The sequence below is a fragment of the Alkalicoccobacillus porphyridii genome, assembly GCF_007293315.1.
Taxonomy (GTDB): domain Bacteria; phylum Bacillota; class Bacilli; order Bacillales; family Bacillaceae_D; genus Alkalicoccobacillus; species Alkalicoccobacillus porphyridii.
Genome location: NZ_VLXZ01000009.1, coordinates 115,343 through 199,806 on the forward strand (window position 1 = coordinate 115,343; position 84,464 = coordinate 199,806).

Below are 84,464 nucleotides of genomic sequence, written 5' to 3' on the forward strand. Positions count from 1 at the left end.
TATCGCTAAACCATCTATTGTAATATAGCTATACCCATCTACTTCAATTAATGCAATATCATCAGGTCCATCCTCAAGCTGCGCTCCACTTATATGAACTTCCTCATCTTGATAAGCTTGAAACTGAACCGGTTCTGTTTCTGTACCGCTATGTTGGATGATAAGAGGCTCATAATATGTACCCTCTCTAATATTTACGATCGTTCCAGCTGTTGCTTTTTCTGCAGCTGCCTCCAGGCTTAACAGCGGTTCTTCAATTGTACCAGGGTTTTTATCATCTCCATCAGTCGCCACATAAATGTGTGGATCCACTACTTCTGTCGTAACATTAAGCTGGCAGCCCGTGAGAATGAAGACCATTACCAGCATGCTAATTAATTCATATTTTCTTTTCATTTTGCCTGTTCCTCTCGCTGCAAAGAGCCTTTTTATACTTTTGTAAAATATTTCTGTTCTTATTTAGTTAGTATATATGATTTTTGTATTGAGTGAATTAGAATTTTTACTTAGGAGGTAAAGTACTTAACGAATATTGCTTTTAGCAAGGGGTAGCCCGTCTTACCAAGAATGAAGAGCTTATTATCAAGAGGAACACTGCTGTTTCCAAGACCCAACCCCTCTCTCCAAGAAAGATGCTCTCTTCACCAAAGAAGAACACCTCTGTTTCCAAGACCCAACCCCTCTTACCAAGAAAGACGCTCTCTTCACCAAGAAGAACACCTCTGTTTCCAAGACCCAACCCCTCTCTCCAAGAAAGATGCTCTCTTTACCAAGAGGAACATCTCTGTTTCCAAGACCCAACCCCTCTCTCCAAGAAAGACGTTCTCTTTACCAAGAGAAACACTGCTGTTACCAAGACCTACCCCCTCTCTCCAAGAAAAATGTTCTCTTTACCAAGAGGAACACCTCTTTTTCCAAGACCCAACCCCTCTCTCCAAGAAAGATGCTCTCTTCACCAAGAGGGACACTGCTGTTACCAAGACCCACGCCACCTCCTCCCCTTTCACAAGCTCCCAACCAAAAATAACCCCGCATCACCAAAAGTGATACGAGGTTATCATCCATTCTTATGATATTTTTTATCCTAAAGACACTCTCTTACCTTCTTCTGCTGACTTCTTAGCTGCTACGTTGATTCGAGTGAGCTCAACCATATCCTTCTGAGTAATTCTAGGCTCTTGTTTATGGAGGATTTCGTTTACCCATTGCTGCATAGCACTACTTTCTTGTTCTGGTAGCTCTGGTGTTTGCCAGTTTCCGTCACCTAATTCGCTTGAGCGGATTTTCAGATCACGTTCTTCAACTAGAATACTTCCTTTTGTACCATGTAGTTCAAGTATAAATGGACTGCCGTTTGCGACAAAGCCTGCTTCAATGACGCCCATTGCGCCTGATTTGTGGCGAGTGATGACAGTGGTATGATCATCGACTTCTCTGCCTATAAAATAACCCATTTCACATAGGACGGATTCTACATCTCCAGCTAAACGATTTGTGAGGTAAATAGGGTGCGCACCAAGGTCAATTAAGGCACCTCCTCCACACTGGTCAGCATTATAGAAGTGTTCTGGCAACCAGCCATTTGGGCTTGAATCCGTTGGAACACCACCACCATGCTCAAGTCGACAGCGGATAGAAGTTAATTCTCCAAGTAAGCCATCATCCAATGCTTTTTGTGCGTATAGATAAGAAGGGTCGTTTAATCTTGGTAAGGAAAGCATAAGGGAAACCTTGTTATCTTTTACGGCGTTAAGAATATCTTGAACTCCTTCATCCGTAATCGCTAAAACCTTCTCTGTAAAAATATGCTTACCTGCTTGAGCTGCTGCTATGATTACTTTTTCGTGAAGGTTTGTAGGTGTATCCACAATGACTCCATCAATATCTTCTCTTGCAAGAAGAGCATCTAAGTCTGATTCAAAATCTGCGCCTAGCTCTTCTGCCCAGTCTTGACCGCGTTTAGCGTCTTCGTCCCAAACCGCTACAATTTCAATATCTTTATTTGCATTGGCTTCTCTTGCGTAGTCATTTGCGTGGACATGCCAACGACTTAGCATCGCTACTTTAATCATTTAATCATCCCCTGTGAAGTAATCGTTTTCATAATACATCCTAGTCAGGTTCGTCTCATTCTGTCAAGACAAAAAAGTGATATTTATTTTAAATCGTTTGAGATGAGTTTTTTTCTAAATTGATATGGAGAGGTTTTTTTGAAGCCTCTAAACTGCTGAATGAAATAGCTTGTGCTGGAATAACCAACCGTTACAGCTATTTCAGTGACCGTAAGATTTGTTGTTGATAGTAATTTTTCTGCTTCGGTTACACGCACATAATTTAAGAGTTCTGTAAAGGACCTGCCTGTTACAGCTTTGATCTTGCGAGAAAAATAGCTATAGCTTAGCTTGCAATGCTTTGCAGCGTCTCTAGCGGTGATACCGGAATGAAACTGTTTTTCAATCAAGTCAAATACCTCACGCATAAGGTTTAACTCTACTTCATTAAAGGGCTCCTTCTCACGGACAGCGACGCCTTGATTACGCCAGTAGCGTAGTACCTCCAAAAATATGGAGCAGATATGAATTCGGATCGCAAAATCATAGCCGTACTCCTTTAAATAAAACTCCTTCATAATTTGATTAATAATGGTTGAGATTGCCGTGTACTCGGTTTCTTTTTTTGTTAATAGGGTTTGCGGACTTGTTTTTGCCACTGTAAATGGCAGCACGTATTTTGACTCAAAGATGGAGCGTGAGGTCGAATATAGTACCTCGGGCTCGAGTTTAATCACAAGATATCGTGTTTCTTCCCCGTCTTCAGCAAATATAGAGTGAACTTCATTAGAATTAATAATGACTAAGTCCCCTTCATTCATAAAAAACGTTTCTCCACCGACAAACATTCGTGCTTTTCCCGAAAAGGAAAATAATAATTCAATCGCTTCATGAAAATGTGGAGGGGCGATTTGATTAGAAGGAAGACTATGCTCTACATGACACTGAATCGGCTGGTTTAAGGCGTTCTCTTTTAGAACGTGCTCATGTTTAACTTCTGTTTTTATAACCATTTCACTAACTCTCCTTCTCCCCTATGACAAATATCTTATACTTTATAATACTATAAGTATATCTCCTTTTCCTGCTTCATGTTACATTTTTACTGTGTTATAGCTTTAGGAAGGAAAGGTTGTGTATAAAGTGAAAAAAATTGGCTTGCAGCTTTATTCAGTCAAAGAGAAATGTGCCGAGGATTTTTTTGGAACACTAGATGCCGTGGCAAAGGCTGGCTATGACGGAGTTGAATTCGCCGGTTATCACGGCAAATCAAGTAAAGAGCTTAAGCAACGACTTGAGAGCAACCAGCTTCAAGCTGCCGGAAGTCATGTCGGGATTCAAGAGCTTGAGAATAATCTTGAAAAAGTTATTGACTATTCTCTAGAAATTGAAAGCCCTTTCATCGTTTGTCCTGGATTACCAGATGAGTATCGCAATAGCGCGGACGCATATAAGCGTACAGCTGAGCAATTTACGCGAATTGGCGAAACGTGCGCAGCCTCAGGAATAGCTTTCGGCTACCATAACCACGATATCGAGTTACAAACGTTTGATGGTGAGTATGGTCTTGATCTGTTGTTTGCACACAGTGATCCAAACAAGGTCTTTATGGAACTTGATACATACTGGCTAGAAGCAACTGGTTTAAAATCAGTTGATTGGATTAACCGCTATAAACAACGTATTAAAGCATTACACATCAAAGATATGAACAATCTTGAAGAAAAGATAAATGTTGAGGTTGGCTCAGGAGTTATGAATTTTAAAGAAATCATTTCAGCTGCCGCTTCACATCAAGTTCAATGGTATATCGTTGAACAAGAAGAATATAGCATGGATGAAATAAAATCAATTGGTATTAGTGCTTCTTATTTAAAATCAATTCTATAACATACTAAAGGAGTTTTTAATCATGGAAAAAGTCGTACGTATTGGAATTATTGGTTGCGGTGGAATCGCGAACGGAAAACAAATGCCGAGCCTTGCTAAAGTGAAGCAAGTTCAAATGGTTGCCTTCTGTGACATTGTTAAGGAAAAAGCAGAAAAAGCAGCAGCTGATTATGGTGTTGAGGGTGCAGATGTTTACACAGATTACAAAGAACTTTTAAATGATTCTTCTATTGATGTGGTCCATGTTTGTACGCCAAACAAATCACATTCATTCATCAGTATCGCAGCAATGGAAGCTGGTAAACACGTTCTTTGCGAGAAACCAATGGCTAAAACTGCTAAAGAAGCTCGCGAGATGGTTGAAGTAGCAAAGCGTACTGGTAAGAAACTAACGATTGGTTACGATAACCGTTACCGTAATGACTCACTTTATCTTAAAGAGCTTGTTAAAGAGGATGAATTTGGTGACATTTATTATGCTAAAGCTCACGCTGTTCGTCGTCGTGCGGTTCCAACTTGGGGCGTATTCTTAAATGAAGAAGAACAAGGTGGCGGACCGTTAATTGATATCGGTACTCATGCGATCGACTTAACACTCTGGACACTTAATAACTACAAGGTGAAAAGTGTTGTTGGTAATGTGTATTATAAGCTTTCTGACACAGAAAATGCTGCAAATGCCTTTGGTCCTTGGGATCCAAAAGAATTTACAGTAGAAGATTCTGCGTTTGCTTTTATCACAATGGAAAACGGTGCAACGGTAACACTTGAAGCGAGCTGGGCCTTAAATACACTTGATGTGGATGAAGCCAAAACAACCATTTGCGGAACAAAAGCTGGTGCAGATATGCGTGATGGTCTACGCATTAATGGTGAAAAGCTAAGCAGATTGTATGTAACTAAGCCTGATCTAGCAGCTGGTGGCGTAGCTTATTATGAAGGTGGAACTGAAAGCCAAGCTGACCGTGAAGCAAGACTTTGGATTGAGGCGATCATTAACGATACAGAGCCATTTGTAAAACCTGAAGAAGCATTAGTCGTAAGTGAAATTCTTGAAGCGATTTACGAATCATCTAAAACAGGAAAAACGATTTATTTTGATCAGAAAGAGCAGTTCTCTACTTCGAGTTAATGAAAGGGTGTCATTAGCTATGTTGAGGTCTTCTGAGTATTCGAAACACTATCTAATCGGGGTATGTTTAAGCACATTACTTATAGCTACTGGTTGTTCTAACGCAACGGATGCAGAGGAAGAATTAGAAGAAACAATTTCAGTCGAAGGAAAAACGACCGTTACCTACTGGCATAATTATACGGGTACTGGTCTGGAAGCCATTGAACAGGTAGTTGAGGATTTCAACAGAAGTCAAGACGATATTTTTGTACAGTCCATCTATAGTGCATCTTCAGAAGGAGACGATCAAAGGTTGCTGACGGCTATCGCCGGAGGCAACCCTCCTGATCTTGCTCAATTTGATCGATTTAAAGTAGCTCAATATGCCGCAGAAAACTCTTTAGAATCACTTTCCCCATTCATTGAAAGAGATGAATTCGACATGGATAAATATTATGATTACTCAGCATTAGAGACAATGTATGAGGATGAGTATTATGCCATCCCCCTTACAACAGATTCTAGATTATTGTTTTATAATAAGGACCGCTTTGAAGAAGTCGGTCTTGACCCAGATCATCCACCAACTACAATCACTGAACTTGAAGAGGCAATTGATTTATTAACCACTTTTGAAAGCGGTAACATACAACAAATTGGTATGGTACCTTGGACGGCTCAAGGATGGTTCTATACTTGGGGTTGGTCTTTTGGTGGCGAGTTCTATGACGAAGAAACCAATCGTTTAACCTTAACTCATCCTAAAAATATTGAAGCGTTGGAATGGCTCGTTAGCTTTGCAGATAAATACGACGCAGCAACCATCACTAGTTTTGATACCGCTCAAGGAAGTAATGAGATGGATCCATTTAATCTTGAACTATACAGTATGAAGATAGATGGACCTTTTGCTATATCGAATATTAATCAATATAACCCTGATTTGAACTATGGAGTTACACCTATACCAACTCCAACTGGTGACAACTTTTCCACTTGGTCAGGTGGTATGTCAATCATTATGCCTAAGGGATCTAGGAATCAAGAAGAGGCATGGGAATTTATGAAATACATTGGAAGTGAAGAGGGTCAACGAACCTTTAATGAAATTGATAACCAGATGTCTGTCATTGATACCGTCAACGAAGACCTGTACGGTGATGACCCGATTATGAGAGAATTTATTGATATTCTACCTGACTCCAATGCTCGTCCCCCCATTCCAAATGGCCAGTTATTATGGAATGAGCTCGATAAAATGGTTGAATACGCCATTCATGGTCGTGGCACACCTGAAGAGCTTTTGGAAAAAGTAAATAATCGAGTGAATGTTGAATAGTGTGTCAATCATTTAATCGGGAGGTTATGAGATGAACACGAATATACCAAAAACCAAGCCTTCTGAACCCTCACCTGCCACAAAAAAATCAAAACGTTCGAATGAAAATCTAACTGGCTGGTTATTTGCATCTCCTTGGGTCATCGGATTGCTTCTATTTTTCGCTTATCCTCTCCTCTCATCTGTTTATTACAGCTTTACAGATTACAGCATCTTTCAGGCAGGGGAATTTATAGGTCTGGCCAATTATCGAGAACTTATGACAGATGAGTTATTTTGGATCTCTATTTGGAACACAGTGTATTTCGCCGTCTTCTTTGTTCCTTTGAGTATCATATTTGGAGTCGCCTTAGCGATGATCCTCAATATGAAAATCAAAGGGATGGCTGTGTATCGAACGATTTTCTTTCTACCTACCCTTGTACCGCATGTGGCATTGGCGATTCTATGGATTTGGTTGTTGAACCCAGAATTCGGACTTATCAATAATGCACTAAATCTTATTGGTATTCAGGGCCCCCCGTGGCTAGGTAGTTTATTTTGGGCGAAGCCTTCGTTAATCCTGATGTCCTTATGGGGGATTGGCCAGGCAGTGATTATTTATCTTGCTGGCCTTTCAGACATTTCTGAAGAATATTATGAGGCAGCTGATGTAGATGGTGCCAGCTTTCTTCAGAAGACCTTTAAAATCACAATTCCGTTATTAACACCTGTCATATTCTTTAATCTCGTTATGGGATTCATTGGTGCATTCCAGCAATTTACGCTACCATACACGATGACTAACGGTTCGGGTAGTCCAGCTGACGCCTTAACATTCTATGTGATGTATCTTTACGACAATGCCTTTAACTATTTTAGAATGGGATACGCCTCAGCAATGGCATGGATTCTTTTCTTTATTATTATGAGCTTGACTGCATTTGTGTTCTGGAGCTCCAAACGATGGGTTCATTATCAAGGATAATAAAGGAGGCAAATTATGAGTGCCCTAGCTAAAAAACGGATGCAAAGTATCTATGCTCACTCTGTTCTAATCTTTGCCTCCATTCTTTTTCTCATTCCTTTTATTTGGATGGTATCAACATCTTTAAAGCCATTAACGCAAGTGTTTACGATTCCACCCGAGTTTCTTCCTGAGCCTATTCAATGGCAGAACTATGTAGAAGCTACGGAGTACATCCCTTTTTGGCAATACACCTTTAATACAGCCATTATTACCATAATGAGTACGATCGGCGTTGTGATCAGTTGTCCGCTTGTTGCTTATAGCTTTGCCAAGTTAAAATGGCGTGGACGTAACACTTTGTTTGTTATTACCATTGGTGTCATGATGATTCCAGCACAGGTAACAATGATTCCTCTATTTTTGCTTTTTAATGAGCTTGGATGGGTTGGAACAAATCTACCTCTGATTGTTCCTGCGTTTTTTGGTGTACCTTTCTCAATCTTTTTACTTAGGCAATTTTTTAAAGGGCTGCCTGATACCCTACGTGAAGCAGCAAAAATTGATGGCGCCAGTGAATGGCGAATTTATTGGCAAATCATGTTCCCTTTAGCTAAGCCAGCCGTGCTAGCAATTGCGTTATTCCAATTCATGGCGTCATGGACCGATTTCCTTGGCCCACTTATTTATCTGACAAATGAAGCTTCTTATACACTTTCGTTAGGTCTTCAGCAATTCCAGAATCAACAAGGCTCTCAGTGGCATATGATGATGGCTGTCTCCACAATGATGACCTTACCAATTATTATCCTCTTTTTCTTTATGCAGAAGACATTTATTCGAGGCATTACGTTTACAGGTATAAAAGGCTAAAAAAACCGATGAGCTAAGCTCATCGGTTTTTACTACTTATCGACGCATTCCTTCAAAAGGACGTTGAGCTGCATCGCCTAAATCCTTCATCATGTCATTCACTGTATCACGCACATTGTCAAAGGCTTCGCCGTTACGAAGCCTATCATCGGTTTCTTGAACGCGATTAAATGCTTCGTCATCCGTCAGAACTCGAACGTCTTTTCCATTAGTCAGGTTTTTAATTCCGTCCTTAATGTCCTGTTCAAGATCGCCATGATGGTTATCATCCTGCATAACAGCTACAACCACTTGATCGTCATAGACCATTACACGTGAATCTTTCACGCCATCTATTTCGGCAACATGAGTGCGAATGTTTTCAACAGTTTCGCCATCGTAATTATCATCATAATTCATTTCTGAATCATGACCTTGGTTCCGCATGCCATCACGGCTTTCAACACCAAAGCGACTATCACGAGGTAGCTTTTTGTTTTGACCAGTTTCCATGTGAGTGGCTCCGTCATAGATCATACCGTTGTCATCAATCATACCCACACGGTTGTCACCGGTGATTCCACGCGCTAAGCCTTTTCCATGTTGAGTATTTCGATAGCTTGAGCGTTTTACACTGGTTCCATCCATTTTTAGGCCTTGATTATTGGTATATCCATACCCACGTGTGCCACGAAAGTCATTGCCTGCCCCTTGAGATCCAGCTCCATAAAAGCCTGTCCCATAGTTATTCCCACGCATACCAGCATATCCATTATCCGGAGTCATCATATCTGTCACAGGACCTTCTGAATTCATACGTGCCCCGCGATTCATTGACTGAGTGTTTGTTCCTGTGTCATCAGGATTGCCACACGCTCCTAAAAGTCCAGTAGATAAAAGGATAACCGTTGTACAAGTGATCGCTATTTTCTTCATATTTGTTTAGCCTCCTTTCGACTTTATTTTGTCTAAAGGAGGCTATTTCTACTCTGTTAGTTCTTGGGTACGATTAAATGTTAATCCTCATAATCGTCCTGTTCTTTGTATTGATTAAGATGCTCTGTCTGCTGATAACGCGACATTGGCATCATTTGCCCATAAGCATTCATTGTCATCGGTTCCGTAGGCTCTTGTTCGTAATTTGGATGCCCATTTCCTTGATACAACTCAGGTTGAGGCTGCATTCCCCAAGATCCATTAGGTGCATAACCACCTTGATTGTGCCATGGTCCATGATGATGTGGATGATGGTGATGATGTGGTCTTGGTGGTGGACATGGCGCACACCCCGGCATCATTGGGCTAATAGGCGTGTAACAAGGCTGATTCCATTGTGAATTCATTCCTTGTTCTGCAGACGGCCAGCCTTGATTTGGCTGCATCATTTCTGGATGCATATTCGGCATTGGCTGATTTGGATAGTGCATGCCTTGTTGCGCACTCGGCCAGCCTTGGTTTGGTTGCATATAACCTTGCTGTGCACTTGGCCAGCCTTCGTTTGGTTGCATATAACCTTGCTGTGCACTTGGCCAGCCTTCGTTTGGTTGCATATAGCCTTGCTGTGCACTTGGCCAGCCTTGATTTGGTTGCATATTCTCTTGCTGTGCACTTGGCCAGCTTTGGTTTGGTTGCATACTCCCTTGTTGTGCTGTTGGCTTTTTCTGATTTGGTTGCATAGTCCCTTGCTGAGCATTTGGCCATGCTTGGTTCGGCTGTTTCTTTGCTTGCTGCGCACTTGGCTTCTGTTGATTTGGCTGCGTACTTCCTTTTTTTTCTTTATTTACAGACTCCATTTTTTTTGCAGGTTTCATCTCAGGTGCAACTGGTGGTGGAGGAGTATTTGGCTTTTGTTGCATATAGATATTCATATTTGCTTGATAATTTTTCTGTGTTTCTTTCACTGGTTTATGTGGCATCATCACTGGTTGAGGTTGCGCCTTTGGTTTAACAGTAGGTTTGATTGCTTCTTTTTTGGGTTTTGACTCTACTTTGATCTGTTCTTTTTTACTTTCTTTTGGCTTCATCGTTTCCTTTGAGTAATCCTTAGCTTGACCTGCTTCCTTTTTGACTGCTACACTCCCTGATGGAATTTTTATTTTCATCCCTGGCATAATCATGTCTGGATTAGCTAATTGGGAGTTAGCCTTCTTTAACTCATTAAAGTCTACACCATAGCTTTTGGAAAGCTTCCAAAGTGTGTCTCCTTTTTGTACAATGTGTATTTTCACCTTATCAACCCCTTCTTAGTCATCCGTTTATCTTATGCGGGACTTGGGCAAATTGCTACATGTCATCATTCATCTGTCGTCAACATTGTATGACGTAATCTAAAAAGTTAGACCGAAAAAACGTGAAATAAAACTGGGTCATGCTATAATTATAAGAATGAGAACTGGTTAAAATGAGGTGAAATCATGACAAAAGGAGATAAATTACCTGGAGAGAAACGTCGCCAAGCGATTATTCAGTGGTTAGGTGAGAACAACGCTCCTATTACCGGAAGTGAACTCGCAAAACGTTCAGGTGTAAGCAGACAAGTCATTGTACAAGATATTTCTTTACTTAAAGCTAAAAGCTATGACATATTTGCAACATCGCAGGGATATATGCTACTTCCTAAAGCCACTTCACAGGTAACAACAAAGCTGTTAGCCTGTAAACACGATTTTTCTCACACCATTGATGAGCTTTATATTATGGTTGATCACGGTTTATTCGTACGTGATGTAATCATAGAGCACCCGTTATATGGTGAGCTCACTGCCTCGCTAATGATACAAAGTAGACAGGATGCAGATCAATTTTATGAAAACATGAGGCAATCAAAAGCTTCCCTGCTCTCCGCTTTAACGGAAGGTATTCATCTCCATACCGTTGAAGCCGAACATGCCTCACAAATTGAGTTAGCCAGTCAAGCTTTAGAAAAAGCAGGAATTTTACTGAAAGAAACGGATTAATCTTACATAACATAGAAAAGCCAAACAATGTTGTGAGTCTAACCACATCTTTGTTTGGCTTTTCTTATTAAATTTATATGTTAAACAACTCTAAGATCAGTTAACGAATAACATGTATAGCTGCCAAGAAGCTCAACTTTACAGCCTAGCACTTCAAGCTCTGAAATTGCACCAGGTATGAGAATATCATCCATCTTTTGATCAATATCAATAATGAAATAATAATTTCCTAACCCTGTTTTTGTTGGTCTGGATTCAATTTTAGATAAATTGAGTTTCCGCCATGCAAAAGCAGATAACACTTGATGTAGCGCGCCAGTATAATCTTCGGGTAAGGTAATCATTAGTGTTGTACGGTCACTAATTTTGTAGGGACCTTCAACTTGATGTGTATCACCTGGACGCCCTAATACAAGAAATCTCGTACGATTGCTACTATAATCTTGAATGTCTTTGTGAACAATGGTTAATCCATATTCCTTGGCCGCAAGCTCGTTTGCTATACAGGCAGCTGGCACCTCAGGGTTAGTCGACAGCCACTCGGCAGCTGAACCAGTAGAGTTCGTATACTCAAGCTGCGAGTCTGGATAGGTCTCTTTTAAGAAATCATGACATTGTGCTAATGCATGGGGATGAGACAATACTCGCTCAGGCACGTTTCCCTTTTCCAATTGAATAGGATGCATTAAAAACTGTTGGGCAATGGTCACCGTTACGCCTGCAATGATAGGCAAACGCTGCTTATGAATTAAATAATCGAGCGTCAAATTAACCGAGCCCTCTATTGTGTTCTCGATTGGCACAACAGTGAGGTCAATTTCATTTGTTGATACTTTGTCCATGCTAAGCGGAATGGTCTGGCAAGGAATTAACTCCTTGTCTGGAAAGAGCGCACGCGCAGCCATTTCTGTAAATGTTCCTCTTGGTCCTAAAAATCCGACTTTCATGTCATACTCTTCCTTTCTCATCCTGAGCCAGCTAGTTCCACTTTCTCAACTGCATTAAGCTGTTTCATTCTTTCAAATAATTCATCCAACTGCATGTTAATCGGTGCAGTATCAATCGATAAAGTAATATGCGCTCTGCCTTGTAAGGGTATCGTTTGATTTATCGTTAGAATATTCGCCCCAGTATCAGCCACAACTGCTAATAAATCCGACAGTGTTCCTGATTTATCTAACAAATTAATTGATAAGGTAACAATCTTTTCCTTAGCCATTGCATGAAAAGGAAAAATTCCGTCTTTATATTTATAAAAGGCACTTCTACTTAAGCCAACTTTTTGAGCGGCTTCATTTATCTTTTTTGCTTCGCCGGATTGGAGCATAGCTTTTGCTTCCAATGTCTTCAACATAGCATCAGTTAAAATATCCTCTCTAATCAGGAAGAACCTTCTCGCTGACATCTGTCAAAATCATCTCCCTACATTCAACGCTGTTCATACAGAGTGTACAAACGTACTTCCCCCATTATAGGAGCTGTATGGTTATTTGACAACTAATAACCAAAGGACGCGTATGGATTAAAAAATCCGAACAATACGTCATGGCTTGACGTGTTGTTCGGATACGAGTAACTACTAAACCTACGCCTAAGACATCTATGATGCTCTATTCGATAAATTCAAATTCATAATTCAGGATGCGCACAAGCTCCCCGTTTTGAGCGCCACGCTCTCGCAATGCTGCATCCACACCCATTTTCCGAAGTTGACGAGCGAATCGTCGTACCGATTCATCACGTTGAAAATCAGTCATTTTAAATAAACGCTCTAGCTCTGCTCCAGCAACCTCGTAAACCCCATCATCACCACGTGTTATAATAAAAGGTTCCTTCCGTTTTTCGTGCTTATATAGAACTCGAGTTTCTTCTTCCGACTCTTCATAAAGGGGGAACTGTGGAGCTTTTTCCAGCTCATCTGCAATTTGCTGTAAAAGACCTTTTAAGCCATCCTTCGTCAGAGCGGAGATTGGAAAGATCGGAGTCTCTTCATTTAATTGTTCTTTAAAGGCTGATAAGTTCTCTTCGGCCTCAGGCATATCCATTTTGTTAGCCACAATAAGCTTTGGACGCTCTGTTAAACGAAGATTGTACTGCTTCAGTTCCTCCTGAATGTTCAGATAGTCCTGATAAGGGTCACGCCCCTCCATCGCTGCCATATCAATGACATGAACAATAACGCGTGTTCGTTCAATATGACGGAGAAATTGATGACCTAGTCCGGTACCCTCATGAGCTCCCTCAATTAAACCAGGTAAATCAGCCATTACAAAGCTACGGTGATCCGCTGTTTCTACCACCCCTAAGTTTGGAGCCAAGGTTGTAAAGTGATAATCACCTATCTTTGGCTTTGCTGCTGATACAACCGATAATAACGTTGATTTGCCCACGCTCGGAAATCCAACCAAACCTACGTCCGCTAAAAGCTTAAGCTCAAGTGAGACCTCTCGTTCCTGACCAGGCTCACCATTCTCTGCCGTATCTGGCGCTGGATTAGCCGGTGTAGCAAAACGTGTATTTCCTCGACCACCTCGACCACCTTTAGCGATAACCGCCTTCTGACCAGCCTCCGTTAAATCCGCTAAAATCTGACCTGTAACTATATCAATAACCGTTGTACCCGGTGGCACCTTAACAATCATATCCTGCGCATTAGCACCATGTTGATTTTTCGGGCGTCCGTTATCTCCCTTTGGTGCCTTAAAATGGCGATTGTAACGAAAGTCCATTAATGTTCTTAATCCCTCTTCCACTACAAATACAACACTGGCTCCACGTCCACCATCACCACCAGCAGGTCCACCGTCAGGAACGTATTTCTCTCTTCGGTAAGAGACTTGACCATTCCCACCGTCTCCTCCTTTAACAAAAACCTTAACCTTATCCACAAACATCTTTGCTTTCACCTCTAGTTTGTATTCAGCTACAGCCGATTACGATTCATTTATTAAAATACTCAATATACACTCATATTCAGTCTGCTGCAGCAAACTGAGCCTTATTCCATCTTTAGATGCATTTGTAATCGCATCGTCCCAATTACTTTCTTTTAAATCTGTTTTACCTGCATACTCAAACATTATTTTGAAATCATTTTTATAGAAGGTAAAGCTAATTAATAGGCTGTTCTCAATGGCTAGCGATGAGGCATTAGAAAGAATGTCAGTAATCGCTTTAAACGTATTTAGAAGCCGTTGATCCCAATCTGTTAAAGTAAATTCTTCTCCTTCTACATGATAACTAAGCTTTACCTTTTGGCTTGACCAGTTATAGCCAATTAAAAAAAGCGTTAACTCAGGTGCAGATATATTAAACAACTTACTTTCGTTTAAAGAATGATCCGTTGTTTGCTGAATAATGTCTTCGATCCTTTCGTAATGTCCAAGTGCTAGATTGCCTTTAATGAGTTGAATCACATTGAGCCAATCATGTCTGGTATGTTTAAGTGCTAAAATGATATCCTCATGTTTGCTCATGAAAACGCTCCTTGTGTGCAGATGGGATAGAAAGAGTCGTCAAGTGTACAAACCATTTTATCATAGAATATCTTGTGCAAACAGAAAACGAAGACAAATATTATTTCTATTGAAAAGTTCATGCACAAAAAAACGTTAAAACACTATACAAAAATAATAAATACTTCGATTTGTCAAGCGATTATTTATTTTAGTCAAAAAAGATTCACAAAAAGCCTTTACACAATATTATCCATTCTGTATACTTTACGTTGTAAGTTAAACTTTGAAGAAGGGAGCTGAGCAACATGATGATGCTAAAAACGCTAACTCAAAAATTTAATATGAATACTGCTCATGCCCACATTCTTCTTGAAGAAAACGACTACTAAAATTGTGCTACTCTAACTAAGAGTATATTAGTCACAGGGATGATGCTCCCTGCGGCTTTTTTAAACCCGCAGAATAAACTGCGGTTTTTTTGTGCACTTTTTTATTAGTAATAATTTGAATAGGAGGTATTATTATGCACGGAATGAACAACAGATCAGTACTAGATTGGTACAAGAAGGTGAAAGGTCTCACCTGAAGTACGGAATGAACAGAGAGACAGGAGGAACCAAACGTGGTCGTACATTTTATTTTTTTCACAATTGTGATTAAGAAACGCCGATATTCACAGGCTGAGTTAGAACAGTTCGCGAGACACCAGCGTCTAACAGAGCAGCTTGAAATTGAACGCGCGAAACATTATTTATACAGATAAAAAGAAGCGGACAGATGATGTCCGCTTCTTTTTTTAGCTAATAACAGATTGAGCAGCTTTCACTCCCTGATCAATACAGTCAGGTAAGCCGACTCCTTCTAAGCCCGCACCTGCAAGATATAATCCAGGTAAATGCATCTCGATATCTTCTCGCATTTTTTCCAGTCTAAATGTATGTCCGACCTGATAGTGTGGGTTCGACCAACGACTAACATAATAAAAATCAGGTTCACAGTCGATCTGCATAACGTTAGTCAAATCCTCAAGAACGGTTTGGATAATCGTCTCATCCGATTGACCCACAATTTCTGTATGGCCTGGTTTTCCTACATAACAACGAAGAATGACTTTTCCTTCCGGAGTGGTATGTCGCCATTTTTTGCTGGTCCACGTACAGGCAGTGATGTTGTACTCGCTTTTTCTTGATACAACAAATCCTGTTCCCTCTTGCTCTTGATGAACAGCATTCTCTGGAAACACCATAGCCACGGTAGCAACAGATGACATAGTCATTTCCTTAAAATAGTTAAAGTACGGATAATGACCTAGTAATTCCGCTGTTTTTGGAGGAGGTGTGGTCACAATGACCTCATCAAATCGTTCTTCTTCCTCATTGGAATAAGTCAAAATAAACGAGTGCTCTTTTTTTGTGATTTTTTTCACATTTTTATTCAAGAGAACACTACTCGCATTTAATTCATTAGCTACCGCTTCAACTAAGGATTCAAGACCGTTTTGTAATGTAGCGAACATCCCTGTTTTTTTGCCTTGGTTAGAAGCCTTAGAGCGTGTATGTTTAAAACCTCTCATTAATCCCTGATGTGTTTCCACCATTTTCTGAAATTGAGGAAACGTTGCTTTTAAGCTGAGCTTATCCATATCTCCGCCATAGATCCCAGATAGGAGTGGCTCAATTAGATGATCTACCACTTCATTCCCTAGCCTTTTACGAAAGAAATAGCCTACTGATACATCCTCATCTGCTTTAATCGTAGAAGGCACTATTAGATCTCCTAAGGCACGTATCTTCCCTAGTGGACTGAATAGCTTTGTAGTCGCAAACGGTGTGAACTTGGTTGGAACCCCCATCACTGCCCCTTCTGGCATTGGATATAATGTTCGTTCCTTTAAAATATAAGCTTGCCCAGTATCATTAGAAACAAGGTCGCCATCTAACCCAACTTCTGTAATGAGCTTAGTCATGCTTTGCTTTCGCTTTAAGTAAGAGTCGGGACCAGCCTCAATAATGAAGCCGTCCCTCTGATGCGTTCTAATCTTACCACCGAGCCGGTTTGACGCTTCAATTAGCTTGTACTCAATCTCAGCGTCGCCTCGTTGATTTGCTTTTTCCAATTCATACGCCGCGGCTAAGCCTGTAATCCCGCCTCCGATGATGGCCACTTTTTTTTTCACAAAGCGTCCCTTCCTTCAATCAGCTTTTGATGGACAACGGTAGCCAAACAAAGAAGAAATTCAGGCTGGTCATTTGGCATCGCTGGGCGATAATAGTCCACACCAAGCTCATCCGTTACGACCTTACACTCATAATCGTTGTCGAAGAGAACTTCAAGGTGATCAGCGACAAAACCTACCGGACAGTAGACAAAGGCCTCATAGCCTTTTTCGTGATATAAATCACGTGTTAAATCCTGAACATCTGGTCCAATCCAAGGCTCCGGGGTATTCCCAGCACTTTGCCAACCAACCTCATAATGAGTGATACCTGCTTTTTCTGCAATTAGATCTGCGGTTTCCTGCAATTGATCTGGGTATGGATCTCCAGCCGCAATGATCTTCTCAGGCAAGCTGTGCGCTGAAAAAATAACACAGGTTTTTGACTTGTCCTTTACTTTATCCATCGTTTCTTTAATTTGTGTGGTCCAATAATCTAAAAATCTCGGCTCTTTATACCAGCTCTCTACACTATGAATCGTTAAGCCTCCAAGTCTCTCGGCCTCAGCCTGGGCTCTGCCATTATACGATTTCACACTAAAGGTTGAAAAGTGAGGAGCCAGCACAATACTTACTGCTTCCTCTACTCCATCCTTGACCATCTCAGCTACTGCATCCTCAATAAATGGTGTAATGTGTTTTAAACCTAGATAGGCCTTTACATCGTAGTCCTCCAGCATTTCATTGAGTAAGTCTTCTAGACCTTTCGCCTGTTGTTCTGTAATTCTAGCTAAGGGACTAAGACCACCAATGGCTTCATACCGGTCCATTAGGTCTGTCAATGCCTCTTCACTCGGCTTTCTTCCCCGTCGAATATGAGTATAATATGGTTCTACATCTTCCTTCGAACGTGGTGTTCCGTATGCCATTACGAGTATTCCAAGTTTCTTCTTCACGATGATAACTCCTTTTACCTACTTTATAATTGCTGAGATTGTTTGTATGACGCAGAGTAATCGTGCACAAAGGCTGTTAGCTTTCGTAACACAGCTGGGTCCACTTCCGGAAATACGCCATGACCTAAATTAAACACAAAATGATTCGTTTTCATGCCCTCATCAAGAATTGCTTTTGCCTTCTCTTCAATGACTGACCAAGGGGCAAGTAATAAAGAGGGATCTAAGTTTCCTTGTACCGTTTTTGTAATACCTTTTTTTCTTGCCTCAGCGATAGGTAATCTCCAATCAAGACCAACCACATCAAGAGGGAGGTTATGCCATTCTTCAGCTAAATGTCCAGCTCCCACTCCATGCATGATGAGCGGAACACCTTCAGGGCGAAGCTCAGTGAAAATCCGTTGCATAACCGGTTTAATAAAGGTCACATAGTCCTCACGACTTAACGTGCCCACCCAGGAGTCAAATAATTGAATGGCCTGCGCTCCAGCCTTAATCTGCGCCTTAACATACGCAATCGTCACTTCGCCAAGCTTATCCATTAACAGGAACCATGCCTCAGGATCTGAATACATAAACGCTTTTGTTTTATGATAATTTCTTGAAGGTCCGCCCTCAATCATATAGCTCGCAAGGGTGAACGGAGCACCTCCAAAGCTAATTAATGGTACATCCAGCTGCGTTCTAAGTAACTTAATTGTATCAAGTACATAATCAACATCTTTTTCCGGTTCAATCATGCCAAGTCTCTCAACATCTGACTTTGATTGAATTGGATTATGTATAACTGGTCCAATACCAGACTTTATTTCCACATCCACACCAATAGCAGGAAGCGGTGTCATTATATCTTTATATAAAATCGCCGCGTCATTTTGATATTGATCCACCGGTAGCTTTGTTACATATGCACAGAGCTCAGGCTGGTGCGTAATCTCAAACAACGAGTATTTTTCTTTAATTTTCCGATACTCTGGCTGCGACCTACCAGCCTGTCTCATGTACCATACCGGAACATGATCATGTGCTTCACCTCTGCACGCCTTCAAAAATGTATCATTCCACTGCTTATCTTTCATAACGTCCACCCCTCTTTACATCCAACACCTAAAGCTATTGATAATAACTCTAGTTTACTTTATTTCAAATAGAAAAGCATTTCTCGCGCCTAATCCTCTCCTATCACTATAATAACCATGAGTTCCAATGTATACACTTAACGAATAACTGTCATAAATTTGATGAATTAGATGCTGCTTATGTTTGATGGGGAGGTAGGGATGGAGAGGTTGGCAGGGTTGAGAAGTTTTTGTTGAGGTGCGGTGAGGTGCGGTGAGGTGCGGTTTTCTCGATATAGTGAGCTCTTTCCCGATATCCGGTTCTCTTTCCCGATATCCGGTTCTCTTTCCCGATATCTGCTTCTCTTTCCCGATATCTGCTCCTCTTTCCCGATATCCGCTTCTCTTTCCCGATATCTGCTCCTCTTTCCCGATATCCGCTTCTCTTTCCCGATATCCGACTCTCTTTCCCGATATCTGCTTCTCTTTCCCGATATCTGCTCCTCTTTCCCGATATCCTCTCCTCTTTCCCGATATCCGCTTCTCTTTCCCGATATCCTCTCCTCTTTCCCGATATCTGCTTCTCTTTCCCGATCATCCATCCTTCCCGCCGCTTTCCCATCTCTCGCGCCGATTCTTCCTCTCCTCCCGCCGCTTTCCCATCTCTCGCGCCGATTCCTCCTCTCCTCCCGCCGCTTTCCCATCTCTCGCGCCGATTCTTCCTCTCTTCCCGCCGCTTTCCTACCTCTCGCGCCGATTCTTCCTCTCTTCCCGCCGCTTTTCCTCCTCTCCCGCCGATTCCTCCTCTCCTCCCGCCGCTTTCCCATCTCTCGTGCCGATTCTTCCTCTCCTCCCGCCGCTTTCCCATCTCTCGCGCCGATTCCTCCGCCCTTCCCGCCGCTTTTCCATCTCTCGCGCCGATTCCTCCTCTCTAACCTAACCTAACCCACTCCAATACAAAAACCGGTGGATCCATCCACCGGTTTTATCAATTAATTCAACGAAAATCCTAGATTAAATTCTGCTTCTGCTAAATTTGAAGCTTCTCCTTCTATTCCTGCTTGATTGTCATAGGGGACGACTTCGTAGGTTTTTGAGGAGAATGGATTTAGTCGTGATAATGTGTAGGATCCGCCTTCTACGTTGGATGCTATTCGTTCACGCTCTCCTCGGTGGACCTCATAGATATTGTAACGGACTCGCTCATCGTCAGAGGCTGTCCATTCTAAATCGACACTTAACAGACCCTTACCTCCAACCCTCATCTTGGCTTGAAGATCTTCTATAGCTAATAGTGGTACGGGAGGCGATAGATCGTCTACTCCTTCTGGTTTCTCAAATGCGACATCACGAAGCTCAGTTGGGAGCTCATTCACAATATCCTTAAATAGAACGGTTGGGTAAGAGCTTCCCTCTCTTAGGTAGTGGTCTTGATTAGTCGTATCATACCCCATCCAAACCGCTCCTACTACGGTTGGTGTATAACCGACAAACCAGGCATCTGTTGCTCCCCCTTCGACTCCATCAAAGGATGTGGTTCCCGTTTTTCCAGCTAGAGGTGTTTGCACAGTACCAGCTGTTCCTGTTCCGTCAGTAATTACGGATTCGAGCATGCGTGTCATATTCCATGCATTTTGTTTAGAGATGACCTCTGTTTGTACAGGGCTGGCTGCGCCAATTTTTTCTCCGCTATGATCATATAATTCTTTGATAAAATATGGTTCAATGATTCGCCCTTCTTCATTAAAGGCACGATAGGCTTTTGTTAATTGATAAGGTGTGACCCCTTCTCTTAAGCCACCTAACGCGATGGCTAATCTGTGGTCGGAGATTTTAAAGCCAAATTTCCCGATCATGTCCAATGAACGATTAATTCCTAGTTCATTCAATAACCAAACTGCCGGAGCGTTTGCTGATTGCACCAGCGCATCATACATGGTCAGCTCACCTTGGTACTGATGATTATAATTTTTCGGTCGATAATTATCATATGCCAATAACTCATCCCGAAGCATAGAATATGGACTCCAAACTCCTGATTCAAGTGCGGGTGCGTAGACCGAGATTGGTTTAAAAGTGGAACCGGGCGAGCGTTTGACATTCACACGATTAAGGCCAAGGCGTACATAATCTCTACCACCCTGAACCGCTAGCACGCCTCCTGATTCACTATCCATTAGCATTACGCTTGCCTGAGCATCCTCGTTCCCTTCAGGAAAATAAACATCGTTCTGCAGCAAATCATATGTGGTTTGCTGTAACGATCGATCCATAGGTACCACAATTCGGTACCCTCCAGTCATCAACTCTTCTTGAGAAAGCTGATATCGACTTTCCGCTTCATCCATTACCATATCAATGTACGTATACAGCGGCTCATCCTTCACTGGATTTTGCAGATCTAATGCAATCGTTTTTCCTTTTGCTCGCACACTTTCGTCGGCTGTAATAAATCCTTGATTCTGCATAAGTGTTAGAATTAAATCTCTTCGCTCTTTACTCCTATCTATATCGTTGATAGGAGAATAGCTGTTTGGTGCTTTAGGAAGCCCGGCAAGCAATGCCCCTTCATCTACAGTCAGCTCACTAACATCTTTATTAAAATATAGTTTAGAAGCGGATTGCAGTCCGTAAGCTCCATGTCCAAAATAGATTTGATTTAAGTACATTTCAAGAATTTCATCTTTACTATATCTACGTTCTAAATTTATAGAAATAAAGACTTCTTTTATTTTTCGAAGCCACGATTTTTCATTCGTCAGAAATACATTTTTCGTCAGCTGCTGCGTAATGGTGCTTCCACCCTCAGCTTTTCCACCGGCCGCAAAATTCCGATAAGCCGCTCTTCCTATGGAACGGAAATCGATGCCCGAATGCTCATAGAACCGATTATCTTCTACAGCTACAAACGCCTCTTGCACATGTTCTGGAATATCATCTATGGATACTGGCTGTCTATTTTCTACATAAACTCTTGTAATTAAGTTTCCCGATTCATCTACTAATGCACTTGAATTATTCATCACAAGTTTTTCATTATCAATTACATAATTTCCAGCTAATATGACAATGGCATATACGAGTAAGCCGGTTAAAAGGGCTGAACCAGCAAGGAGTACATAAGTTAGTATTTTTCTTAGCAATGTTGATCCCCCTTTTCTTACAGGTAGCATGCCCTTATTTCTACATATTACTAAAGCTAGCTACTCCACCAATCCGTGACGATGTGCGTATATCGCTATCTGTGTTCGATCGTCTAAATCAAGCTTGTGTAAAATGTTACTGACATGTGTTTTAACTGTTTTGATCCCGATAAACAGGGAATCTCCTATTTCTGAGTTGGTTTTTCCATCGCCAATTAGCATAAGGACATCCAGCTCTCTCGCTGTTAATTCTTCATGTAAAAGCTTAATTTGATCGGTTCTCATCTTATTCATCATTTTTGTGGCAACCTTTGATTCAACAACGGGCTCACCATTTGCAGCTGCTCGAATGGCTTTAGCAATGTCAGCAGCTTGAGAGGTTTTTAGTAAATAGCTAAAAGCCCCCGCCTCAATCACTGGGTAGACCATGTCATCATCTATGAAACTAGTTAACACAATGATCTTACTGTCCGGCTTCTTTTTCATAATCGCTTTTGTTGCTTCGATTCCATTCATGTTCTCCATGACCAAATCCATTAAAATAACATCAACGTCATGCTCTAATGCATGCGCAGTTCCACTTTTCCCATCTCCCGCTTCTCCTATTACTTCAATATCTGGTTGAGTGGATAGATAGGCACTCAAGCCCATTCGCACCATTTCATGATCATCAATTAATAGAACTTTAATCATCCAGGTTCTTCCTCCATGCTAAAGGGATTTTGGCCTCGATTTGCGTGCCCTTGCCTTTGACTGACTTTACTTGAAGCATGCCACCAATCTCGTTCATTCGTTCTCTCATTGTCTGGAGCCCGTAAGAGCCTTGACTAATCTCAGCTGGATCAAAGCCTTTTCCGTTATCAATAATACTTAGCTTCCACTCAGACTTTCCTGCCTTTAATAAGCATTCAACCTTTGTGGCTTCAGCATGCCTGAGAATATTCGAGAAGGCTTCTTGAACCATTCGAAAAAGCTGGTCCTCAAATCCTTGAGGCAACTCGTGCTCCTCTTCAATATCATGAATGACTTGTAATTCTTGTTTCTCTTCCATTTCTAAAAAAAGTTGATGCAAGCCTTCTTTTAAACTTCTTCCCTTTAGTTGCGTCGGTCTTAAATGTAGAAGTAGGCTTCTCATTTCAGATTGAGCGAGGTTTGCCATTCGCTCCACACTTTTTAGCTGTGTCATATTAATTTCTCTCGTTGACTCTGCGCCCTCTTTAATAGCTGCCATCATCATGGAAATCGCAAAAAGCTGCTGACTAACCGCGTCATGAAGCTCCCGGGCTAGCCGCTGTCGTTCTTCTGTAACGGCCGCTCGTTTAACAGAGTCTTGCATCGTCGCATTTCGAGTAGACAGCCTTTGGAGAGAAGCTACCTGCTCTTCCACGTGCTCAGCCATACCATTCATTCGGGTAACAAGCTCGGAAAGCTCATCATCTCCATCTATACGGATCCGATGAGAATAGGTTCCACGTTCATATAACGCAGCTCCGTGCAAAACTGATTCCAGTCTTCGCTTCAATGGATCTGCCAAGAGCAATCCACTTACTATTCCAGAGACTAAAATTAGGATGAGAATCCAGAGAAGTAATGGCATACCTAACAAATTACGATCTAGCAAAACGAAGAATCCGCGGTTTTCTTCGTTTGTCAGCATGAGAATAACTAAAACTGTAAGAAGCAGTGAGTGAATGAGGCCATGCTTAACGAACTGCCATAGAAAGCTGGAGAAACGTTTTTTCATATCGCCCGTACCTTCACCGATCCCAATGCACAGGACAGAACCAGCTTCACTTTCCTGACGTTATGCTCATATGAAGGGGAACGCATTAACACGGTTTGATTCACACCAGAATGCTTCGATTGAAGAATAGAGCAGTCACCAGCAAGTACAAACGATTGAATAGAATACCCTAAATCCTCAGGAATGTAAATTTGAATATCACCGATCACATTTTGAACAATAATTAATGTTTCACCCTCGGGAATAATGGCTTTTGTTAGATCAATACGTACGTCTCCCATCCCATTCCAAATGGTCATGTCTTTTAAATCAAAGGATGATTGTGTATATCGAACCTCACCGAGAAAGCTTTTTCTAACAAACGTATGCTGTTCCATACTAGACTGAATGACTGGTTCTTCATTCTTCGCTGGTACTCCCTCGGTCTCACTTTTTATTTCTTTCTTCTTAGATCGTTTCTGTTTTTTCTTAGGTGTGGAGCCTTTATCTGATTTCACCATTTTCCAGCCAAAATAGAATAGACCCAGTGCTATAAATAAAGAAAAGAAATCAATATGCAATAATTGCCCAAAGAAAATAACGATAGCTATTAGGAAAAATAATCGGCTGAGCTTTCGCTTTTGTTTTTTAACAAAAAATACCCCTAAGACAAGGAAGATCAAGGGGGCTACAAAAGAATTGGAAAAGAAGGAGAGAGTATTAAATAAGATAATGAGACCAACTGCTGCAAAAATACTCCCTATAATTGTCCTGCGCATGACCTTCCCTCCCTGCTTATGATGACTATCTTACTCGATTGTAATATTTCCTGAAAGGGTCGATATGTTCATACGATATTGCCCTTCACCAATTGTACTACTATATTCTCTTGCTTGTATGGTGGAGCCTTGGTTAAATAGGGTTCCACTAAGTGTTTCAATATGGTAATTTGCGTTTAATTCAGGTGCAGAAATAAATACATCTCCAGAAACCGTATCAACCGCCACCTCTTCCTGACCATCATGATACTCAAAACGAATATTACCACTGACGGTGTCAGCCTTTACTTCTTCACTGATGATCCCCTGTGCATTTATACCGCCCGAAACGGAATCAATTTGCAAGGAATTCATCTGTAACAATCCATTGTTTGAAAAACTGCCGGATACCAGGTTCATCTCAAAATCGTCTAACATTACATCTCCATCAATAAGAACCTCACCAGATACCGAATCTATGGTTAAATCCTCAGAGTAGCTGCTTGGTAAATAAACAATGGCTTCCCTGTCTTTTAATTCACCAAAAAAGGATGGAAACCACCTAAATCCTTTTTGTTCTGTTAACACCTTTAGCTTATTCCCCTGTCGTTTCACATCAAAGATTCCACGAACCTCTTTGCCTGAGATACTTATCGTGAGCTCATCCTCTTCAACAGGTATAACTGTCCAATTAACGGCTTTACTCTCTAATGTTAGCTGTTTAATACCATCCAAATTCTCAGTTACTTCAGAAACCTTGGATGCAGCGTTATTAGAATTGAAAAAAGACGCTGCAGTGACAATTAACAGTATAACACCTACACCCATCATGGCGAAGCCTATCAGCTTTTTCATGTACACACCGCCTTTGTCTATTAGTCACTATATATAATTTTTTCCCATTTCACAAGATAGAAAAGCGAGGTTGCCCTCGCTATATCTCTATCTCTACTTTATGACTTGCGAGAAGCTTTTAATTGTTCAAGCTCTTCTTCTATTTCGGCCTTAAGATCATCATTCTCAATTTCTGCAGCTGCCTGCTTCCATTTGTCCATAATGATGGGATCACTCTCTTTAACATGGCTTACGTGGCTTGTTTTCGCATATAGTTTCTCAAGCTCTGCCCCGGCTCGAGCTGCCTCTTTTTGTTGTTCTAACTCCCGCTGCTCTTCAGCTTTGTGCAGGAGTGAATGCTCCAGCTGCCCGATCTCTTCCTTTAGCTCCAAAATGAAATCCTGATTTTGCTCAATTAATGCGGTGTAGCGCTCTTGCTCCTTTAAGGCTTGTTTCTTTTCTAAAAGCGCTCTTCTCGCAAAGTCCTCTTCTTCCTTATCTAATGCTGCCGCTGCTTGCTCCTGCCTTTTCTCAGCTAGCTTTCCTGCCATATCAATCGAACGTTCAAAGACGCTGTGCATCCGTTCCTGCTTCGAAATCTGGTTTTTTTTCTTTTTAATTGATTCCTTTGTATCACGAATATCCTGCTTCACTAAAGCGAGCGGATCCTCCATACGATCTAACCCTTCATGTACTGATGCTTTTACTAATCGTTGAATTCTAGATGAAATCCCCATACGTAACATCCTCCTTTATTTATTCATAATTTTTGCAAACTCTTCATCAAGCGAGCGTTCTTTTGATTTTACTGAATTAGGCGTGGAATCATAATTGCCATCCATATGCTCTTCATCATCCTTTAAATAACGATAACCAAAGAATAATAATAAACTAGCAATAAAAAATGGAATCAATGCTCCTACTCCACTTAATGTCATAATCCCACCAAGAATGAATAGAGTTAAACTACCTGCTGATAGGCCGCCTTTCGTTTGATATTTCTTATACCCCCAATACAATAGACCAAGACCGATCGCAAAAGGTACAAGACCACCAAGATGAACACCAATCATCCCAAGCAGCATGACCGCACCAATAATCATTAAGACAACACCCAAGCCAGGGTTCTTACGATTTCTCATGTTTTCCTCCTCCTTTCCTTTCGATATACTTATTATAGGAAAGGCACGATAAGATTACGCCGCTCTGCAGCATGGTTCTTTCTCAGTCTGTAGACCGATTCTTTTCTCAGACCCTAATTTAAAGTCGCCTTCATTTTGTCATAGTTACAAACGGAAAAGTTCGTTATACTAGAAGAGCATGTCTTACATAGAATATGTATATAAAGTGATGTTTGTAGTCATCAAGGAGTGATTTAGAATGGCTCATATGGAGATATCAATATGGCTGGCTTTTTTTGCTGGAATGGTTTCGTTTCTCTCTCCATGTATCTTTCCGTTAGTGCCCGCGTATTTAGCCCAATTAACAGGCTCAACGATTTCTGAAGGAGAAATCCAAGCGGATCGCCGCCTGATTCTTACTAGAAGCTTAGGATTTATCTTGGGGTTTACGATTATTTTTGTTTTAATGGGAGCGTCTTCAACTTATCTAGGTCAAATCTTTGCAAATAATCGTCAGTTAATTGAACAGATTGGCGGCATTTTTATTGTTTTGTTTGGATTACAGATGGCCGGTATCATTTCATTACGCTCTTTAATTACTGAAAAAAAATTACCGATCAAACCGAAAAAAACAGCGAGCTTCTCAAACTCCCTGCTTATTGGCTTCCTATTTGGAGCGGGCTGGATGCCTTGTATTGGACTCGTTTTAAGCTCCATTCTTATTCTAGCGAGCAATTCCGCAACGATGTCATCCGGCATTCTACTATTGTTTATTTATTCGGCCGGGCTTGGTGTTCCTTTCCTATTGGTTGCGTTTTTCTGGTCGAAGTCATTGTCTAAGCTGAAGACTATTAATCGCTGGTTACCACTCATTCAACGAGTAAGTGGCATTTTAATGATCATTCTTGGCATTATGCTCTTTACCGGTCAGTTCAGAATATTATCTGCTTACTTCGCGAGATTTGTTCCGTTTTTTTCGTTTTGAACCATTGCGAAATATTAAAAGCTGAAGAATGCTGGAGTATTTCCAGTCATTGTTCAGCTTTTTTATTGTAACAAAAATGAAATTTTAAGAATGAGCTTACTAGCGCCGCTACAGGAGAACCCTAGCAGTATGACTTAAACAATTGAAGTAAATTCTCAGTCTTATAAAGTTTCAGTGACCTCGATGAAAAGGTTCATTGAGATAAATCGACGCAGTCGAGTTAGCTCATTACCTTCTTTCCCGCGGTAAGCATGCCCCTATTTTCGGGAGCGACAGCGAAGAACCGATACTCAGGTGACCTCTGATTCTCCCATGTTCATGCAAGCGATATACTTCGCTACTTACCACTTTTCACTCGTTATACCAACACTACCCAAAGAAGGATAGCCACTAGAATGGTGGTCGTCCCTTGCAGGAGTGTTGCCATTGTTTGTGCTTTGTAGGCATCTGATACATCCATGCCTGTAAATTGAGTCACAACCCAAAAGTAGCTATCATTCACGTGACTAACGGTCATTGCCCCTGCTCCAATCGCCATAACCACTAATGCGAGAGGTATAGCGCCTTCAATTCCCATGACTGGAAGTAATGGAGCAACAAGTGAAGAGGTGATGACTAATGAGGTTGTAGAGGAGCCTTGGGCCGTTTTTAATGCTGCGGCGATTAAAAATGGTACGAGTAAAAATAGCGCACCTGTAAATAGACCAGCCAGTTCTATATCTTGAATAAGCTCTTCGACACCCGAGTTACGAATGACCGTTCCAAAAGCCCCACCTACACCCGTAATAAGTAAAATAGGCGCAGCGTCCACAAGCCCTTTTCCCATCCAGTTTGTTAACGTTTCTTCATCATATTTTGGCAGCAAAGGTAGAGCCACAATGATGCCAACAAGTAAAGCAATCATTGGATTTCCAAGAAACATTAAAAAGGAGGCCAGCCCATTATCCGTTCCAACTAATGAGAGGGTTGACCCTATTCCAATAAGGACAATAGGTAGAACGATGGGCAAAAATGCGGCAAAGGCTGATGGCATTTTTCCAAACGAGGCCACAACTTGGTCATAGTCATATTCCTCACCGTCATTATCTTCCTCCACAGTAATGTTTGAAGCCATCTTTATTGCCCATAAATACCCGACGACTGTAGCAGGCACGGCAACAATTAAACCAATTAAGATAACCGTACCCAAATAAGTATCTGCACCAATATTACCAGCCGCTGCAATAGGGCCCGGTGTTGGCGGTACGAGGGTGTGAGTGGCATATAAGCCTGTAGCTAATGCAACGGACATGGAAGCCATCGTAACCTTTGCCCGTTTAGCTAATGCTTTTCGCAAACTCGAGAGAATAATAAAGCCAGAGTCACAAAACACCGGAATCGAGACAATAAATCCGATGATACTCATGGCTAGCTGTGGTCGCTTTGGTCCTACGATTCTTAACACAACCTCTGCCATTCGATAGGCAGCACCTGCTTTTTCTAAAATAACTCCGATAATTGTCCCAAAGACAATGACTAGACCAATACTAGTCATTAATCCACCAAACCCATCATTTATGCTTTGAATAAGCTCTGAAAACGGCATACCTGAGGCAAATCCAACAAAAAGAGTACCAAGTAGAAGGGAAAGAAATGGATGAACTTTAAACTTAGTCGTTGCAATAATAATGATAAGTACACTTGCTAGAATGATAAATAGTAAATACATAGACTTATGCTCCTCTCAAATAACTATAGCGCTTACATTATAGCAAATATTATTGAATTCAATCACTCTCTCTTCAAGGCAAACAAAAAAGACAGGCTCCACACCTGTCTCTCTGTTCAATCTCTTAGTGTTCAATCATTCGCATACGATAGCTGTTCATTGCCGTCGTTTGCAATAAGTCAAGCAAGTGATTATTAACAGCTCCACCAACAATTGCGCCAAATCCCGGGATTAGCTGAAGCATTTTTGGAAGATCAATAAAATCACGATAGCTTAACTGAAATGCTTTCCAGTCCATAGCTAATGGATCCTCTGGGTCGGTAGGCAACTGACTCGCATATTCTTCCCAATTTTCGACTCGTTCTAATAGCTTGGCTCTTTCGTCTCCCTCTGAGAAAGCTAGCTGAAAGATGGTTAATAAAAAAAGTCGCTCCTGAAAATCTCGACAGTCATAGCCGTAAGTAATGGCTGTGTCAAAAAGAAACTTCATCTTAATACTAAGCAACAGAGGGAAGTCTGCCATTCCAAGCAATACTCCTCCAGCCCCGGTGCCAATACCCTCAGCAATGGCTGTGTTTTTGTAGGTTTTGAAAAGCTTTTGCACTTCTTCTTCCCGTTCTTCAAAGCTTGTTGTTAAATCAAGCTCTTTTTTTGAGACGTATTCTGAGCCCGCGAGTGTGGCTTGCACCATATGACGTACACTGGTCGTGACAACGGCATGAACCTTTTCGGGTATAAAGGTATTCATTTTCTTTTGCCATTTCTTTGCGTAACGACCTGTCATCGACTGACTTTTTCCAAGCTTACGTTTCCATCTGAGCATTTCTTCCTTTGCTTCTTGTTCATATCTGGATACGATCGTAACTCACTCCCTTTTGCTAAACCGCTTGTTTCTTCCTTTTGTGAATGAGGGATGTACTTCCTAAATAGGCAAATACCAAACCGGCTGCCAGCCCAAAGCTTGCAATGATTGGATCTCCAAATATAAATAGGATCGCCGACTGAAGAACTGCCGCAAAAGCCATTAGCTTAAGACTAAGCTGTGTAAGTGCCTTCTCTCTTCCGTTTGGTTCAGATGGATAAATATCCACCCACATATTCATGTCATAGTGGAACCAAATCGTCGAAAGCTGCATCATCACCATATGCATAAATACAAGTAATACAGCAATTTGAATCCATCCAGTAGGCAGGATATACAGAATAAACGCACTAACTAAAACCAGTCGTACATAAATCCCCAAATAGTCATTGGCACGCACAAAGGAACGGCTCATTAAAAATGTGTAAACCGATTTATTTTTTCCCGTTAGTAACGGAATCAACCAACTTAGATACGTGCGTTCTCGAACTTGGTTTCGCAATTGTGGCACATCCGTAAAAGCATTGGCAATTCGATAGAAAAACATGACCATGCTTTCTTCTACTTGAATAAGATGATCCCATTTTAATGAGTACGTTTGGCCAAGCTTTCTCCAGTAAAGGGCATATAGCCCAAACATCAAGACGATTAACGCCCCAATGTAAACAAAACCGGCCTGAGAAAATAGCAGGTACAATAACACTGCATTAATAAGCCCTCTTAATAGCATATGAGAAATTCGCTCCTGCTTACTTTGCAGGCGTTGTTCCTCCCAGCTTGAAAGGACGTTCCAAAGCTTTGCAATGATAAGCACAGCTAGGGCGCTCCAAAATACGCCGCCGGTCCCAATTCGCAGTACGAATAAAGGTCCGAGAAGAAGCATACACAGTGCCAAGATAAAGCTTTGCACAAAGAAAGAGTAACGAATAGCCGAGCGGAAATAATCTCCCATTTTCCCTTCATACGGTAGAAGGAAGACAACATCGGCCTGTTTCACAAACGTCCTCACTCTACTTCGTGTCACGATAAATAAAAACACAACTGTGAACAATTCCACTGTCGGAAACTGCTCCGGTAGCTGCTCAAGAATTTGCTGGTAATAATAGCTGCCTACGATAAATAAAAAATAAACCGTAAATAAGAAGCCACTATTCCCGATCAGCTTTAAATAACGACCTGCTTCCCGCCAATAGGTTTGAACTCGATCCTGCCATAAGTTTAATGCATTCATGGCTGCTCATCCTGAGTCATTTCAATATAAATGTCGTCCAGGGTAGCTCCAGGCTTACCAATATGCAATTGCATCTCTTCTAAGGTGCCCTCAAGTACCTTTTGACCATGATGCAAAATCACAAAACGATCACAGTAGCGCTCTGCAGTAGCAAGAATATGTGTCGACATCAAAATCGCCGAGCCACGCTTCTTCATATCTGAGATAAAGTTGAGAAAGGATTGGATGCCCAGTGGGTCCAATCCAACGATTGGCTCATCTACTATATATACGGGCGGCTGAATCAAAAATGCACTCATAATCATGACCTTTTGACGCATGCCCTTTGAAAAATGGGACGGGTACCATTTTTTCATTTTTGTCATTTTAAATTCTTTTAACAAACTCTCCGCTCTCTCCTCAAAAAGCTTTGGATCGAGTCCATAGGCTACACTTGTCAGCTCTAAGTGCTCCCATAATGTGAGCTCATCATATAACACAGGCGTTTCAGGTATGTACGCATAGGACCTTCTATACTGATTGGCATCGTCTTTAAAAGCAATACCATCAATCGTAATTTCACCCTGCTGTGGTTGAAGCAGCCCCAGAATATGTTTAATTGTTGTACTCTTTCCGGCGCCGTTTAATCCTATAAGTCCTACAATTTCTTGTTTGTTAACTGAAAGGTTCACATCATGAAGAACTGGTTTTTTTGGGTGGTATCCACCGGTTAATCCCGTGATCTTTAATAGCTCTGACATCATCGCTCCACTCCTTATACACCTATCTTACCAAATCTGAGTTAGGAAAAACCAGTAACAGCTTGTTCTAGTATAGTTTTATTGAATAAAGTGCGATTGCTTTGGATTTTTGACGAATTTGATTTCTTATAGAGGGGGTGGTGCTGGTATCGGGATTGAGATTCTTTTATCGGGATTGAGTTCCTTTTATCGGGATTCAGGTGCAGATATCGGGACTGAGTTCCTTTTATCGGGATTTAGATGCAGATATCGGGATTGAGATTCTTTTATCGGGATTGAGGGGACGATATCGGGATTGAGTTCTTTTTACCGCCGCTTTCGTGAGTCTCCCGCCGATTCCTCTTCTCCTCCCGCCGCTTTCGTGGCCTTCCCGCCGATTCCTCTTCTCCTCCCGCCGCTTTCGTGAGCCTCCCGCCGATTCCTCTTCTCCTATCGCCGCTTTCGTGGGCCTCCCGCCCATTCAGAACTGTACATTATATTCAATCATCATTGTTCATATATAAATTAGCATTTATCCCTATTATTAGAATTGAGACACTCTGCCCGCCAACATGCAACCACAAAAAAGAAGCACCCCTCGGTACTCCTTTTAAAAAACTATACTCACTTAGCTACCGTCTCCATATTGTCGTATGACTGTTTCACGGATCTCTTCGATTGATTTGCCGTTTTGTGAGGCTTCGATGCTGTAGGCGGCGGAATCAATACATGGGTTGCAGCGAGCTCCGTGATCATTCCAAACGATTGCTCCGTCTTCTTCCTCTTCGTAGATAAAGGATTGATACAGATTATCTAATTGACCGACATTTCCATTTGAATCGTAGCTTGGCAATTCTTCCAGCACTTCTTTAAATTCTGGGATGCCTTGATATAAATTTGCTATATTATCAGGGTAATATTCCAAAAAATCAGGTAAAATTTCTGTGGATGCTGTTTCTTCATACACATCTTCATTTCCAGCATTTTCACCACTTTGATCTTGACATCCTGCCAAAAAAAGCAAAACGACTCCTATTAAGACGAGTCTTTTCATGCACTCCACTCCATTTCCTCTCCCTCATCACCCAAATTATAACACAGGCTGTCCTGTTCACTTCTGACAATCTGGCGAATATTCATTGAAAAACATCCCCTCAGAGAGTAAGCTAATTGACAAAGCTATTAATCCTAAAAGGGGGAAAACAAACATGACTTCATGTGTATTTTGCAGCATTATTTCCGGAGATATTCCATCAAAAAAGATTTATGAGGACGAGCATACGTACGCCTTCTTTGATATTAGTCAAGTGACTAAGGGACATACTCTGGTTGTTCCTAAACACCACCATAAAAATTTGTTCGAGTTGCCGGAATCTGAAGTAAGTCACGTCTTCAAAACCGTGCAAAAGGTTGCCACCGCTCTAAACAAAACCTTTTCTCCTGCAGGTTTAAATTTAGTTAATAATAATGGAGAGGCTGCTGGACAAACCGTATTCCATTATCATGTACATTTAATTCCACGTTACGATCAAGCAGACGGATACCAGGCGAAATGGGTGGAACATGGAGCTGAATATACAGAGGAAAAGCTTGAACAAATGCAGACTCAGCTTATTTCATCTCTTTCCAGTTCACACTAACATACCGCTTTATGAACTGATATGGTAGGATAGAGATATTGACATGCACTAAAGTGGTAAAGGGGAGAATCTAAGTGAGTTCAGTTTATAATTTTAATGCCGGTCCAGCCGCACTTCCAAAACCAGCACTTGAAGCAGCAGAAAAGGAACTTCTGAACTTTAATCAAACAGGAATGTCTGTCATGGAGTTAAGCCATCGCAGCTCTGATTATGATCAGGTTCATCAGCATGCAAAACAGTTATTAAAAACATTACTTGATATACCAGACACGCATGACATTTTATTTATACAAGGTGGGGCAAGCCTTCAATTTTCTATGCTTGCTTACAATTTCTTACCTAAAAATAAGGTTGGACAATACGTACTAACAGGTTCTTGGTCAGAGAAAGCATTAAAAGAAGCCTCAATTATTGGCCAAACCAATATTGCGGCTTCTGCAAAAGAAAGTCATTACTCTACCATACCTGACCCATCTGAAATCATGTTTACAGATCAGGACGCGTATGTTCACATTACCTCCAACAACACGATTTATGGAACCCAGTGGAAAGCATTTCCTCAGATTCATCATGCTCCTCTAATTGCAGATATGTCCAGTGACATTCTTTCAAGAAAAATTGATGTCTCTTCGTTTGGATTAATTTACGCAGGTGCTCAAAAGAATCTAGGGCCCTCTGGCGTAACAGTGGCTATAATCGACAAAAAACTGATTAATGAAGCGGATACTGAAAAAGTGCCAACCATGCTTCGTTATAGCACGTTTTCTCAGAATGACTCCCTTTACAACACCCCTCCTACGTTTAGCATTTACCTTTTGGGGAAAGTTTTGGAATGGGTAGAATCCATTGGAGGAGTTGAGTCAATAGCAGCTGTTAACGCCGAAAAAGCTGCATTACTATATGACACCATTGATCAAAGTGATGGTTTTTATAAAGGGCATGCAGAAACAAAGAGTCGCTCACTGATGAATGTAACGTTCACGTTACCAAATGAGGAGCTAAGTCAATCTTTCCTTAGACTTGCAAAGGAACGTGGTTTTGTTGGATTAAATGGACATCGTTCAATTGGCGGATGTCGAGCGTCGATCTATAATGCGGTTCCCTTAGATGCTTGCGCCGCCTTACGTGAACTTATGATTGAGTTTAAACAATCCCATTAACGTAAGAGTATGATCCCGGCAAGAGTAAGACAAATCAAAGCAGTAACGATATGTGCAATGAAGGCTGGCCGGTGTTTACGCACCGCTTCTGCCTGAAGCACACAATATCCACAAATGAGTGTAATAGCGATTAACAGCATGACAAACCCATCTACCATTTTCAACACCTCTTCTCAGATATATGCAGGTTGTACGATGAAATGACTAATTTATGAAGGAGCTGTTTTTAGATGAATATGAAATCAATAAGTTTTGGTTTAGTAGCAGGAACAATTATTTCAGGGGTGGCTGTGCTTCTCACAGCTCCTACATCTGGCCGTGAATTAAGAAATAGCTGTCAGAATACACTTCAATCCTTCAAGCAATCGGCCAACCAACTTTCAAAAGAAGGAATTGAAATTAAAAATCAGGCAGTAGAAACGGCCAAGCTTGGAGGAGATGTACTGAAAACCGCGAGTACTGAATTAAAAGCCTCTTTTGAAGAATGGCAAAAAGAAACCGCCCCTTCTATTGAGCGTATTAAGACGGAAATTGAAGGCGTTCAAAAAAATGTAGAAGAGCTGCAGAAGCTGACTAAAAAGGATTAAGAGAAGAATTTTCGTATATTCGGAAAATTAGTACTTTATTTCTTAACCATTTCTTGTCATAATAAAAGTATACAAAAATAATTTTCAGAGAGAGAATATTCTGTAGTTTTTGGAAGGTAAATGGACGGAGGAGATAATATGGAACACCAGACGCCGCACTCCTTAAAGCAATCGGTGATGTTTAGCCATCGACTTGCTCAATTGAGTAAAGCACTTTGGAAATCTGTTGAAAAAGATTGGCAGGCATGGATCAAGCCCTTTAATTTAAACCTAAATGAGCATCATATTCTTTGGATTGCTTATCAATTAGACGGAGCATCGATTACAGACATTGCAAACTTTGGCGTGATGCACGTCTCTACTGCGTTTAACTTCTCTAAGAAATTAGAGGCAAGAGGGTTGCTCTCTTTTTCAAAGAGGGAAAACGACAAGAGGAATACTTACATCTATTTAACACCTGAGGGTCGTAGCTTGTTACTTGAGACGTTCCGCAGCTACGATGAAAATACATATAGTGTATATGGTGGCGCGTTGCCCATCCGTGAACTATATGGGAAGTTCCCTGAGTTCTCAGAACTGATTAGCATTGTACGCCACATATACGGGAACGACTTTGTTGATCGATTCGAATCCTCTCTTATGAAATTTGAGGATTCCATAGATGAGGATGAGGGATTTTTATCAATAAAAAAATCAGAATTTGACGATCCTAACGATATTCCGAAATCTTCCTAGCATTATCTCACAAAAATCTTTTCCACAAACTTCAATAGCTCGACACCCATTTAACAGAATGGATGTCGAGCTTTGTTTTTGTTTTTTATACTTAATCATTCACAAACATTTCAATGTCGATCTGATCGTTTTCCAGATCAAACTGCTGGATTCTAAATGAATAACGATCATTAAATCTTGCTTCACTTATGTTCACTTCAATTAATGACTCTGATGGATGAATAATTATCCAGTCAGGCAAATCTGCAACATTACTCATTAACTGCATTGCTTGCTCAGACGGAATATTAAAAAGACCAAATGAAAAGCTTTCCGCTTCTAGTAACAAATCACCGTTCTCAGCTACCTCTGGTATAAATTGAACGGTAATCGGCACAGATTGGCCGAGTATAGGAAAGGTCGAGCGAAATTCTATACCATTTGCTAAGACCTCTACTGTATAGGGAGTCTCCTCTTCTACATCCAATGATGCTTCTGCGATTAATTGATTTAATTGTTCACGACTAGAATTGATGTGAAGCAATGCTTGCTCCCCACCTGCTGGCTGAGGTGTATAATGGGATGGCTCGGCTTCAGGCAAATACACTCGTACCATTAAGATGAAAGCAATAATTAGACATACACATACAGCTACTAAACTAATAAATGCTACTTTCCAATAATTCCGTTTCTCATTCATACACATCACCCTCTCTACTATATCTTAAAGTGGAGGAATATCGAGTGTAAAGAGATAGTCATTTCACTAAAAGAAACAAGTGTAACAAGAAATTGATGTGTTTTTCTATCTTTTTGTTAAATAATTTGATAAAGTTTAAGATAATATATGGTTAACAGGAGGCAGAACTATGGTCCTCAATATGTACCTCTTTATTATTATGTTTGCAATCTTTATTCTTTATATCATTAATTCGATGACAGATGCATTCTGTTCAAGAAGAGAGATTCCAGACGAAAAACAGGCGAGAGTCTTTCGCTTTACAAATATATGTCTAACGATTCTTCTGACATCCACATATGTAAAGCTGTTTTTCACTTAAAAAAAGGCGGGAGTAAGCTCCCGCCTTTTTTTACATTAGTAAACCCAAGAAGCCCCGATTATTACCAACAGAATAAATAGTACAACAATTAACGCGAAACCATTATTATATCCAGAACTCATAGATAACGCCTCCTTTAATCATGTCAAAAGCAACAAGAACTCATATTGTGAATGGATTCATGCGCTTTGTTGATTTATACTATGCGCTATTGACTATTTTGTACTGGGCAAACGCCTCTTTTGCACAATCGACTTTTCTTGGAATTCATTTCTATTCGTCATCAAAATATGATATAGTTATGGTTGTGTTAATGGAAAATGCTGTGTTGGACAGGCGTTCCATATGCTTAAAACGTACGTAAGAACAACATTGAGGAGTGAACACATTTGAAAAAGGTTATGATTGCTCTTGCAGGAGTCGCTTGTTTTGCTGTCGTTTCAGCATGTAACAACGAAGCTGCACCAGAGGATGCTGTCGTTACAATTAATGGTACAGATATTACAGAAGGTGAGTTTGTAGAGTCACTGAAGGAACAGGCTGGAGATCAAACACTTCTGTCAATGATCCAGCTACAGCTACTGAAAGATAAAAGCGAAGACTTTGACTTTACTGACGAAGAGATTGAAGAAGACATAGATGAGTTAAAAGCCAATTATGGCGTTGAATCTGATGAAGAGTTGTTTAATCAATTAAGAGAAAGCACACAGGGGCAAATTGATTTAGACTCAAGAGACGAATTAATTGAAGATTATATTTTGCCTCAGCTTACAATTGTTGCTCTTACTGAAGAGGGCATTGAGGTTACAGAAGAAGAGAAAGAAGCTTTTTACGAAGAAAACGAAGATGCGTACCCGAATGACATTCGAGCGCGTCATATCCTTGTTGAAGATCTTGAGACTGCAGAGGACCTTAAAGCTCAACTAGATGATGGAGCAGACTTTGCTGAGCTCGCTGAAGAGCATTCCATTGATCCAGGAACAGCTGTAAATGGTGGCGATCTTGATTATTTTACTGAAGATACAATGGTTCCTGAATTTTCAGAGGTAGCCTTCTCCATGGAGATTGATGAAATTAGTGAGCCTGTTGAATCCACTTATGGGTTCCACATCATCCAAGTCACAGACATCCGTGATTCTTATGAAGACTATGCGGATGAGATTGAAGAGACGCTAATCCAACAAAAATCAAAAACACCAACTCAAGTATTTAGTGAGCTAGTACAAGCTTCTGATATCCAAATTGAAGACTCCGAGTACGAGGATTTACTTGCTCCGTATCAAGAGACTAATGATGAGGAAGAAGAAGAAGCACAAGGTTAAAGATGAGTGATACAACCAGAACGAACCGGTCAGCTATGATCCGGTTCGTTTTTTTGATGTGTTATGTTATCCACTCTATCCATCTGAATGCGCATCGTAAGAGAATCCCGGGTATCTCACCACTGGCCATTTTTCCTTTCTTAAAGCATCCATAAGTTCAGCACCTACAAAGACATTACTTGCTACAAGCTCTTTAGGTGTTAGTGCCATCCATTGGTTCAATGAAACATCCTGGAATGTATCACTTTTAAAAATTTCTAAAAACCAGAGCGACTCTGTTCCCGTATTTTGAATGTAATGCCCACATGCAAAGGGTACATAGCCCACATCCCCAGCCCGGAAATCAAATGTTCTTGCTGCCCCATCCCCAGAAAATACAGTCATCCTTCCTTTTCCGGTGAGATAATACTGCCACTCATCATTGTTTGGATGCCAATGCATTTCTCGCATACCACCCGGTTCAATTTCTACTAGAGCCGCAGCAACCGTTTTTGAAATCGGGAAGTTAGATGAGTCTACAATTCGAACGCTACCACCTGGTGTTTTTATAGGGGGTTGAGCTAGTAGCCTGTGTGTAAAGGATAAAGGCACTGATCCATAAGGAGAGTCTATAGCCTGTGATTCAAGAGAACCCGGCACACGGTCCTCATAAATGTATACCTGCTCAGAAGGAATCTGATCAAAAGCACTTTCAGGAACTCCAAAGTTCGCTGAAAGTACTTCTTTTGGCGTATGAGCAAACCAATCCGAAATGGATAATGTATTTAGGTCTGAGAACTGTCCGTCATCAAATACAAGTAGAAATTCACAACCGTCCTCCAGCCCTTGGATCGAATGCGGGATACCAGGTGGAAAATACCATAAGTCACCAGGTCCAAGATCCGCAATAAAATTCCGGCCTTCTTGATCAACCGCAGTAATTCTTGCCTGCCCAACAAGCATATAAGACCACTCAGCCTGTTGGTGCCAATGAAGCTCCCTTACTCCACCAGGCGTCAAGCTCATATTGACCCCAGCAAGTGTTTTTGCGACGGGAAGATCCCTTACCGTTATCTCCCTTTACCAACCGCCGTGATTGAGTTGCATATGCGTATCAGAAAAGGAAAAGCGTAAATTAGGAAGCAGGCCATTATCTGTAATGGGTGGCACTAGCATGTTAGGATTCTGAATGTCTCGCATAACGTCTCTTGGGCCTCTGTCTACTCCCCCCGCTCCGTCGCTTCGAATGGGCTGGGGAATTGATCTCTTCTTCTCCTGATCCAAGTTCACTCACCTCATATCATGATAATCTCGCCATTAGACATAAGTATTTAAACCTGCTAAGCATTATACTTTAAATCACTGGAGCCACTACATTACTAATGCTGAAACTATAAAAAAGCCGAACCATCGTGTTTAACCAACACATTGGTTCGGCTCTTTGGAACACTAATGCTCCAAGCTCTTATTGCTTTTGTTCTTTTTTTAACTTTGCTTCTTCCAGTCTTTCCATAAAAACATGCCCTTCTTGCTCAATCCAGGCCTGCTCTTGACGCTTGTCCTCAAGCAAATACTTTAAACTGAGGTATCCACTTATAAGAATGCCTAAGATAACAGCATAGACCCACCATGGTTCTTGTGCAAAAAAGGATAACAGACTCGTTTGTGTAACAACAAATACAAGTACCAACACAGCTAAGAAAGCAATTGCCAACCTTTGTTTAATCTGGTCGCTCATATTATTTCTCCTCCCGCTTGTCTACTTGCTCTATGCTATGAACGAATCTAGCATTTTAGAACAAGCTTACATTTCAATTGGAGGCTCTTGAAACGCGGGCTTATAAAAGCTGCGATTTTCAAGTGGCATGACACGTTCAGAAAAATCACCTGGCATGACTCGATCAAGGGCACGGTCCATCATATTGATTTTTGCATCCACATTATCAATAAGATGAAGGACCTCTGCCTCTCTTATAACTGGAGCCTTTGGACTTCCCCACTCTCCCTTTCCATGATGACTCAGCACCATATGCTGAAGAACGGTTACCTCCTCGCCCTCGATTTTCAATTCTTTACTAGCCGCATCAATTTCATTTGAGACGATAGAGATATGCCCAAGTAGCTTTCCTTCAATAGTATAGCTAGTATCAATAGGTCCTGAAAGCTCACGAACCTTTCCTAAGTCATGTAGAATTACTCCCGCGTAGAGCAAATCCGTATCTAGTGACGGGTAAAGCTCTGAAAGATTTTTCGCTAATCTGAGCATCGACACGACATGATAGGCCAATCCAGATACGAACTCATGATGGTTTCGTGTGGCTGCTGGTGACTCTAGAAACTCTTGTTGATACTTTTTCAATAAATGCCTCGTTATACGTTGAATATTAGGGTTTTTCATTTCAAAAATGTATTGAGTAATTTCTTCAAGCATATCCTCTGCTGATATGGGTGCTGAGCGAACAAAGTCTGTGATCTTCACATTATCTAATGCAGAAACTGGACGAATGCTTGATATTTTTAGTTGATTGCGTCCGCGATAATCAATTAAGTCCCCTTGTACATATATTAATGCCTTACTACAAAAGGAAGCTTCATCTTCAGGAGAGGCGCCCCAGAGCTTTGTTTCAATATCCCCCGTCTTATCACTTAAGATTAATGTCAAAAAAGGCTTACTATTGCTTGCAATGCTTTTTGTTGCAGTTTTAATTAAGAAATAACTTTCCACCTTTTCTCCGACCTGATAATTACGAATTCCTTTGCTCATCCTGTCACCTCTTTAACTAGTCATCATGCTCAGTATACCATATGAAACTTTGTATCTATCAAGGGAAAATGAAAAAGCCGGAGCCTCTTTTGATTAGACACTCCGGTAATGACTATTCTTTTGGTCCTTCCTTTTTACGGTCGCGTTTCTTTGTCTTTTGTATTTGCTCTTCCAGCTTTAGCTGTTCTAAAGTAGGGAAACTCACTGTAAAACGAACCCCATGCTCTGTGTTTTCGACACGTGGTGATCCGTGATGGAGTTCGGCAATTTGTTTAACAATAGCTAAACCAAGACCAAATTTCCCTTTATTTCCTTTATAAAAAGGCTTAAATAGTTCTTTTAATTCGTCTGAGTCAATGGGATCTCCATTGTTTTCAACACGTAAATAAATCGTACCATTTACTGATTCTGCTGAAATCCAGATCGAATCCGTAGCATAACGCAAAGCGTTCTCAACGAGGTTCTCTAGCAACACTTCAAGCTGATCTACATCCCCTGAAATTTCAACCTCTGGAGATAGAACATGAATCTTCACATTGTCTCGTTGATAACGGAAACGCTCTTCAATTTGATACGCCAATGTACCAAAGGCAAAGGTACTTCGATTCAGCTGATCTTTTTTCATTTGCTCAAGCTTGGTAAAGTAGAGCATTTCAATGACACGCTTTTCCATCCGGTTTGCTTCTTCGGTAATCACGTCCATTGTTTGCTCAAGGCTTTCCTTAGGCATAATGCCATCCTTTACAGACTGAGCGTAGCTTTTAATGACCATAATCGGTGTTTTAAGCTCATGTGACGTATGTTGGATAAACGTTTTTTGCGCCCGGTCATAGCTGTTTAAGTTGGATCTCATTCGCTCAAACTGATTGGAGAGTCGTTTAAAATCCTCATCTCCTTCAAGCTGGAGCGGTTCCTGCCAATCACGGTTTGCAATTTGGTCAAGATGATTTCCCAAAATGTTAAGAGGCTGCTGCAGATAGTACTTTAACCAAATCGCCGGCAGTAGAGCCAAAACACTTGTAAGCATTAACAAGTATAATAACCTCTCCCAAAGCCGGTCTACCATTGAATTCCGATAGCTGTCCCATGTGTAAGAGATGACATAAGCTGGTTCTATGCCATCAAGTTCTCCTTCTAAGACTACATAAAAAATGGTAGCATCGCCAAATTGGATTTCATACCTACCTCTTGGTGGCTCTTGGCTTAACGCATTGGTAATCATTTCTTCATAGATTTCAAACGGCGGCAAAGAAGAGGCATCTTCATTATTAGCCACCATATCCTGATATATTTGAAACTGCGTGGCCGATGTAGTGTCTCCAGCCAAATAACGTGGATAGATAAAATGACTGACCGCTCGAGTTTGATTTTGTAGCTCAAGAAAATCATATTGATTCGTTGGTGGGACTAAGCCAGGCATCGTAACTAATTGTGCTTGTTCAATCATACGATACGTTTCCTCTGTTAGCGTCCCTTTAATCGATAACGGATAGACAATCATAATAGATAGTCCAACCAGCAGGATAAGTGAAATAAAAGCGAGCCAGATCCGCTGTGTTAGATTAACTTTAATCATGAGGAGAGGATCCTGTACCCATAGCCATACAATGTTTCAAGGTGAATGCGATTCATTTTTTTACGAACACGTCTGACCACATCATCAACCGCACGCTCTGAACCGAAGTAATTTTCGCCCCACACGTACTCAATGATTTTCTCACGAGAGAAGGCTTTGCCAATGTCTCCCGTTAATAACAGGATAAGATCCATTTCTTTAGTTGTAAGATCAACAACTTCCTCTCCTTGTGCCAGTGAGTCCGTTACTGTTCTTCCAATTGGATCAATAATATATTGATTCAGTTCAATTTTTTTCTGCTCCTGTGTCGACGTCCCGTAGACCCGATTCAGAATTTTTTTCGCCCGAATGATAAGTTCCTGCGGGAGGAAAGGCTTCGATAAATAGTCATCACTACCCATCTCAAGACCCAGCACCCGATCTAAATCCTGATCCCGTGCCGAAATAAAGATAACTGGACGATCCTCTGTTTCCTTAATCGCCTTTAACAGCTGATACCCATCCGTTCCCGGAAGCATAATATCTAAAATCCATAAATGAGGCTTGTCCTCAATCGCTTCCAGCGCCTCATTCCCATCATTAAATACCTTCACATTCCAATTTTCTTTCTCTAAATATGCTTTTAAAACTGCAGATAAGTTGTCCTCATCCTCAACCAGATATACTAAATATTGTTCCATTATTAGTCCTCCTTTTTCAAAAAACAGTGACTGATTGCATTAAATAATAGCTATATCTACCTATTTTAACTGATTTACTAACCTATCGCGAGTTTCAACCATCTTTTACGAAATTATTCACAAGATTTACATGAAACGTCCGAATGAGGCAGAAATTTGATGATTGGCGGGGAAGTAGAGGGTGGAAGGAGGTTTTAAAAATCATTGTCAAAAAAAGAAGTGTTCCTAATCAATTGCTTAGACTCGAAGCATTTATAAGAAGGTCTAGTCACACTCCAGATAAAGTAGTAGCAGATTACACTAAAAGAAAATTAGGCTATCAAGGTGAATGTTCTATTGATTTTTATTTATCAATGCTTCCACCAAACCAAGTAAGTATAATGCATGACCTTAGACTCCATTCAGAGCGGAATGGTTACTTTCAATTAGATACCTTGCTCCTTACTCCTCAAGGATTAATTATTTTAGAAATCAAAAACTATCAAGGAACTCTTTACTTTGATGAATATTCACATCAAGTAACTCGAGTCCTTAATGAAAAAGAAGAACGTATAGCTAATCCATTGTTGCAAGTTTCAAGACAACGATCACATTTACACTCTCACCTCATTTCACACGGCTTACCCTCTCTACCCATTCATACATTTGTAGTTTTCAGCTCACCACTTACCATCTTACGCTCACGATCATCACAACAAACTCTCTCCCCCAAAATTATTCATGCAGAAGCGATTCCCACCCAAGTAGAAAGCTATGTACAAAAAGGAAAACAAAAGTATTTAACGTTGAAGCAAATACAAGAAATAGCTACTCTTCTAAATAACAATCACCAACCCGATTTATCGAACAACCTTACGAGCTTTAATCTCAATAAGGTCATTAAGAAAGGTGTGCATTGTCCCCAGTGTAACCAGATAGCCATGCATCGAGAACCACGAATACAAAATTGGAAATGCGCTCATTGCAACAACATCTCAAAAGTCGCTCACATCTTCACATTACAAGATTATGCATTACTTTTCCAGCCCACCATTACTAATCTGCAAGCTCAAGACTTTCTTCAAATTTCAAATGAAAATATGATTAAATATCTCATGAGAAAATTAAAATTAAAAACCACAGGCCAAAACAAAGGACGCAAGTACCACATACCCATCCCCTTTGAAGCAAAAAATTATGATTGATTGGGAAGTTCTTGTGATATCAGATTTTTTCCCGATATCGCCTCCTCTTTCCCGATATCGCTCTCTCTTTCCCGATATCGCCCCCTCTTTCCCGATATCGCTCCCCCTTTCCCGATATCGTCCCCTCTTTCCCGATATCACCCTCTCTTTCCCGATATCGTCATCTCTTTCCCGATATCACCCTCTCTTTCCCGATATCCGTCTCTCTTTCCCGATATCGCCCCCTCTTTCCCGATATCGCACTCTCTTTCCCGATATCGCCCCCTCTTTCCCGATATCACCCTCTCTTTCCCGATATCACCCTCTCTTTCCCGATATCACCCTCTCTTTCCCGATACCGCACTCTCTTTCAGTCAAGCCTATAATTATGTGTAAAAACCCTTCCACATGTATTACCTTTCATAAAGGGAGACAGTTGGTTTTTTGGTGGGGGAAGGGCCCTTCCCCCACCGAAAAAACCGGCGCCGCTCGGGTTGCTTATTCTCCTCTTCTTTTGAAAATCAATCGTTTCTGTTTCATGGCTTCCGCATGGTCCATTAGAACGGCTCCTAAAAGACGGAAGGCCGATTGCGTATTAGGAAAAATTCGGATCACACGCTCTCTTCTTCTGATCTCTTGATTCAATCGTTCGATTGAATTGGTGCTTCGTAAAAATACATGGTAATTGGAAGGCTCATTCATATATTGGATGGTATCATCAAAGCCTTCGTCTAACTTCTCAATGGCTTTTGTGACCTTTGGATTCTCTTCATATTTTGATATGAATTCCTCTTTAAACCGACGAGCATCTTCAGGTGTAACAGCTTCAAAAATGCGTTTTAAATCTTGTTTGGTTTCCTCTATCCCCTTTCTAGGCATAGATTGAATGACGTTTTTCTTAAAATGAACCGTACAACGCTGCCACGCTGTGCCGATGAATTCTTTTTGTATCGCTTTTTTCAAACCAGCATGAGCGTCTGAAATGATTAACTGGGGGGATTGTAATCCTCGTCCTTTTAACTGTTCAAAAAATTCTTTCCAGGCTTCATAACTTTCCTCATGGCTCACCTTCATCCCTAGGACCTCTCGATGATGGTTTTCAGTGATCGCCGTCGCCATATAGACGGCTTTAGGCACAACTTTATGGTGCTCTCGCACCTTAATATACATGGCATCAACGAAGATGTAAGGGTAATATTCTGTGTTCAAGGGACGTTCAGCCCATTCACGGACAATCGGGTCCAATTTTTTGTCAATGTGGAGACGAAAGCGTGAGAAATCGTTTCGCCACAGAGCTCTTGAACAACGTGTTTAACCTTCCTAGTGGAGACTCCATTCACCACCATTTCTAGCATCGTAAGCATAAAGGATTGGTCGCAACGTTGATATTTCTCAAAGACTGAAGGAGAGAATTCGCCACTTCTAGTTCGTGGAACACGAAGGGTGACTCTCCCCACTTTAAACATCATATCGCGCTCGTAATAGCCATTTCGATAATCGTTTCGCTGAGTAGAACGTTGATAATGAGGAACATCTAAGAAATCATCCCGTTCTTTCTCCATATACTCATTTAAAACCAAGACAATCATTGATTTCATCACCGTATCAATATTAGAATTCACGACAGATTCTTTTAAATCATCCATATTTAGGTTAAACTGAACTTGAGTCATCATCATTCTCCTTCACAGGTTTTTAGAGGTAAAAACAGTGTGGTCGGAATGATGATGGCTTATTCTTTTTACACAATTATATGGACTTAACCCGGTCCTCCGTCTCCTCCTCCCCCCTCACACCCGTATCCCCCGCTCCCAAAATCAAAAAAGCTCCCACTACCGGGAGCTTCTCCAACAATCTATAGTACGGCCAATGCGGTTAAGGCAACAAGTGGGAAAAAGAATCGTCTCCATCCGTATGGGCGAGGTCGCGGATAGTAAGGGTAATAGCCTGGGTAGTACGGCTGGTACGGGTAGCCGTAGCGGCTTTGTCCTTGAGACATCATTTGTTCATTTCCTTGATTCATTCCTGCCATGACTTCATACATGCTCATTAATTGACCTTGTTCATCAACGGGTACCATTAAGTAAACATGGTTGTCATCGACTGATTCGATTACGCCTTCATAATTCATTCCGTTTGCTTGCATGGTAACTGCTTGATTTGTGTATTGTTCGCACATTTCTTTCATTTGCTGAGCATATGCGGCTTGTTGTTGTTCCACCAAGATCGCCTCCTTTTTTCTTAGCATATTCACCTAGGCCCAATCGGTGAATACGCCCATAAAAAAAACAGCCTCCTATTTGAGGCTGTGATTGATGCGTAGCTGTTTTCTAAAGACTTCATGTATCATATACGAGAGGCCGTCTTCATCGACGGATCGTGTAATCCAGTCAGCTTTATCTTTGAGTGGTTTTGGCGCATTACCCATTGCTACACCTAAACCTGCCATTTGCATCATTTCTAAGTCTTCTTCAAAGGCTCCAATTGTGATTAATTCGTCGTTTTGGATGCCTTTACGCTGGCATAACCATTGCAAGGCTTTTGCTTTTGAGACATCAGCTGAGACGAGGGAGAGTCGATCCTTGCCAATTCGTTTGATTCGAACGTGATCTAACTGCTCTTCAAGCATATCTAAGGCCTGTTTACGCTGAATTGAGGATTCGAATTGGATCTGCATCGTGAGTGGACCGGTTGCTTCATCCATCACGTAATTATAAAGAGAGTCTACATAAGTTAATGGGTAATATAGCTGGTCGGTTGCCCCAAGCGTCATTTTTGCGATTAGATTATTCCGTTGCTTTTCTTTACTTGTGACAGCATGTGTTTCATACATTAAGTGTATTCGGCATTGAAATCTCTCCAACGCTTCAATGCATTGCATCACAATGTCCTCAGCTAACTCCCGAGACATAAGCTTTTGCTTTTTGACCTCACTTATATAGGCGCCATCATGAGCGATGAGACAGCCTTCCAGTTTTAAACTTTTGGCTATCTTTTGTGCAGATAAATATGGGCGGGATGTAACTAACGCAATCTCGACTCCTTTTTTCGTCAAATATTCCATTGACTGTCGAGTCGACTTACTTAGTTTTGAATTAGAGCGCAATAACGCCCCATCAATATTTACTGCTAAAAATCTATAAGTCATCCGCACTTCTTCCCCTCTTGTAGTATTTCTCCCTGATGTTGTAGGAGGCTCGTCGGTTCTGATTTAAGCTTATGTATGTCCGCTGATCGTCAGAACAATTTTATCTAATCATTACACAAAAAAAACTCCCATCGAACGAGGCTCGATGGGAGTTTCTTTGTAACATTAGTTTTGTTCTTGATCCGGGTTACCATAAATTTCTTCAAGTGGCTCCGTGATGATCTTATTGATGTCCCCAATAATGACGCTTAGCTTTTGTTCAGCTTCCATTAATTGAGAGATCAGGTCGTGCTGCTGAACCAATTCAAATTGCTGCTGGGCTTTTTGTGCTTCCTCTTCAGAAATCTGTACACCCTGCATTTGTTTTTGTTGCAGTTCTAGCTGAAGCTGACGGAAGTTATCAAGCATCTTTTTCGCAATATCATCTTCCTCAATTTGCTGATGAAGTGATTGCAAAGATTTGAATTCCTCGCTGGTAGCTAATGCTTCTTTTAATTCCTGTGCTTTTTCCTGTAATTGTGCCACGATTAAATTCCCCCTCCGATTAGTCTACCCGACTATAACATGTTCTCGCGTAGAATTCACGGAAAGTCCTGTTTTTACTACAATTTTTTTAGAATCCGCCGTTTATTAATAAGACAAAGAGTCCTTGGAAAAGCCCAACGACACCCCCAATGAGTGCTCCTAAGTACGTTATTAACTTTAGTTCCTTAGAAGCTACAGACATCACTAAATCTTCAAGATGCTGAATCGAAAAAGATTGAACCTGCTGGGTAATGATTTGTTCAATGTGTAAAGTCTCTAAGAGTTTGCCAATTCGTCTAGCCGCTATCTCAATCATCATGGTTGAAGCCGTTGGGATCCATGTGGAAAGGATTTGCGTTTCATACCTTTGCGCCCAGCTATTAAGTGGTGATGTTAAAGAGCGTAAAATGGGGGCTTTGCCTTTTACAAGCTGACTGAAAAACGCTGCCACTTTCTCTTCGTTTATAAGGCTTGATACTTCAGAGAACGGTTGTTCCTTCAGCTTTTGCCATTCCTTTTCAAGGAGCTCGGTAACCAGTTGATTGGTACGATCGTTCTGCAAAAAATGCAGGATCTCTGGCTGGATTTTGTCCACCAACCGCTCATTGCCCAAAAACATTTGAAGCATGCTGCCTAGGCGCCCTTTATGATCGAGAAACTCATCTACCATAACACTGAGCTTTTGTTTGCCTTCACTGCTTTCAAAATAAGTGGTTGCTTTTCTTAAAATGGCTGCAGACACTTCGGGAATATAGCCTTCAATACGTGAAGTAAGTTCTGGCGGAAGAATGTCATCAATCTTTTTTTCTTGATTTAATTCTATAAACTGGTTTAGTCCTGCTTGAATGAATGTATCGGTTCGCTGAAACAATACGCTTTCGATGTTTTGGAACCCTGTATTTTCCGCAATAAATTCCTCAAGGGTTTGCTCACTATTCACAACTTTCCTGAGCTCTTCCTCCATCCAGGTTGTTACACCTGTAGTAAAGGCTTTTTCTTTTATTTGTTTCTCCAGTCCTTCTGCTGTCAGTAAATAGGTTCCTACCATATTTCCAAGTTGTACAGCAATTTCCTGATGACGTTTGGGAATTAGTCCTGGTGTCAATGGAAGTTTCCACTTTCCTATATATAAAGCACGATATGGCTTAAATAACATGCGGATGGCAAGAGCATTAGTTAAGCCACCAAGCGCAGCTCCAACTACAACCATAAAAACGATAAATAACCACGGATCCACTTTCAACACTCCTTCTGCTATTAAAGCTCGACTTATCTAGTATAATCGATTTTTTCTTGTTAGGAAAATATCCAATTCGAGAGAGAGAATAGCTAAAAAAACAATCAGGGATACTATGTAGATCATCTAAAGAAAGGAGGAGAAAAAAATGAAGGAATCAAAACAAAAGCAGGAATCCGATCAGGGTAGAGAAAAGTACTTCATGGATGTAGATCGTATGATTAATGAAGGTCTAGGGGGTGGCAAAATCGCTGGTCATCATGCCGGCGAGATTGAAGAAGCCCGACCTCTTGAAGAAGAAGATCCTCCTTCTTCATCTGATTAACTCTATGCTAAAACCCATGGAGGCGATATACTTAATGAGAGTCCATTTATAGAGGTGAGCTTCAACCATGATCGCACAATCATTAAAAAGGCAATTTGATCAAGCAATCACTACAAACCCGGAAGATTATAGACGTACGGACGTTCTTTGGCTTCAGGACGATCAGTCTCAGCCGATTGGTTTTTATAAAAATGAAATTACGACTCGAGAGCAGCAGCTATTAAAGCTGCTCTTACCCCAGTGGAAGCCGTTTCCTATACCTGAAACAGTTATGGAAGTAAGCTGGAGCAACTGGTTGTTTGAAGAATCAGCTATTGATAAGATACCTCCAGTTGTTGGATCAATTAGATTTATTCATTTTTCATTAGACGAATCCATTGATACATATAATGACTTTCATGAGGCTTGGCAGAATCAGATTTCTGGAATGCTAACGATCCTTTGGGTTGATTCTCTAAGTGGAATCGTGATTCATCAAGCTGAAGAGGACGAAAACGACTTTTTAAGTTTTGTTCAAGCCATTGCAACGGATTTTTATATCGATATGTCTTTACTTATAGGCACTGAATGTACAACACAACAAGCGAAACAGCGCTTTAACTGGGAACAGGCCTGCTTTCGGGCTGCGCTCCCACACGTTAATGCTCAGCATATTTTTTATGCACACCAGGCAGTCCCCTACTATTTAATTCAGTTTATTCCTGAATCGGAACGCAGCTATATTAGCTCTAATGTGTTAACGGAGGATGTTTTATCAGATGTAGATATGATTAAAAGTATATCTGCTTATTTACATCATCATCTTAATCTTTCTTCCGCTGCGAAAAGCTTGCATATGCACAGAAATAGCTTGCAATATCGTATTGATAAATTTATTGAACGCACTGGCATTGATATTAAACAATTCCCTCAAGCAGCCTGCATGCACTTTATTTTACTGTTACAAGACAAATCCTAAAGATTGTGCACACTGCCTAGAAGCTACTAGCAACTTTGTGCACCTTCCCTATAGTCCAAACCCATGAAAAGGCTTACAATTTGTTTATATTAAACAGTTGGAGGGATTTGAATGGCTGAAATTAGCTTAGATAATATTTATAAAATTTATGATGGTGACGTAACAGCTGTATCTGATTTCAATCTAAAAATTGAAGACAAAGAATTTATCGTGTTTGTAGGACCGTCTGGTTGCGGTAAATCAACTACTCTTCGTATGATTGCTGGCCTTGAAGATATTTCAAAAGGTGATCTCCATATCGGTGAGAAGCGTATGAATGATATCGCACCTAAGGATCGTGACATTGCGATGGTATTCCAAAACTATGCCCTCTACCCTCATATGAACGTATACGATAATATGGCCTTTGGTCTAAAACTACGTAAATTTAAAAAAGATGAAATTGAAAAACGCGTGAAAAATGCCGCTCAAATTCTTGGATTAACAGAAATGCTTGACCGTAAACCAAAAGCAATGTCTGGTGGTCAGCGTCAGCGGGTTGCACTTGGACGTGCTATTGTTCGGGATCCACAAGTATTCCTAATGGATGAGCCACTTTCCAACCTTGATGCAAAGCTACGTGTACAAATGAGAGCTGAAATTACTAAGCTTCACAAGCGTTTACAGACTACAACTATTTATGTAACGCATGACCAAACTGAAGCAATGACAATGGCCACCAGGATTGTTATTATGAAGGATGGTTTTATCCAACAAGTTGGTACACCAAAAGATGTATATGATAACCCTGAAAACGTGTTCGTTGGTGGATTCATCGGTTCCCCTTCTATGAACTTCATAACAGGACGTCTTGATGGCGATCAATTTGTTGTAGGTGAAATTAAGCTTAAAGTTCCAGAAGGTAAATTAAAGACATTGCGTGAAAAAGGCTATGTTGACAAAGATCTTATTCTTGGCATTCGTCCTGAGGATGTACATGATGAACTCCTTTTCCTTCAATCATCACCTGACACTAAACTAAACGCAGTGATCGAAGTTGCTGAGTTAACAGGTGCTGAGACAGTTCTTTACTCTAGTGTAAACGGTCAGGAGCTTGTTGCCAGAGTCGACTCTCGTACGGATGTAACTTCCGGTCAAACACTTGAGCTTTCACTCGATCTAAATAAGTGTCACTTCTTTGACGCTGATAACGAGCAACGTATTCGTTAATTAAAAAATCAAAAAAGCTGTTCCCTTGAGGAATGGCTTTTTTTCATTAATAAAGGGAATGGTGAGATCACCATTCCCTTAGAGCCATCATTATTTTTGGTATCCACCAAGTTGTTGTTCAGCAGCTTGTACTAAACGCTTAGTGATTTCTCCTCCAACTGAACCGTTAGCACGTGCAGTTGAATCTGGTCCAAGAGTTACACCAAACTCAGAAGCGATTTCGTATTTCATTTGATCAAGAGCTTGTTGTACACCAGGTACCACAAGTTGATTTGAACTGTTGTTAGCCATATGTTTCACCCCCTTAACTAGTTATAGTGTAGGTTTTTTTTATATTAGTTATGTATCAGAAAAATTGGTAATAGTTAGTTGTTTTTTTGTGCTTGTCTAAAGTGTTCGTGATAAACTTTAGTGTGAAACCATACACTGCATCATACGTATATGAAATACGACGTGATCGATAGGGGGAACTTGAATGGGATTTTTAATTGCTGGAGCAATAATAGTTATTGTGGGTGCAGGTTGGGTCATTATGTATAATGGTCTAGTGAAACTGCGAGGCTGGAAGGAAGAATCATGGTCTCAAATTGATGTACAGCTGAAGCGTCGCTTTGATTTAATTCCTAATCTCGTGAAGACGGCTCAGAGATATATGGAATATGAAAAAAATACTTTAGCTGAAATTATTGAAAAGCGTAACCAAATTACGTCACCAGATTTAACACGCGAAGAGCAGGTTCAAGCTGACAATGAGTTAACTGGTACGTTAAGACAGTTTTTTTCTCTAACTGAAGCCTATCCAGACCTTAAAGCGAATGAAAGCTTTAATAGGTTACATGAGGATCTTGTGGCAACAGAGAATAAGGTTGCGTATTCAAAGCAGCTTTATAATAAAACAGTTATGCAATACAACAACAAAGTCGAATCATTCCCGAGCAATGTGATTGCGTCTATTCATAACTTCCGTAAGCATAGCTATTTGGAAGCCACGGCCGAAGAGCGCAGGACCGTTGAAGTGGACTTTGACCTATAAAAGAAACGGGGACTGGCTATGCACTTATATCAGCAGATTAGTCGTAATAAACGAAAAACAGTTTTGATTGTCTCTGGTTTTGTCTTCTTTATTCTGGCTGTGGGTGCTGCTATTACATATACCTACATAGGTGATTATATTAGTGGCATTGTTTTAGCAGCTGTGCTTGGCGGAGTGTATACCTTATTTATGCTATCAAGCAGTACAAATGTAGTTATGAGAATGAATCACGCCAGAGAGGTACGTAGCGCCGATGATCATGCCTACCTCTGGAATACAGTGGATAGCCTTTCTTTGGTAGCTCAAATTCCTCAGCCACGTATTTTTATCATTCAGGACGCAAGTCCAAATGCATTTGCTGCTGGTACCTCTCCAAAAAAAGCTGCCGTCGCTGTAACAACTGGGTTACTTGATCGATTGAACCGTGAGGAATTAGAAGCAGTAATCGCCCACGAAATAGCCCATGTTCGAAATTATGATGTTCGCCTTGCAACAATAGCAGTTGCTCTTGTTTCTGCCATTGCCATACTCAGTGATATTGGAGCTCGCAGCATGATGTATGGTTCAAGAGGAAGACGAGATAATAAACAAAACGGCATCATCCTTCTTATTTCCTTTATACTTATATTATTATCACCTGTTGTCGCTACATTAATTCGATTAGCGATTTCTAGAAATAGAGAATTTCTTGCTGATGCCACTGCAGCTGAGCTAACACGAAATCCGAATGCTTTAGCTAATGCGCTTCGTAAAATTACTCAATCCAACCAGCCTGTAAAAGAAGCGTCGAGTACATCTGCTTCGTTATACTTTGCTGATCCTCTAAAGAAGAAGGCTGCGGGTTTGTTCTCCACACACCCACAACCAGAGGAACGAATTAAACGGTTGGAATCGATGTAAACAATTGAAAAAGTGCGCAGTCTTATAAAAATTGTTTTTCAATGAACTCTCCTTGCTCCCACACGAGTCTCCATGTATTCCTACGCTAGTTTATGCTTACTATCCTCCTTTCAAGAAATCTGAACCTGCATGGGCTTTTCGCTTCTTCTATAAAAAAGTGGGTAAGATCATCTGCAGATGACCTTACCCACTAATCTTAGTATGCTGTTATCTACTTAAGTTTTTACAAAGGTGACTTAAATTAAATTACCGTCGTCACTCGGTCGTCTGTTCGGGTGAATACTTCGGCTAACAAGCCCATACCTCGTTCAATTTCTTCATCTGTAGCATGGGTGAAATTGAGGCGCATGGTATTATGCTTTGGCACACCGGCATAAAATGGTGCTCCTGGAACATATGCAACACCTTTAGTAACAGCCTCTGTAAGCATCGCTGTTGTGTTTACTTTTTCGTCTAACTCAATCCACAGAAACATGCCGCCTTTAGGTTCAATAAAATGAACATTTGGCAGGTTCGAATGCTGCAAACAATTCATCATCACGTCTCGTCTTCTGCGGTATAAGTCTGTGACTCCTTTGATGTGACCATCAAAGTCAAAATGAGTACAAAGCTGATAAATCGCTTGCTGTGACAATGAATTAGAATGTAGATCATTAGCCTGTTTGGCCTGCGCCATCATTCTAATGACTTGATAAGGTCCAACAATCCAACCGGTCCGTAAAGCTGGCACCGCTGTTTTTGAGAATGTACTTGTGTACATAACTCTGGAACCATCATCTAAAGCAGCCATTGGTGTATAGGTTTCCTCCGAATTAAATTGAATATCTCCATAAGGATCATCTTCTAGAATTAAACAATTATATTTATGAGCAAGTCTCACAAGCATCTTTCTTCGTTCAAGAGACCAAACCTTACCGGCTGGATTAGAAAACGTAGGAACAACATATACGCATTTTGGACGAAGTGTCCTCATTTTTGCTTCTAGATCCTCCTGTAGCATGCCCTCTGAATCTGAATCAACAGCTACAATATCTGCCTCATACGATTGGAACACCTGAAGGGCAGCCAAGTACGTCGGATCCTCCGTTAATACGATATCTCCGGGGCTGAACATGACTCTTGAAAAAAGATCTATAGCTTGCTGTGATCCAGTTGTCAGCAAAACATCATCGCCCGTGAACCCGGTAATTTCTTTTCGTTTCATTCGCTCCACTACAAGCTCACGCAAAGGACGATACCCTTCTGTCTCAATATATTGCAACGCTTTAGTACCTGATGCAAATGCTCGCGAGAAGGCTTCTTCAATGGCCTCTACTGGAAACAAATCATCTGCTGGTAATCCCCCTGCAAATGAGATAACATCACCATTGCCAACAACCTTCAAAATATCCCGCACTGCAGATGACTGCAAGTGTCGTACACGTTTTGAAAAAGCGTATCTCATCTCTCAACACCTCTGAATTTTTCTCTCTTTAGTTAAGTTTTATAGTAGCCTTTATTTTATCTGATTTATCTGTAAAGTCAATCTTTTAATCTTATGCTAAGAAAACTGAAACGCTTCTCCTATTTCATCGTATATAAATTAACAGGCTATTACAGTCATAAAAGGCTGTGATAAACTAATAATACTGAATACTTAAGGAGGGTTTACATGTTCCGTTTCTTTTCCCGAGTACGTACAATTGTTTCATCAGAATTAAATTCCTTACTAAATAAGGCTGAAGATCCAGGAAAGATGCTTGACCAATTTATTGCTGATATGAAGAGAGATATCTCTGAGGTGGAGGCCGCTGTCGCTAAACAAATTGCTAGCGAGAAGCTCCTTAAGAAACAGCTTGATGACTCGGTTGAAGCCGTTACAAAGCGTGAAGAACAAGCAGTCGTAGCCCTTGAATCAGGCGACGAGGACCTAGCTAGACGTGTGCTCGAAGATAAGAACAAGCAGCAATCCCACACCAGCAGCCTGCAGGTTTCACATGAGGAAGCACTAAAGCTTTCTGAGGAGCTAAAGATTAAGCTTCGTGAAATGAAGGATGAGCTTCAAGAGATGATCATGAAAAAGGATTCATTAAAAGCACGAAATGAAAGTGCTAAAGCACGTGCAAAGGTAAACCGTTCGCTTTCTGGATTGGATTCAGGGGCTAAGAGCGGTTTTGAACGTATGGAAGAAAAGGTCATGCGTAGTGAAGCAGAAGCAGAATCCTCTGAAGAACTTCGCAGTGTAAACAAAACCTTGGATGATGACTTGGCTGCCTTAACAAACAAAAGTGCTGTTGATTCAGAGCTAGAAGCTTTAAAAGCTAAAATTAATGCAAAAAAGACCGCTGAATAGCAGTCCCTTAACTAGAAAGTGCAGAGCCTAAAAGTAAAGGCTTCTGCATTTTTTTATTATAGCTGAGCTTCTTTAAACGCTTTTTGCATAAAGTGTGACGCTTTGTCTACTTCCCCAGCTTCTAATGCCACTTTAAACTTATCAAAGAAGTGATTTAACTCTTCATTTTGTTCGTTTTTTACATGTATGGCTACTTCATTTTCTTTTTTTAATAGCTGTTTCATTCGGTTTAATCGTTCCGAGGTCTCAGCTATGCTTTCTTTTACTTGAGTTAATTCTTCCACAGCAGCTATAAAATCAAGCCGCTCAACTTGCTCTGATACCTCGGAGAATTCATGTGATACATGCTTAAATTTTTGCTGAAGATTTTGTAATGAATATCCAGACTCCTGCTGTAATGATTGAAGCTCCACTCGCAGCTGCTCAAGCTTGCTCTTCTCTTCTTTCATTTGAGCTGATACTTGTTTATCCTCTTGGTTCAAAGCTTGAAGTTGCTTAGTAGCATTAGAGAGCTTCTCGAATTCCTCCGTAAGCTGTTGCTCTGCTCTGGGTAATACTGCCAAAACGGAACCATATGAATCTTTAGTAATACGTAAGCCTTCTAAATTCTGTTGCGCTTCTTTAGCCGTATTTAGTATTACTAAAAACCTTTCACTTAACTCCTCATAACGCTCTTTGGTTTCTCCTCGGGTCAGCTTAATTAAATCTGTTGATGTGTGATAAGGTTCAAGCACTTCCGAAAGAAGTTGATCATGCTGCTTAGCCAATCTACGTACTTCCTGTTCTAAATGACGATTTCGCTTATTTTGCAGCATATTTCTTATGAAGAAGATAAGAAATAGTGCAACTCCAATCGTAACAACTACTTGAATAATAGTCACCAACATTATCAGCCCCCTTTCTCTATATGTGTCTTCGTCTTTTCCCTATTATAACAGTCATAATGCTTCTTCTACTAACACTATACGTTTGTTCATTCAATAAAGTTGCAAAAAAAGTGGCTGAGACAGAACTACAAAGAACTATGTCTTTCTGATAAAAAGAGGCTACTGAAAAAGTCATCAAGAAATGAGCTTATGCACCGCTACAGGAGAAAACTTCGCTTTCCACGGGAACGGCCTCAGCCCTTGAAGTGGAAAGGCACCACTTCAATGTTGGTCTGCCGCGTTCTGTTCCGTAGGAGTCTACGTTTTCTCCTTCCACTCATGTTCCCGATCAGACAAAGGAACTGTTAGTAAGACAAACTATGCTACTGCAGTGGAATGGTCCGTCACTTGCGGTTCTTTAGAAGTTGAACGGTCTTCCTCTCCCTTACTACATCCTTCTGTTAAAATCAACTTCTTATGTAGGAAAGTTACGTAGACTCCACGTAAGTCACCTCTCATATACTTAATGCCGCCACTCTCACCAAGCGGACGAAAATGGAGGGCTGACACCTGCGGGATGAAAAGGTTCATTGAGATAAAAGGGCGAAGCCCGTTAGCTCAATACCTTCCCGCGGTAAGCATGCCCCCATTTTCGGGAGCGACAATCGAAGAACTGTAACTCAGATAACCTCCAATTCCTCTATGTAGTTAAGCGTTTGAAGTGTACTCTGGAGTAACATCCCCCCTCTTTTGTACAATAAAAAAGCAGAAAAATGAATGGAGAGACTCCAACATTCTTCAGCTTTTAGATTAGTAATAATTCTTATCTTTCAAAGGCTGCATATTGTGACCTTACTAAATCAAAATATTTACCTTGATTATCTATAAGCTCCTCATGCGTACCTTGTTCAAGAACATTTCCTTGCTCAAGAACAATGATATGATCTGAATCACGTATAGTAGAAAGTCGATGGGCAATCATGATTGCCGTACGATTATGAAGCAGCCTCTTTAAGCCTTTCTGAATAATGAGCTCTGTTTCTGTATCAATACTAGCTGTTGCTTCATCTAGAATAAGAATACGTGGATCTGCAAGTAATGCTCTTGCAAATGACAGTAGCTGCCGCTCTCCTACGGACAAGACATTTCCTTGCTCTTCAACCTCCGTGTGGTATCCATTTTCAAGCTTTGAGATGAAGGTATCTGCGCCAATAGCTTTTGAAGCCTCCATCACTTGTTCATCCGTCGCTTTTACATTTCCAAAGCGAATATTCTCCATAATCGTCCCAGCAAAGATAAAGGTATCCTGAAGTACGTAACTGACATTTGAACGTAGCTCATTCAGCTTAAGATCTCTCAGATCCCGTCCGTCCAGTAACACTCTACCTTTAGTTGGATCATAGAATCGACTCATTAAATTAACAATCGTTGATTTCCCAGAGCCAGTATGACCAACTAACGCAATGGTTTTCCCCGCCTCAAATGTTAAGTTAATATCGTTTAGTGCTTTTCGTGAAGAGTCGTAAGCAAATTCAACATGATCAAAGACTATTTCACCTTTCACATTCTCAAGTGGTTTTGCATCCGGCTTTTCCGGTACAGATGGCTTTTCATCAAGAAATTCAAAAATTCGTTCTGATGAAGCCATACCGACTAGCAACTGGTTATACACCTGACCCAATCGTGAAATCGGCTCCCAGAACATGCCTAGGTAAAAGGCAAATGAAACAAATACACCAATCGTAATATTAGGGTCATTCCCTTGAAGAAGTGAGGCACCATACCAAATTAAGATCGCTCCCCCTAAGGCACTTGCTAATTCTACAAATGGTCTAAACAATGCATTCATGCGTGATGCTTGCTTCCAGCTTTCATAGTTATCCGTATTTACTGATTCAAAGAAGCCCATATTTTCTTTTTCCTGAGCGTAAGCTTGCGTCACACGGATGCCTTGAATACTCTCATTTAAGTGGGAATTCAATCGAGACTGCCTGATTCGAACTACCTGCCACGCTCTGCGAATTTTCCTACGTAGCTTTGTAGATATAAAAAACATAATCGGCAAAACAATCAAAATCGCAAGGGCAAGCTGTGGACTTAAGCTAAATAAAATGATGACGATACCTACTAGCATCACTATATCCATCAACAAGTTTACAACACCATTTGTAAACAAATCTTGAAGGGAATTAATATCATTAATGACCCGAACGAGTATCGATCCAGCAGAACGCTTATCAAAAAAACGATGCGATAGTCGCTGAATATGCTTGAATAAGTCTGAGCGTATATCATAGATCACATGCTGCCCTAACTCGTTCATCCATCGTATCCGGTAATACGTAGAGACATAGGATACTAAATACATTGCAAACACAATTCCTGCTAACAAAAACATAAAGGATGCATTGCCACTTGATATCCCATAATCTAATGCATATACCCCAATGAATATAGGTATGGCTAAGCGCACAAGTGTAGACACGAGCATCGCTATAATGGTTTTTGGCAGTAATGATTTGGCATATGGCTTCATGTAAGCAAATAGCCGGGTCATTTGCATCCAGTTAAACGGCTTCTCAATAATTTGTTCGACAGGATAGTGAAATCTGGTTTTATTTGTTGATTGTTCCATCATCTATCCCCCTTCATGCCCTTTGCAGCACATGCTGCTGGTCTTGATTTTGTATATCATAAATTCTTCGATAGATACCCGCACGGTGTTCAAGCAACTCATGATGAGTGCCTCTTTCCACAATTTCACCCTCATCAAGTACAAGAATTTCATCAGCGTGCTTTACAGACGAGATGCGGTGGGCAATGATAAAGGTTGTGCGGCCTTTCATCACTTCTCTAAACGCTTGTTGGATTTTAATTTCTGTTTGCATATCAACCGCACTTGTTGCATCATCAAGTATTAAAATGCTTGGATCCATAATGATCGCTCTTGCTATGGCAATCCGTTGTTTCTGTCCACCAGATAAACCAAGCCCTCTTTCACCAAGTACCGTATCATATCCTTTTGGTAGCTTTGAAATGAATTCGTGAGCATCGGCTCGTTTAGCGGCATCTACAATCTCTTCCATTGATGCATCTGGATTTCCATAGGATAAGTTATCACGAATCGTAGAAGAAAATAAAAAGGTCTGCTGAAGAACAACTCCAATGTTCCTGCGTAATTCCTTTACTGTATAATTCTCAAGTGGTCGACCATCTATTAGAATCTCACCAGATTGACGTTCATAAAAACGCAGTAAAAGCTGAATAATTGTTGACTTCCCTGATCCTGTTGCTCCAACCAAACCGATTGTTTTACCTTTAGTAGCTTCAAATGAAATATCCTTAATTGCCGGCTTGTGCTTGGAATCATATTGAGCTGTTACTTGACGGAAGCTAACTTCTCCAACCAGACGAGAAGATTGTTCTTCCTCCTCACCATCTGGCCGCTCATCTTCATCTAAGACCTCGAGCAGTCGTTCACCTGATGCTTTAGATTGTGAAAATGTATTGATGATAAATCCAAGCCCCATAATTGGACCTGTGATATACGCAATTAAGCTAAAGAACGCCACAAGCTCTCCTGGTGTCAGCGAGCCAGTAATCGTGAGATAGCCTCCAAAAGCAAGTAAAATGACAGCAGCTAAATTCCCTACTAGCTCCATAAGAGGAAAATAGGTTCCCCATATTTTTGCTACGTGCAGATGATTATCTCGGTAATCATCGTTTTTTCCTGAGAATCTATAAATTTCTTCATCTTCTTGAGACAGCGCTTTAACCGTCTGCATTCCACTAACGTTCTCCTGCACCTTTGTGTTCAGACGCGCCAATGATTTACGAATACTTCTAAAAGCCGGGTGTACTCTTTTGTCAAAACGAATCACAACAAAAACAAGCAGAGGAACCATGGCCATTGTCGCAAGAGTCAGCGGTACAGAATAATAAAACATAATAGCCATACTAAATCCGATAAGTAGGACCAAGTTAACTAACTGAGCACAGCCAAATGATAAAAAGAATCGAAACGCTTCTACATCCGCCGTTAACCTTGACATCAGGTCTCCAGTTTTGGCATTGTCATAATATCGGAAGGGTAGAAATTGCAGCTTTTTATATAACGATTTTCGAAGTCGATATACAGCTTTAACACCAAACATATCCCCCAGATATTGATGAATGTAAACAGCGCCCCCTTTCAAAAGCATGATCCCTATAAAGCCTAAAGCTAGATACGGAATTAAATCGTATTGACCGCCTACAACTGCCGTATCAATTGTGTACTGCAAAATAATCGGATACAACACTGTTAACCCTGTTACAGCAGTCAAGGCAACCAATGACCAAATAAATAATAATTTATCTGGCAAGAAAAATTGGGAAAGCCTCTTAAACGTATCCATATTACCACCCACCCTTAATCAATCGCCCTCCAAATATTTAGAGCCACGAAGAATAATAAAATAGCAAACTTTATCTTACCCCGATCAAACATAACAGTCAATCGTTAAACCTTGATTTTTTTATTTTTCTGACCATTATATTAAAACGCTTTCATTGCTGAAAAATAGACAACTTTGTCTTTATTAATATTAAGGCATGCAAAAGAACGACCTGGTTCTATCAGGTCGTCCTTCAAACCATTTTTCTCAAGGCTAGGACTCATACTGCCTAGTAGTACCATCGTCAAATGTTATTTCCAAATCCAGCACATCGTACACTCCACCAAATTCAAACACGTATCTCATTTGTTGGATAACCTCTTCAGTGAACGTTCCCTTATCAATTGTTAGCTGATTTAACTTGTCATAGAGCTCTTCATCCTCAATCGTAGATGGTTCTGCTAAGTCATTATGATACATCCATTGCTCTTCTTCTCCTTGCACATAATGAACCCTTACTTCCTCACCATTCTGATACACCACCTGTAACGTTAATTCTTGAATCAACTGAGTGGAATCTGGAACTTTTTGAATGGAAGCAGGTGGGCCTTGATTTGCTTGGTTCCGAGTGGAGTCATTCTCCTGCTCCTGCTGCTGGCATCCAAACAACACTCCTAGCATGATAATAAAAATCATCGATCTGTACATACCGGTATCTCCTTTTTTATTGGATATACCTAGTATGTCCAGATAAACGGAGAGTACCATGTCCATTTGCCACAAGCTTACCTGCTTATCCTACACACCTCAGCGTAAGACATGACTCAACATTACACTTAAATATATTTTCTTTGCATTTTTTTGCCGTCATATAAAAAGCAGATTGCTTTCTCATTCACCTTTGATTCAATGTGCACAGGTCTGCCCCAAAGCTGATAAATATATGGAAGAACCTTTTCAAGGTAGCTTACATCTAACTCCGTGTCTTCGTAACTATGCGTAATATACAGTTCTCCATTTTTCATATAATCTCCATCCGTAATTGTTAAGTAAGGGAAGCCTCCATTCACTCGAGATGAGGCGAGCTGATCTCTGATTTCTTCCCACTGCTTATCAATTACTTTGTATTCGCTCCCTTGTTTCTGGAACAAATACATGTCTTCCCTCATGACTAAATCCTTTGTTAGGTAATTGCGAATGAAGGAGATATCTGATTCAATTTCCCTTACTTCAAACATCTTCTCCCGGCCACCACCTGGCTTCACACCCTGACGCTCTTGCATTTCCTTAGTGGGATTGTCATATTCCTGCTCAATGTTTTCAAAGATTTTTAAGCCTAGGTAATAGGGATTTATAGATGTTTTTGATGGTTGGACTACCCCAGCATTCAGCTTAGCAAATTCGATTGTTTCGTCTGTTGTTAAATCCATCTCACGTAAAATTCGTGCATGCCAATAGGAGGCCCATCCTTCATTCATAATTTTTGTTTCAAGCTGTGGCCAAAAATACAGCATTTCTTCACGCATCATCGTTAAAATGTCTCGTTGCCAGTCCTCAAGCTCTCGACTAAATTGTTCAATAAAGAGCAGCATGTCTTTTTCTGGTTTAGGCGGGAATGGTGTTTTCTTACGCGGGAAGGTCGTCTCTTTTACTTCATTATTTGCATCCAGTCCCCAAAGGTCGTCATATTCACTTGTCTTTTTAAATGGCCTTTCTTGTTTTTCTTCCGTTGTCCATGATAGCTTTGGTCGAAGTAAGCTCGGATCAATATGCTCTTGGATAGCTAGTACGGCATCTAGGAAGGTTTCAACTTCATCCTTACCATGCAGATGCTCATAATGTGCAATTCGTTCTGAAGTCGCACTCATACTTTCTACCATATCTCTCCGAGTGTTGGAGAACCTGACATTGTGTTTAAAAAAGTCACAGTGTGCCAAAACATGAGCAACAATTAGCTTGTTTTGTATTAATGAATTGCTATCAAGTAAAAACGCGTAGCAAGGATCTGAATTAATGACCAGTTCATAGATCTTACTTAATCCTAAATCATATTGCAGCTTGCTTTTATGAAATTGTTTTCCAAAAGACCAATGGCTATATCGTGTAGGCATTCCATATGCTCCGATTGTATAAATAATTTCTGCTGGGCAGATTTCATAACGCATCTCGTAAAAGTCCAAGCCAAAACCGGTAGCAATCTCCGTAATTTCCCCAATGGCACGCTTTAAATCATTCCATTCCTCCGCCACATGATTCTCTCCCCTCATTTAAACACCTCTTATACTATATGAGGGAACCCGAATTATTTATGAGTATCCTTTATGTAAATTAAAGTGATTGGGACAATATTACTTTAACTTGCTACATCCTTCATTAAGAATAAAAACAACTTCTTCTATAGGAAATTCATGTAGAAACTACGTGTGTCACCTCTAATATTTTTGAGACCTGCCACTCACCAAGCGGACGAAAATAGAGCTTCGACATCTTCAATGAGCTCAGGCACCGCTACAGGAGAAACCTACGCTTTCCACGGGAACGGCCTCAGCCCTTGAAGTGGAAGTGCGCCACTTCAATGTCGGTCTGCCGCGTTCTGTTCCATAGGAGTCTACGTTTTCTCCTTCCGCTCATGTTCCCGAACAAAAGGAAATGAGGGCTTTTTTTGTTTAAAAGAAGACTAACTATTATATATAGCTTCTTTTACAGTGAACTTGATGAAAAGATTGCTTAAGATAAATTCACATAGTCATAGTCGAACTGTACTTAAATACCTGCACCGTGCAGGAAAGTTATCTAGAGTCTGCGTGTATAATCTCTCATATACTTGATGCCAGCTACGCACCTAGCGGACGAAAATGGCGGGCCGACACCTGCGGGATATAAAGGTTCAATGAGATAAATCGACATAGTCGAGTTAGCTCATTACCTTCCCGCGGTAAGCGTGCCCCCATTTTCGGGAGCGACAGCCGAAGCACCCATACTCAGATGCCCTCTGTTTTTTCCATATTTATGGATATATAAATATATCCTCATTTTATACAATAAAAAACGGAACAATGCATGGAGACACTCCAACATTGTTCCGCTTTTCTATTAATTATAATATTTCTATCCCAGCCTCGTACCGCTATTCTTTATCGTAGCCTGCTGGGTGTGCTGAATGCCAGCTCCAGGCATGGGACACGATATCCTTAAGATTTGTGTATTTCGGCTGCCAATTTAGTTCCGTCTTTGCTTTCTCAGGAGAAGCAATCAACACGGCTGGGTCTCCTGCACGTCTCGGTGCAGTTACGTGTGGAATTTCATGACCTGTAACTTCGCGACAGACATCAATCACTTGCTTAACCGAAAACCCTTGACCAATGCCTAGGTTATAAATATTGCTCTGTCTTTCCTTCATAAGCCTCTGCACCGCTAAAAAATGAGCATCGGCCAAGTCCATCACATGTACATAATCTCGGATACATGTACCATCCTCTGTAGGATAATCATCACCAAATACCTGAACCTGCTCTCTCTGTCCTAAAGCGGTTTGCAAAACAATCGGTATAAGATGTGATTCTGGGTCGTGGTCTTCCCCTATTCTTCCTTCCGGATCAGCACCAGCTGCATTAAAATATCGTAGACAGACTGATTTCAGCCCATAGGCTTCATCAGACCATTTCAACATCTTCTCAATGGCAAGCTTAGTCTCTCCGTATGGATTAGTTGGAAGAGTTGGTAAGCTTTCTACAATAGGTACCTGCTCTGGCTCTCCATAGGTTGCTGCTGTAGAGGAGAACACAATATTTAAGACATTGTGTTCAACCATCTTCGTAAGCAATGTATGGGTGCCAATCACATTATTTTTATAATATTCAAGTGGATTCTTAACACTTTCTCCAACAAGCGAATCTGCAGCAAAGTGGATAACCGCATCAATGCTTTCCTCGGTGAAGAGCTTATCTAAAAACGCACCATCTAGTAAGTCACCCTCATATAATACAGCGCCATTCAACGCATCACGGTGTCCCTTTGATAAATTATCTAAAACGACCACATTCTCACCTTGATTTAAAAGGTGCAGCACGGTATGGCTGCCTATATATCCTGCTCCACCTGTAACTAAAATGGTCATAGGTCTTCCTCTTTTCTCTTATAGAAATTGATTAACATACTTCATGACTGCGGCTCTTAATGATGCGAGAGCCTCTTTACTGTCTGCCTCGTTATCTGCAGTTACGCCGAAGTAGAATTTTACTTTTGGTTCCGTTCCGGATGGACGGATGCAGAACCACGATCCATCCTCAAGCTTATACTTTAATACGTTTGAAACGGGAAGCTCGATTCCTTCAATCTGATTTGTTTCTAAAGTTGTACGCTCTCTTGATTGATAGTCTTCTACTGAAATAATTGAGACATCATTCATGCTTTTAGGTGGATCCATTCTAAATGACGACAAGATACTTTGGATCTTCTCTGCACCTGATTTTCCTTTTAGTGTGAGTGACTCAAGACCCTCTCGGTAAAAGCCATATCTGCTGAAGACTTCTTGAAGACCTTGATACACTGTCATGTCACGTGACTTATAATAAAGCGCAAGCTCCGCAGCAAGAAGGCAGGCTTGAACAGCATCCTTATCACGCACAAAATCACCAATAAGGTAACCGTAGCTTTCTTCATACCCAAAGAGGAAGGTATGCTCTTTAGAGCTTTCATATTCTTTTATTTTTTCGCCAATAAATTTAAACCCTGTTAAGGTGTCGAGAGAAGCAAGTCCGTATTCTTCAGCAATTTTTGCTCCAATTTCAGAGGTAACAATGGTTTTGAGAACGATACCGTTGTCTGGCAGTGTACCAGCCTCCTGCTTTTGACGCAACAGATAGTCTAATAATAAAGCACCTGTTTGATTCCCTGTCAGTACTTCGTATTCTCCTGAATCATTTCTTACAGCTAGACCTACTCGATCAGCATCAGGGTCTGTAGCGAGTAGGATGTCTGCGTCCTGTTCATCACCGTATTTTATAGCCAATTCAAAAGCGGCATGCTCTTCAGGATTTGGAGAAGAAACGGTCGAAAAATCTGGATCAGGAAGCTCTTGCTCTGCAACGATTGTAAGATTTGTAAAGCCTGCATCCTCTAGGACACGTCGCACAGGAATATTAGCTGTTCCATGTAAAGGTGTAAACACTATCTTTAGTGTTGGTCCTAGTTCTTTCACCAACTCTGGCTGAACAAGAATGGTTTGCAGCTGCTCATTATACGCATCGTCTACATCCTGAGGAACAACCTGATACATCATTTCACTCTTTAGCTCTGTTTCATCGCCTACTTCAATAAGTAGCTCATCCTCAATCGCATCCACAAAGGAAACGAGTTCATCTGCCGGGCCTGGAGGTAGCTGTCCACCATCTGGTCCATACACCTTAAATCCGTTATATTCAGGAGGGTTATGACTCGCCGTAATGACAATACCTGCGTAGGCATTTAGGTGTCTTACTGCGAATGAGAGCTCAGGTGTGGGCCGTAAATCATTAAAAACATAAGCCGTAACTCCCTGTTTTCCTAAAGTTAAGGCCGCTTCACGCGCAAATTGAGGAGATTTGTGTCTAGAATCATAGGCAATAACCACTCCGCGTTTTTTTGCCTCTTCACCATGACTGCTAAGAAAGTCTGCCAAGCCTTTTGATGCTCGACGAACCGTATATGTATTCATACGATTTGGTCCCGGCCCTATTTCTCCACGCATGCCACCGGTTCCAAACTCAAGATTTTTATAGAAACAATCCTCTAGCGCTACCTTATCGTCACCGATTGCCTGAAGTTCTTCTTTCACATCTGAATTCAGAGCGCTAAAGTCAGCCCACTTTTTATAATTATCTTCCCAATTCAAAAAAACGCCTCCTAAATTATCAACTATTAACAATTTCATACCATATTCCAGTCTACTATGTTTTGAGTATAGCCGCTAGTCTTGACTAGGTGCACTCTCAAAACGATTTTCTTTTAATGCCTGCTCCATTTCTGTTTGCCAATAAGAGCTCTCTTCTTCACTCCATTGAAAGCGGTCCTGCATATAAAGAAAAATTGCGTCTTTCCACTTTTCTAACTCAGGTCGATTAAAATACAATGCCTGTGTTCTACGAATGAGAAAATCTAATGGGGAAATGACCATTTCTTCATCTATAGCATAGGTTAATTGAGCAAATAAAATTGGAGGAAGTCCTGCCTCTTGAGCACGTCGCCTGCTTGTTCGAACTCTGGACCAAATATTTGTGATGTTTGAACCATATACTAACGCTAGTGCATAGGCTTCCTCATATGCAATCCCTAATGCTTCTCCTTCATCTGCCTTTGTTTTAAGAAAGCTATCAAACCGGTCTACTCCTCCTACCTGTCCACCAGATAGAGTAATAGAATCTGTTTGGCTACCTATGGATTCGCCTCTTTCCTTTTCAATGGTATCAACAACCTTTTCAGCAATTAATCGATAAGCCGCCATTTGCTTACAGCGAACAGATATTAAACCCGAGGAAGAGATCGTTAAGTCCTCGAATTTGTCTTGCTTTGCGGAAGTCGCTGGTACCGCCTCTTCATCAACCCATAAAGCTTCAATATCCTGAAACGTTATATTAGTAGTTGGGAAGAGATGTTGAATAGCATTTAACAGGTAGCTAGCAGTGTGAGCAACCGAAAGCTCTTGATCTCCTGGTCCAATATATACTTTCTCACCATAGGTAATCGCATACAGCATGTGCCCGTCGTGCTCAAAATATATGCCTTGCTTAATAGGTAAGCGATCATGATCTATCACTATATGTATTTTTTTATTAATAGTCGACCGTGAGCCGTTTAAAGATCGATCTTGTTCACGTAAATTGTCAATGGAGGCTCCTGTGGCATTCACAATGTGTTTAGCATAAATTTTGTGAGCTTCCCCTGTCAGTTGATCAACGGCCATAACCCCTGCGATTCTGCCTTGCTCATATAGAAACGATTCTGCCTTTAGATAGCTTACCGCAAGAGTACCCCTAGCAGAGGCAACTTTTAATACTTCTATTGTTAATCTAGCATCATTGGTTTGGTATTCTACATAATACCCTCCGCCTTTTAGATTATCAGGTTGAAGAAGTGGCTCTTGCTTTTGTGCTTGGCGTTTATTTAGCATGTGGCGACGTTCTTTTTTGTTTAGCTCTGCTAAGCGGTCATATACACGTAAGCTTAAAGAAGCTTGGATACGACCAAAAGCACCCTTCTTATAAACTGGCAACAGCATATTAATAGGTGAAACTAGATGCGGAGCATTATCAAGAATAATAGCACGCTCTTTTCCAAGCTCAGTGAATGTTTTGGCATCAAGATTCCGAATATAGCTTAATCCACCTTGAATCAACTTATTGGAGCGGCTTGAAGATCCACTGGCAAAATCATGCTGCTCAATAAGACCAGTATGTAATCCACGCATCTGTGCATCTAAAGCAATACCTGCTCCCGTAATTCCCCCGCCAATAATCAGCACCTCAAGCCCCTCCTGCTTGAGTGCCTCTATCTGCTCGTTCCTTCTCTCACCTGAGAACCTTCCAGCCAATGAGTCCACTCCCCTTTTAAAGCCTCATAACGTTTATACGGATTTATTCAGTCTATTGTTTCGCTCTATTCTCTTTTCTAGTAGTATACCTTAAACTAGCCTTTCAATCTATTTACGTTTACTTCTGAATTCATCCATTGAAGGCATCGGTTGAACGGTAAAGAAATAAGTAAATTGTTGCTTGCTCTGTGCTCCAGCAACGAATACATCCGCCTTCCATTTACCTGATTCAGTAAACAAGCATTCTGACTCGTATAATCCCTGATCCACATGATGCATCCATTGCTTACATGTTGCATGTGATTTTTCACTTTGAGCGTTAAGCAGCACCTGTCCATTTATGATAGGACGTCCCGCTTTATCTACTAAAAAAAGCTGTACGTGTTCCACCGCGTTCGGCTCGTACCCTTCAGTCACAATGACCTCATTAATATCCCATCCAAGCTGATTGTTCTGTAAAAATGGCTGCGTCCAAATAACACAAGCTGAAAGAATGACTGCGCAGAGAATAATGAATACCGTATAGTATTCTCTACTTTTCTGGTGCTTTAACATGCGTAACCCCCTCTGTTATCCTATCAACAGCCTTACCCGCAGAAGTTGCATCCATACACATGTCCAACACAAAAAAGAACAGCAAACCTACTTGGTTCACTGCTCTTTGTGATTTATTCATTTTATGGCTGTTTGTACGTAATGTGATAAACATCGTGACGACGATCACGAAGCTGATTCACACTACCCGAGCGTCTGTGTCTACGCAAAATTTCTAAGTCCACATCACCAACAACCACGGTTTCAATATTTGGATTACACTCGCCTACAATACCATCTCGAGCAAATGTAAAGTCAGAAGGTGAGAAGATACCTGATTGTGCATACTGAATGTCCATATTTTCAACATCAGGAAGGTTGCCGACTGTTCCTGAGATTACGGTATACAGTTGATTTTCAATGGCACGAGCCTGCGAACAATATCTTACGCGTAGATAGCCTTGACGATCATCCGTACAGAATGGTGTGAAGATAATGTTAGCACCTTTATCTACAGCAATTCGTGCAAGCTCTGGGAATTCAATATCATAACAGATCTGAATCGCAATTTTGCCACAGTCCGTATCAAATACTTTCACTTCATCTCCACCGGAAATCCCCCAGAACAAACGTTCATTAGGAGTGACATGAATTTTATACTGTTTCTCAATGGTCCCATCTCGTCGGAACAAGTATGAGATATTAAAAATTTTGCCTTCCTCTTCAACAAAGTGAGAGCCACCGACAATATTGATGTTATAACGCACAGCAAGCGTCGTGAACAACTCAATATAATCCTCAGTAAATTCAGTGAGTCTACGAATGGCCCGACTTGGACTCTTTTCTGGTAGGAAAGACAGAAGCTGAAGCGTAAAGATCTCTGGAAACACAACAAAGTCAGAGTTAAATCCTGCTGCTACATCCGTATAATATTCGCACTGAACGGCAAAGTCCTCAAAAGAAGAGATCTTTTTCATTTCATATTGAATGGATGTAATTCGAACCGGGAACGACGTCTTGAACTTACGCTTTGGAATGGTTGGGCGATAATCAATATTGTTCCATTCCATTAAGGTAGCATATCTCATGGATGCTTTATCATCATCAAGATAGTTTGAATTCACTCGTTTTAAACTAAAGTTGTTCACCACTTGGAAGGTCAAAACCGGGTCATAAAGGTTATGCATCGTTACTTCTTCCACATACTGTCTTGGTGTTAGCTCCTTATGCTTTGAGTAGTTAGGAATTCTTCCACCGATAATAATACTTTTTAGATTCAGCTCTCTTGCTAAATCCTTTCTCGTTTCATACAATCTGCGGCCAATTTTCATGCGACGATAATCTGGGTGCACCATAACCTCAATGCCATATAAATTATAGCCTTCTGAGTCGTGGTTTGTAATATAGCCTTCATCGGTAATTTCATCCCACGTATGCTGGTCATCATACTCGTCAAAGTTAATAATTAAACTTGAACAAGAACCAATAATTTTACCATCATATTCTACGCAAAATTGTCCCTCAGGAAATATTTCAATATGACTACGGAGCTGATCTTTTGTCCATGGCTCCATATTCTTAAAACAAATTTTAGACATTTCTATAATATCATCAAAGTCTTTTACTTCGATGTTGCGAATAATAATTTTCTTTTCAAATTTGGATACATCGATCTCTTTCATCTTTAGGTCACTCCTCTCATACTTTCAGAGATTACGATAGGTAGTGTACATCTTTTTCATTCATTTGAATAGTATTTTCAACTAATTGAAAAAAATCCGCCATTTATGAGCGGATTTTTGCTTCTACCTCTTGAAAGGACATATGAATATGAACCATGCCTATTGTACTTTCGAGAAGTAACGATATGTATTTCTCAGAGGAATGAAAGGTAGATAAGCCTTCATTTGTAACAGGTGGGGTTACGTCGATAATGCAGCCCTCTGTTGATAATTCAGTAGCCGTGGTACCAGCAATCCAATTACCAAATTCCTGAACGGCGCTCCAGCCCATCTCATCTAACGTCTCAATTGTCATTCCACCCATCATCGTACCCACAATGTTTTTGGCTGTATCCTTATTAAAACTGCAAATAATTTGTCCAATAAGATTGCCCTTCACACCTAAAATCACGGAAATGTCATTACTGCTTACACTCCCTGTGCCTTGATTTGGAACATGCAATGTGACCCCTGCACCTAGATGATTGGTTAGTATTCCTTTAGTAGCCCTAATAATAGCATTTACATAATTAGCATTCATTGTAACCCCCACTTTGTATACCTAATGTCTGATTTCGACATTTTCTTTATGTTCGTTACCTATATATCGACTTAGTGTTCGCTTTGTTTAAGTCCATCAGTGAAGGACAAACTCATTATTTTTAATAAGTTTATTGAGGAGGAATAGAAAACGGTTACACGTTCATAGATATCATACATCTTCACTCACTATAACTATTGTCCTAGAAAGAAGGGGATATGTCGTGAACTCAGCAAAGAGATGTGTAGCCTTAATATTAGCAGGAGGGGAAGGTACAAGATTAGGCGCTTTAACAGCGGAACAAGCGAAACCTGCTGTGTCATTTGGCGGGAGCTATCGAATCATTGATTTTACGTTAAATAATTGTTCTCGCTCTGAAATCAAACGTGCTGGAGTTCTAACACAGTATAAACCCAAAACACTTCACGACCATTTAAATGCTAGACAGCCTTCTGGACTAAGCATTGACTGTCTTCAAGCTAACCAGTCACCATATAAGGGGACTGCAGATGCTGTTTTTAAGAATCTGTCCTATTTGGAAGAACAGCGCCCCACTCATGTTCTCATTCTCTCTGGTGACCACATATATCATATGAATTATCAAGAAATGCTTCATTTTCATATTCAAAAAGGGGCAGAGGTAACTGTCGCTTCGATCCAAGTCCCTCTGGAAGAAGCGTATCGATATGGCATCCTTTCTGTGGATACAAATAACGCCATTACATCTTTCATTGAAAAGCCCGCTAAACCAATAAGTAATATGGCGTCTATGGGCATTTATCTATTTAATTGGAAGACATTGAAGCAGTGCCTTAGCTATGACTCCACCCTGGCCCATTCGAACCATGACTTTGGCAAAAACATTATACCTACGTTGCTATCAAAGCACTCAAAGTTGTTTGCTTTTCTATTTAACCAATACTGGCGTGATGTTGGTACCATTCAATCATACTGGCAGGCACAAATGGAATGGGCCCTCTCCAGCCAATCCCTTGGCCACCACTCTATAAATGTACCTGCTGCTCTTGAAACCGTCACAGGCAAAATTGAACTCTCACATTCCGTGGTCTCACCTACTTCCACCATAGCTGAAAGCTCTAAAATAGATCAATCAGTCATTTTACCAGGCGTAACAATTGGGAGAAATGTTTACTTAAAAAAAGCCATTGTTGCAGAGAATACTCACATTCCTGATAATTTTGCTTTTCCCCCTGGTGAAGAAATAATGCTAATAACCCAAGCAATGGTTGACGCCTATCAAGATCACTCCACCTATAGTACAACACAGCAGCTCTATCACTCTTAAGGTGACCCTACAGGTAAAGGAGGTTAGTATGCCAACTGAATACGCAAATATTGTTCATGTAGCTACAGAATGCACTCCATTTTATAAAACAGGAGGATTAGCAGATGTCATTGGCTCTCTGCCACAAGCATTAAAAAGCTCAGGTGATGACTTAACTGTTATCCTCCCAAAGTTTAAACAGTTACCGAAGCAATGGTCCGATCAATTAACAGAAATTGCGACCCTGACTGTTTGGGTAAAATGGCGCAAGCATCTGTGTAGTGTGTATAGGTTAAATCATCAGGACATCTGTTATTTATTTTTTGATAATCCGTATTATTTTCATCGTGATCGTTTATATGGGTGTGACGATGATGCAGAACGATTTGCCTTTTTTTCTCATGCTGTGCTTGAATGGCTAGATCAGCTTGAAATCAAACCAGTCATTCTACACTGCCATGATTGGCAAACAGGATTGCTGCCTGCCTACATTCGCTCAAAACAATGGAATCATCAAATCAAAACGGTGTTTAGCATTCATAACTTAGCCTATCAAGGGCAGTTTCCTGACAGTGTATTTTATGAGCTACTTCATTTTGACGAGCAAGCCTACTCCATTTTAGAAATGGATGGCCGCATTAATTATCTAAAATCCGGAGTGGCTGAAGCTGATAAGGTCACAACAGTCAGCCCTTCGTACGCGCTGGAAATTCAGCAGCCAAGATATGGACAGAGACTTGACGCACTCCTTAGACAGCGTTCAGATGATTTAACTGGCATAATAAATGGAATTGACCTAGTTGCATACAATCCAAAGACAGATAAAGACCTGGTACATCCATACCAGATTCGTAATGATGCCACCGAGATTAATAAGCGCAGTCTCCAAGTAGAGGCAGGCTTATCTATGTCAATCTCTACTCCCCTACTAGCCATTGTATCAAGATTGGTCCCAGAAAAAGGAATTGATCTTCTTGTCGAAACCCTGCACGCTCTGCTTCCTCAAGAACGAGTTCAGATGATTGTGTTAGGGAGTGGTACTCACGAGCTAGAAGAGAAGCTGTTTTTACTTCAACATCTCTATCCTTCAAAGCTTATTTTTTTTCATGAGTTTGACGAAGCCAAAGCAAGAAGGCTCTATGCGGGAGCGGATATGCTGTTAATGCCGTCTTTATTTGAACCCTGTGGGTTAAGTCAACTCATTGCACTGCGTTATGGATGCGTTCCTATTGTTCGAGAAACTGGAGGATTAAAAGATACCATTCAAAATTTTAACCCTTATACCGGAACGGGAAATGGGTTTACGTTTAATAACATGTCAGCTGGAGAATTTTATACTGTCATTCTCAAGGCTCTCTCCATGTTTAAGAATAAACAGCTATGGGATAAAATCATTTTAAATGGCCGTTCCTCCAAGCTGGATTGGACGTTTTCAGCTTCTTTATACCATCGTTTATACGAAGAATTAGGCTATAGAAAGGAGGGGAAACGCCTCTATGCTGTTCAATCCAAAGCTATTCAAAGAGAAACTGTCGAACCAATTAGCTAATTCTACTTACTCGAATGTAGAAGTATTACAGCTCCTGGCTCGTCTAATTAAGGAGCTGTATGTTCACGCTAATCTGTCAGATCAATGTAGCCAAGAGAAACAGGTCTATTATTTTTCGATGGAATTTCTTCCTGGTCGCTTTATTGAGACCAACCTATTAAATTTAGACTTACTAGATATCTGTAAAGATATTCTTCTAGAGTATCATTATGCTCCTCGGGATGTATTTCAAAGTGAGCTGGATGCAGCGCTTGGAAACGGTGGACTTGGAAGATTAGCCTCTTGTTTCTTAGATTCCTTAGCAGCGTTAAATTATGCAGGTCATGGGATGGGCTTGCGTTATCAATATGGGCTCTTTGAACAAAAAATGAAAGATAACCATCAAATTGAACTCCCTGATCGCTGGCTTGGTCAAAATGGCTATGAGTGGGAAGAGCTTCAATCTAACGAGAGTGTGATTGTGCAGTTTGGGGGTAGGGTGCATTCCTTTATGAAAAATAATCGATTAACCTTTGAATTAATTGGCACGGAGCAAGTTAAAGCGTCACCATACCATATCCCAATTTTCGGTTTTCAAAATCAACGTATAAACTCTTTAACCGTATGGAAAGCAGAGGCGATTCCTTATCCCCCTCCAATAGAGTTTGAAGCATTCTCTAAATCAAAAAGACATGCAGAACAGCTGACTGAATTTCTTTACCCAGATGATACAAGCTACGAGGGAAAAGTGCTCAGACTGCGCCAGCAATATTTCTTAGTCTCTGCCGGTATACAACAGATTCTTTCTCAATACATTAATGCCGGACACAGCTTAAGTCAGCTTCCTGAAAAACGTGCGATGCAAATTAATGATACCCACCCTGCTCTTATCATCCCTGAGCTGATGAGGCTATTGATTGATCATCACTTATTAGATTGGGAGGAAGCCTGGAAGCTTACCACCCAAGTGATGTCGTATACCAACCATACATTAATGAACGAAGCACTGGAGACATGGCCCGTTTTTCTTTTAAAGGAGCAGTTACCGAGAATCTATCAAATAATAGAAGAAATCAATCGAAGGCTATGTGAAGATGTATTAGAGCGCGGATTAAGTGAGGGTGAATCAATAGATGACATAGCTATTATTATCGAAGAAGACATTCACATGGCCCGGCTAGCAACGATTGGCAGCCATAAAATTAATGGTGTAGCTAAGCTTCACTCCTCTATTTTAAAGAATCAACTAATGAAGGCTTTTTCTACCCGATTCCCTGAGCGGTTTACCAACAAAACAAACGGGATCAGTCATAGACAGTGGTTAATGAATGCCAACCCTTTATTGTCAGATTTCATATCATCCTTAATAGGTGAAAGCTGGAAGACAGCTCCCCACAAGCTAGAATCCTTACTTTCTTATCAGGATGATCTTGACGTCTTGACCACTCTTGCAGATATTAAGACCGCTAACAAAAATAGCCTGATAACAAAGCTTCGTACGGAGCTAGAAATAGACATTTTGCCTACTTCTCTTTTTGACGTTCAAATTAAACGACTTCATGGATATAAACGTCAATTATTAAATCTGCTACACATCCTCTATCTATGGGACTTATGCCATGAAAAACCAGATGCTCTCAGGGTTCCACGTACATTTATTTTTGCTGCCAAAGCTGCTCCTGGCTATCATTATGCCAAGCGAATTATTTCACTTATTGCAGCTGTTGCCAAGCAAATTAATCAAGATAAAAAAACAAAAGGGAAACTAGGTGTTGTATTTTTACCTAATTACAGCGTCTCTCAAGCAGAGTGGATTATTCCAGCGGCAGACCTTAGTGAACAGATTTCCACTGCTTCAAAGGAAGCATCTGGAACAGGTAATATGAAAATGATGATGAATGGAGCATTGACTATTGGAACAAGAGATGGTGCCAATATAGAAATGGCAGAGCTTGTTTCAAATGAGAACATTTTTGAATTTGGAATGGCCGCAGATGAAGTGATAGCTTATGAGCAGAATCGGCATTATTCTCCCAGAGATATTTTTAACCAAGATATTCGCTTACAAAAGGCTTTAAGCAAACTTGTGGATGGTACCATTCATGGTGATGAGGTAGCTTTTCAGGATATTTATTATTCCTTATTGTACAGGGGCGATGAGTTTTTTTTATTAAAGGATTTTGGAAGCTATGTACACACACAAAGCCAGGCAGAGAATCAATATCTTGATTCTCAAGCCTGGCAAAAGAAGTGCTTAATTAACATTGCCCACTCTGGTTATTTCTCAAGTGATCGTACGATTGCTGAATATGCGTCGGAGATCTGGGGGCTTACGTAGCCATAAATCTTTGGTCACGTAGCTCCAAGGCCAAGTCAGGATAATCAGTAAAAATACCCTCACATCCCCAAGTAAAAAATTGCATCATTTTATCTCGAGTATTCACCGTATAAGGTCTGATGGCAACACCCCGTTCCTGCAACTGCTGGGCTTCATGCATTAATAGGGTAGATGATTCAAAATGAATCCCTTCTACACCTAGTAAATTTAAGTATGCCTCAGGTTTTACCATTGCCTGATGAACTAAAGCCGCAGCTTCAATATGCGGCTTCTGCTGCTTCGCTACCATTAAAGCCTTATGGTCAAAGGAAGATATAATTGTTCGTTCCTCAACCTCGTATTTCTCCAGTAGTGGCAGGATTAACTCTTTAATAAAAGAACGATCGGTAAGCTCTGTCTTTAACTCAAGATTAAGCAAAAGCGAATGATTCTTTGACCAATCAAGGTATTCTTCAAAGGTAGGAATACGTTCATTTTTATCTTCTTTCATCTGAAGAGCTTGAATTTCTTTTACAGTGAACGAATTAACTCTTCCCTTACCAGATGTCACTCTATTTACGTGACGGTCGTGAATGATGACAGGTACGCCGTCTTTTGTTAATTGAACATCTAACTCAATTCCATCTGCCCCTGCAGCTGCCGCATATTCAAAGGCTGTCATTGTATTCTCCGGATACTTTTCCGAAAATCCGCGATGAGCAAAAATCTTTGTATGTGCCATGGTCCCTCCTGAACAATTACATTGAGACTTTAAAGCTTCCTTTTTCTTGCCCGTCCCACAATAGGGTAAAGACATCACCATCAGAGATGGGACCAACACCTTCAGGGGTCCCAGTATAAATAACATCTCCCTCCGAAAGTCCAAATGCCTGCTCACATTCATCCAATACTCTCTGGAAGTTAAATAGCATGTCTGTACTTTTGCCTTCTTGGAGGGTTTCTCCATTCTTTTGCAGAGAAAATAGAACTGTTTCAATCGCTTCTACACCAGGAAAAGCCCAAAATGGTGTAACGATTGCCGAGTTTCTAAAGCCTTTCGCTCGCTCCCATGGATGACCCTTCTTTTTTAATTCGGATTGCATATCACGTAAGGTCAAATCAATGCCAAGCGCCATCTCCACTACTCGCTCATCTACATGAGTTGATCCCTTAGCAGAACCAATCTTAAGAACAATTTCAAGTTCATGGTGGATCTCTCCCTTACCGTTTGGATACGATAACGTCTGTCCATCTGCGAGAGCTAATGCGTTTGTCGGTTTTGTAAACAAGATTGGAGAGCTTGGGACTTCATTACCCAATTCCTTTGCATGCTGCGCATAATTTCGGCCAATGCAGAAAATATTTTGAATGTCTCTCATAGATTAAACTTCTCCTTTTAAATCGTAATTAAAATAGCTTTAAACGACCAATCCGTTGAATAGCTTCTTTCAGCTCTTCTTCGCTACATAATAAACCAAGTCTTACAAAACCCTCACCATATTCACCGAATCCATTTCCAGGCGCAACGACAACTCGCGCCTCATAAAGCAGCTGATCAGCAAACGCCTCTGAGGTGAACCCTTCAGGTACCGGGAACCAAGCGAAGAAGGAACCTGCTGGTGCATCCACCTTCCACCCGATTTTGGCCGCCTCTTCTATCAGCACATTTCTTCGTGATTCATAGGTCGCGACCAATTCCTTTACGGAGGATTGATCTGCTGTTAATGCATAGGCTGCAGCTTCCTGAAGACCACCAAAAATACTGCAGTAATAGTGATCCTGAATTAAGTTAATCGCCTCAATCATCTGACTATTCCCTACAGCAAAGCCTATTCTCCAACCAGCCATGTTGTATGTTTTGGAGAGGGTCATCATTTCAATCCCCACATCCTTTGCACCAGGAGTCTCGAGAAAACTAATAGGGGATTGGGCATCAAAACCTATGGCACCATAGGCAAAGTCATGGACCACGGCGATCTCGTGTTTTTTAGCAAGTGCAATGGTCTTCGTAAAAAGCTCTACATCAGCTGTTGCCCCTGTGGGATTGTTTGGATAGTTCAAAAACATAAGCTTAGCTTGTTCCAGAGTCTCATCAGGAATATCTTGATACTGTGGATGAAATCCATGTTCTTCAACTAACGGCATCGTATACATTTTTGCATCAGCAAGCGCTATACCGGACCAATAATCCGGATACCCTGGATCTGGCACCATGGCCGTATCTCCAGAGTTCAGCAGACACTGACTAATCTCAACGAGTCCCGTTTTAGTACCTGATAGGACAGCTACCTCTGTTTTCGGGTCGATCTTCACTTGAAACTCTCTCCAGTAGTACTCTGCAACAGCTTCTTTTAGAAAATCATATCCGGAAAAAGGAGGGTACTTATGGTAAAGCGGATTAGACGATGCCTCTTTAAGTTTTTCTACAATATGTTCTGGTGTCGGCTGATCAGGATTCCCTTGTCCTAGATTAATCACATCATCATGTGTTTGTTTTAGCTCTGTAGCTTTGCGAACTAATTCAGCAAAAAATTGTTTAGGTAATCTGTTAAGCGCCTCGCTTTTTGTTATGTTCACGGCTCTCTCCCTCTTCCCTTACGCAAACTTTATTACTCACTCTCTTTTTTTACATCATGTAAAAATCCTTGACTCAGTAAGTATTGATTAAGATGGGGACGATTGGGTTTCCCCATATAGGCAGCCATTTGCTTAGACCACGTATCCCCTCTTGCATTTGATTTTCTTGAAAGGTAATAGTGCTCCATTGTTTCATTGTAGGCGTCCAGGGCATCTGGTACAAAAGATTGATCATAGGCTTCGTAAAAGACGGATGCTTTTTGTGGTAGCCTTGGTTTTTGGTCAACATCTTGATCAGGATAGCCTAAGCACATCCCCATAACCGGGAATGTATGGAGTGGAAGGTTAAGGAGCTTTGTCACTTCCCCTGGTTGATTTCTAATCCCACCAATCATTACACCACCAAGCCCCATGGACTCTGCGGCTAACAAAGTATTTTGGGCAACAAGAGCTGCGTCAACCGCACCAACAAGTAATTGTTCAGCTCCCCCAATTTCTAATGCTTGTCCATGCCTCTCACTCGCTTCAGAAATTTTATGGTAATCTGCACAAAAGACTAGGAATACAGGACACTGCTCCACCCAGCGTTGATTTCCCGTTAATTCAGACAGTGTCTGTTTAGTCGATGGATTCTTCACCACAATCACACTGTATGCTTGCACATGATGTGAGCTTGGAGCCCATCTAGCTGCTGAAATAATTGCCTCCACTTGTTCTTTGCTTACGTCTTGAGTAGTAAACTTTCGTATTGAGCGGTGTGCACTCATAGTTTGGATAAAATCATTCGTCATCGTTCGAACCCACCCTATTCTTTTTTTATGGTTTCCTAAAGCAATCCGCAAAAGGAATTTCACACAAATGGATGAAATTGGTGTAAACTGTTTGATGTATGTAATCTACCTATTACTTTATCATGTCAAAGCTAAGACTGAAACCATCAACCATTCTAACCTACATTGACTAAGGAGTTGAGCTTATTTGAACACCCGTTTATCGCCAACAAACGATCAGGATCGGATTGTGACGTTGGATATGCTTAGAGGATTCGCATTGCTTGGCATTATCCTTGCAAACAGTCTTCATTTTCAATTCGGTCTACTTTATGACACGGACTTAACAAATCCGTACCCAAACGGATTTATTGACCAACTCTCAGAAGCCTTTATCTTAATACTTGTCCAGGCAAGCTTTTATCCACTATTCTCTTTTCTCTTTGGCTATGGAATGGCCATGCAGAAGACAAGGATGTTAGAAAAGGGTCTTAATTTTAATGCTGTTTATTGGAGAAGAACCGTTATTCTTGGAATCGTCGGATACATACATGGAATCTTTCTTTGGAATGGCGATGTTCTCTTTGCCTACGCGTGGACAGCAGCACTGTTGTTTTTCTTTTTAATGATGCCTGCCAGAGGGCTTATTATTTCCGGTTTGATTATTATGGGTTTACTTGGCTCATGTGCAGCCGTTCCAGATGCTTTTTGGAATATAGGAACTGAAGGAATGGTAGAAGATCCATCGATAGCGTTTTCGGAAAAGGAAGTTGACGTTTTATCTGAGGGGACCTACGCTGAGATCGTTTCATTCAGACTAACTGAAAATCCTCTTTGGCCAGGTCTGTTTGGTGAAATTCTCATGGTCTTAAATGGTGTAATTACCGTTATTGGTCTATTCCTAGTCGGTGCATACGTGATGAGAAAAGGTTGGATTGCGGATCCATTTCTTCATAAGAAAAAATGGAAATGGATCATGTGGGTAGGGCTGATTGTTGCTCTAATAACAAAATCACCCACTGTATTTTTTGCTGACAGCATGCAACTCGAATATCTGCAAATGCTTGTGGGCGGCCCGTTCCTAACAGCCTTTTTTGTAGCTGCCTTTACTCTCGCCGCTACAACTGAAGCTGGTAGGAAGCTTTTGCAACCATTTTCTTTTGCGGGTCGAATGGCTTTCACCAACTATTTAACTCAATCGCTTGTGATGACATTCATTTTTTATCCATATGGATTAGGGCTGTTTAATTCGATTGGAGTTTTTGCTGGTGGAATGATTGCGATAGCTGTCTTCATCATTCAAGTCATTCTTAGTAAGCTATGGCTGAATTATTTCAGAATCGGACCATTAGAATGGTTATGGCGTGCTGGAACGTATATGACTGTGCCGAAATTCAAGCGATAACAAAAAAAGAAATGGTTGCTCTGATAAGCAGCCATTTCTTTTTATTTATGTAGTATGCGAGATAATGAGCTTGGCACCACCAGAAATAGAGTATGCACCAATCGTTGCCGGAATGATAAAGTGCGAACCTTTCTCAAAGGAATGAGCAATACCATCTACAACGATGTTTCCATTACCCTCAAGGACACTTGCCAGTAGGTACGTAGATGGAGCTTGTCTTTCTACGGTCCCGCAAAGCTCCCATTCATAAACGGTAAAATACTGTTCCGACACAAGCCTTGTGCTTTTTAGTCCTTCCTGCTCCTCTTGTTTAGGAGAAGTGGTTGCATCCTGGTGCGGGACAGTCGTTACATTAATTGATGGAGCTACATGAAGTTCACGCGTATTGCCAGAGTCATCAACACGATCAAAATCATACACTCGGTAAGTCGTGTCAGAGCTTTGCTGGGTTTCTAGTATCAATGTACCTTTGCCTAATGCATGAATGGTTCCACTAGGCACATAAAAGAAGTCCCCTTTTTTTACTGGAACCCTTCGCAGAAGAGTGTCCCAATGCCCTTCTTTTATAGCGCTTGCAAGCTCTTCCTTGCTCTCTGCATTATGACCAAGTATTAATTCAGCACCAGGCTCACAATCAATAACATACCAACACTCTGTCTTACCAAGCTCACCATTTTCATGTTCGTTTGCATATGCATCGTCCGGATGAACCTGTACAGAAAGATCCGCATTGGCATCCAAGATTTTAATTAACAGTGGGAATTGCTCTTCATGAGCATCACCGAAGATCTCGCGGTGGTTCTCCCATGCTGTATCAAGAGATGTGCCCTCTAAAGGTCCATTTTGAATGAGTGAAGGACCATTCGGATGTGCAGAAATCCCCCAGCATTCACCCGTCTTCTCTGAAGGAATGTCATAACCAAACTCTTCTCTTAATTTTGTTCCACCCCAAATACGTTCCTTAAATACCGGCTTAAAAAAAATCGGCTGTTTGTACATGTCGCTTCCTCCGCTCCATTTATATCTTTTAATTCTATCATTCCCGAATTACTGTCAGAGTGCAAGCTTTAATTCGTAGATTCACAAAAGATGTTAGATGCAATGAGAAGTTTGATGCTTCATTCACTACAAAAAGCACCCCACACACTAGAGTTTAACTCTAACGCATGGGGTGGATGGTCGTTTTTTTGTGTACTTACAGACATGATCTGAAAAAAATTACGTATGAACAAAATCTCCGCCATTCACATGAATGGTCTGCCCTGTCATATAAGACGCTTCTTTTGAGGCCAACAAGACATAAGCCCCAACATGCTCAACCGGCTGACCTGGACGCCCCATTGGATTATCCTGTCCAAACGCTTCTACCTTTTCCTCTGAGAAAGAAGAAGGAATTAATGGCGTCCAAATGGGACCAGGTGCCACACCGTTGACCCGAATCCCCTCTTTTACAAGAGACTGAGACATCGAACGAGTAAATGCATTGATCGCACCCTTTGTACTCGTGTAATCAATTAACGAAGGATTCCCACGGTACGGATTAATGGAAGTGGTGTTGATGATAGAACTTCCCGGCTTTAGATAATCCAGAGCAGCCTTTGTGAAATACACATACGAATAAAAATTGGTAGCAAACGTTCGCTGAAGCTGCTCCGCTGTAATCTCTTTCAGACTTTCAACAGGATGCTGCTCTGCCACGTTATTCACTAAAATATCGAGACCACCTAGCTCTGTCACCGTTCGTTCCACACTCTCAATACAAAACGTCTCATCTGCCACATCACCGGAAATGGTGATACAACTGACCCCCTCTTGTTCCACCCGTTGCTTAGTCGCCTCAGCATCCTCGTGCTCATCCAAATAAACAATAGCAACATGGGCACCTTCTTTGGCATAACCCACAGCCACAGCTCGTCCAATTCCAGAATCTCCACCAGTGATCAGCGCAACCTTGCCTTTCAAACGCTCCGACCCTGTATATTCATCATCCTCATAAATAGGTAACGGATTCATCTCATGTTCATTACCTGGTTGTTTATCTTGAACCTGCTTCGGAATACCGTCCGTTAAATGATTCCGTAAGTCCATCCTTATCTGCCTCCAATTTTATATATACTCCTACTATAAACTATGTACCCGGAAGAAATTACTTGCTAAACATAAAAAGCCAGAGAGCTTTTCGACTCTCTGACTAATATGTTACCAGCTTGATTTCTTCACACCGGGAATTTGTCCTTGATGAGCCATCTCGCGAAACTTAATGCGAGACAGTTTAAACTTCCGAATCACTCCCCGAGGACGACCAGTCACCTCACATCTAGAGGTTAAACGAGTAGGAGAAGAATCACGTGGAAGCTTTCTTAACGCCGCATAATCACCCTTTTCTTTTAATTCCTTTCTAAGTCCAGCATATTTCGCAACTAGCTTTTGACGTTTTTGCTCTTTTGCTATTTTAGATTTTTTAGCCACAATCGAATCCTCCTCTTGTATTAAATCGTAATTATTACGAATTATAGCCTGAGTCTCACCATTTGTAAAGCGTAATAATTACGATTTAATGAATGTAAGTAGATATTAGTATATCTACATTTATTGCAACTCACTTCTTAGTATGAACCGTCCTGTAGAAGTGAAGTGCTTAGATAGTCAATGGTTTCCGATATCTGCACCTCTTTCCCGATATCCGGTCCTCTTTCCCGATATCTGCTTCTCTTTCCCGATATCCGACTCTCTTTCCCGATATCTGCTTCTCTTTCCCGATATCCAGCCCTCTTTCCCGATATCCACCTCTCTTTCCCGATATC

Annotated in this window: 81 protein-coding genes and 2 pseudogenes (1 of these 83 cut by a window edge); 25 read left to right on the forward strand and 58 right to left on the reverse strand. The window is 40.9% G+C overall.

Features of this window, described 5'->3' with window-relative positions; translation table 11 throughout:
- From FN960_RS14835 to FN960_RS14845, 3 genes are all read right to left on the reverse strand, one after another.
- On the reverse strand, positions 1-396 hold the 5' portion of the coding sequence (locus FN960_RS14835; RefSeq protein ID WP_143849581.1) for a right-handed parallel beta-helix repeat-containing protein. Its footprint begins 939 nt before the window's first position; the window shows 396 of its 1,335 coding nt (coding positions 1-396); its start codon is at positions 394-396; the stop codon falls past the left edge of the window.
- Positions 397-1,079: 683 nt separating this feature from the next.
- Entirely contained in the window at positions 1,080-2,072 is a 993-nt protein-coding gene (locus FN960_RS14840) for a Gfo/Idh/MocA family protein (RefSeq protein WP_143849582.1), read from the reverse strand.
- Positions 2,073-2,155: 83 nt separating this feature from the next.
- The gene (locus FN960_RS14845) at positions 2,156-3,064 is read right to left on the reverse strand and encodes a helix-turn-helix domain-containing protein (protein ID WP_143849583.1); all 909 of its coding nucleotides are present in this window, start codon (positions 3,062-3,064) and stop codon (positions 2,156-2,158) included.
- Between the two features lie 121 nt (positions 3,065-3,185).
- Between FN960_RS14845 and FN960_RS14850 the strand changes: the two genes are divergently transcribed.
- Genes FN960_RS14850 through FN960_RS14870 form a run of 5 tightly spaced genes read left to right on the forward strand, consistent with a single transcriptional unit; the run spans position 3,186 to position 8,213 of the window.
- A complete protein-coding gene (locus tag FN960_RS14850; RefSeq protein ID WP_143849585.1) occupies positions 3,186-3,941 on the forward strand; it encodes a sugar phosphate isomerase/epimerase family protein in 756 nt (251 codons plus the stop codon).
- A gap of 22 nt (positions 3,942-3,963) precedes the next feature.
- Complete coding sequence (locus FN960_RS14855; protein ID WP_143849586.1) at positions 3,964-5,073, forward strand: Gfo/Idh/MocA family protein; 1,110 nt, start codon at positions 3,964-3,966, stop codon at positions 5,071-5,073.
- Between the two features lie 19 nt (positions 5,074-5,092).
- On the forward strand, positions 5,093-6,394 hold the full coding sequence (locus tag FN960_RS14860) for an ABC transporter substrate-binding protein (RefSeq protein ID WP_143849587.1): 1,302 nt from the start codon (positions 5,093-5,095) through the stop codon (positions 6,392-6,394).
- A 31-nt stretch (positions 6,395-6,425) separates the two neighbouring features.
- On the forward strand, positions 6,426-7,361 hold the full coding sequence (locus FN960_RS14865; RefSeq protein WP_143849589.1) for a carbohydrate ABC transporter permease: 936 nt from the start codon (positions 6,426-6,428) through the stop codon (positions 7,359-7,361).
- Between the two features lie 15 nt (positions 7,362-7,376).
- Positions 7,377-8,213 (forward strand): carbohydrate ABC transporter permease, encoded by an 837-nt coding sequence (locus FN960_RS14870; protein ID WP_143849591.1) that lies wholly within the window; start codon positions 7,377-7,379, stop codon positions 8,211-8,213.
- A 36-nt stretch (positions 8,214-8,249) separates the two neighbouring features.
- Here the strand turns inward: FN960_RS14870 and FN960_RS14875 are convergent, their stop codons facing one another.
- Together FN960_RS14875 and safA are read right to left on the reverse strand one after the other, a co-directional pair.
- Positions 8,250-9,128, reverse strand: a complete 879-nt coding sequence (locus FN960_RS14875) for a YhcN/YlaJ family sporulation lipoprotein (RefSeq protein WP_143849592.1) — start codon at positions 9,126-9,128, stop codon at positions 8,250-8,252.
- Between the two features lie 80 nt (positions 9,129-9,208).
- Complete coding sequence (gene safA / locus FN960_RS14880; protein ID WP_143849594.1) at positions 9,209-10,420, reverse strand: SafA/ExsA family spore coat assembly protein; 1,212 nt, start codon at positions 10,418-10,420, stop codon at positions 9,209-9,211.
- A gap of 186 nt (positions 10,421-10,606) precedes the next feature.
- On the opposite strand from safA, the gene FN960_RS14885 reads away from it, so the two are divergent.
- A complete protein-coding gene (locus FN960_RS14885; protein ID WP_143849596.1) occupies positions 10,607-11,149 on the forward strand; it encodes a transcription repressor NadR in 543 nt (180 codons plus the stop codon).
- Between the two features lie 80 nt (positions 11,150-11,229).
- On the opposite strand, the gene pheA is transcribed toward FN960_RS14885, so the two are convergent.
- The 4 genes from pheA to FN960_RS14905 form a co-directional block, all read right to left on the reverse strand.
- Positions 11,230-12,096 carry a prephenate dehydratase gene (gene pheA, locus FN960_RS14890; protein WP_143849598.1) on the reverse strand — a complete coding sequence of 289 codons (867 nt, stop codon included), beginning with the start codon at positions 12,094-12,096 and terminating at the stop codon, positions 11,230-11,232.
- Between the two features lie 17 nt (positions 12,097-12,113).
- Positions 12,114-12,554 (reverse strand): transcriptional regulator ThrR, encoded by a 441-nt coding sequence (locus FN960_RS14895; protein ID WP_143849600.1) that lies wholly within the window; start codon positions 12,552-12,554, stop codon positions 12,114-12,116.
- A 205-nt stretch (positions 12,555-12,759) separates the two neighbouring features.
- Positions 12,760-14,043, reverse strand: coding sequence for a GTPase ObgE (obgE, locus tag FN960_RS14900; RefSeq protein ID WP_143849602.1), 1,284 nt, complete (start codon positions 14,041-14,043; stop codon positions 12,760-12,762).
- Positions 14,044-14,082: 39 nt separating this feature from the next.
- Positions 14,083-14,625 carry a Spo0B domain-containing protein gene (locus FN960_RS14905; RefSeq protein WP_143849604.1) on the reverse strand — a complete coding sequence of 181 codons (543 nt, stop codon included), beginning with the start codon at positions 14,623-14,625 and terminating at the stop codon, positions 14,083-14,085.
- A gap of 604 nt (positions 14,626-15,229) precedes the next feature.
- On the opposite strand from FN960_RS14905, the gene FN960_RS14910 reads away from it, so the two are divergent.
- The gene (locus FN960_RS14910) at positions 15,230-15,370 is read left to right on the forward strand and encodes a YrzI family small protein (protein ID WP_143849606.1); all 141 of its coding nucleotides are present in this window, start codon (positions 15,230-15,232) and stop codon (positions 15,368-15,370) included.
- Positions 15,371-15,403: 33 nt separating this feature from the next.
- Here the strand turns inward: FN960_RS14910 and hemY are convergent, their stop codons facing one another.
- The 11 genes from hemY to FN960_RS14965 all read right to left on the reverse strand — a co-directional run bounded on the left by hemY (position 15,404) and on the right by FN960_RS14965 (position 26,376).
- The gene (gene hemY, locus FN960_RS14915; RefSeq protein WP_143849608.1) at positions 15,404-16,783 is read right to left on the reverse strand and encodes a protoporphyrinogen oxidase; all 1,380 of its coding nucleotides are present in this window, start codon (positions 16,781-16,783) and stop codon (positions 15,404-15,406) included.
- On the reverse strand, positions 16,780-17,721 hold the full coding sequence (gene hemH, locus FN960_RS14920) for a ferrochelatase (RefSeq protein ID WP_143849610.1): 942 nt from the start codon (positions 17,719-17,721) through the stop codon (positions 16,780-16,782). The genes hemY and hemH overlap by 4 nt, the downstream gene beginning before the upstream one ends.
- Before the next feature lie 20 nt (positions 17,722-17,741).
- Positions 17,742-18,797, reverse strand: a complete 1,056-nt coding sequence (gene hemE / locus FN960_RS14925; RefSeq protein WP_143849612.1) for a uroporphyrinogen decarboxylase — start codon at positions 18,795-18,797, stop codon at positions 17,742-17,744.
- 167 nt (positions 18,798-18,964) lie between these two features.
- Positions 18,965-19,603 carry a hypothetical protein gene (locus FN960_RS14930; RefSeq protein WP_143849614.1) on the reverse strand — a complete coding sequence of 213 codons (639 nt, stop codon included), beginning with the start codon at positions 19,601-19,603 and terminating at the stop codon, positions 18,965-18,967.
- 165 nt (positions 19,604-19,768) lie between these two features.
- A complete protein-coding gene (locus tag FN960_RS14935) occupies positions 19,769-21,919 on the reverse strand; it encodes a transglycosylase domain-containing protein (RefSeq protein ID WP_260682025.1) in 2,151 nt (716 codons plus the stop codon).
- A 60-nt stretch (positions 21,920-21,979) separates the two neighbouring features.
- Positions 21,980-22,612 carry a response regulator transcription factor gene (locus tag FN960_RS14940; protein WP_143849618.1) on the reverse strand — a complete coding sequence of 211 codons (633 nt, stop codon included), beginning with the start codon at positions 22,610-22,612 and terminating at the stop codon, positions 21,980-21,982.
- On the reverse strand, positions 22,605-23,663 hold the full coding sequence (locus tag FN960_RS14945; protein ID WP_143849620.1) for a sensor histidine kinase: 1,059 nt from the start codon (positions 23,661-23,663) through the stop codon (positions 22,605-22,607). The genes FN960_RS14940 and FN960_RS14945 overlap by 8 nt, the downstream gene beginning before the upstream one ends.
- Entirely contained in the window at positions 23,660-24,421 is a 762-nt protein-coding gene (liaF, locus tag FN960_RS14950; protein ID WP_143849621.1) for a cell wall-active antibiotics response protein LiaF, read from the reverse strand. Before liaF ends, FN960_RS14945 begins: the two co-directional genes overlap by 4 nt.
- Positions 24,422-24,451: 30 nt before the next feature.
- Positions 24,452-25,255 carry a DUF4097 family beta strand repeat-containing protein gene (locus FN960_RS14955; protein ID WP_143849622.1) on the reverse strand — a complete coding sequence of 268 codons (804 nt, stop codon included), beginning with the start codon at positions 25,253-25,255 and terminating at the stop codon, positions 24,452-24,454.
- A 98-nt stretch (positions 25,256-25,353) separates the two neighbouring features.
- Entirely contained in the window at positions 25,354-25,971 is a 618-nt protein-coding gene (locus FN960_RS14960; protein WP_185971052.1) for a PspA/IM30 family protein, read from the reverse strand.
- A gap of 15 nt (positions 25,972-25,986) precedes the next feature.
- The gene (locus tag FN960_RS14965) at positions 25,987-26,376 is read right to left on the reverse strand and encodes a LiaF transmembrane domain-containing protein (RefSeq protein ID WP_143849626.1); all 390 of its coding nucleotides are present in this window, start codon (positions 26,374-26,376) and stop codon (positions 25,987-25,989) included.
- A gap of 238 nt (positions 26,377-26,614) precedes the next feature.
- Between FN960_RS14965 and FN960_RS14970 the strand changes: the two genes are divergently transcribed.
- Positions 26,615-27,340, forward strand: a complete 726-nt coding sequence (locus tag FN960_RS14970; RefSeq protein ID WP_143849628.1) for a cytochrome c biogenesis CcdA family protein — start codon at positions 26,615-26,617, stop codon at positions 27,338-27,340.
- Positions 27,341-27,698: 358 nt separating this feature from the next.
- Here FN960_RS14970 and FN960_RS14975 read toward each other — a convergent pair whose 3' ends face one another.
- The 5 genes from FN960_RS14975 to FN960_RS14995 all read right to left on the reverse strand — a co-directional run bounded on the left by FN960_RS14975 (position 27,699) and on the right by FN960_RS14995 (position 32,914).
- Entirely contained in the window at positions 27,699-29,048 is a 1,350-nt protein-coding gene (locus tag FN960_RS14975; RefSeq protein WP_143849630.1) for a GntP family permease, read from the reverse strand.
- Between the two features lie 124 nt (positions 29,049-29,172).
- The gene (locus FN960_RS14980; RefSeq protein WP_260682030.1) at positions 29,173-29,907 is read right to left on the reverse strand and encodes an EcsC family protein; all 735 of its coding nucleotides are present in this window, start codon (positions 29,905-29,907) and stop codon (positions 29,173-29,175) included.
- Positions 29,908-29,926: 19 nt separating this feature from the next.
- Positions 29,927-31,141, reverse strand: a complete 1,215-nt coding sequence (locus FN960_RS14985) for an ABC transporter permease (protein ID WP_143849634.1) — start codon at positions 31,139-31,141, stop codon at positions 29,927-29,929.
- Complete coding sequence (locus tag FN960_RS14990) at positions 31,138-31,881, reverse strand: ABC transporter ATP-binding protein (protein ID WP_143849709.1); 744 nt, start codon at positions 31,879-31,881, stop codon at positions 31,138-31,140. The genes FN960_RS14985 and FN960_RS14990 overlap by 4 nt, the downstream gene beginning before the upstream one ends.
- Positions 31,882-32,488: 607 nt before the next feature.
- Positions 32,489-32,914 (reverse strand): PCYCGC motif-containing (lipo)protein, encoded by a 426-nt coding sequence (locus FN960_RS14995; RefSeq protein WP_143849636.1) that lies wholly within the window; start codon positions 32,912-32,914, stop codon positions 32,489-32,491.
- 154 nt (positions 32,915-33,068) lie between these two features.
- Between FN960_RS14995 and FN960_RS15000 the strand changes: the two genes are divergently transcribed.
- Both FN960_RS15000 and serC read left to right on the forward strand, forming a co-directional pair.
- Complete coding sequence (locus FN960_RS15000) at positions 33,069-33,500, forward strand: HIT family protein (RefSeq protein WP_143849638.1); 432 nt, start codon at positions 33,069-33,071, stop codon at positions 33,498-33,500.
- A 74-nt stretch (positions 33,501-33,574) separates the two neighbouring features.
- A complete protein-coding gene (gene serC / locus FN960_RS15005) occupies positions 33,575-34,660 on the forward strand; it encodes a 3-phosphoserine/phosphohydroxythreonine transaminase (RefSeq protein ID WP_143849640.1) in 1,086 nt (361 codons plus the stop codon).
- On the opposite strand, the gene FN960_RS22870 is transcribed toward serC, so the two are convergent.
- On the reverse strand, positions 34,657-34,818 hold the full coding sequence (locus FN960_RS22870; protein WP_185971053.1) for a hypothetical protein: 162 nt from the start codon (positions 34,816-34,818) through the stop codon (positions 34,657-34,659). The genes serC and FN960_RS22870 overlap by 4 nt on opposite strands.
- 72 nt (positions 34,819-34,890) lie before the next feature.
- On the opposite strand from FN960_RS22870, the gene FN960_RS15010 reads away from it, so the two are divergent.
- Together FN960_RS15010 and FN960_RS15015 are read left to right on the forward strand one after the other, a co-directional pair.
- Complete coding sequence (locus tag FN960_RS15010; RefSeq protein ID WP_143849642.1) at positions 34,891-35,247, forward strand: YtxH domain-containing protein; 357 nt, start codon at positions 34,891-34,893, stop codon at positions 35,245-35,247.
- 138 nt (positions 35,248-35,385) lie between these two features.
- The gene (locus FN960_RS15015; RefSeq protein WP_143849643.1) at positions 35,386-35,982 is read left to right on the forward strand and encodes an HTH-type transcriptional regulator Hpr; all 597 of its coding nucleotides are present in this window, start codon (positions 35,386-35,388) and stop codon (positions 35,980-35,982) included.
- A gap of 91 nt (positions 35,983-36,073) precedes the next feature.
- Here the strand turns inward: FN960_RS15015 and FN960_RS15020 are convergent, their stop codons facing one another.
- Positions 36,074-36,661, reverse strand: a complete 588-nt coding sequence (locus FN960_RS15020; protein ID WP_185971054.1) for a YpmS family protein — start codon at positions 36,659-36,661, stop codon at positions 36,074-36,076.
- Positions 36,662-36,830: 169 nt separating this feature from the next.
- Between FN960_RS15020 and FN960_RS15025 the strand changes: the two genes are divergently transcribed.
- Positions 36,831-37,022, forward strand: a complete 192-nt coding sequence (locus FN960_RS15025; RefSeq protein WP_438799890.1) for a hypothetical protein — start codon at positions 36,831-36,833, stop codon at positions 37,020-37,022.
- A gap of 35 nt (positions 37,023-37,057) precedes the next feature.
- On the opposite strand, the gene FN960_RS15030 is transcribed toward FN960_RS15025, so the two are convergent.
- Entirely contained in the window at positions 37,058-37,144 is an 87-nt protein-coding gene (locus FN960_RS15030; protein ID WP_143849711.1) for a YjcZ family sporulation protein, read from the reverse strand.
- A 267-nt stretch (positions 37,145-37,411) separates the two neighbouring features.
- Between FN960_RS15030 and FN960_RS15035 the strand changes: the two genes are divergently transcribed.
- Complete coding sequence (locus tag FN960_RS15035) at positions 37,412-38,344, forward strand: peptidylprolyl isomerase (RefSeq protein WP_143849645.1); 933 nt, start codon at positions 37,412-37,414, stop codon at positions 38,342-38,344.
- A gap of 75 nt (positions 38,345-38,419) precedes the next feature.
- Here the strand turns inward: FN960_RS15035 and FN960_RS15040 are convergent.
- From FN960_RS15040 to FN960_RS15060, 5 genes and pseudogenes are all read right to left on the reverse strand, one after another.
- A pseudogene (locus FN960_RS15040) lies at positions 38,420-39,523 on the reverse strand (oxalate decarboxylase family bicupin).
- 265 nt (positions 39,524-39,788) lie between these two features.
- Entirely contained in the window at positions 39,789-40,061 is a 273-nt protein-coding gene (locus FN960_RS15045; RefSeq protein WP_143849647.1) for a sporulation YhaL family protein, read from the reverse strand.
- A 66-nt stretch (positions 40,062-40,127) separates the two neighbouring features.
- Positions 40,128-41,087 carry a 3'-5' exoribonuclease YhaM gene (yhaM, locus tag FN960_RS15050; protein WP_143849648.1) on the reverse strand — a complete coding sequence of 320 codons (960 nt, stop codon included), beginning with the start codon at positions 41,085-41,087 and terminating at the stop codon, positions 40,128-40,130.
- Positions 41,088-41,199: 112 nt separating this feature from the next.
- Positions 41,200-42,663: a sensor histidine kinase gene (locus FN960_RS15055; RefSeq protein ID WP_143849650.1), complete on the reverse strand. Its 1,464-nt coding sequence runs from the start codon at positions 42,661-42,663 to the stop codon at positions 41,200-41,202.
- Positions 42,660-43,343 carry a response regulator transcription factor gene (locus tag FN960_RS15060; protein WP_143849652.1) on the reverse strand — a complete coding sequence of 228 codons (684 nt, stop codon included), beginning with the start codon at positions 43,341-43,343 and terminating at the stop codon, positions 42,660-42,662. Before FN960_RS15060 ends, FN960_RS15055 begins: the two co-directional genes overlap by 4 nt.
- A 143-nt stretch (positions 43,344-43,486) precedes the next feature.
- Between FN960_RS15060 and FN960_RS15065 the strand changes: the two genes are divergently transcribed.
- Positions 43,487-44,527 (forward strand): nuclease-related domain-containing protein, encoded by a 1,041-nt coding sequence (locus FN960_RS15065; RefSeq protein ID WP_143849654.1) that lies wholly within the window; start codon positions 43,487-43,489, stop codon positions 44,525-44,527.
- A 477-nt stretch (positions 44,528-45,004) separates the two neighbouring features.
- On the opposite strand, the pseudogene FN960_RS15070 reads toward FN960_RS15065, so the two are convergent.
- From FN960_RS15070 to FN960_RS15090, 5 genes and pseudogenes are all read right to left on the reverse strand, one after another.
- Positions 45,005-46,179 (reverse strand): annotated as a pseudogene (locus tag FN960_RS15070) (IS256 family transposase).
- 182 nt (positions 46,180-46,361) lie between these two features.
- Complete coding sequence (locus FN960_RS15075; RefSeq protein WP_143849656.1) at positions 46,362-46,727, reverse strand: hypothetical protein; 366 nt, start codon at positions 46,725-46,727, stop codon at positions 46,362-46,364.
- A 75-nt stretch (positions 46,728-46,802) separates the two neighbouring features.
- Positions 46,803-47,654 (reverse strand): Cof-type HAD-IIB family hydrolase, encoded by an 852-nt coding sequence (locus FN960_RS15080; RefSeq protein ID WP_143849657.1) that lies wholly within the window; start codon positions 47,652-47,654, stop codon positions 46,803-46,805.
- A gap of 165 nt (positions 47,655-47,819) precedes the next feature.
- On the reverse strand, positions 47,820-48,182 hold the full coding sequence (locus FN960_RS15085) for a YlbF family regulator (RefSeq protein WP_438799892.1): 363 nt from the start codon (positions 48,180-48,182) through the stop codon (positions 47,820-47,822).
- 85 nt (positions 48,183-48,267) lie between these two features.
- On the reverse strand, positions 48,268-49,416 hold the full coding sequence (locus FN960_RS15090) for a DUF445 domain-containing protein (RefSeq protein ID WP_143849660.1): 1,149 nt from the start codon (positions 49,414-49,416) through the stop codon (positions 48,268-48,270).
- Between the two features lie 148 nt (positions 49,417-49,564).
- Here FN960_RS15090 and FN960_RS22875 point away from each other — a divergent pair, with 148 nt between their 5' ends.
- The 3 genes from FN960_RS22875 to FN960_RS15100 all read left to right on the forward strand — a co-directional run bounded on the left by FN960_RS22875 (position 49,565) and on the right by FN960_RS15100 (position 51,908).
- Complete coding sequence (locus FN960_RS22875; protein ID WP_185971055.1) at positions 49,565-49,741, forward strand: hypothetical protein; 177 nt, start codon at positions 49,565-49,567, stop codon at positions 49,739-49,741.
- A 67-nt stretch (positions 49,742-49,808) separates the two neighbouring features.
- Positions 49,809-50,699, forward strand: coding sequence for a helix-turn-helix domain-containing protein (locus tag FN960_RS15095; RefSeq protein WP_143849662.1), 891 nt, complete (start codon positions 49,809-49,811; stop codon positions 50,697-50,699).
- A 111-nt stretch (positions 50,700-50,810) separates the two neighbouring features.
- Complete coding sequence (locus tag FN960_RS15100) at positions 50,811-51,908, forward strand: ABC transporter ATP-binding protein (RefSeq protein ID WP_143849664.1); 1,098 nt, start codon at positions 50,811-50,813, stop codon at positions 51,906-51,908.
- A 90-nt stretch (positions 51,909-51,998) separates the two neighbouring features.
- On the opposite strand, the gene FN960_RS15105 is transcribed toward FN960_RS15100, so the two are convergent.
- Positions 51,999-52,199, reverse strand: coding sequence for an alpha/beta-type small acid-soluble spore protein (locus FN960_RS15105; RefSeq protein ID WP_143849666.1), 201 nt, complete (start codon positions 52,197-52,199; stop codon positions 51,999-52,001).
- 184 nt (positions 52,200-52,383) lie between these two features.
- On the opposite strand from FN960_RS15105, the gene FN960_RS15110 reads away from it, so the two are divergent.
- On the forward strand, positions 52,384-52,941 hold the full coding sequence (locus tag FN960_RS15110) for a LemA family protein (protein WP_143849668.1): 558 nt from the start codon (positions 52,384-52,386) through the stop codon (positions 52,939-52,941).
- A gap of 18 nt (positions 52,942-52,959) precedes the next feature.
- Positions 52,960-53,841, forward strand: coding sequence for a zinc metalloprotease HtpX (gene htpX / locus FN960_RS15115; RefSeq protein ID WP_143849670.1), 882 nt, complete (start codon positions 52,960-52,962; stop codon positions 53,839-53,841).
- 241 nt (positions 53,842-54,082) lie between these two features.
- Here htpX and FN960_RS15120 read toward each other — a convergent pair whose 3' ends face one another.
- Positions 54,083-55,285, reverse strand: coding sequence for an aminotransferase-like domain-containing protein (locus FN960_RS15120; RefSeq protein ID WP_143849672.1), 1,203 nt, complete (start codon positions 55,283-55,285; stop codon positions 54,083-54,085).
- A 207-nt stretch (positions 55,286-55,492) separates the two neighbouring features.
- Here FN960_RS15120 and FN960_RS15125 point away from each other — a divergent pair, with 207 nt between their 5' ends.
- On the forward strand, positions 55,493-56,173 hold the full coding sequence (locus tag FN960_RS15125) for a PspA/IM30 family protein (protein WP_143849673.1): 681 nt from the start codon (positions 55,493-55,495) through the stop codon (positions 56,171-56,173).
- A gap of 56 nt (positions 56,174-56,229) precedes the next feature.
- Here the strand turns inward: FN960_RS15125 and FN960_RS15130 are convergent, their stop codons facing one another.
- The 11 genes from FN960_RS15130 to FN960_RS15180 form a co-directional block, all read right to left on the reverse strand.
- Positions 56,230-57,060, reverse strand: coding sequence for a coiled-coil domain-containing protein (locus FN960_RS15130; RefSeq protein ID WP_143849675.1), 831 nt, complete (start codon positions 57,058-57,060; stop codon positions 56,230-56,232).
- 802 nt (positions 57,061-57,862) lie between these two features.
- Positions 57,863-59,674 carry an ABC transporter ATP-binding protein gene (locus FN960_RS15135; RefSeq protein ID WP_143849712.1) on the reverse strand — a complete coding sequence of 604 codons (1,812 nt, stop codon included), beginning with the start codon at positions 59,672-59,674 and terminating at the stop codon, positions 57,863-57,865.
- Positions 59,675-59,687: 13 nt separating this feature from the next.
- Positions 59,688-61,436, reverse strand: coding sequence for an ABC transporter ATP-binding protein (locus tag FN960_RS15140; RefSeq protein ID WP_143849677.1), 1,749 nt, complete (start codon positions 61,434-61,436; stop codon positions 59,688-59,690).
- Positions 61,437-61,688: 252 nt separating this feature from the next.
- Positions 61,689-62,123 carry a YusW family protein gene (locus tag FN960_RS15145; protein ID WP_185971056.1) on the reverse strand — a complete coding sequence of 145 codons (435 nt, stop codon included), beginning with the start codon at positions 62,121-62,123 and terminating at the stop codon, positions 61,689-61,691.
- A gap of 128 nt (positions 62,124-62,251) precedes the next feature.
- On the reverse strand, positions 62,252-63,682 hold the full coding sequence (locus tag FN960_RS15150; protein ID WP_143849680.1) for a SpoVR family protein: 1,431 nt from the start codon (positions 63,680-63,682) through the stop codon (positions 62,252-62,254).
- 860 nt (positions 63,683-64,542) lie between these two features.
- Positions 64,543-65,532 carry a UDP-glucose 4-epimerase GalE gene (gene galE / locus FN960_RS15155; protein WP_143849681.1) on the reverse strand — a complete coding sequence of 330 codons (990 nt, stop codon included), beginning with the start codon at positions 65,530-65,532 and terminating at the stop codon, positions 64,543-64,545.
- Positions 65,533-65,550: 18 nt separating this feature from the next.
- Positions 65,551-67,287, reverse strand: coding sequence for a phospho-sugar mutase (locus FN960_RS15160; protein WP_143849683.1), 1,737 nt, complete (start codon positions 67,285-67,287; stop codon positions 65,551-65,553).
- A 75-nt stretch (positions 67,288-67,362) separates the two neighbouring features.
- A complete protein-coding gene (locus FN960_RS15165) occupies positions 67,363-68,982 on the reverse strand; it encodes a glycerol-3-phosphate dehydrogenase/oxidase (RefSeq protein WP_143849685.1) in 1,620 nt (539 codons plus the stop codon).
- Between the two features lie 108 nt (positions 68,983-69,090).
- Positions 69,091-69,537 (reverse strand): hypothetical protein, encoded by a 447-nt coding sequence (locus tag FN960_RS15170; protein ID WP_143849686.1) that lies wholly within the window; start codon positions 69,535-69,537, stop codon positions 69,091-69,093.
- A gap of 122 nt (positions 69,538-69,659) precedes the next feature.
- Positions 69,660-71,198 carry a bifunctional GNAT family N-acetyltransferase/carbon-nitrogen hydrolase family protein gene (locus FN960_RS15175; protein ID WP_143849687.1) on the reverse strand — a complete coding sequence of 513 codons (1,539 nt, stop codon included), beginning with the start codon at positions 71,196-71,198 and terminating at the stop codon, positions 69,660-69,662.
- Between the two features lie 103 nt (positions 71,199-71,301).
- The gene (locus FN960_RS15180) at positions 71,302-71,778 is read right to left on the reverse strand and encodes a chemotaxis protein CheX (RefSeq protein WP_143849688.1); all 477 of its coding nucleotides are present in this window, start codon (positions 71,776-71,778) and stop codon (positions 71,302-71,304) included.
- A gap of 223 nt (positions 71,779-72,001) precedes the next feature.
- On the opposite strand from FN960_RS15180, the gene FN960_RS15185 reads away from it, so the two are divergent.
- From FN960_RS15185 to FN960_RS15195, 3 genes are read left to right on the forward strand one after another with little or no spacing between them, the layout of a single operon-like run.
- On the forward strand, positions 72,002-73,084 hold the full coding sequence (locus FN960_RS15185) for a sugar phosphate nucleotidyltransferase (protein ID WP_185971057.1): 1,083 nt from the start codon (positions 72,002-72,004) through the stop codon (positions 73,082-73,084).
- Between the two features lie 28 nt (positions 73,085-73,112).
- Positions 73,113-74,612: a glycogen synthase gene (locus tag FN960_RS15190; protein WP_143849690.1), complete on the forward strand. Its 1,500-nt coding sequence runs from the start codon at positions 73,113-73,115 to the stop codon at positions 74,610-74,612.
- On the forward strand, positions 74,560-76,929 hold the full coding sequence (locus FN960_RS15195; protein WP_143849691.1) for a glycogen/starch/alpha-glucan phosphorylase: 2,370 nt from the start codon (positions 74,560-74,562) through the stop codon (positions 76,927-76,929). The genes FN960_RS15190 and FN960_RS15195 overlap by 53 nt, the downstream gene beginning before the upstream one ends.
- On the opposite strand, the gene FN960_RS15200 is transcribed toward FN960_RS15195, so the two are convergent.
- The 4 genes from FN960_RS15200 to nfsA are packed head-to-tail and all read right to left on the reverse strand — an operon-like array spanning position 76,922 to position 80,276.
- Entirely contained in the window at positions 76,922-77,650 is a 729-nt protein-coding gene (locus FN960_RS15200) for a glycerophosphodiester phosphodiesterase family protein (protein WP_185971058.1), read from the reverse strand. The two genes, FN960_RS15195 and FN960_RS15200, sit on opposite strands and share 8 nt — an antisense overlap.
- A 16-nt stretch (positions 77,651-77,666) precedes the next feature.
- Positions 77,667-78,287, reverse strand: coding sequence for a fumarylacetoacetate hydrolase family protein (locus tag FN960_RS15205; protein WP_143849693.1), 621 nt, complete (start codon positions 78,285-78,287; stop codon positions 77,667-77,669).
- A gap of 28 nt (positions 78,288-78,315) precedes the next feature.
- Entirely contained in the window at positions 78,316-79,485 is a 1,170-nt protein-coding gene (locus FN960_RS15210; RefSeq protein ID WP_143849694.1) for a pyridoxal phosphate-dependent aminotransferase, read from the reverse strand.
- 32 nt (positions 79,486-79,517) lie between these two features.
- On the reverse strand, positions 79,518-80,276 hold the full coding sequence (gene nfsA, locus FN960_RS15215) for an oxygen-insensitive NADPH nitroreductase (protein WP_143849695.1): 759 nt from the start codon (positions 80,274-80,276) through the stop codon (positions 79,518-79,520).
- Between the two features lie 187 nt (positions 80,277-80,463).
- Here nfsA and FN960_RS15220 point away from each other — a divergent pair, with 187 nt between their 5' ends.
- On the forward strand, positions 80,464-81,660 hold the full coding sequence (locus FN960_RS15220) for a DUF418 domain-containing protein (RefSeq protein ID WP_143849696.1): 1,197 nt from the start codon (positions 80,464-80,466) through the stop codon (positions 81,658-81,660).
- A 45-nt stretch (positions 81,661-81,705) separates the two neighbouring features.
- Here the strand turns inward: FN960_RS15220 and manA are convergent, their stop codons facing one another.
- From manA to rpsN, 3 genes are all read right to left on the reverse strand, one after another.
- Positions 81,706-82,659: a mannose-6-phosphate isomerase, class I gene (gene manA, locus FN960_RS15225; RefSeq protein WP_143849697.1), complete on the reverse strand. Its 954-nt coding sequence runs from the start codon at positions 82,657-82,659 to the stop codon at positions 81,706-81,708.
- Between the two features lie 219 nt (positions 82,660-82,878).
- Entirely contained in the window at positions 82,879-83,748 is an 870-nt protein-coding gene (locus FN960_RS15230; protein WP_143849698.1) for an SDR family oxidoreductase, read from the reverse strand.
- 111 nt (positions 83,749-83,859) lie between these two features.
- The gene (gene rpsN, locus FN960_RS15235; protein ID WP_143849699.1) at positions 83,860-84,129 is read right to left on the reverse strand and encodes a 30S ribosomal protein S14; all 270 of its coding nucleotides are present in this window, start codon (positions 84,127-84,129) and stop codon (positions 83,860-83,862) included.
- Between the last annotated feature and the right edge of the window lie 335 nt (positions 84,130-84,464).

Coding starts and splice junctions, on each gene's coding strand:
- yhaM (WP_143849648.1), bottom strand. CDS start 41,087: ATGAGCAAAGGAATTCGTAATTATCAGGTCGGAGAAAAGGTGGAAAGT.
- FN960_RS14885 (WP_143849596.1), top strand. CDS start 10,607: ATGACAAAAGGAGATAAATTACCTGGAGAGAAACGTCGCCAAGCGATT.
- FN960_RS14990 (WP_143849709.1), bottom strand. CDS start 31,881: ATGTCAGAGCTATTAAAGATCACGGGATTAACCGGTGGATACCACCCA.
- FN960_RS14995 (WP_143849636.1), bottom strand. CDS start 32,914: ATGAAAAGACTCGTCTTAATAGGAGTCGTTTTGCTTTTTTTGGCAGGA.
- galE (WP_143849681.1), bottom strand. CDS start 65,532: ATGACCATTTTAGTTACAGGTGGAGCAGGATATATAGGCAGCCATACC.
- FN960_RS14865 (WP_143849589.1), top strand. CDS start 6,426: ATGAACACGAATATACCAAAAACCAAGCCTTCTGAACCCTCACCTGCC.
- FN960_RS14960 (WP_185971052.1), bottom strand. CDS start 25,971: ATGGGGATTTCATCTAGAATTCAACGATTAGTAAAAGCATCAGTACAT.
- FN960_RS15080 (WP_143849657.1), bottom strand. CDS start 47,654: ATGACTTATAGATTTTTAGCAGTAAATATTGATGGGGCGTTATTGCGC.
- FN960_RS14855 (WP_143849586.1), top strand. CDS start 3,964: ATGGAAAAAGTCGTACGTATTGGAATTATTGGTTGCGGTGGAATCGCG.
- FN960_RS14940 (WP_143849618.1), bottom strand. CDS start 22,612: ATGATTAAAGTTCTATTAATTGATGATCATGAAATGGTGCGAATGGGC.
- hemE (WP_143849612.1), bottom strand. CDS start 18,797: ATGAAAGATAAGCAGTGGAATGATACATTTTTGAAGGCGTGCAGAGGT.
- FN960_RS15025 (WP_438799890.1), top strand. CDS start 36,831: ATGGTCCTCAATATGTACCTCTTTATTATTATGTTTGCAATCTTTATT.
- FN960_RS14895 (WP_143849600.1), bottom strand. CDS start 12,554: ATGTCAGCGAGAAGGTTCTTCCTGATTAGAGAGGATATTTTAACTGAT.
- FN960_RS14985 (WP_143849634.1), bottom strand. CDS start 31,141: ATGAATGCATTAAACTTATGGCAGGATCGAGTTCAAACCTATTGGCGG.
- htpX (WP_143849670.1), top strand. CDS start 52,960: ATGCACTTATATCAGCAGATTAGTCGTAATAAACGAAAAACAGTTTTG.
- FN960_RS15130 (WP_143849675.1), bottom strand. CDS start 57,060: ATGTTGGTGACTATTATTCAAGTAGTTGTTACGATTGGAGTTGCACTA.
- FN960_RS14905 (WP_143849604.1), bottom strand. CDS start 14,625: ATGAGCAAACATGAGGATATCATTTTAGCACTTAAACATACCAGACAT.
- FN960_RS22870 (WP_185971053.1), bottom strand. CDS start 34,818: ATGGTAGATGGGTTTGTCATGCTGTTAATCGCTATTACACTCATTTGT.
- pheA (WP_143849598.1), bottom strand. CDS start 12,096: ATGAAAGTCGGATTTTTAGGACCAAGAGGAACATTTACAGAAATGGCT.
- FN960_RS15020 (WP_185971054.1), bottom strand. CDS start 36,661: ATGAATGAGAAACGGAATTATTGGAAAGTAGCATTTATTAGTTTAGTA.
- FN960_RS15230 (WP_143849698.1), bottom strand. CDS start 83,748: ATGGACTTACGGAATCATTTAACGGACGGTATTCCGAAGCAGGTTCAA.
- FN960_RS15010 (WP_143849642.1), top strand. CDS start 34,891: ATGAATATGAAATCAATAAGTTTTGGTTTAGTAGCAGGAACAATTATT.
- FN960_RS15145 (WP_185971056.1), bottom strand. CDS start 62,123: ATGTACAGATCGATGATTTTTATTATCATGCTAGGAGTGTTGTTTGGA.
- FN960_RS14930 (WP_143849614.1), bottom strand. CDS start 19,603: ATGGGAAAGCGGCGGGAGGAGAGGAGGAATCGGCGGGAGAGGAGGAAA.
- FN960_RS15125 (WP_143849673.1), top strand. CDS start 55,493: ATGTTCCGTTTCTTTTCCCGAGTACGTACAATTGTTTCATCAGAATTA.
- FN960_RS15000 (WP_143849638.1), top strand. CDS start 33,069: ATGACTTCATGTGTATTTTGCAGCATTATTTCCGGAGATATTCCATCA.
- FN960_RS14955 (WP_143849622.1), bottom strand. CDS start 25,255: ATGAAAAAGCTGATAGGCTTCGCCATGATGGGTGTAGGTGTTATACTG.
- obgE (WP_143849602.1), bottom strand. CDS start 14,043: ATGTTTGTGGATAAGGTTAAGGTTTTTGTTAAAGGAGGAGACGGTGGG.
- FN960_RS22875 (WP_185971055.1), top strand. CDS start 49,565: ATGAAGGAATCAAAACAAAAGCAGGAATCCGATCAGGGTAGAGAAAAG.
- FN960_RS15110 (WP_143849668.1), top strand. CDS start 52,384: ATGGGATTTTTAATTGCTGGAGCAATAATAGTTATTGTGGGTGCAGGT.
- FN960_RS15065 (WP_143849654.1), top strand. CDS start 43,487: ATGAGGCAGAAATTTGATGATTGGCGGGGAAGTAGAGGGTGGAAGGAG.
- FN960_RS15045 (WP_143849647.1), bottom strand. CDS start 40,061: ATGAGCGACCAGATTAAACAAAGGTTGGCAATTGCTTTCTTAGCTGTG.
- FN960_RS15100 (WP_143849664.1), top strand. CDS start 50,811: ATGGCTGAAATTAGCTTAGATAATATTTATAAAATTTATGATGGTGAC.
- FN960_RS15195 (WP_143849691.1), top strand. CDS start 74,560: ATGCTGTTCAATCCAAAGCTATTCAAAGAGAAACTGTCGAACCAATTA.
- FN960_RS14845 (WP_143849583.1), bottom strand. CDS start 3,064: ATGGTTATAAAAACAGAAGTTAAACATGAGCACGTTCTAAAAGAGAAC.
- FN960_RS15060 (WP_143849652.1), bottom strand. CDS start 43,343: ATGGAACAATATTTAGTATATCTGGTTGAGGATGAGGACAACTTATCT.
- FN960_RS14945 (WP_143849620.1), bottom strand. CDS start 23,663: ATGAAAAAACGTTTCTCCAGCTTTCTATGGCAGTTCGTTAAGCATGGC.
- FN960_RS15015 (WP_143849643.1), top strand. CDS start 35,386: ATGGAACACCAGACGCCGCACTCCTTAAAGCAATCGGTGATGTTTAGC.
- FN960_RS15175 (WP_143849687.1), bottom strand. CDS start 71,198: ATGAAAGAGATCGATGTATCCAAATTTGAAAAGAAAATTATTATTCGC.
- FN960_RS15135 (WP_143849712.1), bottom strand. CDS start 59,674: ATGGAACAATCAACAAATAAAACCAGATTTCACTATCCTGTCGAACAA.
- FN960_RS15150 (WP_143849680.1), bottom strand. CDS start 63,682: ATGAGGGGAGAGAATCATGTGGCGGAGGAATGGAATGATTTAAAGCGT.
- FN960_RS15055 (WP_143849650.1), bottom strand. CDS start 42,663: ATGATTAAAGTTAATCTAACACAGCGGATCTGGCTCGCTTTTATTTCA.
- FN960_RS15120 (WP_143849672.1), bottom strand. CDS start 55,285: ATGAGATACGCTTTTTCAAAACGTGTACGACACTTGCAGTCATCTGCA.
- FN960_RS15170 (WP_143849686.1), bottom strand. CDS start 69,537: ATGTTAAAGCACCAGAAAAGTAGAGAATACTATACGGTATTCATTATT.
- FN960_RS15095 (WP_143849662.1), top strand. CDS start 49,809: ATGATCGCACAATCATTAAAAAGGCAATTTGATCAAGCAATCACTACA.
- FN960_RS15205 (WP_143849693.1), bottom strand. CDS start 78,287: ATGAGAGACATTCAAAATATTTTCTGCATTGGCCGAAATTATGCGCAG.
- FN960_RS14860 (WP_143849587.1), top strand. CDS start 5,093: ATGTTGAGGTCTTCTGAGTATTCGAAACACTATCTAATCGGGGTATGT.
- FN960_RS15030 (WP_143849711.1), bottom strand. CDS start 37,144: ATGAGTTCTGGATATAATAATGGTTTCGCGTTAATTGTTGTACTATTT.
- FN960_RS15200 (WP_185971058.1), bottom strand. CDS start 77,650: ATGGCACATACAAAGATTTTTGCTCATCGCGGATTTTCGGAAAAGTAT.
- FN960_RS15190 (WP_143849690.1), top strand. CDS start 73,113: ATGCCAACTGAATACGCAAATATTGTTCATGTAGCTACAGAATGCACT.
- FN960_RS14840 (WP_143849582.1), bottom strand. CDS start 2,072: ATGATTAAAGTAGCGATGCTAAGTCGTTGGCATGTCCACGCAAATGAC.
- FN960_RS14970 (WP_143849628.1), top strand. CDS start 26,615: ATGGCTCATATGGAGATATCAATATGGCTGGCTTTTTTTGCTGGAATG.
- manA (WP_143849697.1), bottom strand. CDS start 82,659: ATGTACAAACAGCCGATTTTTTTTAAGCCGGTATTTAAGGAACGTATT.
- nfsA (WP_143849695.1), bottom strand. CDS start 80,276: ATGACGAATGATTTTATCCAAACTATGAGTGCACACCGCTCAATACGA.
- FN960_RS14875 (WP_143849592.1), bottom strand. CDS start 9,128: ATGAAGAAAATAGCGATCACTTGTACAACGGTTATCCTTTTATCTACT.
- FN960_RS14965 (WP_143849626.1), bottom strand. CDS start 26,376: ATGAGAAATCGTAAGAACCCTGGCTTGGGTGTTGTCTTAATGATTATT.
- liaF (WP_143849621.1), bottom strand. CDS start 24,421: ATGCGCAGGACAATTATAGGGAGTATTTTTGCAGCAGTTGGTCTCATT.
- FN960_RS15140 (WP_143849677.1), bottom strand. CDS start 61,436: ATGGATACGTTTAAGAGGCTTTCCCAATTTTTCTTGCCAGATAAATTA.
- FN960_RS14975 (WP_143849630.1), bottom strand. CDS start 29,048: ATGTATTTACTATTTATCATTCTAGCAAGTGTACTTATCATTATTATT.
- FN960_RS15105 (WP_143849666.1), bottom strand. CDS start 52,199: ATGGCTAACAACAGTTCAAATCAACTTGTGGTACCTGGTGTACAACAA.
- FN960_RS15180 (WP_143849688.1), bottom strand. CDS start 71,778: ATGAATGCTAATTATGTAAATGCTATTATTAGGGCTACTAAAGGAATA.
- FN960_RS14870 (WP_143849591.1), top strand. CDS start 7,377: ATGAGTGCCCTAGCTAAAAAACGGATGCAAAGTATCTATGCTCACTCT.